General features: G+C 70.7%; 82 protein-coding genes and 2 pseudogenes. 34 read left to right on the top strand and 50 right to left on the bottom strand.

Translation table 11 applies throughout. From position 1 onward, the window contains the following. Window positions 1-119: 119 nt before the first annotated feature. The 6 genes from secD to ACWEFL_RS30000 all read right to left on the bottom strand — a co-directional run bounded on the left by secD (window position 120) and on the right by ACWEFL_RS30000 (window position 7,945). Complete coding sequence (secD, locus tag ACWEFL_RS30025; RefSeq protein ID WP_451718465.1) at window positions 120-2,429, bottom strand: protein translocase subunit SecD; 2,310 nt, start codon at window positions 2,427-2,429, stop codon at window positions 120-122. A gap of 189 nt (window positions 2,430-2,618) precedes the next feature. After that, on the bottom strand, window positions 2,619-3,035 hold the full coding sequence (locus ACWEFL_RS30020) for a hypothetical protein (protein WP_451718462.1): 417 nt from the start codon (window positions 3,033-3,035) through the stop codon (window positions 2,619-2,621). Window positions 3,036-3,428: 393 nt separating this feature from the next. Further along, on the bottom strand, window positions 3,429-4,322 hold the full coding sequence (locus ACWEFL_RS30015; RefSeq protein ID WP_451718460.1) for a hypothetical protein: 894 nt from the start codon (window positions 4,320-4,322) through the stop codon (window positions 3,429-3,431). Continuing rightward, the gene (locus ACWEFL_RS30010; RefSeq protein WP_451718458.1) at window positions 4,319-5,329 is read right to left on the bottom strand and encodes an SPFH domain-containing protein; all 1,011 of its coding nucleotides are present in this window, start codon (window positions 5,327-5,329) and stop codon (window positions 4,319-4,321) included. Before ACWEFL_RS30010 ends, ACWEFL_RS30015 begins: the two co-directional genes overlap by 4 nt. Before the next feature lie 118 nt (window positions 5,330-5,447). Next, entirely contained in the window at window positions 5,448-6,287 is an 840-nt protein-coding gene (locus ACWEFL_RS30005) for a hypothetical protein (protein ID WP_451718455.1), read from the bottom strand. Continuing rightward, complete coding sequence (locus ACWEFL_RS30000) at window positions 6,284-7,945, bottom strand: serine/threonine-protein kinase (RefSeq protein WP_451718453.1); 1,662 nt, start codon at window positions 7,943-7,945, stop codon at window positions 6,284-6,286. The genes ACWEFL_RS30005 and ACWEFL_RS30000 overlap by 4 nt, the downstream gene beginning before the upstream one ends. A gap of 251 nt (window positions 7,946-8,196) precedes the next feature. Between ACWEFL_RS30000 and ACWEFL_RS29995 the strand changes: the two genes are divergently transcribed. Then, entirely contained in the window at window positions 8,197-8,415 is a 219-nt protein-coding gene (locus ACWEFL_RS29995) for a hypothetical protein (protein ID WP_451718450.1), read from the top strand. 97 nt (window positions 8,416-8,512) lie between these two features. On the opposite strand, the gene ACWEFL_RS29990 is transcribed toward ACWEFL_RS29995, so the two are convergent. Further along, a complete protein-coding gene (locus tag ACWEFL_RS29990) occupies window positions 8,513-10,330 on the bottom strand; it encodes an IclR family transcriptional regulator domain-containing protein (RefSeq protein ID WP_451718474.1) in 1,818 nt (605 codons plus the stop codon). Between the two features lie 127 nt (window positions 10,331-10,457). On the opposite strand from ACWEFL_RS29990, the gene ACWEFL_RS29985 reads away from it, so the two are divergent. From ACWEFL_RS29985 to ACWEFL_RS29965, 5 genes are all read left to right on the top strand, one after another. Then, window positions 10,458-11,303, top strand: coding sequence for a CoA transferase subunit A (locus ACWEFL_RS29985; RefSeq protein WP_451718447.1), 846 nt, complete (start codon window positions 10,458-10,460; stop codon window positions 11,301-11,303). After that, on the top strand, window positions 11,303-11,956 hold the full coding sequence (locus ACWEFL_RS29980; protein ID WP_451718444.1) for a CoA transferase subunit B: 654 nt from the start codon (window positions 11,303-11,305) through the stop codon (window positions 11,954-11,956). Before ACWEFL_RS29985 ends, ACWEFL_RS29980 begins: the two co-directional genes overlap by 1 nt. Window position 11,957: 1 nt before the next feature. Further along, window positions 11,958-13,148: a thiolase family protein gene (locus ACWEFL_RS29975; protein WP_451718442.1), complete on the top strand. Its 1,191-nt coding sequence runs from the start codon at window positions 11,958-11,960 to the stop codon at window positions 13,146-13,148. A 299-nt stretch (window positions 13,149-13,447) separates the two neighbouring features. Next, on the top strand, window positions 13,448-14,212 hold the full coding sequence (gene pcaD / locus ACWEFL_RS29970; RefSeq protein ID WP_451718439.1) for a 3-oxoadipate enol-lactonase: 765 nt from the start codon (window positions 13,448-13,450) through the stop codon (window positions 14,210-14,212). An 842-nt stretch (window positions 14,213-15,054) separates the two neighbouring features. Next, window positions 15,055-15,891, top strand: a complete 837-nt coding sequence (locus tag ACWEFL_RS29965) for a nitroreductase/quinone reductase family protein (protein ID WP_451718436.1) — start codon at window positions 15,055-15,057, stop codon at window positions 15,889-15,891. A 125-nt stretch (window positions 15,892-16,016) separates the two neighbouring features. Here ACWEFL_RS29965 and ACWEFL_RS29960 read toward each other — a convergent pair whose 3' ends face one another. The 4 genes from ACWEFL_RS29960 to ACWEFL_RS29945 all read right to left on the bottom strand — a co-directional run bounded on the left by ACWEFL_RS29960 (window position 16,017) and on the right by ACWEFL_RS29945 (window position 22,771). Next, the gene (locus ACWEFL_RS29960) at window positions 16,017-18,401 is read right to left on the bottom strand and encodes a S8 family serine peptidase (protein WP_451718434.1); all 2,385 of its coding nucleotides are present in this window, start codon (window positions 18,399-18,401) and stop codon (window positions 16,017-16,019) included. A gap of 327 nt (window positions 18,402-18,728) precedes the next feature. Then, on the bottom strand, window positions 18,729-21,158 hold the full coding sequence (locus ACWEFL_RS29955; protein ID WP_451718431.1) for a SpoIIE family protein phosphatase: 2,430 nt from the start codon (window positions 21,156-21,158) through the stop codon (window positions 18,729-18,731). Between the two features lie 314 nt (window positions 21,159-21,472). After that, window positions 21,473-21,979, bottom strand: coding sequence for a MaoC/PaaZ C-terminal domain-containing protein (locus tag ACWEFL_RS29950; RefSeq protein WP_451718429.1), 507 nt, complete (start codon window positions 21,977-21,979; stop codon window positions 21,473-21,475). A 201-nt stretch (window positions 21,980-22,180) separates the two neighbouring features. Further along, a complete protein-coding gene (locus tag ACWEFL_RS29945) occupies window positions 22,181-22,771 on the bottom strand; it encodes a TetR family transcriptional regulator (protein WP_451718427.1) in 591 nt (196 codons plus the stop codon). Between the two features lie 91 nt (window positions 22,772-22,862). On the opposite strand from ACWEFL_RS29945, the gene ACWEFL_RS29940 reads away from it, so the two are divergent. The 5 genes from ACWEFL_RS29940 to ACWEFL_RS29920 all read left to right on the top strand — a co-directional run bounded on the left by ACWEFL_RS29940 (window position 22,863) and on the right by ACWEFL_RS29920 (window position 29,034). Next, window positions 22,863-24,098: a thiolase family protein gene (locus ACWEFL_RS29940; protein WP_451718423.1), complete on the top strand. Its 1,236-nt coding sequence runs from the start codon at window positions 22,863-22,865 to the stop codon at window positions 24,096-24,098. A 13-nt stretch (window positions 24,099-24,111) separates the two neighbouring features. Continuing rightward, window positions 24,112-25,530, top strand: coding sequence for an aldehyde dehydrogenase family protein (locus tag ACWEFL_RS29935; RefSeq protein ID WP_451718419.1), 1,419 nt, complete (start codon window positions 24,112-24,114; stop codon window positions 25,528-25,530). Window positions 25,531-25,546: 16 nt separating this feature from the next. Continuing rightward, a complete protein-coding gene (locus ACWEFL_RS29930; RefSeq protein WP_451718416.1) occupies window positions 25,547-26,629 on the top strand; it encodes an alcohol dehydrogenase catalytic domain-containing protein in 1,083 nt (360 codons plus the stop codon). Window positions 26,630-26,717: 88 nt separating this feature from the next. Next, entirely contained in the window at window positions 26,718-28,256 is a 1,539-nt protein-coding gene (locus ACWEFL_RS29925) for a class I adenylate-forming enzyme family protein (protein WP_451718413.1), read from the top strand. Then, window positions 28,240-29,034, top strand: coding sequence for an enoyl-CoA hydratase/isomerase family protein (locus ACWEFL_RS29920; RefSeq protein WP_451718410.1), 795 nt, complete (start codon window positions 28,240-28,242; stop codon window positions 29,032-29,034). The genes ACWEFL_RS29925 and ACWEFL_RS29920 overlap by 17 nt, the downstream gene beginning before the upstream one ends. Window positions 29,035-29,170: 136 nt before the next feature. Here ACWEFL_RS29920 and ACWEFL_RS29915 read toward each other — a convergent pair whose 3' ends face one another. The 4 genes from ACWEFL_RS29915 to ACWEFL_RS29900 are packed head-to-tail and all read right to left on the bottom strand — an operon-like array spanning window position 29,171 to window position 33,575. Further along, window positions 29,171-30,778 (bottom strand): AMP-binding protein, encoded by a 1,608-nt coding sequence (locus ACWEFL_RS29915; protein WP_451718408.1) that lies wholly within the window; start codon window positions 30,776-30,778, stop codon window positions 29,171-29,173. Between the two features lie 25 nt (window positions 30,779-30,803). Continuing rightward, on the bottom strand, window positions 30,804-31,589 hold the full coding sequence (locus tag ACWEFL_RS29910) for a maleate cis-trans isomerase family protein (protein WP_451718406.1): 786 nt from the start codon (window positions 31,587-31,589) through the stop codon (window positions 30,804-30,806). Beyond that, window positions 31,586-32,443, bottom strand: a complete 858-nt coding sequence (locus ACWEFL_RS29905) for a fumarylacetoacetate hydrolase family protein (RefSeq protein WP_451718404.1) — start codon at window positions 32,441-32,443, stop codon at window positions 31,586-31,588. The genes ACWEFL_RS29910 and ACWEFL_RS29905 overlap by 4 nt, the downstream gene beginning before the upstream one ends. Before the next feature lie 19 nt (window positions 32,444-32,462). Further along, window positions 32,463-33,575: a cupin domain-containing protein gene (locus ACWEFL_RS29900; RefSeq protein WP_451718402.1), complete on the bottom strand. Its 1,113-nt coding sequence runs from the start codon at window positions 33,573-33,575 to the stop codon at window positions 32,463-32,465. 89 nt (window positions 33,576-33,664) lie between these two features. Here ACWEFL_RS29900 and ACWEFL_RS29895 point away from each other — a divergent pair, with 89 nt between their 5' ends. The 3 genes from ACWEFL_RS29895 to ACWEFL_RS29885 are packed head-to-tail and all read left to right on the top strand — an operon-like array spanning window position 33,665 to window position 37,475. Next, entirely contained in the window at window positions 33,665-34,090 is a 426-nt protein-coding gene (locus ACWEFL_RS29895; RefSeq protein WP_451718399.1) for an acyl-CoA thioesterase, read from the top strand. Beyond that, the gene (locus tag ACWEFL_RS29890) at window positions 34,087-36,441 is read left to right on the top strand and encodes an oxidoreductase (protein WP_451718397.1); all 2,355 of its coding nucleotides are present in this window, start codon (window positions 34,087-34,089) and stop codon (window positions 36,439-36,441) included. Before ACWEFL_RS29895 ends, ACWEFL_RS29890 begins: the two co-directional genes overlap by 4 nt. Continuing rightward, the gene (locus ACWEFL_RS29885) at window positions 36,438-37,475 is read left to right on the top strand and encodes a carbon-nitrogen hydrolase family protein (protein WP_451718395.1); all 1,038 of its coding nucleotides are present in this window, start codon (window positions 36,438-36,440) and stop codon (window positions 37,473-37,475) included. Before ACWEFL_RS29890 ends, ACWEFL_RS29885 begins: the two co-directional genes overlap by 4 nt. Window positions 37,476-37,531: 56 nt before the next feature. Here ACWEFL_RS29885 and ACWEFL_RS29880 read toward each other — a convergent pair whose 3' ends face one another. Continuing rightward, window positions 37,532-38,413, bottom strand: coding sequence for a PaaX family transcriptional regulator (locus tag ACWEFL_RS29880; RefSeq protein WP_451718393.1), 882 nt, complete (start codon window positions 38,411-38,413; stop codon window positions 37,532-37,534). Window positions 38,414-38,572: 159 nt separating this feature from the next. On the opposite strand from ACWEFL_RS29880, the pseudogene ACWEFL_RS29875 reads away from it, so the two are divergent. The 3 genes and pseudogenes from ACWEFL_RS29875 to ACWEFL_RS29865 all read left to right on the top strand — a co-directional run. Then, window positions 38,573-39,292 (top strand): annotated as a pseudogene (locus ACWEFL_RS29875) (hydantoinase B/oxoprolinase family protein); the annotation flags it as partial. Window positions 39,293-39,311: 19 nt separating this feature from the next. Next, window positions 39,312-40,067 (top strand): hydantoinase B/oxoprolinase family protein, encoded by a 756-nt coding sequence (locus ACWEFL_RS29870; RefSeq protein WP_451718471.1) that lies wholly within the window; start codon window positions 39,312-39,314, stop codon window positions 40,065-40,067. A 211-nt stretch (window positions 40,068-40,278) separates the two neighbouring features. Continuing rightward, on the top strand, window positions 40,279-41,148 hold the full coding sequence (locus ACWEFL_RS29865; RefSeq protein ID WP_451718391.1) for an alpha/beta fold hydrolase: 870 nt from the start codon (window positions 40,279-40,281) through the stop codon (window positions 41,146-41,148). A gap of 345 nt (window positions 41,149-41,493) precedes the next feature. On the opposite strand, the gene ACWEFL_RS29860 is transcribed toward ACWEFL_RS29865, so the two are convergent. The 6 genes from ACWEFL_RS29860 to ACWEFL_RS29835 form a co-directional block, all read right to left on the bottom strand. Then, window positions 41,494-43,344, bottom strand: coding sequence for a hydantoinase B/oxoprolinase family protein (locus tag ACWEFL_RS29860; protein ID WP_451718389.1), 1,851 nt, complete (start codon window positions 43,342-43,344; stop codon window positions 41,494-41,496). Further along, complete coding sequence (locus ACWEFL_RS29855) at window positions 43,337-45,076, bottom strand: hydantoinase B/oxoprolinase family protein (RefSeq protein ID WP_451718387.1); 1,740 nt, start codon at window positions 45,074-45,076, stop codon at window positions 43,337-43,339. Before ACWEFL_RS29855 ends, ACWEFL_RS29860 begins: the two co-directional genes overlap by 8 nt. Continuing rightward, window positions 45,076-47,133: a hydantoinase/oxoprolinase family protein gene (locus ACWEFL_RS29850; RefSeq protein ID WP_451718385.1), complete on the bottom strand. Its 2,058-nt coding sequence runs from the start codon at window positions 47,131-47,133 to the stop codon at window positions 45,076-45,078. The genes ACWEFL_RS29855 and ACWEFL_RS29850 overlap by 1 nt, the downstream gene beginning before the upstream one ends. 93 nt (window positions 47,134-47,226) lie before the next feature. After that, on the bottom strand, window positions 47,227-48,792 hold the full coding sequence (locus ACWEFL_RS29845) for a hydantoinase/oxoprolinase N-terminal domain-containing protein (RefSeq protein ID WP_451718383.1): 1,566 nt from the start codon (window positions 48,790-48,792) through the stop codon (window positions 47,227-47,229). After that, a complete protein-coding gene (locus ACWEFL_RS29840) occupies window positions 48,789-49,862 on the bottom strand; it encodes a DUF917 domain-containing protein (protein ID WP_451718381.1) in 1,074 nt (357 codons plus the stop codon). The genes ACWEFL_RS29845 and ACWEFL_RS29840 overlap by 4 nt, the downstream gene beginning before the upstream one ends. 124 nt (window positions 49,863-49,986) lie before the next feature. After that, window positions 49,987-51,588 carry a PucR family transcriptional regulator gene (locus ACWEFL_RS29835; RefSeq protein WP_451718379.1) on the bottom strand — a complete coding sequence of 534 codons (1,602 nt, stop codon included), beginning with the start codon at window positions 51,586-51,588 and terminating at the stop codon, window positions 49,987-49,989. Between the two features lie 98 nt (window positions 51,589-51,686). Here ACWEFL_RS29835 and ACWEFL_RS29830 point away from each other — a divergent pair, with 98 nt between their 5' ends. Beyond that, complete coding sequence (locus ACWEFL_RS29830; RefSeq protein ID WP_451718376.1) at window positions 51,687-52,406, top strand: aspartate/glutamate racemase family protein; 720 nt, start codon at window positions 51,687-51,689, stop codon at window positions 52,404-52,406. 393 nt (window positions 52,407-52,799) lie between these two features. Then, window positions 52,800-54,230 (top strand): MFS transporter, encoded by a 1,431-nt coding sequence (locus ACWEFL_RS29825; protein WP_451718375.1) that lies wholly within the window; start codon window positions 52,800-52,802, stop codon window positions 54,228-54,230. 220 nt (window positions 54,231-54,450) lie between these two features. Here the strand turns inward: ACWEFL_RS29825 and ACWEFL_RS29820 are convergent, their stop codons facing one another. The 4 genes from ACWEFL_RS29820 to ACWEFL_RS29805 are packed head-to-tail and all read right to left on the bottom strand — an operon-like array spanning window position 54,451 to window position 59,526. Then, window positions 54,451-56,142 carry an ABC transporter ATP-binding protein gene (locus tag ACWEFL_RS29820; RefSeq protein ID WP_451718372.1) on the bottom strand — a complete coding sequence of 564 codons (1,692 nt, stop codon included), beginning with the start codon at window positions 56,140-56,142 and terminating at the stop codon, window positions 54,451-54,453. Next, window positions 56,139-56,975, bottom strand: a complete 837-nt coding sequence (locus ACWEFL_RS29815; protein WP_451718369.1) for an ABC transporter permease — start codon at window positions 56,973-56,975, stop codon at window positions 56,139-56,141. Before ACWEFL_RS29815 ends, ACWEFL_RS29820 begins: the two co-directional genes overlap by 4 nt. Further along, a complete protein-coding gene (locus ACWEFL_RS29810; RefSeq protein WP_451718366.1) occupies window positions 56,972-57,922 on the bottom strand; it encodes an ABC transporter permease in 951 nt (316 codons plus the stop codon). The genes ACWEFL_RS29815 and ACWEFL_RS29810 overlap by 4 nt, the downstream gene beginning before the upstream one ends. After that, on the bottom strand, window positions 57,919-59,526 hold the full coding sequence (locus ACWEFL_RS29805; RefSeq protein WP_451718363.1) for an ABC transporter substrate-binding protein: 1,608 nt from the start codon (window positions 59,524-59,526) through the stop codon (window positions 57,919-57,921). Before ACWEFL_RS29805 ends, ACWEFL_RS29810 begins: the two co-directional genes overlap by 4 nt. Window positions 59,527-59,685: 159 nt before the next feature. Here ACWEFL_RS29805 and ACWEFL_RS29800 point away from each other — a divergent pair, with 159 nt between their 5' ends. Next, complete coding sequence (locus tag ACWEFL_RS29800; RefSeq protein ID WP_451718360.1) at window positions 59,686-61,608, top strand: ABC transporter ATP-binding protein; 1,923 nt, start codon at window positions 59,686-59,688, stop codon at window positions 61,606-61,608. Continuing rightward, window positions 61,605-63,359 carry an ABC transporter ATP-binding protein gene (locus ACWEFL_RS29795; protein WP_451718358.1) on the top strand — a complete coding sequence of 585 codons (1,755 nt, stop codon included), beginning with the start codon at window positions 61,605-61,607 and terminating at the stop codon, window positions 63,357-63,359. The genes ACWEFL_RS29800 and ACWEFL_RS29795 overlap by 4 nt, the downstream gene beginning before the upstream one ends. A gap of 59 nt (window positions 63,360-63,418) precedes the next feature. Here ACWEFL_RS29795 and ACWEFL_RS29790 read toward each other — a convergent pair whose 3' ends face one another. The 3 genes from ACWEFL_RS29790 to ACWEFL_RS29780 form a co-directional block, all read right to left on the bottom strand. Beyond that, a complete protein-coding gene (locus ACWEFL_RS29790; RefSeq protein ID WP_451718356.1) occupies window positions 63,419-64,099 on the bottom strand; it encodes a TetR/AcrR family transcriptional regulator in 681 nt (226 codons plus the stop codon). A gap of 134 nt (window positions 64,100-64,233) precedes the next feature. Then, on the bottom strand, window positions 64,234-65,637 hold the full coding sequence (locus tag ACWEFL_RS29785; RefSeq protein WP_451718353.1) for an amidohydrolase family protein: 1,404 nt from the start codon (window positions 65,635-65,637) through the stop codon (window positions 64,234-64,236). Window positions 65,638-65,814: 177 nt separating this feature from the next. Then, window positions 65,815-66,594 carry an Atu4866 domain-containing protein gene (locus tag ACWEFL_RS29780; RefSeq protein WP_451718350.1) on the bottom strand — a complete coding sequence of 260 codons (780 nt, stop codon included), beginning with the start codon at window positions 66,592-66,594 and terminating at the stop codon, window positions 65,815-65,817. Window positions 66,595-66,696: 102 nt separating this feature from the next. Between ACWEFL_RS29780 and ACWEFL_RS29775 the strand changes: the two genes are divergently transcribed. Beyond that, complete coding sequence (locus tag ACWEFL_RS29775) at window positions 66,697-67,551, top strand: helix-turn-helix transcriptional regulator (protein ID WP_451718347.1); 855 nt, start codon at window positions 66,697-66,699, stop codon at window positions 67,549-67,551. A gap of 203 nt (window positions 67,552-67,754) precedes the next feature. Next, window positions 67,755-68,024: pseudogene (locus ACWEFL_RS29770) on the top strand (Atu4866 domain-containing protein); the annotation flags it as partial. A gap of 146 nt (window positions 68,025-68,170) precedes the next feature. On the opposite strand, the gene ACWEFL_RS29765 reads toward ACWEFL_RS29770, so the two are convergent. Beyond that, window positions 68,171-68,575: a MerR family transcriptional regulator gene (locus tag ACWEFL_RS29765; protein WP_451718344.1), complete on the bottom strand. Its 405-nt coding sequence runs from the start codon at window positions 68,573-68,575 to the stop codon at window positions 68,171-68,173. Window positions 68,576-68,651: 76 nt separating this feature from the next. On the opposite strand from ACWEFL_RS29765, the gene ACWEFL_RS29760 reads away from it, so the two are divergent. Beyond that, window positions 68,652-69,422 (top strand): methyltransferase domain-containing protein, encoded by a 771-nt coding sequence (locus tag ACWEFL_RS29760; protein WP_451718341.1) that lies wholly within the window; start codon window positions 68,652-68,654, stop codon window positions 69,420-69,422. 49 nt (window positions 69,423-69,471) lie between these two features. Here the strand turns inward: ACWEFL_RS29760 and ACWEFL_RS29755 are convergent, their stop codons facing one another. Genes ACWEFL_RS29755 through ACWEFL_RS29725 form a run of 7 tightly spaced genes read right to left on the bottom strand, consistent with a single transcriptional unit; the run spans window position 69,472 to window position 77,048 of the window. Next, complete coding sequence (locus ACWEFL_RS29755) at window positions 69,472-70,260, bottom strand: SDR family NAD(P)-dependent oxidoreductase (RefSeq protein WP_451718338.1); 789 nt, start codon at window positions 70,258-70,260, stop codon at window positions 69,472-69,474. Next, the gene (locus ACWEFL_RS29750; RefSeq protein WP_451718335.1) at window positions 70,260-70,697 is read right to left on the bottom strand and encodes a nuclear transport factor 2 family protein; all 438 of its coding nucleotides are present in this window, start codon (window positions 70,695-70,697) and stop codon (window positions 70,260-70,262) included. Before ACWEFL_RS29750 ends, ACWEFL_RS29755 begins: the two co-directional genes overlap by 1 nt. Beyond that, window positions 70,694-72,802, bottom strand: coding sequence for an FAD-dependent oxidoreductase (locus ACWEFL_RS29745; protein ID WP_451718333.1), 2,109 nt, complete (start codon window positions 72,800-72,802; stop codon window positions 70,694-70,696). Before ACWEFL_RS29745 ends, ACWEFL_RS29750 begins: the two co-directional genes overlap by 4 nt. Then, a complete protein-coding gene (locus ACWEFL_RS29740) occupies window positions 72,799-73,626 on the bottom strand; it encodes an N-acyl homoserine lactonase family protein (RefSeq protein ID WP_451718330.1) in 828 nt (275 codons plus the stop codon). Before ACWEFL_RS29740 ends, ACWEFL_RS29745 begins: the two co-directional genes overlap by 4 nt. Continuing rightward, a complete protein-coding gene (locus ACWEFL_RS29735) occupies window positions 73,626-75,125 on the bottom strand; it encodes an aldehyde dehydrogenase (protein ID WP_451718328.1) in 1,500 nt (499 codons plus the stop codon). The genes ACWEFL_RS29740 and ACWEFL_RS29735 overlap by 1 nt, the downstream gene beginning before the upstream one ends. A gap of 34 nt (window positions 75,126-75,159) precedes the next feature. Continuing rightward, window positions 75,160-75,939 (bottom strand): N-acyl homoserine lactonase family protein, encoded by a 780-nt coding sequence (locus tag ACWEFL_RS29730; protein WP_451718325.1) that lies wholly within the window; start codon window positions 75,937-75,939, stop codon window positions 75,160-75,162. Continuing rightward, window positions 75,930-77,048 (bottom strand): serine hydrolase domain-containing protein, encoded by a 1,119-nt coding sequence (locus ACWEFL_RS29725; protein WP_451718322.1) that lies wholly within the window; start codon window positions 77,046-77,048, stop codon window positions 75,930-75,932. The genes ACWEFL_RS29730 and ACWEFL_RS29725 overlap by 10 nt, the downstream gene beginning before the upstream one ends. Before the next feature lie 101 nt (window positions 77,049-77,149). Between ACWEFL_RS29725 and ACWEFL_RS29720 the strand changes: the two genes are divergently transcribed. From ACWEFL_RS29720 to ACWEFL_RS29695, 6 genes are all read left to right on the top strand, one after another. Then, window positions 77,150-77,563, top strand: a complete 414-nt coding sequence (locus tag ACWEFL_RS29720) for a carboxymuconolactone decarboxylase family protein (protein WP_451718319.1) — start codon at window positions 77,150-77,152, stop codon at window positions 77,561-77,563. Beyond that, window positions 77,560-78,468: an NAD(P)-dependent oxidoreductase gene (locus tag ACWEFL_RS29715; protein WP_451718316.1), complete on the top strand. Its 909-nt coding sequence runs from the start codon at window positions 77,560-77,562 to the stop codon at window positions 78,466-78,468. Before ACWEFL_RS29720 ends, ACWEFL_RS29715 begins: the two co-directional genes overlap by 4 nt. 272 nt (window positions 78,469-78,740) lie before the next feature. Next, window positions 78,741-79,433, top strand: a complete 693-nt coding sequence (locus ACWEFL_RS29710; protein WP_451718314.1) for a GntR family transcriptional regulator — start codon at window positions 78,741-78,743, stop codon at window positions 79,431-79,433. Between the two features lie 166 nt (window positions 79,434-79,599). Then, a complete protein-coding gene (locus ACWEFL_RS29705) occupies window positions 79,600-80,073 on the top strand; it encodes a hypothetical protein (RefSeq protein ID WP_451718311.1) in 474 nt (157 codons plus the stop codon). Between the two features lie 77 nt (window positions 80,074-80,150). Then, the gene (locus tag ACWEFL_RS29700) at window positions 80,151-81,797 is read left to right on the top strand and encodes an MFS transporter (RefSeq protein ID WP_451718308.1); all 1,647 of its coding nucleotides are present in this window, start codon (window positions 80,151-80,153) and stop codon (window positions 81,795-81,797) included. Between the two features lie 615 nt (window positions 81,798-82,412). Then, the gene (locus ACWEFL_RS29695; RefSeq protein WP_451718468.1) at window positions 82,413-83,225 is read left to right on the top strand and encodes an SAM-dependent methyltransferase; all 813 of its coding nucleotides are present in this window, start codon (window positions 82,413-82,415) and stop codon (window positions 83,223-83,225) included. A 157-nt stretch (window positions 83,226-83,382) separates the two neighbouring features. On the opposite strand, the gene ACWEFL_RS29690 is transcribed toward ACWEFL_RS29695, so the two are convergent. Both ACWEFL_RS29690 and ACWEFL_RS29685 read right to left on the bottom strand, forming a co-directional pair. After that, window positions 83,383-84,285 (bottom strand): helix-turn-helix domain-containing protein, encoded by a 903-nt coding sequence (locus ACWEFL_RS29690; RefSeq protein ID WP_451718306.1) that lies wholly within the window; start codon window positions 84,283-84,285, stop codon window positions 83,383-83,385. Window positions 84,286-84,371: 86 nt separating this feature from the next. Next, window positions 84,372-84,587 (bottom strand): DUF397 domain-containing protein, encoded by a 216-nt coding sequence (locus tag ACWEFL_RS29685; protein WP_451718303.1) that lies wholly within the window; start codon window positions 84,585-84,587, stop codon window positions 84,372-84,374. A 225-nt stretch (window positions 84,588-84,812) separates the two neighbouring features. On the opposite strand from ACWEFL_RS29685, the gene ACWEFL_RS29680 reads away from it, so the two are divergent. Continuing rightward, window positions 84,813-85,334, top strand: a complete 522-nt coding sequence (locus ACWEFL_RS29680; protein WP_451718301.1) for an ATP-binding protein — start codon at window positions 84,813-84,815, stop codon at window positions 85,332-85,334. 81 nt (window positions 85,335-85,415) lie between these two features. Here ACWEFL_RS29680 and ACWEFL_RS29675 read toward each other — a convergent pair whose 3' ends face one another. The 5 genes from ACWEFL_RS29675 to ACWEFL_RS29655 form a co-directional block, all read right to left on the bottom strand. Continuing rightward, entirely contained in the window at window positions 85,416-87,113 is a 1,698-nt protein-coding gene (locus ACWEFL_RS29675) for a lysyl oxidase family protein (protein ID WP_451718298.1), read from the bottom strand. Window positions 87,114-87,440: 327 nt separating this feature from the next. Then, window positions 87,441-88,442, bottom strand: a complete 1,002-nt coding sequence (locus ACWEFL_RS29670; RefSeq protein WP_451718295.1) for a zinc-binding dehydrogenase — start codon at window positions 88,440-88,442, stop codon at window positions 87,441-87,443. Window positions 88,443-88,960: 518 nt separating this feature from the next. Continuing rightward, window positions 88,961-90,316 carry an esterase-like activity of phytase family protein gene (locus ACWEFL_RS29665; RefSeq protein WP_451718293.1) on the bottom strand — a complete coding sequence of 452 codons (1,356 nt, stop codon included), beginning with the start codon at window positions 90,314-90,316 and terminating at the stop codon, window positions 88,961-88,963. A gap of 398 nt (window positions 90,317-90,714) precedes the next feature. Then, entirely contained in the window at window positions 90,715-91,512 is a 798-nt protein-coding gene (locus ACWEFL_RS29660) for an MBL fold metallo-hydrolase (protein WP_451718291.1), read from the bottom strand. A 6-nt stretch (window positions 91,513-91,518) separates the two neighbouring features. After that, window positions 91,519-93,033 (bottom strand): purine-cytosine permease family protein, encoded by a 1,515-nt coding sequence (locus ACWEFL_RS29655; protein ID WP_451718289.1) that lies wholly within the window; start codon window positions 93,031-93,033, stop codon window positions 91,519-91,521. A 94-nt stretch (window positions 93,034-93,127) separates the two neighbouring features. Here ACWEFL_RS29655 and ACWEFL_RS29650 point away from each other — a divergent pair, with 94 nt between their 5' ends. The 3 genes from ACWEFL_RS29650 to ACWEFL_RS29640 all read left to right on the top strand — a co-directional run bounded on the left by ACWEFL_RS29650 (window position 93,128) and on the right by ACWEFL_RS29640 (window position 94,548). Next, window positions 93,128-93,781, top strand: coding sequence for a TetR/AcrR family transcriptional regulator (locus ACWEFL_RS29650; protein WP_451718286.1), 654 nt, complete (start codon window positions 93,128-93,130; stop codon window positions 93,779-93,781). 120 nt (window positions 93,782-93,901) lie between these two features. Further along, a complete protein-coding gene (locus ACWEFL_RS29645; protein ID WP_451718285.1) occupies window positions 93,902-94,165 on the top strand; it encodes a hypothetical protein in 264 nt (87 codons plus the stop codon). Then, window positions 94,162-94,548 carry a hypothetical protein gene (locus ACWEFL_RS29640; RefSeq protein WP_451718283.1) on the top strand — a complete coding sequence of 129 codons (387 nt, stop codon included), beginning with the start codon at window positions 94,162-94,164 and terminating at the stop codon, window positions 94,546-94,548. Before ACWEFL_RS29645 ends, ACWEFL_RS29640 begins: the two co-directional genes overlap by 4 nt. Before the next feature lie 176 nt (window positions 94,549-94,724). Here ACWEFL_RS29640 and ACWEFL_RS29635 read toward each other — a convergent pair whose 3' ends face one another. From ACWEFL_RS29635 to ACWEFL_RS29610, 6 genes are all read right to left on the bottom strand, one after another. Continuing rightward, complete coding sequence (locus ACWEFL_RS29635; protein ID WP_451718281.1) at window positions 94,725-96,323, bottom strand: polyamine aminopropyltransferase; 1,599 nt, start codon at window positions 96,321-96,323, stop codon at window positions 94,725-94,727. Window positions 96,324-96,328: 5 nt separating this feature from the next. After that, on the bottom strand, window positions 96,329-96,766 hold the full coding sequence (locus ACWEFL_RS29630) for a DUF350 domain-containing protein (RefSeq protein ID WP_451718279.1): 438 nt from the start codon (window positions 96,764-96,766) through the stop codon (window positions 96,329-96,331). A gap of 54 nt (window positions 96,767-96,820) precedes the next feature. Beyond that, window positions 96,821-97,228 carry a DUF4247 domain-containing protein gene (locus ACWEFL_RS29625; protein WP_451718277.1) on the bottom strand — a complete coding sequence of 136 codons (408 nt, stop codon included), beginning with the start codon at window positions 97,226-97,228 and terminating at the stop codon, window positions 96,821-96,823. Further along, window positions 97,225-97,734 (bottom strand): DUF2617 family protein, encoded by a 510-nt coding sequence (locus ACWEFL_RS29620; RefSeq protein WP_451718274.1) that lies wholly within the window; start codon window positions 97,732-97,734, stop codon window positions 97,225-97,227. Before ACWEFL_RS29620 ends, ACWEFL_RS29625 begins: the two co-directional genes overlap by 4 nt. A 309-nt stretch (window positions 97,735-98,043) precedes the next feature. Beyond that, complete coding sequence (locus ACWEFL_RS29615; RefSeq protein WP_451718271.1) at window positions 98,044-98,841, bottom strand: thymidylate synthase; 798 nt, start codon at window positions 98,839-98,841, stop codon at window positions 98,044-98,046. Between the two features lie 242 nt (window positions 98,842-99,083). Further along, complete coding sequence (locus ACWEFL_RS29610; protein WP_451718268.1) at window positions 99,084-99,821, bottom strand: hypothetical protein; 738 nt, start codon at window positions 99,819-99,821, stop codon at window positions 99,084-99,086. Window positions 99,822-100,627 lie beyond the last annotated feature (806 nt).

Raw genomic sequence — 100,627 nt, 5'->3', positions numbered from 1 at the left:
GTCCGTCGGAGGTGGGCCGGCGGGCGCGGCTGACGGACACGGGCTTGCCACGGGCCCGGCGCGGCCCCACCTCACCCGGCAGGACCTCGGGAGGCCGGTCCGTCCGGACCGGCTCCCCCTCAGACCACCGCGCCCGACCCGTCCCGGCTCTTGGCGCGGACGGGCCGGGAACCCGGCTTCTCCGGGCGGCGCATCTGGAGGATCACCGCCAGCGGCATCGCCGTGAACACCGTGGACGCGATTCCGAAGATGACACCCGCCAGCAGCGCGATCGAGAAGTCGGTCAGCGAGTCCCCGCCGAGCACGGCGAGCGCGATCAGCACGAACAGCGCGCCCATGCCCGTGTTGACCGTGCGCGGCAGCGTCTGCGCGACCGCCTTGTCCGCGAGATCCGGCCAGGCCCCGCGCGGTGCCGCGCGGCGCAGCTCCCGCAGCCGGTCGAGAACCACGACCGTGTCGTTGACGGAGTAGCCGACGACGGTCAGCAGGGCCGCCAGGAACACGCTGTCCACCGGCTTCCCCAGCCAGGCGAACAGGCCGACCACCAGCAGCACGTCCTGCACCATGGCGGCGACCGCCGACGCCGCGAAGGTCCAGCGGAACCGGATCGTCAGATACGCGAGCTGCGCGGCCACCGCCACGGCCAGCGCGATCAGCGCCTGCGAACGCAGTTCGTTGCCGAGGCTCGGCCCGATCAGCTCGTCCCGTTCGACGGTCGCCTTCCCCGCGACCTCTCCCAGCGACGCACGGATCTTCTCCTGCTCCTCATTGGACAGGTCCCCGGTCCGTACGGTGATGTCGCTGTCGCCGGAGGTCTGGACGACGGCGCGCGGGAATCCGGCGTCCGCGACGGCCTGGCGCGCGGTGTCCGCGTCGATGGTCCGCTCGGTGGCGTACTGAACCGAACGGCCGCCTGTGAACTCGACCCCGAACTCCAGGCCGCGCACCCCGATTCCGGCGAGCGCGAACAGCAGCAGTCCGCCGCAGATCGCGAGCCAGCGCTTCCGGTTCTTCATCAGCCGGGGCGGACGGCTCTCCAGCCGTGTCCGCAGCCGCCCCTTGGTGGTGATGCCGGTCACCGCCGGACGCCGCCGCACATAGCTGCGCTTGACCGCCCAGTCGGCGAGGAGCCGGGTGATGACCATCGCCGAGATCAGCGACGCCAGTACACCGATGGCGAGGGTCACGCCGAAGCCCTTGACCGGCCCGATGGCGAAGACGAACAGCAGACCGGCGGCGAGCAGCGTCGTCACATGGGAGTCGGTGATCGCGCTCCACGCCTTGCTGAAGCCGATCTTCAGCGGGCGGCGCAGATCGGAGTTGCGCGCGCCGGGGCGTACGTACTCCTCCCGCGCCCGCTCGAAGACGAGCACGTTCGCGTCGACGGCGATGCCGATGGCGAGGACGAACCCCGCCAGCCCGGGGAGGGTCAGTGTCGCTCCGAGCGCGACGACGGCGGCGTACGAGATCAGTCCGTACAGCGCCAGCGCGATCGTGGCGAGCGCTCCCAGCAGCCGGTAGACGAAGATGATGAACAGTCCGGTGCAGACCAGGCCGATCACCGCGGCCGTCGCGCTCGCCCTGATCGCGTCCGCGCCGAGGGTCGGGCCCACGGTGCTCTGCTCGACGGCCGTCACCGGCACCGGAAGGGCTCCGCCCTTCACCAGCGCGGCCAGATCACGGGCCTCCGGCCCGCTGAACCCACCGGTGATCTGCGCCGAACCACCGGTGATGCCCGCTCCGCACTGTACGGAATCCTGCATGCCGGGCGCGGACACGATCTTGTCGTCGAGAACGATCGCCACCCGGCGGGCGGGATCACCGGGAGCGGCACAGGCCGCCTCGCCCGTGATCCGGGCCCAGTCCTTGCCCGCCGCACCGCGGAAGGAGAGATCGACGGTCCAGCCGCTTCCCGTCTGCCCGTCGAACACGGCTTCGGCGTCCTTGACGCCGTCCCCGGTCAGCGCGGTCGGGGCGAGCTGGAGGAAGCTCCCCGGCGCGTCGGGGTCCGGCAGCACCCGTGAACCGTCCGCGGCGGGCGCGGTCTGCGGTCCCGCGGTCGCCTGCCGTACGGGATGGAAGGTGAGCTGCGCGGTACGGCCGATGACCTCGGCCGCCTCGCGCGGGTCCTGCACACCGGGCAGCTCGACGACGATGCGCCGCTCCCCGGAGCGGGCGAGCGACGGCTCGGACACCCCGAGCGCGTCCACGCGCTGTCGCAGCACTTCCAGCGCCCGGTCCGTGGCGGCGGCGTCGGCCTTCACGGTGGGGGAGTCCTTGGTCTCCAGGACGATTCGGGTGCCGCCGCGCAGATCGAGCCCGAGGCGCGGCGCGGTGGTCAGGGCGACGAACAGGGATACACCGACGACGGCGAGCGCGGCCAGCGCTCGCCAGAACGTGGCACGGGAGGACGTGGCACGAGAAGACATGAGTACTCCACGGGCAGCACGCGGAACGCAGGGCGTCCGCGGGACAGGGAGGTCACGCGGGACGTGTGGGCACACCCTGTGAGGACACAGGGGACGCGCCGCCACACGGCACACGCGGGGGCAGAGTGCGCCGCTGCCGTCGAGGTCCCGTGGCATGCCGGAGACCGGGACGGCGGACGCCTGTGAACGTCAGCTGCTCCGGGTGGAGGGAGGTGCGCGGGTGCTGCGGGGGCTGTACGGATGGTGGGGCGGGGCACGCTCCTGCCGGGGCCCCACCGCCTCACCGCGCAGCAGCGGCCGCCGGTACACGAAGGCCGTCGTTCCCGCGGAAGCGGGCGGCGCGGCGGACGGGCGGCTGACAGTGTCGGCGGCCACCGTCTCCTGTACGGCGGCGGCCGGGGCACGCCGTGTCTCGGGGCGTACGGACGTGCCGCGCTGGAGACCCTCGGCACGGGCCGGGGAGGCCGGTGTCACATTCACCGGGCCGGTGGTCACGGAGCCGCCGGACGAGGGTGCCGCTCCCACGAGGACCACGAGGGTGACCCAGACGCCCAGCAGCAGGGCCGGGAGAGTGGTCGCGGCGAGGAGACGTACGCGCTGTCGCACCTGTCTCCTCCCTTGCCGCACTCTCGTCACCGATTTCCGCGCCGACCGCGCCGTCACAGCGTAGGCGACGGAAGGGCGGTCGGGGGCCACGGTCGCCGTTCGGGAACTGTGGAAAGACCGACGAGTGGGCGGACCGGAGTCTCGGAAAGGGGCGTCGGGCCAGGTGAGCGGGGTGTGGCGGCGGGCATGGTCCGCGACACGGGTTCGCGGGGGCGGGGCCATGAGAGGGCCAGTGATCCCCTACGGCGGCACCGTGATTCCTCTACGGCAGGGGACCACGTGCGGCAGGAGGATCCCGTGCGGCGGGGGGTCCCGTGCGGCAGGAGGATCACGTACGGCGGGGAAGCACCGGCCTTCGCCGGTCCGGCGGGAGCCGAGTCCGCCGGAGCCTCGTCAGATCAGGAGGCGGAGGCGTGTGTCGGCGATGCCGAGGCGGACCGTCTGTCCCCAGGTCAGCTCCAGCGCGTCGCTCTCGACGCCGTCCCCGAAGGCCACCAGCCGGTCCGACTCGACGGCGAGCCGCAGTTCCTCCCCCGGATCGAGCGTGCCCTCGACCAGCCGGGTGCCGGTGTCGGGGGAGGGCCACGCCTCCCGTACGAACCAGACGAGCCGGGGGTCGACCGGGCCGGGCAGTGCCAGGCCGCTCGACCGCTCCTGCCACAGCGACCGCAGCCATCCGGTCGCACCCGTCCCGGTCCCGACCAGAACCCCGGAGGACGCCTGCGCCTCCGAGTCGCCGCTGGCGGGCGTCAGCCGGTAGCGGGCGCTCTGGTGGCCCGCCCCGCCCAGATAGATCTCGTTGAGCGCGCGCAGCCGCTCGGTGTCGTCGGCGACGGCCTCCACCATGGTGAGTTCGTCGAACACGGGACCGCCGGCCACCGCGGCGGCCAGCAGCCGGGCCGTGTCCCGCGCCCGGTGGCGTACCAGCACGCCGAGGCCCCGGCCCGGTTCGGCGTCGATCCCCACCACCGGCTGCCCCGACAGATACTTCGCCGTGTTGGCCACCAGCCCGTCCGCGCCGACCACGACGACCACGTCCTCGGGACCGAAGAGGAAACGGTCCAGATCCGAGCGCTCCACCCGCGCCTGGCGCCAGTTCAGCGGTACGGCCGCCGCCGCCTCGGTCAGCGCGAGCCGAGCGCGCCGGTGGCGCTCCGCGACCTCGTCGACGCTCCGGCCTCGCGAGGAGAGGAAGAAGCCCGCCTGGCCGTGCGTACCGTGCCGGGCGAGCAACTCCTCGTACTCACTCGTCCGGTGCACGAGCACCGCCCGTGGCGCGAGACTCACGCCGGCTCACCCCGCGAACCGCCGAGCCGGGCGAGCAGCCCCGTCAGGACGTCCGGCGACACGGTGACGCTGTCGATACGCGGCAGATTCTCGGCGAGCCGGGATCCGGTCAGCGCGTGGAGCGTCGCCGGCTCCACCTCGCCGTGCACCCGCAGCCAGGCGGCCTGGGCCTCGGCCCGAGCCTCGCCGACCTCGCGGGCGGCCTCCGCCTCCGCCCTGGCGAGCCGCACCGTCCGCGCGGCCTCCGCCTCGGCCCGTACACCGTCGGCCGCCGCCTGCTCCTCCGCCTCACGGCGGGCGTTGGTGCCGTGCTGCTCGACGAGCTGTTCCTCCTGACGGGCCAGTTCGATCCTGTTGGCCAGCTCGTTCTCGGCGATCGCGCGCTCCCGCTCCACGGCCACCGCCCGCCGCTCGTAGGTCGCCCGGTCCGCCTCCTGCTGGATCTGCTCGCGCGCCGGGGTGCGCAGCGCCCGCTCGACCTCCGGCTCGGGGCGGATCGCGACCACCCGCACGGCCACCACGGCGATTCCGGTGGCGCCCAGCCGGGGCTCGGCCGCGAGTCCGCCGTCGATCCGCTCGCGTACGGCCGCGACACCGTCCACGAGGGCGGCGGCCAGCGGCGTACGGGCCAGCACGTCGAGCGCGTGCTGCTGGGCGGTCTCCGCGAGCAGGGTGGAGATCTGCTTCAGGGGCGCGCCGCGCCAGACGCCGGTGTTGGGATCGATGGAGAAGTCGAGCCGCGCCGCGGCCACGGCGGGGTCGCCGATCCGGTAGGTCACGGTCGCCTGCACGGTCACGTCCTGGAAATCGGACGTACGGGCGTGGAACGCCATGGACTCCTCCCGGTCGTCGACCGGGACCTCGCACACGGCGGCGGTCAGCGCACGGAACCAGAAGCTCAGGCCCGGTCCGTCGTGGGCGAGTCGGCCGCGCTGATGGTGGCGTATGTGCGCGGTGGGGGCTGAACGGAGATGGCGCCAGCCGAAGCGCCTGATGATGTCGGCCATGCCGGACCTCTTTTCTTTCCTCTCTTTCCTCGACGGTAGAGAGATCCCCGCTTATCGTCAAGGTGACGAAATTGGGGATCGGTGATCGGTGGGCGACCCCGGTCGTGTTCCGGTCTCCTTACGCGCACCGATAGGCGAACCGGGTGAAGGCCCGGTGCGACGACGGTGAGACGATCTCCAGCTCCGCGCTCGCCTCGGACCGGCCGGATCCCCGGAACGTCCACAACAGATGCAGCCGCGCCTGCTTCTGACCATGAGTCAGTTCTTCGCGCAGTCGGCCCGACGTGGTGCCGTCGCTGCGCAGCCAGCGGTAGACGAGGGTGCCGGCCCGCCCGTTGGTGTCCACCACACCCACGATGTCGGCCGTGCTGTCGCACCCGAGCGCCCCGGAGGTGGTGCTGACGGCGACCTTCTCCACGGCGATGCCGGGACCGTGACGCTGCCAGAGCAGAAAGGCGGTCACGAAGACCAGGACGACGGCGGCCAGGGTGTACCGGCGCAGTCCGCGGCGGCGCGGGGGCCGCGGGGACGCGTCGGGGTGTCCGGCCAGGGTGCCGTGCCAGATCTCGGCGGTGGTGTGACGGGGCGTACGGCCGCCTCCGGCGAGCGCGGTCACACCCGGACCGAACCGCAGGACCTCTCCCTCCACCCGGTCGGGGACCACCGCCGCGCGCCCGCCGCCCGGCGCATGCGCGGTGTCGCCCGCCGCACGCGCCCGGTTCCCGGAAGGGTGCCGCCGCTCCGGCCGGTCGAACCAGTGACTGCCGAGAGCGGTCGCGCTGTACCCGCCTTCCCCGGTTTCCGGTCCGAACGCCGGTCCCGCTTCCGGGCCGACCCGTGGGCCGACGAGCGGTCCGGTCTCGGGAGCCGCGTCCGGGACGGCGTCGGACAGGCGCGCGGTGGTGTCCTCCGGCGTTCGGCCGTAGTCGTGATCGTGCGGGACGCGTGGATCGTTCACAGGATCACGCAGCTGTCGATCTGCTGTGTGGAACCGCCGTTCTCGGCTGCCGGATCCGTGGTGGCCCGCACGGTCCACCAGCAGGCGTCTCCGGGGAAGGTGTGCGAGACGGGGAAGGAGTACTGTGTCGCGCCGCTGTGCCGGTAGGTGTACGTGCCGGACGGTATGTCCGGACCGTCCTTCTCGCGGCTCCTGGACCAGGACACCACGATGGTGACCGGTCTCGTCCCGTCCGTGGTCACGCTGACGGTCGCCGTCGCTGTTGCTGTTGCCGTCGCTACCGCTGCCGCTGTCGCCGTCCCTTCGCTCACCGTGGGCGTCGAGACGTACACGGAGCGCACCTTGGTCGCGGGCGGCGCAGGCGGCGGGGGAGGCTTGGGCGGCGCGGGCGGTTTCGGCCTGGGCGGAGGCGGGGACGTCGTCGGATCGGTCGTCCGCGGGGACGAGGGAGTGCCGGGGGAGGACGGTGTGGGCGTGATGGTGCCGTCGTCGCCGTCCGACGCGCTCTCGGACGGCGACGACGACTTCGAGGAGGAAGCCGACGGGGTCGCCGGATCGGTGGACCGCCGCGGGAGCGGAGCACCCGGGTCCGCGCTCGTGGTGGCGAGACTCTGGGCGCTCGTCCGCACGGGGCCGCCCTGCTCCACGGCGGCGCCGACGGCGACCGCCCCGGCGACGATCAGCGCGGCCAGAGCCGTCAGCACCCCCTTGAGCCCCGGCTTCCAGACATCGCTCCAGCCTCCGCCGATCGTCGTGGTCGCCACATCGGCCGTTCCGGCGGCCCCGGCCCCCGCCGAAGGGAACAGCAGCGGCAGCAGAGCCGCCAGGGCGGCGAGCCTGCGCTGCCCGCGCTCCTCCCACTCCGGTCCGTACGCGGTTCCGGCGGCCTCCTCCAGCTCGGCCACGAACACCGCAGCGTTCGCCGGACGGTCCTCCGGGGACTTCGCCAGTCCACGCCGGATCAGCGGACGCACCGGTTCCGGTGCGTCGTGGTCAGGTACCGGAGCGTCGATGTGCTGGAGCGCCAGTTCGGCGAAGTTCTCCCCGTCGTACGGTTTGCGCCCGGTCAGACACTCGTAGAACGTCGCCGTCGCCGCGTACACGTCGGCGGCGGGCGAGGCGGGCTCCCCGTTCCACTGCTCCGGCGCCATGTACGCCGGGGTGCCGGCCACCCCCGGTGTGGTGCCGCGGCCCGCGGCGATGCCGAAGTCGACGAGTTTGGACGAACCGTCCGCCGCGACCAGCACGTTCTCCGGCTTGTAGTCGCGGTGCACCACACCCGCCCGGTGCGCGGCGGCCAGCCCGAGCAGGGAGCCCTTGAGGACCACCAGCGCCGCCTCGGGACCGGTGGCACCCTCCCGCCGGAGCAGTGCGCGCAGCGCGACCCCGTCGACCAGCTCCATCACGATGGCCGCGCCGTCCGGCGCCTCGACGTACTCGTACAGACGCACCACATGCGGCGAGTCGAGTCCGCCGAGCAGACGGGCCTCGGCCCGGAACTCCTGTACGAAAGCGGCGTCCGACCGCATTCTCCCGCTGAGGTACTTGATCGCCACCGGGACGCCGGTCGCGTCATGGACGGCCAGCACGACCCGTCCACTCGCTCCCGAACCCAGCTCCCGCGACTCCGTGTAACCGGGCACCGCCCATGTGTTCATGCCGCCCCCCCTGGCGTCCCCCGCCCGTGCGCGTTCCGGCCGCACGGCACCCCACCGGCTCTCCTCAGCGCAGACACGAATCACCGCTCCGCGGTTCCCCGAGCGGGCGACGTGCCGCTGCGCCGCGCCCGCGGCCGGACTCGGCGGTCCGGCACGGCGGCCGTGGAGGACGCGGCGGCGAAAGCCGGGCGCAGAGGACTCTCCGATGCGCCGGGGATGCGTCCGGCCGCGTCCCGAGGCACGGTGGAGGCATGCCCGCACACCCGCTGGTCATCGTCCACCCGCCGTCGCCCGGCGGCGGGCGCAGGGTGACCATCAACGGCCGGATCGCCGGTCTCGCCCACGGGCGGGGCGAACTGGCCGAGCTCCTCCGCAAGGGCCTCGGCACCCGCGACGAGGTGATCGACCTCGTCGACCTGGATCTGATCGAGTGGCGCGGCGGCGGCGTGGACGACTGGCCCCGTCCCTGAACCGCGGTGCCCCGGACCCGGCCTGGTCCCAGAGGCGGGCGGCCGGAATCGGGCGGAGCGCGTCCGGCGGGTTCCCGGCGGACGCGCTCCGGTGCGTTCAGACCGGCGGAATCCGGGAGAAGCGCCCGGCGACATGCAGATCCGCCTCGATGCCCGCCGCCGCCGCGCGCAGTTCGGGCAGCACCTCCGTCAGAGACTGCTCCGGCGTGCGTCTGCTGCTGTGCATGGCGACATTGACCGCGGCGACCGTGTGCCCGGCGAGATCGCGCACGGGTACGGCGAGCGAGCGCAGCCCCTCCTCCAACTCCTCGTCGACCAGGGCGTAGTCCTCCCGCGCCACTCGGTCGAGGATCGCTTCGAGCTCCGGCCGGGTGGTGACGGACTTCGGGGTCAGCGCGCGCGGTTCGGTACGGGCCAGTCGGTCCGCACGCGGCCCGGCCGGGAGCCCGGCCAGCAGGACGCGGCCCATGGACGTCGCGTATGCCGGGAAACGGGTTCCGATCCGGATGTCGACGCTCATGATGCGGCCGGTGGCCATCCGCGCCGTGTACTGGATGTCGTCGCCTTCGAGGACCGCCATGGACGCCGAATCGTGCACCCGCCGGACGAGAGCGGCCAGATGCGGCGAGGCGATCTCGGCGAGCGTGGTGCGTGACAGCGGCGGACAGCCGAGCCCCAGCACCCTGGGCGTGAGACGGAAGGACCGGCCCCGGGCGGCGACGTAGCCGAGATGTTCCAGGGTGATCAGGGCACGGCGGGCGGTGGCGCGGGCGAGGCCGGTCGCCTCCGCGACGGCCGAGAGGGTGAGTTCCGCGTGCCCGTCGCCGAAGACGGTGATCACGGTCAGCCCTCGGGCCAGGGACTCGACGAACTCGGCGCCCAGCTCCTGCTTCGACGCGCCGGTCCAGTCCGCGCGTCCCCGTACGGGCTCCGGTCCGGCCGGCCGGCCGGGTTCGCGCAGCCGTCGCTCCATCGCGCCCACCGCCTCCCGCGCCCGTGGCAGCAGGGACTCCGGCAGTGAGCCGGCGCTGTGCCGGCTGGTGTGGCTGGCCACGCTCACCGCGCAGACCACCTGGCCGTCCGGGCCGCGCACCGGCAGCGCGACGGCGACGAGCCCGGGTTCGATCAGCTGATCGTCCACGGCCCAGCCCCGCTCGGCGGCCCCGGCCGCGAGTTCCTCGAACGAAGGGCCGTCGGCGTGCGTCGGTGACGACGACGCCCGGCCGGGAGACGACGCCCGGCCGGCGGGGTCGGTGTCCCGCCGCGCCCGCCACCGGGCCCACTCCGCCGCACTCCACCGGGCGGCGAACACCATTCCCTGTGCGGTGCGTTCGGCGGGCAGCAGATCGCCGACACGGAAGGCCACCGACATGGAGCGCCGCCGGGTGGTCTGGTGGACGAAACGGATGCCGTCGCCGTCCGGCACGGCCAGCGATACCGACTCGTCCAGATCGTCCGCGAGGCGCTCCGCGAGCGGGCCCAGCAGGCTCGGCAGCCGGATGGCGGCCAGATAGGCGTTGCCCAGCTCCATCAGTCGGGGGGCGAGGACGGCGGTGTGGCCGTCCAGCCGCAGATAGCCCATCCGCGCGAGGGTGGCGGCGATCCGGTCGACGGTGGAGCGGGCGAGGCCGGTGGCGCGTACGAGATCGCTGACCGCCGCGCGTCCGTCCGCCTCCGTGACGGCGCGGAGCACCGACACACCGCGCGTCAGCGGCCCCACGGCCTCGGCGGGCGCGGCCGCGAGGGCCGACGCCGGAACCGGGCTCGTATCCCGGTCCGGGCTTCGGCCCTGTGCCGTCCCCGTCCCCGTTCCCGGTTCCGTTCCCGGCCTCGGCCCTGGTTCCGGTTCCGGAGAGGTGCCCGTTCGGGGTTCCCGGTTCCGGTGTGGGTCGTCGGACGCTGTCGGGACGGCCATCGGCCCCTCCGTACGGATCATGCCGCGCTGTTCCTCGCTGACGTTGACATCGGGTGCCGGATAAACGCACACTCGCCGCAGACAGAAATGAACTGTAGTTCATCTGGCGAACAGAAGGAACCTTTTCATGGATAAAGTCAGTCGCAGTGCCGCCGAGGCGGTCGCGGACATCGGGGACGGCGCCTCGCTCGCCGTCGGCGGGTTCGGGCTGAGCGGCGTGCCGAGCACCCTGATCGAGGCGCTCTTCGCCCGCGGCACCGGCGGGTTCCATGTGGTCTCCAACAACTGCGGAGTGGACGGCGCGGGGCTCGGCACCCTGCTGGCGGCGGGCCGTATCGCCCGCGTCACCGGCTCGTACATCGGAGAGAACAAGGAGTTCGCTCGCCAGTACCTCGCCGGTGAACTCGAGGTCGAACTCGTCCCCCAGGGCACCCTGGCCGAACGACTGCGCGCGGGCGGCTGCGGCATCCCCGCCTTCTTCACCCCGGCCGGCGTCGGCACCCAGGTCGCCGACGGCGGACTGCCCCGCCGCTACGGCGAGCAGCCGCTGCTCAGCCCCGCCAAGGAGATCCGCGCTTTCGGCGGACTCGACCACGTCCTGGAACACGCCATCACCACGGACTTCGCGCTCGTACGGGCGGCGAAGGGCGACCGCCTCGGCAACCTCGTCTTCAACAAGGCGTCCCGGAACTTCAACCCGCTCGCCGCGATGGCGGGCCGGATCACCGTCGCCGAGGTCGAGGAACTCGTCGAGCCCGGCGAACTCGACCCGGACACTGTGCATCTGCCCGGCGTGTTCGTCCAGCGCGTCGTTCTCCTCACCCCCGCCCAGGCCGCCGACAAGCCCATCGAGAAGCGGACGGTACGGGCCGCGGACGACGCGGCGCGAGCCGGGAACAGTGCGACGCGAGCCGGTGACAGTGCGGCCGGGAACAGTGCGACGCAAGCCGAGAACAGGACGGTACGAGTCTGATGCCCTGGACACGCGACGAGATGGCGGCCCGCGCCGCCGCCGAACTCACCGACGGTTCCTATGTGAACCTCGGCATCGGGCTGCCCACGCTGGTGCCCGGCTTCCTCCCCGACGGCGTGGACGTGGTGCTCCACTCGGAGAACGGCATCCTCGGCGTCGGCCCCTACCCCGCCGACGCCGACGTCGACCCCGATCTCATCAACGCGGGCAAGGAGACCGTCACCGTACGGCCCGGAGCCGCCTACTTCGACTCCTCGCTCTCCTTCGGCATGATCCGCGGAGGGCACATCGACACGGCGGTCCTAGGTGCCATGCAGGTCTCGGCCACCGGCGATCTCGCCAACTGGTCCGTCCCCGGCAGACTCGTCAAGGGCATGGGAGGGGCCATGGACCTCGTCCACGGAGTCCGCCGGGTGATCGTCCTGACCACCCACAACGCCAAGGACGGCTCCCCGAAGATCCTCCAGGAGTGCACCCTCCCGCTCACCGGTCGGGCCTGCGTGCACCGCGTCATCACCGACCTCGCCGTCCTCGACATCACCGACGGCCGACTGGTCCTGGTCGAGACCGCGCCCGGCGTCACCCCGGACGAGGTACGGGCCAGAACGGCCGCACCCGTCGTCGTCCCCGTTCCCGTACCGCAAGGAGCCTGACATGACCGACCGTCTGCGCGACGTGTATGTCGTCGACGCCGTCCGCACGCCCATTGGCAAGTACGGCGGGGCGCTGTCCGGCGTACGGCCCGACGATCTCGCCGCCGGAGTGCTGAGCGCGCTCATGACGCGTACGCCGGAGCTCGACCCGGCCCGTGTCGACGACGTCTTCTTCGGCAACGCCAACGGAGCGGGGGAGGAGAACCGCGATGTGGCGCGCATGGCCGTGCTGCTCGCCGGACTCCCCGTCACCGTCCCCGGCACCACCGTCAACCGGCTCTGCGGCTCCGGAATGGAGGCGGTCGTCCAGGCGGCCCGGGCCATCGCCGTCGGCGACGCCTCGATCGCGGTCGCGGGCGGCGTCGAGTCCATGAGCCGCGCGCCCTGGGTCGTTCCCAAGCCCGGACGCGGCTTCCCCGCCGGGCACCAGCAGATGTACTCCACCACGCTCGGCTGGCGGATGGTCAACCCCCGTATGCCCGAGGAGTGGACCGTCGCACTCGGCGAAGGCGCCGAACTCGTCGCCGACCGGTACGGCATCGGCCGCGAGGCGCAGGACGCGTTCGCCCTCGACAGCCATCACAAGGCGGCCCGCGCCTGGGAGGCCGGACTGTACGACGCCGAAGTCGTCCCGGTCGACGGCGTGGACCTGGCACGCGACGAGTGCATCCGAGACAACACCTCGATCGAGGCCCTCGCCAAGTTGAAGCCCGTCTTCCGCGAGGGCGGAACCGTCACGGCGGGCAACTCCTCACCGCTCAACGACGGCGCGGCCGCACTGCTGCTCACCGACGAGGACGGCCTGCGCGCCACCGGGCGCGAACCACTGGCCCGCATCGGCGCGACCGCCGTGACCGGCATCGAACCGCAGTACTTCGGCGCGGGTCCCGTCGAAGCCGTCCGTCGCGCGCTCAAGAAGGCCGGGCGGGACGTCGGCGATCTGCTGACCTTCGAACTCAACGAGGCGTTCGCCGCCCAGGCCCTCGCCTGTGCCGGTCAGTGGCCCGGACTCGACCCGGCCGTCGTCAACCCGCGCGGCGGGGCGATCTCCCTCGGCCATCCGCTCGGCGCGTCGGGCGCGCGGATCACCGGAGCCGTCGCCCACCAGCTCGCCGCGGCGGGCTCCGGAACCGGAATCGCCGCGCTCTGCATCGGCGTCGGCCAGGGACTCGCCCTCGTACTGGAGAAGTGACCCCAAGACCGTCGCCCGGGGACCGGAACCCACCCGGCGCCGGGGCAGAGCGGAAACAGCCACCGCGCACGAAGCCGCCTGGGACGCCGCCCGGGAAGCCGCGCCCAAGGCTCTCGCGCACTTTGGCATCCCGCCGCCGCGCCCCGGACCGTGGCTTCGTCCCCGGTCCCCGGTCCCCGGGCGCGGGCTTCAGGGCCGACGACATACCGCGTGAACACAACGCCCCTCTCGGACGTCCGGCGCTCCGACGCCGGCCTCACCGACCGTGCTCTCATGCGCGGCCCTCACCAGGATCAGCGATGACTCTCCACCACCGTGCCGAAGGCCCCCTCGACGGGCCACCGCTCTACCTCGGCCCTTCCCTGGGCACCTCACTCGCCGTCTGGGAGCCGCAGGCGGCCGCGCTCGCCCGTCGCCACCGGGTCGTCCGCTGGGACCTCCCCGGCCACGGCGGCTCGGCCGGGCGGCCGCACCCCACGACTCTCGACGGTCTCGGTGAGCTGGTGCTCGAACTCGCCGACTCCCTGGGCCACGACACCTTCGCGTACGCGGGGATCTCCCTCGGCGGCGCGATCGGCACGTGGCTGGCGGCACACCGCCCCGACCGGATCACCTCGCTCGCCCTCCTCTGCACATCGGCCCGCTTCGGAGAGCCGGGCCCCTGGCTGGAACGGGCCGAACTGGTACGGAGGAAGGGCCCCGGCCCACTGGCCGAAACCGCGCCCGCCCGCTGGTTCACCCCCGCCTTCGCGGCCTCCGGCGACCCGGCGGCGGACCGACTGCGCGCCGATCAGGCGGCCGTCGACCCCGAGGCGTACGCGGCCTGCTGCGAAGCACTCGCCGCCACCGATCTCCGTCCCGACCTGGCCCGTGTCACCGCGCCCACGCTCGTCGTCGCCGGCCGCGACGACAAGGCCACCCCGCCGCCCCACGCACGCGCACTGGCCGACGGCATCCGCGACGCACACCTCGTCGAACTGCCCCGAGCCGCCCACCTCGCCAACGTCGAGCGGCCGAAGGCCGTGTTCGACGAGCTGACGGCCCACTTCGGCACCGGGCGGTAGAACGCGGTACGGCGGTACGGGGCGGTACGGGGCGGTACGCGGCGAGGTACTCGGCGGCGCGCGGAAGCGCGGTCCACCGCGGGGTCCCCCGCCGCCGACTCCGCCTTCGCCGTCGCGGACGAGGAGCGCCGACCCGAGTGGTGACCGGGGCGGCGATCCGAGCGGAGAACGAGGCCCCGGCGGCTTCCCATTCGGCCGCCCCGCCCAGTCGGCGCGGCAGAACCGTCCGGCGGATATCTCACCGCATACCGTCGAAATCGCGGAGAACCACACCGGATTGCCCGCCCTCGATTCGCCTGCCTTCCCAACGGCATTGCCGCTCCCGTCGTCTTCCCGCTAGGATCACCGATGTGACTGCCGGGTCGGCCTTGGGCCATCAGCGAGTTGGGTTCCCGGCCTCGGAGTGAGTCCGGGGCGGGCGAGAGCCCCGCCATTCCTCTTTTCTCCACACCTTTTCCGCGCGCCGTGCGCGCGGTGGTCCCATGCCTGCGCTGACGCGTGTGCCGCACGCTGGTGCTTCCGCATGCTCCGGACCCCGCCTCGCCATGCTCCGAACTCGCCGTTCCCGAATCCGGGTCCACCGGAGTCCGCGGAGTCCGTGATCTCCGAATCCCCGATTCGCCGGGTCTTCGAGTTTCGCCTGCGCGGCATTCTCCGGGGCGAATTCCCTGTACCGGGATCCGCGCACACCTCGATCACCCCTGCCGTGGATTCCCCATGCCCTGAATCTCTCCGCACTGAATCTCCACCCGCTGAATCTCCGCGTCCCGGATCTCCGCGGCGGAGACCGACATGCCCGAATACAGCCCTCATACCACCGAACCCCTGGAAGAAGGCAGCGAATGCCCGACGCTTTCCAGCAGCAGATCATCGATGAGTTCCGCGCCAACAGCGGTGAAGTCGGCGGCCCCTTCGAAGGAGCCCGGCTGCTCCTGCTGACCACCACCGGAGCACGATCCGGCACCCGGCACACCACCCCCCTCGGCTACCTTCCCGACGGCGGAGACCGAGTCCTCGTCATCGCCTCGGGGGGCGGCGCGCCCCGGCACCCCGCCTGGTACCACAACCTTCTCGCCAACCCCCGCGTCACCGTCGAGAGCGGCGTCTTCACCTACGACGCGCAAGCCGAGGTCCTGACGGGGAAGGAGCGCGACAGCGCGTTCGCCCGCGCGGTCGAGGCCGATCCCGGCTGGGCCGACTACCAGGCGAAGACCACCCGCGTCATCCCCGTCGTCGCCCTCACCGCGATCGCGGAAGGCCCGCCGAACATCGCCGGAGCGACCGGATTCGGCGAGGTCCTCACCAAGGTCCACGGCGGACTGCGGCGGGAAGTGGCCCTGATCCGCAAGGAGATCGCCGCATCGGGTCCCGGCCTGGGAGTCCAGCTCCGGTTGAACTGTCTGACCCTCTGTCAGGGGTTGCGCAACCACCACACCGGCGAGGACGCGGCCATGTTCCCCATGATCGGGAGCCGTTTCCCCGAACTCGCCCCGGTCCTGGAACGGCTGGATCAGGAGCACCGGAAGATCGCCGCCCTCCTCGGCGAACTCCAGCGGATCGTCACCGCCGAAGACGCCGACCCGCTGGAGGTACTGCCCGAGGTGGACCGGCTCGCCGATCAACTGGAGGCCCATCTGACGTACGAGGAGGAGCAGTTGATTCCGCTGTTCGACCGGTAGCCCGTACCCGGCCGGGCATGGGCCCCACCCGGCCGGGCAGGGGCCCACGCCCGGCCGAAGCCGCGGATGCCCCCGGCCGGTGCGGAGCGGGGGCATCCGACGGGTGTGCCGACCGGCGTACGCCGTCAGTCCTCCCGGTCCAGGATCCGGCTGCCCGAGACGACCAGGGCGAAGTCCTGCCGGGGCGCGCCCATGGGCTCGCCGGGCCGGGCGTGCTGAGTGACCGAGACACCCCGGACCCGGATCTCGTGGACGCCCTGCTCCGGGACGGGAACCGCCACCTGCTGAACATTGTTGACGGCCGTGGGGAAGGGCTGCGTGTCCCCGTCCAGCAGTCGCCCGTCCGGGGTCAGCACCTGGAGGTACAGCTCGTTGACCAGCTTCCCGTTGCCTTCCTGCGACGGCGCGTCGGTCCAGACGAGCGTCACCCTCAGCTCCTCGCCGGGCTCGTCGGCCGCGTGCCCGGCGGCCTCGACGCGGAATCGCCGGGTCTGGCCGCTGCCCACCGCGTCGTCCCAGGCGTCCGCGAACAGCGCCCGGCGCCGCCCGTCCACCCCGACGGAACGGGCCGCGTCGACCCGCCCGAAGCCGCTCACACTGTTGGGCCCGGCCGGGACCTCTCCCGCGTACTGACCCCGCATCGGCACCGCGCCGTTCACCAGGAACGCCTTGAGCAGCGCCGACGACGGGCGGTGCGCCCGCTCCCGTACCAGGTACTCGCGGACCAGCGCCGCCGCTCCCGCCACGAGCGGGGTCGCCATGCTCGTGCCGCCCGCCCAGCAGTAGGCGGCCCCGAGCGGATGACCGGCCGGGAGTCTGCCCCACAGAGGGTTCGCCGTGTCAGGCAGCCGCTGCGAGAGCAGGGACAGCACATTCGTACCGGGAGCCACCACGTCCGGCTTGATCCGCCCGTCGTCGGTCGGCCCCCGCGAGGAGAACGCGGCCATCCCGTCCACATTGTCCGAAACATGACCAGACTCGGAGAGCGTGGGCCGGGTCAGAGCCCAGTGCTGGTCCTTCCCCGGCGTGGGGATCGAACCGCCGGGACGGTCGTTCTCGCCGGCGCCGACGGTGAGACAGTTCTTCGCCGTACCGGGCGCACCCACGGAATCGGGGTCGATCAGCCCGTCGCCGTCGAGGTCGTCCCCGCTGTTGCCGGCCGAGAACAGGATCAGCATGTCCCGGTTCCGCCACATGAACGCGTCCACGGCCCGCGCGGTCCCCGTGTACACCCCGGCGGCGGGGGAGCCCCATGAGTTGGTGTGGATACGGGCCCCGGCCCGGTACGCCTGCTCGAACAGGGGCTCCAGATCGGTGGGCAGACCGTACAGCCCGACCTCGGACGGCGGCCAGACGCCTCCGAGCGGCGGCAGGCCCGCGGCCGCGATCTCCTCCGCGGTGCGCCACTTCACCCGCTGGCTGATGGACTGGAAGTAGACATGGGCCTCCGGTGCCACACCGGCCGGAACCGTCGACTCCTTCGCGGCGAGCGCCGTACTGCCGTCGCCGAGCACCGAGCCCGTGACATGAGTGCCGTGGCCCGAGTGGGCGTCGGCGGGACCGTCGTCGTGACCCGGCGGATCGGCCGCGTACGGAGCCAAGGACAGCTTCGTCGGCCAGCTGACCATGCCCGCGACCCGGCCGCGTACATCAAGGTGGACGGTCTCGGGATCGCCGGTGTCGAGACCCGAGTCGGCGATGGCGACGATCTGGTCCCTGCCGGTGAGCTGAAGCCCCGCCACCGAGTTGTCCTTCTCCACCCCCAGGACCGTCCGCGCCTGGTCGTTGTGGAGTTCGGGCAGGGCGTACGGCAGAACCGCCTGCACGGCGGGAAGCCGGGCGAGATCGGCCGGACGGGCGCTCGCGACGACGTTCCTGGCGGTGGTGGACAGCACGGTCCCGCCCTCCGCGCGGACCGCCGCGGCCAGTTCCTGCACACTCTCCCCGGGGAACACCGACACCTCGACGAGCTGCTCCGCCGCCTCCGTCGCGCCCGAAAGCTCCTCGGCCCCGAGACTTGCCGCGGGCTGTGCGTACACCTTCGGCGACACCTTCATCGCCGCCCGGTACGGAGTCACCGCCTCCACCCACGGCAGCGCGGCCAGAGCCGCCACCCGCTCCGGCAGCACACCGATCAGCAGGGTGAAGTCGGTCAGACTGTCATGGACGGCGACGCCGCCCGCGCGCAGCTCCCGCAGCCACTGCGGCGCGGGCGGTCCGGCCAGCCGCAGCAGGTAGTAGGCGGTCCGGCCGGCCGGCGGCTCCACCGCACTCAGCTCCTGAGCGCTCATCGCGTCCTCGAAGACGAAGCTGTTGCCGGCCGCGAGGACCGGCTGCCGCTCCTCGAGCGCGGTCACCTCGGCGTCCAGCCGCCGTACCGCCGCTTCCTGGTCATCGGTCGCGCGAACGAGCATCGAATCCGGGTAGCGCGCGAGAACCTCCACCCCCGTCGCGCGGACGGCGGCCTCGTCCGCGTCCGTCCGCACGGTCACGATCAGCCTGGTCGCCATGGGCGAACTCCCCTCCTGTGGAACCTGGTTCGCGGTCCGTCACCGCCCGGGGCCGGCCGCTCCCCACGGCATGCGGCCCGGTGCGTCGGGTAGGAGTGCCCGTGGAACGGCGGGACGACCGGCGTCGGCGATATCCCCCATCGCGAACCTCCCCCCGAGGCGGCCGGATCCCCTGTGAGCCAACCGGCCGCCGATGACGGTGATATGGCGGTGCCCCCTGCGGGGGACGACCGCCCTGCCCTCCATCATCGGGGAAACGACCGTGATCGGACACGTCGTTCGGAGCATTGCTCCGCGGTGTGTCGCGGGACGGACGGGAGGATCCGGTCAGCGCGGCAGATCGACCTCCGCCCACACCTGCTTTCCCCCGGCGAACGGCAGGGACCCGAACCCCGTCGACAGCGCCTCGACGATGAGCAGCCCACGGCCTCCGGTGGCGTCCAGATCCTGGGCCCTCGGCCGCACCGGGGAGCGGGGCGACGAGTCGTTGACGGCGATCCGCAAACGGTTCTGAGTCAGCGTCAGATCGAGTCGTACCTGCCCCTGCGTGTGGGCGATGGCATTGGTGACCAGTTCCGAGACGATGAGCAGTGCGACGTCCATGCCGTTCGCCGCGTCCCAGGAACGCAGCGTACGGGCGGTGAACCGGCGGGCGTGCACGATGGCGTCGGGCAGCCGCCACACCGTCCAGCGGGCCCGGACCGGCCGCGCGTCCATCCCGTCGTACCGCAGGAGCAGCACCGCCACATCGTCGTCCCGGCGGTCCACATGGCCGAGGAGTTCGTCGGCGGTCTTCCCGGTGTCGGAGGGGTCGGCCGAGCCGAGGAGTGTGCGCAGGCGGCGCATCCCCTCGTCCAGCGGCAGGCTCGCCGACTCGACCAGGCCGTCCGTCAGCAGAGCGAGAAGCGTGCCGGGAACCAGCCCCGCCTCAGTCATCGGAAAGTAGGCGTCCGCCACCACGCCCAGCGGAGGACCGCCCTGCACCACGAGTTCCTCGGTGGCTCCGTCGGGGTGCCGCAGCAACGGCGGCAGATGCCCCGCCCGGACGAAGAGGGCCACACCCTCCTCCATGTCCAGATCGACATAGCAGCACGTGGCGAAGAGATCGGTCTCCATACCGATGAGCAGACGGTTCGTCAGACCGACCACGACGTCGGGCGGATGGCCCTCCACCGCGTACGCCCTGATCGCCGTCCGCATCTGCCCCATGATGGTGGCCGCCTCCGCGCTGTGCCCCTGCACATCCCCGATGACCAGGGCCACATGGCTGTCCGGCAGCGGGATCACGTCGTACCAGTCGCCGCCCACCTCAAGGCCCACCGTCGCGGGCAGATAGCGGGCCACGGCCTTCCCGCCCGGCAGCACCGGCAGCTTCCGGGGCAGCAGACTGCGCTGAAGGGTCCTCGCCAGCTCATGCCGGGCGTCGAGGGCGTGGGCGCGCATCAACGCCTGCCCGACGAGGCTGGCCGTCGCGGTGAGCAGAGACCGCTCCTCCGGGCCGAACCGGTGCTCCTCGTCCCAGCCCACCAGGCAGACGCCGACCTTCCTGCCGTCGGCCTGGAGCGGCAGCACGGCGAGGCCGCCCGGTCCGATGTCCGTCAGACCGGGTTCGAGGGCCGCACCCGGCAGCCAGACCGTGACCGTGCCGTCGCGCAGGGTCTTCTTGAGCGTCGGCAGGGCGTTGCTGGAGACGTCGGGCCATTCGGAGCGCCATTCGGAACGCCACATCTCGGGCCAGGAGCCGGGATCGGGAGGGTCGAGAACGGTGACGACCAGCCGTTCGGCCTCCACTTCCGCGACCGCGACCCGGCTGGCGTTCAGCGGGGCGCGTAACGCCTCCACCACCACCTCGCTGACATCGCGCACGGTCGTCGCCCCGGCCAGCTGGGCGGAGAGCCGCTGCACCCGCGAGACCTCGTCGGCGCTGGGGCGCAGATAGGACGCGTCGGCGACCACGCCCAGCATGCGCTCGGGTGTGCCGTCGGCGGCCATCAGCATCCGGCAGCGCAGGCCCAGCCAGCGCAACTCGCCGTTGCGGCACCGGACCCGGAACGCCAGCTGATGGTCCGGCGACGGCCACAGGCCCGGTTCCACGATGGACATCAGCGCGGGCACGTCGTCCGGTACGGCGCAGGCGACCAGTGTCGCCGCCCGCCCGTCGAAGTCCTCCGGCGCGAGCCCGAGCAGATCGAGGACCTGGGTGTCCGCCACCATGTCACCCGTGTTCAGCAGCAGGGTGAACGCCCCGCTGCGGAGCGGGACCAGACCGGGGCTCCGGACCCGGCGGCGCGGTTCCGGCCGCCGTACGACGCTCGACTCGAACGCCTCGACGCCCGCGGCCACTTGATCCGCGTACAGCTCCAGAAGATGCCGTCTGTCCGTGTCGAAGCCGTCGGCGTCCGGTCCCAGGAGCACGAGCGCGCCCCGCCTGCTGGCGTGCCCGCCCAGCGGGAGCGCCCCCATCGAAGTCCCCGGCGGCCAGGACTTCACCAGGTCCCGGAGATCGGGCTCCGGCGACGGACGTGCGTCGTCCACCGCGTACGCCATGAGGTCGTCCGGGCCGAGCCAGACCGGGCTGCCGGTGCGGAACACCTCGGCGACGGGGGAGCGGCCGGCGAGAGGGATGAGGGACGGCATGGCGTACGGGCCATCGGAACCGTCGACCGCCTCCGCGAGGTCAAGGCCGTCCCCGGCGTCGCCGAGCAGATACAGCGCCGCCGAATCGGCCCCGCAGAAAGCAAAGTTGTGGCTGGTCAAGGCCCGTCCGCCTCCCAAGGAGCATGACCGCGCAGCGTCTTGACGGCGTGGGAGCGGCCGGGCGTGGCCGAACGGTCCCGTAGCCGTGGTCGCCTACTCTATGCGGCGCTGTCGTCCGGGGGAGAGGGGGACGGGGTGAAGAGCGCTGCGGGACGTCACCCAGTGCCCGAGCTACCGGAGGCTCATCGCCGAGCGGGTCGGCTCCCAAGGGACGGCACACCGGCGGGCGCGAGGCGGAAAACCGCCTGCTTCGCGGGACGCTCGAGCACGACCGGGCCGACATGGATGTTCCCTCACCCCCCCGAGACGAGCGCTCAGGGCGCGTGCCGCTGCTCCGGACGCGTGCCGGAGGTGCGCGAAGGAGCCGGAGTACGGCACCGGATGTAGGTCTCGACCGTCAAGGACATGACCGCATCGCCATCCGACGACAGACGGCCCCGGTAGGTCAAAGCCGCTCTGCCGACGCGGTCCGGGGCCACGGACTCCACCAGAAGGTCTCCGCGCAGGGTCGTCCCGGGACGTACCGGCCGGTGCAGACGTACGTCCCGCAGGGCGCGAGCGGCGATGATCGCCCAGCTCCGCAGGGCGCCCTGGACGGCCAGGCGCTGGAAGACGCAGAGCGTGTGGGTGCCGCTGGCGATGATGTCCCCGAAGTGCCCTTGGGCTGCCGCCGCTGGATTCACGTGCATGGGCAGCGGATCCCACCAGCCCGCGAACTCCATGATCTCCTCACGTGAGACGGTGTACGCGCCGAGGTCGTATCGTGCGCCGACGGAAAGATCCTCCGCGTGGACGACGCCTGCCGTGGTCGGTTCACTCATGGTGCGCTCGGCCCTTTCTGAGAACGTGGGAACCGGTGACGCGGGCGAGGACCGCGCCCCTCACACGGCACGCGGGCGTGGTTCCGGCGCGGGGGCGGCCCGATCACGCGGGCGCGCCCGGCGGCGCACACGGTGAGCCGCCGGTTTCGGCGCCGGGAGGCCCGGTTGCCAGGGCCTGCCGCGCGCCGGCCGGCTGGAAGCTCAGGCGCGCAGACCCCGGATCACGAAATCGGCGAACGTCTCACCGACCTCGGCCGCCGTCGCGGGGCCCCCCGCCTGGTACCACCGGTAGACCGAGTTCGTCATGCCCAGGATGCCGAAGGACGTGACGCGGGGCTCGATGTCCTGGCGGAAGACGCCCTCCTCCTGACCCTGGCGGATGCAGTCCTGGACGAACTGGTCGTGCCGGTCGCGTTCCGCGACGATCACCGCCTGATGCTCGGGGGTGAGCCCACGCCACTCGGTGAAGAACAGGGACGACTTCACCAGGTGGGTGGCCGTGTGCGCGGTCTCCGTCGCCACGAAACGGCGGAGTTTGTCCACGACGCCGAGCTGCGAGGCGATGATCTCGTCGAAGTAGCCGCGGGTCTCCTCGTGGTAGCTGCGCACGATCTCGAAGAGGACTTCCTCCTTCGTGGAGATGTAGTAGTACAGGCTGCCCTTGAGGATGCCGAGCTCTTCGGCGATGTCCTGGATCGTCGCGGCTTCATAGCCCTTGCGGTGGAACACCTGGGCCGCCGTCTCGATCACTTCTTCTCGGCGGCGCCGGTTCTGTCCGGCCGTTCGCGCCATCTCGGAGCTCCACTTCTTCCGGTCTTGCGGCGGTGAGGTCTGTGATGCACTCTATCAAACAACCGGTTGGTAGAAAGATGGGGAGGGCCAGATGGCCAGCCATATCCTCGGCACGTCCATGACCGCCTTCGGTCGCCGACCTCGGACGTCCGTGAAGCAGTTGGTGAACGAGGCGGCGAGTGCGGCGGTCAAGGACGCGGGCATCGCGCTGAACGAGGTGCGGGCCACGTTCTTCGCCTGTGCCATGCAGGGTGCCCTTGAAGGGCAGCATGCCGTCGCGGGCCAGATCGCCCTGCGTGAGATGGGCCTCGACACCTGGCCGGTGGTGAACGTCGAGAACGCGTGTGCCAGCGGCGACACCGCGCTCTACCTGGCGGACGCCCATATCCGTGCGGGGCTGGCGGACGTGGTCCTGGTGGTGGGCGTCGAGCGGATGACCTTCGACAAGGCGGGCGCCCTCGACTGGTTCCACGGCGCCTGGGACGTCCATGAGTCCGACCGCACCGTGGCCGGCCTGCTGGCGCTCGGCGAGGGCGTCGAGACCCCGGCCGGTGTCGTGGAACCGCCGGCGGAGCGGAAGAGCCTCTTCATGGACGTCTACGGCGCGCTCACGAAGTTCCATATGCGGGAGTACGGTCTCACCGCCCGGGAGCTGGCGAGCGTCGCGGCCAAGGACCACACCCACAGCGTGCTGAATCCGCTCGCCCAGTACCGCAGCGCCTTCACCGTCGACGAGGTCCTCGCCGCGCCGGTGATCTCCTGGCCGATCACGCTTCCCATGTGCGCGCCGATCACCGACGGCGCCGCCGCGGTCGTCCTGTGCGGCGAGGAGTTCCTCGCCCGTGTCGACTCGCGCCGGGCCGTGCCGGTCGCGGCGGTCGAACTCGGCAGCGGTTCGGACCGCGACCCCCGTGACCTCGACGCCCACCTGTCGCGCAAGGCCGCCCTGCGCGCGTACGAACGGGCCGGCATCGGCCCCGAGGACATCAGCCTGGCCGAGATCCACGACGCCACCAGCTTCGGCGAGATCCTCCAGTCCGAGAGCCTGGGACTGGTACCCCGAGGCGACGGAGGCGCGGCCGCCGCGGCGGGGGAGACGGCCATCGGCGGACGGATCCCGATCAACGTCTCCGGCGGACTGGTCTCCAAGGGGCACCCGATCGCCGCGACGGGCCTGGCCAAGACCTTCGAACTCGTCACACAGCTTCGCGGGGAGGCCGGAGCCCGCCAGGTCGAGGACGCACGCTGGGGCATTCAGCAGGGCGGCGGCGGATTCATCGGGATCGAGGACGCGTCGACCTGCGTGACCATCCTCGGCGGAAAGTGAGGCGGGAGACATCATGCGTGAACTGAGCAGGATCTATGTGGGCGGAGCCTGGGCGGACGCGAGCACCGCCGCCAGGACGGAAGTGGTGAACCCGACCACCGAGCAGGTGATCGCCCTGGTGCCCGAGGGGACCGCCGAGGACGTGGACCGCGCCGTCTCGGCGGCACGACGGGCCGCACCGGCCATGGCGGCCCTGGACGTCAAGCGCCGTGCCCAGGCACTGCGGTCCCTGGCCGGGAAGCTCCAGGAAAGCCGCGACGAACTCGCCGCCACGATCACCGATGAGGTGGGTACACCGATCCGGATCTCCCAGCGCATCCAGGCGGCGCTCCCGGTGACCATCCTGAACGGATACGCCGACCTCATCGAGGCCGGCCTTCCCCAGGAGCGCATCGGGAACAGCCTTGTGCTGCGGGAGCCCGTCGGCGTGGTCGCGGCCATCACACCGTGGAACTATCCCCTGCACCAGATCGTGTGCAAACTGGCACCGGCACTCGCCGCCGGATGCCCCATCGTGATCAAGCCCAGCGAGGTCGCGCCGCTGACGGCGTACGCACTCTTCGACGCGCTCCACGAACTCGGCCTGCCCGCCGGCGCGGTGAACCTGGTGCCCGGCACCGGGAACGAGGTGGGCGAGCCGCTCGTCCGGCATCCGGATGTGGACGCCGTGTCCTTCACCGGCTCGCTGCGAGCCGGGCGCCGGGTGGGCGAGCTGGCCGCCGCGACGGTCAAGCGCGTGACCCTGGAACTCGGCGGAAAGTCCGCCAACGTCGTCCTCGACGACGCGGACCTCGCCACGGCCGTCAAGGTCGGCGTCTCCAACGCGTTCCTCAACGGCGGCCAGACCTGCACCGCCTGGACCCGCCTGCTCGTCCCCCGCCGCAGGCTCGACGAGGCCATGGCCGCAGCGGTACGCGCCGCGGAGGGCTTCGTCCCCGCGGACCCGCGCGACCCGGCGACCCGGCTGGGCCCGATGGCGACCGCGACCCAGCGGGACACGGTCCGCGGCCACATCGTCCGCGCCGTCGCCGACGGTCAGACCCCGGCCACCGGCGGACCGGAGACACCGGAGGGGCTCGACAGCGGCTACTTCGTGCGTCCGACCGTGTTCGCCGATGTCGACCCGGACTCGGCCCTGGCCCAAGAGGAGATCTTCGGCCCGGTGCTGGCCATCCTCGCCCATGACGGCGACGATCACGCGATCGAGATCGCCAACAACTCCCGCTACGGGCTGCACGGCGCGGTGTGGTCGGCGGATGAGGACCGGGCCCTCACCGTGGCGAAGCGGCTGCGCACCGGATCCGTCGACATCAACGGCGGCGCGTACAACCCGCTCGCGCCGTTCGGTGGCTACAAGCAGTCCGGCGTGGGCCGGGAACTCGGTCGTCACGGCCTTGAGGAGTTCCTGGAGACGAAGTCCGTCCAGATCTGAGAACAGGAGTACTGACATGGTCAAGGCACTGGTGGCCTTCGGCCCGGACGAGCGGCCGAAGGTCCTCGACATCGCCGTTCCCGACACCGGGCCCGGTGATGTGCGCGTGCGCGTCGACGCGGCCGGGGTGTGCCATTCGGATCTCTCCATGGTCAACGGCACCATCCGGCCCGCCTACCCGGTCGTCCTCGGCCACGAGGCGTCGGGCACGGTCGTCGAGGTCGGAGACGAGGTCGACGATATCGCGGTGGGGGACGCCGTGGTGCTCAACTGGGCACCGCCGTGCCGGAGTTGCTGGTTCTGCCGACACGGCGAACCCTGGCTCTGCTCGAAGGTGGAGGGTGTGGTCAGCACGCCCCGCGGCTCGCTCGCCGACGGCACCCCGCTGCATGTCTCGCTCGGAGTGGGAGCGTTCGCCGAGGAGACCGTGGTGCCCCGCTCCGGCGTCGTACGGCTTCCCGGAGGGGTCCCTCGGGACGTCAGCGCCCTGATCGGCTGCGCGGTCCTGACCGGTATGGGCGCCGCCCGCAACACCGCTGCGATCAAGCCCGGCGAGTCCGTCGTCGTCTTCGGCCTCGGCGGCGTGGGACTGTCCGCCGTGGCGGGTGCGGCGTTGGCCGGTGCGGCGCGGATCATCGCCGTGGATGTGAGCACGAGCAAGGAGGCGATCGCCAGGTCGCTCGGAGCCACGGACTTTCTGCCCTACGAGGACCGGATGACCCGGGCCATCAGATCCCTCACGCAGGGGCGCGGCGCGGACCACGCCCTCGAATGCGTCGGCAAGCCCGCCACCATCCGCGCGGCCTGGGGGGCCGTACGGCGCGGAGGCCGGTGCACCGTGGTGGGAGTGGGCCGGGCGACCGATGAGGTCACCTTCAACGCCATGGAGCTTTACCACTTCGCGCGCCACCTCACAAGCTCGGTGTTCGGGTCCTGCGACCCCGAGCGGGACGTGCCGGAGGTCTGCCGCCATGTGCTCTCCGGCGCGGTGGATCTCAGCCGGCTGGTGACACACCGAACCGACCTGGCCGGGGTGCCCGATGCCTTCGAACGCATGCGGCGCGGCGACGGCGTACGCACGGTGGTCGAGATCGCCTGAAGCCGCCGGTGCCCCGGGATCCGGCCGGCCCACCGTCCACCCCCCTCGCAACCGACCAGACATCATCAGACCGATGGAGTGATTCCCCATGGATGTACCGAGCCTGATGAGGCAGGCCGCCCGCTTCCACGCGCACCGTCCGGCGATCGTCACCCGCGACGCCCGGCTCACCTACGAGGAGGCGTGGCGGCGCGGTGTCCGACTGGCCAACGCCATGATCCGGCTGGGCGTGAAGCCCGGCGACCGGGTCGGCATGGTGGAGGACAACTCACTGGCGGCGGTCGACCTGATCCTCGGCGCCGCGATCGCGGGCGCGGTGCGCGTGCCGCTCTACGCCCGCAACTCCCGCGCCGCGCACCGGGCGATGATCGAATCGACCGAATGCCGACTCGTCTTCGCCGACCCCGCGTATGCCGACAGCGTGCACGGCCTGGAGACCGAGGTCGCGGCCCTGGCGCGGGTCCTGGTGCGCGACGACGACTACGAGGGCTGGCTCGCGGCACACAGCGACACCGATCCGATGGTGGAAGTGGGGCCGGACGACTGGTACATCATCCGGCACTCCTCGGGAACCAGCGGCAAACCCAAGGGGGTCGGCTACCGCCAGCACGACTGGATGGCGAACTGCCGCAACTGGTTCGTGCGTCTCCCCCCGCTGTCCACGGACAGCGTCTGCGGGCACGCCGCTCCCATCTCGCACGCCTCCGGCTACCTGTTCATTCCCACCTGGCTGGAAGGCGGGGTGAATCTTCTGTTCGGCGCTTTCGAGCCGGACGTCGTGCTGGAGATGTCGGAGCGGCATCACGTCACCCACACCTTCCTGGCGCCGTCGATGGTCGCGGCCCTCTGCGCCCGTCCGGGTGCCGCCGATCGCGACTGGGCGGCGCTGACCTGCATCATCACCGGAGGATCGCCCATCACCGACGCGACGATCGCCGCCTCCCGCGCCACCTTCGGAGACGTGCTGCACCAGGTCTTCGGGCAGACGGAGGCCACCCCCCTGACGATGATGAGACCCGGGGAGTGGTTCGCCGATGTGCCCGGATCGGAACCGCTGCGGTCGGCGGGGAAGGTGCTGCCCTACGCGCGCCTGGAGATCTGCGACGAGGACGGCGCGGTGCTGCCCCTCGGAGAGGTCGGCGAGATCAGCGCCCGGATCGAAGGCCAGATGTCCGGATACTGGGGTGATCCGCAGTTGTCGAAGAACCGCCTGCGCGGCGGGTGGGTGCGGACCGGCGACATCGGCCGGCTCGACGAGAACGGCTACCTCTACGTCCTGGACCGCGTCGACGACATGATCGTTTCCGGCGGATTCAACATCTGGCCCTCCGAGGTGGAGACCGTCATCGCCGACCACCCCGCGGTGAAGGAGGTCGCGGTCTTCGGCGTGCCGGACGTGAAGTGGGGCGAGACACCGGTGGCGGTCTGCTACGTCGACGCGTCGGCCGAGGTGACAGCCGAGGAGATCATCGCCCTCGTGGCCGAGCGTATGGGTTCCTACCTCAAGCCGTCCCGCGTCGAGTTCACCCATGAGCCGCTGCCGAAGTCCGTTGTCGGCAAGGTTCTGCGCCGGAAGCTGCGGGAGCCGTACTGGGAGGGGCGTGGGACCCATGTCTCAGGAGCGTAGGTCCGACGTGGTCGTCGTCGAGCGTCGGGACGGGTGCCTGTGGCTGACCCTGAACCGGCCCGCGAAACTCAACAGCCTCGACCCCGAGGTGATCGCCGCGCTGGGCGCGGCTCTGGACGGACTCACCGAGAACGACCGGTGTGTCGTCATCCGTGGCCGGGGCAGAGCCTTCTGCGCCGGGGGAGACCTCGACGCGGTGTCCGGTCTGACGGGCGGCGGTACGGATATCGCCGCCATCAGTGCCTTCCACCAGTCGATCTCGGCACTGCTGCGGCGCGTGGAGCTGCTGCCGGTGCCGGTGGTCTGCGCCGTACAGGGCATCGCCGTCGCCGGGGGGCTGGAGATCGCCTCGGCCTGCGACATCGTCGTGGCCGCCGAGTCCGCGTCGTTCGGCGACGGCCACGCCGTCTACGGGCTGTTGCCCGGTGGCGGCGGTTCCGTACGGCTGCCGCGCAAGATCGGTGTGAACCGCGCCAAGTTCCTCGCACTGACCGGCCGTCGCGTTCCGGCGTCGACGATGGCCGACTGGGGCCTGGTCGCCCTGGTCGTGCCCGACGACGAGCTGGACTCCGCCGTCGACGCGCTCGTCGCCGACCTCGCCGCGCGCAGCAGGGTGGGGCTGAGCCGCCTCAAGCGCATGCTCGACGACAGCATGGAGCAGCCCCTGGACACCGCGCTGGCGGGGGAGCAGACCATGGCGACCCTGCACACCTACTCCAAGGACTACGCGGAGGGGCTCGCGGCGTTTCGTGAGAAACGCCGGCCGCTCTTCGGCTGAGGTGTCCGTTGTCGCCCGGGAGCGGACCACCGGCGACATCCCGGTTCAGACGAGCCGGACTCCTGGTCCTGGGGAGGCGCGTGATGCGCCCCCCGCAGGACCTCGCTCGTCTGAACCGGGGCTGCCGCCCCCCCCGTCAGTGGTGTTCGCGCAGGCGGTAGCGCTGTAGCTTGCCGTTGCCGGTCTTGGGCAGGGCGTCGATGAACTGGACGGCACGGGGGTACTTGTACGGCGCGATGGCCTGTTTGACGAAGTCCTGAAGCTCGGCCGCCTTGGCGTCGCCGGGCTCGACGCCGGGTGCCAGCACCACGAACGCCTTGACGATGGAGCCCCGTTCGGGGTCCGGGGCGGCGACGACGGCGGTCTCCAGGACGTCGGGGTGGGTGAGAAGCGCCGCCTCGACTTCCGGTCCGGCGATGTTGTAGCCGGAGGAGATGATCATGTCATCGTTGCGGGCCTGATACCAGAAGTAGCCGTCGGTATCGCGGAGGTAGGTGTCCCCCGTGATGTTCCAGCCGTTCTGGACGTACACCCGCTGCCGGTCGTCGGAGAGGTAGCGGCAGCCGGTCGGCCCCTTGACGGCGAGCCTGCCGGGCGTGCCGTCGGGTACGGGGTCTCCGTGTTCGTCGAGGACGGCTGCCCGGAAACCGGGCACGGGTCTGCCGGTCGCGCCCGGCCGTATGTCGGTGTCGGCGGCGGAGATGAAGATGTGCAGGAGCTCCGTGCCGCCGATTCCGTTGACGATGTCGATACCGGTCGCCTCTTTGAACTGTTCCCACACGGTGGTGGGCAGGTGTTCGCCGGCGGACACGCAGTGACGCAGATGGCTGACCCGGTCTGCGACTCCGGTGGCCAGGAAGGCTTTGTAGACGGTCGGTGCGGTGAAGAGGGTGGTGACGCCGTGCCGCTTGATGGCGTCGGCCAGCTCCGCCGGGGTGGCGCGTTCCAGCAGGAGTGTGGAGGCGCCGGCGCGCATCGGGAACACCACCAGACCACCGAGACCGAAGGTGAAGCCGATGGGTGGTGTTCCGGTGAACACGTCGTCCGGCCGTGGTTTGAGCAGATGCGCGGAGAAGGTGTCCGCGACGGCCAGCACGTCCCGGTGGAAGTGCATGGTCGCCTTCGGCGTCCCTGTTGTGCCGGAGGTGGGCGCGAGCAGGGCGACGTCGTCGGCGGCCGTGTCGACGGGGGTGAAGTGTCCGTCCTTGGTGGCGCACCGGCGGATCAGGTCGTCGTCGGTGTCACCGCCGTAGCGCAGCACCGGCAGGTCCGGCGCGGCCTGCTGGAGTTCGGCGGTGAACCGGGTGTCGCAGATCGCCAGTTGTGCCTTCGTGAGGGCGAGGAGCCCGGTGATCTCACCGGCTCGCAGCAGCGGCATGGTGGTGACCGCGACGCCGCCGGCCCTGAGTACGGCGAACCAGGCGGCGACCATCCAGGGGTTGTTGGGTCCCCGCAGCAGGACCCGGTTGCCGGGCCGGAGACCCGCGTCCTCGATCAGGACCTGGGCGAGCTGGTTGCTGCGGCGCAGCAGCTCCCCGTAGGTCCAGGTCTCGGTGTCGGTGCGCAGACAGGGCCGGTCGGGACCCATACGGCGTACGGTCGCGTCGAGGAGTTCGGCGGCGCAGTTGAGCCGGTCCGGGTACCGCACCTCGGGAAGGTCGAACAGCAGCTCGGGCCATTCCTCCGGCGGGGGCAGGTGGTCGCGGCAGAATGTGTCGGTGTGCGCGGAGGGTGACAGCGGCACAGCGGTGCTCCCTTGGGGCGGGTGATCAGGACGGCCGGGAGGGGACGTCTGCCGTGGCGTACTTGCCCGACAGCAGCGAGCCGGCACCGGGCGCCACCGCGGGAAGGCCGAGGGCCCGCATGAGTTGATGCGCGGTGGCGATGGACGCGGACAGGACGGGCTTGCCCAGCTCGTTCTCGACGATCTCGATGGATTCGAGGGAGGGCATCTGCACACAGGCCGACAGCACGATGGCGTCCGCGTCGGAATGGTCGAGTCTGCGGACGATCGGGATCAGCTTTCCGGGGTCGTGTGCGGCTACGGCGAGGTTGTCGGGGATCTCGAGGGCGGTGTAGTCGGTGACGTCGATGCCTTCGTTGCGGAGGTAGTCCACGACGAGGTCGGTCAGCGGGCGCATATACGGCGCCACCAGGGTGATGTTGCGTGCGCCGATGATGTGGAGGGCGTTGACCAGGGCTCCCGCGCTGGTCACGACCGGGGCAGGGGCGCCGTTGTCCTCGGTGGCCTTGGTCAGGGCCTCCTCGGAGGTGCGGTGGTAGCCGAGGCCCATGCTCATGATGGCGACGAGGCAGGCGTAACCCAGCACGTCGACGTCGGCGTCCGAGAGTTCGGTGGCGCACCGCACGGAGTCCGCGTCCATGGCCGCCAGCTCCTCCTTGCGTACCTGCTTCATGCGCATACGGCTGGAGTGGAAGGTGAACCGCTCGGGCTCGACGGTCTCCCGGGCGCGGAACATCGCCGGGACCTCGGTCTCCATCGTGACGTTGGAGCTGGGCACGATCTGCCCGATACGGAACCGTCGCGCGCTCATCGGGCGTCCACCACCGGGTTGCGCAGCGTGCCGATGGACTCCACGGTCGCCTCCACGGTGTCGCCGGGCGTGAGGTACTGGGGCGGGTTGAGGGCCGCGCCCACTCCCGCCGGTGATCCGGTGGCGATGACGTCGCCCACCTCCAGCGTCATGCCGGCGGTGATGTCGGCGATCAGCTCGGGGATGCGGAAGAGCATGTACCGGGTGTTCGACTTCTGCATGACCTTCCCGTTGACCCGCAGGGACAGGTCGAGGGCATGCGGGTCGGGAACCTCGTCGGCCGTGATGACCGCGGGTCCGAACGGCGCGTAGGAGTCCTGGCCCTTGGAGTAGAACCACTGGCCGGAGCGGCGCTGGTCGCGGGCGCTGATGTCGTTGACGATGCTGTAGCCGAAGATGTGGTCGAGGGCGTCCTCGGCCCGCACGTTCTTGGCCCGTCGCCCGATGACGACGGCCAGCTCGCACTCCCAGTCCAGCTCGCTGGTCAGATTCCCGTTGTGCTGGATGGCTTCACCCGGCCCGACCACGGCGGTGGCGGGCTTGCTGAAGAGGACCGGCCGCTGCGGCAGTTCCTTGTCGGTGTCCAGCGAGCGGGCGGACTCGGCCACGTGCTCGGTGTAGTTCAGGCCGACACCGACGATCTTGCCGGGGCGGAGCGGGGCGTGCAGGGTGGCCTCCGCCAGCGGGAGTCCGGTCCCGGACAGTGATTCCTCGATGGCGGAGAGTGTGTCCGGTCCGGCGGCCGCGATGTCCAGCAGCGAGCCGAAGGACGGGGCGACTTCGAGGATCTGGTCACCGCGTTGCACACCGACCCGTCGAGGGCCCTCACCCGTGGAGTAGGTCACGAACAGCATGGAAGGAAGCTCCGAATCTTCAGTTGGCGGGCTGGTGGCCGTCGTTGTCCCGGTACGCCTCTTCGCGCCAGAACGCGAGGGACCGCATCACGGGAAAGTCGTTGAAGGAGAACAGCACGGCGTCGTCCCGGCCGCTGCCTTCCGCGTGCTCGTGCCACGCCCAGGAGGGCACACAGAAGATGTCGCCTTCCTGCCAGTCGAACCGCTCGCCGGCGATGACGGAGTGGCCCGAGCCCTTCGCCACGGTGTAGACGACGGAGCCGGTGTGCCGGTGTGCCTTGGTGGCTTCGCCGGGGCGGAGCATCTGGAGGTGGGCACTCATGGTGGGCATGACCGAGCCGCCGGTCAGCGGGTTGCTGTACTCCAGGATGACGCCGTCGTAGGGCGATCCGTCGGTGGCCTTGGCGGCGTTCAGCAGCGCGCTGTAGGACTGTTCCCAGGGATAGGCCAACAGCGGTGAGTAGGGCTTGGTCCACCCGTCGTCCCACCCGTAGGGACGCAACTGGCCCGCGCCGTGGGTCAGCAGCGAGGCGTTGACGACCTTGCCCTGTTCCTGCCGCAGATCCGGGTGGACTTCGTAGAAGCCGGCGTCGTGCGCGTTGACCAGCGGGATGTCCAGGCCGTCCTGCCAGATCACCGGCTTGTCCGTCGCCTCGTTGCCGTGCTCGTGCCAGGTCCAGTTCGGGGTGATGGCGAAGTCACGGGGGCCGACCTTCAGCTTCTGCCCGTCCACCACCGTCCACGCGCCTTGGCCTTCGTGGACGAAGCGCAGCGCCGCGGCCTGGTGGCGGTGGGCGGTCATCGACTCGCCGGGGCCCATCACCTGGAGGCCCGTGTAGAGCAGACCGGCCGCCGCCGAGACGTCCCGGCGCCCGGGGTTGACCAGCATGACCACCCGGCGGCCCGCGTCGTCGGGGCTGACGAGGTCCAGCGCCTCAAGCACCAGTGGGCGGAGCTGCTCGTAGGACCACAGCGTGGGCACGGATTTCGGCTGCGGGTACCAGGGCTCGATGTCGTTCGCGACCGTCCACAGGGCTCCGGCCTCGTGCTTTCCGAGCCGAGCGTAGTACGCCTTCAGTTCGTCGGTGTCGGCCACCCGTGCACGGCCGAGTACATCGTCGCTCGGTGTCATCGCCACCTCCCAGGGGATATACGTTGTTATTGACGACCGTCAGCATCACGCCATACGCTCCGAAGTGTCAAGAGGCTGAAGGAGCGAGGATGCCGACAGCGAACGGGGCCAGGAGGCCCGAAGTGACCATCGAGCGCGTGGTCGAGTGGTACGACACCGACGCCTCGGGCCATCAGCACAACTCGGTGGTCGTGCGGTGGGTTGAGGCGGCGGAGGCGGAGCTGCTGCGCCGGCAAGGTCTGGAGTGGCTGTTCGGGCGGATCCCTCGGGTGCGCCACGAGGTCAACTACCGGAACCGGGTGAGGTTCGGCGAAGCCGTGACCATCCGGCTGCGTGTGGAGGAGCTGGGAAGGACGTCCCTGCGATGGTCCTTCGAGGTGACCGGTCAGGAGGGCCCCGTGGCCGACGGCACCGTCGTCGTCGTGTGCGCGTCGCCGGACTCGCCGACCGCCACCCCGTGGCCGCCGGATGTGCGCGCCGCGCTGACCGGTGAGCGTGAGGTGAACGCGCAGTGAGAATCGCAGTTCTGGGCGGCGGGCCGGGAGGGCTGTACGCCGCGGCCCTGGCCAAACAGCTCGACCCGTCGCGGGAGGTCACGGTCTGGGAGCGCAACGCCGCCGACGACACCTTCGGCTTCGGCGTCGTGTTCTCCGAGGAGACCCTCGACGGCATCGCCGCCGCCGATCCGCAGATCTTCGCGCGGCTGGAGGAGGAGTTCGCCACCTGGAGCGACATCGACATCCACTACCGGGGCTCGGTGCAGACCGCGGGCGGCCACGGTTTCGCCGCGATCTCCCGCAAGCGGCTGCTTCAGATCCTGCAGCGCCGCTGCGCGGACCTCGGCGTCGATGTCCGTTTCCGGACCGCCGCGCCGCCGGTGGAGGAGCTGTCGGCCGCATACGACCTGGTGATCGCGGCCGATGGCGTGAACTCCGCCACCCGTGCCGCGTACTCCGAAGTGTTCTCGCCGTCTCTGGACGTGCGCGGCAGCCGCTTCATGTGGCTGGGCACCGACCGGGTCCTGGAGTCCTTCACGTTCATCACCGCCGAGACGGAGTTCGGTCCGCTCACGGTGCACGGGTACCCGTTCAGCTCCGAGGCCAGCACGTTCATCGTCGAGGTGAACGAGCAGACGTGGCTGCGGGCCGGCTTCGACCGGTTCGCGGCCCGGGAGTACCCGCCCGGCGAGAGCGACCACGACAGCATCGCCCTGTGCGAGCGGCTGCTCGGCGGCTTTCTCGACGGCCACCGGCTGCTGAGCAACAACTCCAAGTGGGTCAGGTTCACCACCGTACGCAACCGCACCTGGCGGCATGGCAACATCGTCCTGCTCGGGGACGCCGCGCACACCGCTCACTTCTCCATCGGCTCGGGCACCAAGCTGGCCATGGAGGACGCCATGGCGCTGGCCGGGAGCCTGGAGCGCTTCCCCGGCGACGTCCCGGCGGCGCTGGACCGGTACGAGCGTGAGCGCAAGCCCGTCGTCGAGTCCACCCAGCGGGCCGCGCAGGCGAGCCTGGAGTGGTTCGAGAACATCGAGCACGCCGTCGGGCAGGAGCCGGAACAGTTCGCCTTCAACCTGCTCACCCGCAGCCGCCGGGTCACCTTCGACAATCTCCGGCTGCGCGATCCCGAGTACGCCGGGTCGGTCGAGCACTGGTTCGGCCAGCGGCAGAAGACCCCGTCGAAGCCCGCCCCGGCGCTGTTCCAGCCGTTCCCGCTGGGTGGCCTGGTGCTGCCGAACCGGGTGGTGGCCGCCCCGATGGCCAGCTACGAGGCGGCCGACGGCATACCGGGTGAACGGGAGCTGATCCATCTCGGCAGCCGGGCACTGGGCGGCGCCGGGCTCGTCCTGACCGGAATGACCGCGGTCAGCCCCCAGGGCCGGATCACGAGCGCCTGCCCCGGCCTGTACACCGATGAGCAGACCGCCGCCTGGCGGCGTATCACGGACTTCGTCCACACCCACTCCTCGACCGCGGTGGGCGTACAGCTCGGCCACTCCGGGCGCAGGGGATCGACCCTGCCGCCGGGCAGTGGCGGCGCCGGGGCGGTGGCCGACGACGCGGGCTGGGAGACCGTCGGTCCCTCGCCGATCCCGTACGGCACACTGCCGGCTCCCCGGGAGCTGGACGAGGCCGGACTCGCGGCCGTCGTCGCCGAGTTCCGGGAGGCGGCGCGGCGGGCGGACGCGGCGGGGTTCGACGTCCTGGAGATCCAGGCCGGCCACGGATTCCTGCTGTCGACCTTCCTGTCGCCGCTGACCAACTTCCGCGATGACCGCTACGGCGGTGCGCTGGAGAACCGGTTGCGCTTCCCCCTCGCCGTACTCGACGAGGTCCGCGCGGTGTGGCCGGACACCAAGCCGCTGCTGGTCCGGATCTCCGCATACGACTGGGTCGCGGGAGGGACCACACTCGACGAGGCGGCGGCGATCGCCACAGCCTTCGGCGAACACGGCGCGGACGCGATCGACGTCTCCAGCGGCGAGGTGGTGGCCGAGGAGAAGCCGGCCTACGGGCGCAGCTACCAGACCCCGTTCGCCGCGCACATCCGGTCCGTCACCGGAGTCCCGACGATCGCCGTCGGCGGCATCTCCAACGCCGACGACGCCAACTCGATCATCCTGGCCGGCCGCAGCGATCTCGTCGCCGTCGGCGCGGCGTATCTGCACGATCCGAACTGGGTGCTGCACGCGGCCGCGGAGTTGGGGCACACCGGGGCGGACGGGTCGTGGCCGGCGGCCTTCGCGACCGGAATCCGCCGTCCACCGGCCGGGCGCCGGGAGCGCACGGCCACCGTACTCCGGCCGGCCGGAGTCGTCCGCAGGCGCTGGCGCGCCACTGGCAGCAGGAGCCGAGCATGAAGGAACTCCCCTCTTTCACCGCGGCGGCGGTGCAGGCGGCCCCCGTCTTCCTGGATACCGACGCGACCATCGACAAGGCCGTGGAGCTGATCCGGGAGGCGGCGGCGGGCGGGGCCACCCTGATCGCCTTCCCCGAGGTGTTCGTCCCCGGGTATCCGTACTGGAACTGGACGATGAGCCCGGTCGCCGGATCGCCGTGGTTCGAGAAGCTCGTCCGCTCCGCGATCGACATCCCGGGCCCCCACCTGGACACCCTGCGCGCCGCGGCCGCCGGCACCCGGACCACCGTCGTGATCGGTGTGAACGAACGCAGCGCGCACAGCCTCGGCCTGCTCTACAACACCGTCGTCACCATCGGCCCCGACGGCTCGGTGCTCCATGTGCACCGCAAGCTCGTGCCGACCTGGGCGGAGAAGCTCACCTGGGGCGGCGGCGACGGCAGTACGGTCCGGGTCGTCCCCTCGGCCGTGGGCCCGCTCGGCACGCTGGCCTGCGGTGAGAACACCAACACGCTCGCGCGGTTCTCCCTGCTCGCCCAGGGGGAACTCGTGCACGTCGCGAACTACATCTCCCTCCCCGTGGCCCCGGCCGACTACGACATGGCGAACGCCATCGCCATCCGCACCGCCGCCCACTCCTTCGAGGGCAAGGTCTTCTCCCTGGTGTCCTGCTCCACGATCACGGAAGAGATGATCGAGGTGGCGGCGGGGGACGACGCCGAGATCGCCGAGCGGATGCGCCGTCCGCGCAGTGCGCTGTCCGGCGTCTTCGGACCGGACGGCAACCCGGTGGTCGAGCCGCTGGTCGACAAGGAGGGCATCGTCTACGCCGACATCGACCTGGGACGCTGTATCCAGCCCAGGCAGATGCACGACATCACCGGCCACTACAACCGGTTCGATGTGTTCAGCCTGCGGCACGACACCCGGCCGCAGCGGCCCGTGGTGCTGATCGACGAGCCGCAGACCGCCACGGCGGCCGAGGACCGCCCGTTCGAGCCCGTCCTCGGGCCGTGGGAGCCGCCGGCGCGGTGAGACCGCACGGCCGCACGGCCACACGGCCTTCCGGCCCGGGAAGCTCCGATGGATCGTCAGGCGGTCGGGGCGGCGGAGCGCGGGCGGGTGACCGCCTCGACATGGCGACGTGCCGCCGGGGCGAGCCGTTCGTGCAGTTCGAAGAAGACGTCCGCGGCACGCGCTCCGTGCCAGTCCGGAGGCAGGAACTCGGCCGGAAGGCCGGGGTCGTGATAGGGCAGCCGCCGCCAGTGGGTGAGTGTCGACACGAGGTCCGCGAACGCGGCTGCCCAGCTCTTCTCGTCGTCCTCGGGAGACCGCTGCTGCCACCGGCTCAGCGTCGGGCCGTGCTGGGCGATGAACTCCTCGTACATCCGCTCGAGTTCGCCGAGGTCCCACCAGGAGGTGACGGCCTCGGCAGGCGGCCGGAACGCCACATGGTCGGCCCGGAAGAGGTCGACGTACTCGGTGAGCCCGCTGTCGGTGAGGGCGCTCCGGGCCTCGTGCTCGACGTGGGCCGGGGCGACCCAGACGCCGGACGCGACGGTGCCGAAGCCGAGCCCCGACAGCTGCGAGCGCAACTGGTGGCGCTTCTCGCGTTCGGCCTCGGGGATGCTGAAGACGACCATCACCCATGCGTCGTCCGCCACCGCCCGCGTCCGCCGGAAGATGCGCTGGTCTCCGTCGAGGAGGATCGTGCGCGCACTCTCGGACAGCGCGTAGCCCGCGGCCCCGTCGACCCTCTCGGCGACCAGGATGCCGCGACGCTTCAGCCGGGAGATCGAGGACCGCACGGCGGTCTCGTCCACGCCCACGGTGCCCATCAGCCGGATCAGTGAGCTGACGCTCAGCCAGCCACCGGCGTCCCTGGCATAGAGGCCGTAGATCGTCACGATCAGGGCGCGGGGCTTCGCGCCCCTGGCCGATCCCGGCTCGTCGTCGTACTGCGCGGTAGACACACCGGGTAGTGTACTGGTTTCGTGTCGGCCGTCACGAGGTGACCCAGCGACGGGCTGTAGCCTCTTCGTTGCGGTCGTAACGATTGTCGCACATGACGCCTCGCCGTCCCCGCGCATGTCCCGGCCGACGCCTTCGGCCACCGGCGGATCGCCGGGTGAATGGTGAACGACCCGTACTTCTACGGCAGCCACATCCCTGACTGGACGGTGATCAAACCCGTCTTCCACCAGGGCAAACCGGTCTTCTTCCCCGGCGTCCGCGCGCATATGGTGGACGTCGGCGGGCCGCAGGCCGGCGGATGCAACGCCGACGCGCGCGATGTCTGGCAGGAGGGCTTCCGGGTGGCCCCGGTCAAGCTGGCCGCACGCGGCGAGACACGGCACGACATCCTCGAACTGCTGAAGGCGAACAACCGGCAGCCGGACATCATGGAGGCGGACCTCAACGCGATGATCGGCGCATGCCGCATCGCCGAGCAGCGGGTGATCGCCCTGCTGGACAAGTACGGCTTCGAGGAGACCCTGGAGGCCGTGCACTACATCCTCGACTACAGCGAGCGCCGCACCCGCGCGGAGATCGCCAAATGGCCGGACGGCGACTACCGCGGCAGGGCCGTGCTGGACTCCGACTTCGCCGACACCCGCGACATCAACGTCGACTGCACGATCCATGTCCGCGGTGACGAGGTGGAGGTGGACTCCACCGGCAGCCGCCCGCAGACCTCCGGGTTCGTCAACAGCCGCCCCGGCAACACCGGCTCATAGGTGTTCAGCTCGTTCAGCACGGTCTTCGACGACATCCCCATCAACTCGGGCTTCTTCCGGCCGATCGCGCTGAACATGCCCGAGGGAACCGTCGTCAACGCCGCCGCACCGGCACCGGTGGGCAAACTCGACCATCTGTATCGGCAACGACATCGGCCAGGCGACCGTCCAGGCACTCGAACAGATGGTGCCCGAACGCGTCGGCGCCTCGACGATCGACCTGACGGTGGACACCTTCTACGGTCACGACACCCGCCAGCCGGACAACCCCTTCTACGTCTCCTTCGACTACCTGGCCACCCCGATTTCCTCCGGCGCGGCCTATGGGACGGACGGCTGGGGCGCCTGGTCGACACCGCACTGCACGCTCAAGCTCACCACCGTCGAGCTGTCGGAGATCCAGTACCCGTCCCTCTACCTCAAGGCCGAATACGCCACCGACGCGGAGGCTCCGGGGCGCTGGCGCGGCACACCGGCCTTCCATATGCGCCGTCAGAACCCGGACGGCACCACCGCCACGCACAGCATCTTCGTGCAGGGCCACCGCAACGCGCTGATGGGATGGGCCGGCGCCGGCAGCGGCGCCGGCAACTACGTCATCCTCGACCAGGGCGGGCCGAACGAGCGGCTGGTGACCGAGTTGGCCTTCAGCTACGAGAGCGTCCCGGGCGAGATCATCTTCGCGCAGAGCGGAGGCGGTGGCGCCTGGGGCCCGCCACTGGAACGCGACCCGGCCGCCGTCCTGGACGACGTGCGCAACGAGCTGGTGAGCGTCGAACGTGCCAGGAAGACCTACGGAGTGGTGATCGACCCCTCCCGTATGACCGTGCTCGAACAGGAGACCGCCGTGCTGCGTGACGCCATGCGCGGAGCGCCGGAGGTGACATAGGGACTCCCGCGAGCCCGCGCCGGCCCCCGCACGGCGAACGGCGCGTCGAGCGGGGGACCGGGGGACTGGACGGCACGCCGGCGTGCCGTCCACCCGCGTCAGGAAGAAGATCACCGGTACGGCGCGGTCGGCGAGCCGGTGGTGGCGGTGGTCTGGGGAGGGCCGGTCCGCGGGCCGATGAGTTATCGACGCGGCCGCGGTCTATACATGCATGATGACCCGGATTCTGAAGACTCCCGAGGCGGACCTCGCCTACGACGTCCACGGCCCCTTGCCGAGCGCGGACTCACGTTCACCGCTCATGATGATCGGGCAGCCCATGGACGCCAGCGGCTTCAAGGCGCTGGCGTCGTACTTCCCGGAACGTACCGTGATCACCTATGACCCGCGTGGCCTCGGCCGCAGCACGCGCAAGGACGGCTCCGTCGAGCACACTCCGCGGACCCAGGCCGCCGATGTCCACGCCGTCATCGAGGCACTGGGCGCGGGTCCGGTCGAGATGTTCGCGAGCAGCGGCGGCGCGGTGACCGCGCTCGCCCTCGTCTCGGCGTACCCCGACGATGTGGTCACCCTGGTGGCGCACGAGCCACCGCTGATGACCGTGCTGCCCGACGCCGGAGCCGCCGAGCGCGCCAGAGCCGGTGTCCGCGACGCCTACGAGGACAAGGGCTGGGGCGCCGGTATGGCGGCCTTCATCATGATGACGTCATGGCGGGGCGAGTTCACCGACGACTACTTCGCGCAGCCCGCACCGGACCCCGCCATGTTCGGGATGCCGACCGACGACGACGGTTCCCGCGACGATCCGCTGCTCTCCGACCGGTCATGGGCGGTCAGCGGCTACCAGTCGGATGTCCCCACGCTCCTCGCGGCGCCCACGCGGATCGTGATCGCGGTGGGCGAGGAGTCCCAGGACACCTTCACCGGCCGCACCTCGGTGGCCGTCGCCGCGCTGCTCGGCCGGCAGGCGACCGTGTTCCCCAGCCACCACGGCGGCTTCCTCGACGGCGAGTCCGGCTATGCCGGCCAGCCCGAAGCCTTCAGCCGCAAACTGCGCGAAGTCCTCGACGACAACGGATAACACACCCGCCGGCAGGCTTACCGGTCGATGGGCGGGCCGAGCGGGGTGTGCTGTGCCTTCGAGCCTTCGAACGTTGCCGCAGGCTGTCCGGGACGGGTGTGCTCACCCGGTCCCGGACCCTGTTGCCCAGGGGCGACGCTCCTGACGCGGTCGGCGTGCCTCCCGCACCGCGCGGGTGCCACGGCGACGATCGCCGCCGTGGCACCCGCGCGGGGTTGGTCATCTGTCCTCGGGAAGGATCACGCCCTCGATGATCTTGATCTGTTCCCGCGCGGTTCCGTATTCGTACGGGCGGACTCTCTGCCTGTGGGATCGCGACGGACCGCGACGGACCGTGGGCCGCGCTCAATCCTGTGCGGCCATCCGATGTCCGATCTTCGCGCGTTCGATCAGCGTCTTTCTGCCGATGCCACGGCGCTCCCGTGTGGTGTCGGCTTTCTGGGCCGCTCGTTCGCGCTCGGTCTCCTCCTCCAGCACGACCCAGGTCCGCGGGTCGATGACGACGCCGTAGTCGGCCTTCGCCCCTTCGAGGGAGACGTACTCGTCGAGAACGTCGTCGAGGACCATCTGCGGGTCGCGGTCGAGGGGGTCGCCCCATCCGCCGCCGGCGCCGCTCTGCCCGAAGACGGTGACCGACGGGTCGAACGCCTGGAAGACGTTGCCGTCCGCGACGATCAGTTCGGCGTCGCCGCCCTCGTCGAAGATGGTGACATTGCCCGTTCCCTCGTAACCCCCGGCGTACCCGGGAAGCGGATGCACGATGCCTCGTGGGTCGGAGTACGCGGCGGTGTCGCGGGCTCCGCGCAGGGTGCGGCGCATGGCGAAGGCCGGGCTGCCCCGCCACTGGCCGGGTGCCGCCGAGTCGGTCGCGTACTCGTCCTGGTAGTAGAGGCCGGGAAACTGCCATTCGTTGATCTCGACGTTCACTGGGCGGGCGACGCTGAACGGGGCTGCCCAGCCGCCCCAGCCGTCGACGCCGTACGTCGCGCTGCCCGAGGTGGCGGTCACCGAGAACTCCCAGTACAGGAAGAAGCTGTCGCCCGCTTCGGGGTCGGGGCGATCCTGGTCGGGACGCTGGTCGAAGCCCCTGACGTAGTGGATGGGCAAGGGAACGGAGACGTTGCCGACGCGCTCGGGCACGAACTGCTCGCAGGCTTTCATGACGGCCTGCCCGATCTGGCCGCCGCAGCACAGGGTGGAGTCCATGGTGGCGGCCGGCGGGTTGGCGTTGACCAGGGTTCCCTTCGGGAGGTTGATGGTCAGCGCGTTGAACAGCCCGGAGTTGACGGGGATCTCCGGGCAGAGCACGGAGATCGCCACGGAGACCCAGGCGATCGAGTTGGCGGCGACGCTGTTGATGGTGCCGCTGGTCTGCGGGTCGGTTCCGGTGAAGTCGAGCGTCATGGTGTCGTCGGCGACCGTGAGGCTCAGCTTGATCTTCAGGTCCCGGTGATCACGGTTGTCCGTGTCGATGAAGACCTCGGAGTGGTAGGTGCCGTCCGGCCAGCCGCGGATGTGCTCACGGAGCTTGCGTTCGGAGTAGTCGAAGATCCACTCCAGGGATTCACGGATGGTGTCGAGGCCGTAGCGGCCGCACAGTGCGCGGATGCGCTCCTCACCCTTCTGGCATGCTCCGATCATTCCGACCAGGTCGGCTTCGAGGAGCTCGGGGAGCCGGTTGTTCCGCTTCAGCCAGTCCCAGAGTTCGCGGCGCCGCTGGCCCTTCTCGACCAGCTTCAGGGGGGCCGGGCGGAAGCCCTCGTGCCAGATCTCGCAGCCGTCGGGGTTGCCGCCCCCGGGGAACGGGCCGCCCTGGTCGGCGACGTGCAGCCGGGTGGCCGTGAAGAACAAGGGCCGGCCGTCGAAGAAGATCGGCAGGAGCACCGTGTAGTCGCCGATGTGGCTGCCGCCGGAGTACGAGTCGGCGACCAGGAGCACGTCGCCCGGGTCCAGGTCACCGCGGAAGAAGTCCAGGCTGACCTGCGCCGCGCTGAGCTGGGCGAAGGAGTGCAGGATGATCCCGTCCCGCGCGACCATCTTCGCCTCGACCCCGTCGTAGCTGTAGACACCGGCGCCGCAGTCCTTGGACTCGGCGACGACCGGATGCTCCGACGAGCGGGTCAGGGTCTCGTAGATCTCGGTCGCCGTGGTGTCCAGGGCGCTGCGGACGATCGCCGCTGTGATCGGGTCAGCCATGCTGGACACCGCCTTCCTGCCGCGCGTGGTCGCCGTGATTGTCGTGGTCTACGGAATCTTCGGGATCGATTCCGTAGACGTTCCGGGCTGTTCCCGGGGTGATGAGGCCGTCGGCGAGGTCGCTGAGAACGGCGGCCCGGTCGCGTGCGCCGGGTGAGCCGTATCCGCCCCCTCCGGGCAGGCGTAGCCGGAGCCGGTCGGCGGCGAGGGGCTCCTCGACGGCGACGGTCGGCGCGGGTTGCCATCCCTGCGGGGTATGGAACGCGACCCCGCCGGGCTCGCCGGCGACCGCGCCGTCGAGTCCGTCCACGACGCGCGCCGCGGTCGGGGTCCAGAGGGTGTACTCGTGGCCGGGGGAGAGTCCGATGACGGCCTCGACGCCGGGAGCGCCCGCCCATTGCCCCGCGCCGGCGGTGTCGGCGGCGTACTCCAGTCGCTCGATCCGCGTGCCGGTCTCGATCTCCCACTGTTCGGCGGAGGGAAGTTCGGCGCGGCTGGCCAGGGCGGGCCCGCCCCAGCCGTCGTGACCGGGGGTGGCGCTTCCACCGCCGACGCCCCAGCGGACGAGGTCGGTCTGGTCGCTGCGGTCGGTGGCCGGCCGGCTCAGCACCAGCGGCCGAGGAGCGGTCAGCGTCGGCAGCGGCCTCGGGGCCGCGTTGCGCAGGGCGGCGGCGACGGCCTCGGTGACCTCGCTGCCGCAGTGGTGGACACCCAACCCGACCGGAGCGGGGTCGACGGCGTGGGTCGCGCTGCCGGGCCGGGTGCGCACCTCGACCGCCTCCAGCAGCCCGCTGTTCGCCGGTACCCTGTCGCCCAGGGCGGCGAGGACGGCCCGCAACGCGCAGTCCGCCGTCGTCCCCGACGAGCTGTTGACGAACGAAGGCCGCTGGTCGTCGGTGTCGGTGAAGTCGAGTACGAGCGTGTCCCGCTCGACCGTGGCCGACACCCGCACGGTGAGCGGCCCGGCGCCGGAGGGATCGTCCTCAAGGGCGCGGGCGGCGGTGTAGGTGCCGTCGCGCCAGTCGGCGATGGTCGCCCTGACGAGCTGCTCGGTGTAGGTCCGGGCGTGCGCGAGCCCGGCGCGGACCGCCTCGCTGCCACGGGCGCCGACCAGTTCGGCGAGCCTCCGCCGGCCCAGCGAGAGCGTTGCGCTCGCGGCGTCGACGACCCGCCGGGTCTCGTCCGGGCGGCGGCCGTTGAGCAGAAAAGTGGTGAGTACGTCCCGGGTCTGCCTGCCCATGCGCTGGATCTTGATCGGGGTGATGGGTACACCCTCCGCCAGGATCTCCGTCGCGCGCGGGTAGAGGTTCCCTCCGACCTGCCCGCCGAGATCGCGGATCGGGACCCGCACGACGAGGTGCAGGAGCATCTCGCTCTCCACCACCAGCGGGCTGAGCAGTGTCAGGTCCTGCACCCGGGTGCCCCCGCGGTGGGGGTCGTTGGTGACGACGATGTCGCCGTCCTTGAGGTCGAACTCGAAGTAGTCGACGATGGCGGCCACCGTCTGTGCCATCGAGCCCAGCTGCAGTGGGTTGTCCACCGCCACGATCCGGCCCGCCGCGTCGGCGATGGCGACGCAGAAGTCCCGGACCTGGCTGATCTCGGAGATCGGAGCCGCGTTCGCGAGGACCGTGGCGAGTTCGTCGGTCTGGGCGATCAGACTGGTGCGCAGGATCTCCAGATCCACGGCCGATGTGCGCGCCGTCTGCTGGCCCTCGGTGATCGTGGGCATCAGCTCACCACCTCGATGACGTAGGTCTCGTGCTGGTCCAGCATGGCTTCCTGGCCGTCGTAGATCACGATCGTGGTGCCCGGCTCATGGATCACCGCGGGACCGGGAATGACGTTGCCCGGTTCGACGAGGGCCCCGTCGTAGATCGGGGCCTCGATGAAGCCGCGGCCCTCGAAGTAGGCGTCCCGGGTGCCGACCAGCGCCGCCGCGGGGTCCTCCTGGGCGAACTTGCGTCCCGCCCCCGTGGCGTTCATGTTCCGCAGGCCGGTCATCTCGAGCCGCACGGAGACGATCTGGACCGGCTGGTCCGGCCGCTTGTGGGCGTAGAGAGTCTCGTGCATGTCGTGGAAGTCGCGGATGGCCCGGGACACACTCACCGCGGAGATCCGCCGGGTGCGGGTGTTCAGGGGGACGATCACCTCCTGCACCTGCCCGTTGTAGCGCAGGTCCAGATAGCGTTCCAGCCGCACCGAGTCGGTCGCGGGCAGCAGTTTCTCCGCCTCGGCCTGCATGGCCTGGAAGGTCGCGGTCAGGTCTTCCGGGTCGACGCGGTCCGCCGAACGCAGGAACGTCTGCACCCGCGAGACCTTGAAGTCGGCGACCAGGCCGCCGAACGCGCTGAGCACGGGGGCGTTGCGGGGCACCAGGATCGTCTTGATCCCGAGGTCGACGGCCTGGACACCGGCGTGGATCGCTCCCGCCCCGCCGAACGCCATCAGAGCGTAGTCGCGAGGGTCACGGCCTCGGGAGACCGATACGTACCGCAGGGCGTTGGACATGTCGCTGTTCGCGATCCGGAACACTCCGATCGCCGCCTCGACCGCGGAGATCCCCAGCGGTTGGGCGACATGCGTCTCGAACGCCGCGATGGCGGCCTCCCGGTCGAGGCTCATCTTTCCGCCCATGAACCGGTCCGGGTCCATGAAGCCGAGCACGAGGTTCGCGTCCGTCACCGTGGGGCGGGTGCCGCCGCGCCCGTAACACGCGGGTCCGGGGGAGGCGCCCGCGCTCTCCGGGCCGACCCGCAGCGCGCCCGCCTCGTCGACCCACGCGATCGACCCGCCGCCCGAGCCGATGGTGTGGATGTCCACCAGCGGGACGGCGACCCGGTAGCGGCTGATCCAGTTGTCCACGCCCACTTCGGGTTTGCCGTCGTGGATCAGGCATACGTCGTAGCTGGTGCCGCCCATGTCGGCGGTGATCAGGTTCCGGTAGCCGGAGCGCTCGCCGACCGCCACCGCGGCGACGACCCCGCCCGCCGGACCGGAGAGGACCGCGTCCACACCGTGGTCGGCGGAGTAGGCGACGTCCATGATGCCGCCGTTGGACTGCACCACCAGCAACGAACCCGCGAACCCCGCGTCGCGCAGCCCCACGTCCAGCCGGTGGAGATAGTTCTTCAGCATCGGGCTCGTGTACGCGTTCACGACCGTCGTGGAGACCCGCTCGAACTCGCGGACCTGCGGCAGCACATCGCAGGAGAGCGTGACGAAGCACTCCGGGTGCTCCTCGGCGATGATCTCCGCGATCCGGCGCTCATGCGCGTCGTTCACGAACGAGAACAACAGACACACCGCGATCGAGGAGATCCCCGCCGCCTTCAACTCCCGTACCGCGGTCCGGACCTCGTCCTCGTCCAGCGGGATCACCACGTCACCCGCGTAACTGGTCCGCTCGGTCACCCCTTTGCGGAACCGGCGCCGCACGATCGGGTGCGGTGCGGGCAACGACAGGTCGAACAGGCTCTCCCGGTATCCCCGGCGCAGCTCCAGGATGTCGCGGAACCCCTTCGTCGTGATCAACCCGGTCGGCACCCCGTCGTACTCCAGCATCGCGTTGGTCACGACCGTGGTGCCCAGGATGACGAAGTCGGTCTCCGCCAGGAGATCAGCGGTGTCGCGGCCGAAGTGCCCGGCGATCACATCCACCGCCTCCAGCACCGCCGCGGCCTCGTCGTTGGGCCGCGATGACACCTTCCCTGTGAACAACTCGGATTGATCCGTCGCCACGAAGTCGGTGAACGTGCCACCCACATCGATCGCAACCGTGTAACCCATCTTCATCACCGTCGATCAGGTACGTGGGCTCGGCAGAGCCCGGGGAACGGACATGGCTTCACTGCTGTGACTGGGACGACCGCGGCAACCGGTTCAGGGCCGCTTGGAGTCGCGGGTGAGCAAGGGCCCCACGGCCCGCACCTGGAGTCGGGCGGAGTTGCCGGGCATATAGCTCATGGGAATCTCGTTCACGGTGGTGATGCGGATGCAGGCCGGGTCGGCGCCCGCCCGGATCGCGGCATCGGTGGCCTCCGCGCTCGCCTCGGCGATACAGGCTTCGCGGCTGCTGGACTCGTAGCGGAAGGCGCGGTCCACGGTGCCGGACGCCTCGGCGATGGCCGCGCCGATGGCGTTGGCGACGCCCGCGTGCCGGTGGCGTACGACCTCGGTCACCTCGGGCAGTTCGTCGGGCAGGAGCATGGCGCCGCCGCCGACGGCGATCAGCGGGAGCGCCGTCCGGGCGGCCCTGATCCGGTCGGCGAGGGTGGCCACCCGCTCGTCGATCCACGCGACGGCCGCGGCGGCCGTGCCGGCCGCGAGCCTCTCCGCGGGGTTCCGGGTGCCGAGGCTCGCCCGCCCGGCCGCGACGGCGGCATCGCTGAGCGTCACGGTGTCGCCGCCGAACGCGAGCGCCCGATGGGTGAGTTCGTGGCCCACGCTGTCCGGGCCCACCGCGAGTTCCGGTTCGGTGCGGATGATCGAACCGCCGCCCATGCCGATGGAGATCAGGTCGGGCATGCGGTAGTTCGTGCGTACACCGGCGATCTCCACCGCACTGGCCGACTGGCGCGGGAACCCGTCCACGAGTAGCCCCACGTCGGTGGACGTACCACCGACGTCCATCACGATCGCGTCGGTGAGTCCCGACAGATACGCGGCGCCGCGCATCGAGTTGGTCGGACCCGACCCGATCGTCAGGATCGGCCGGCGGATCGCTTCGGCCGCCGACAGCAGCGTGCCGTCGTTCTGGGTGAGATACACCTCCGCGCGCAGCCGGTGCTGCTCCAGAGCGCGCTCCAGCCCATGCACGATGTCGGCGCCGACGAAGGTGAGCGCGGCGTTGAGCACCGCGGAGTTCTCCCGCTCCAGCAGACCGAGGCCGCCGACCTCGTGCCCCAGGGTCACCGGCACCTTCTCGCCGAGAGCCTCGGTGACGATCGCGGCCGCCCGGATCTCGTGGTCGGGGTTGGCGGGGGAGGTCGTGCCGGTGATCGCGATCGCGTCCACCGTGTCACGGCAGGACTCGGCGAACTCGCGCACGGCCCGCTCGTCGAGCGGGGAGATCTCGGTTCCGTCGTACTCGTGACCCCCGTGGACGATCTCGACGCGCCCGCTCACCAGCGCCCTGAGATCCTTGGGCCACGCCACGAGCGGCTCGATCGCCAGCGTGGCGGGCGCGGCGAGCCGCAGGATTCCGACCCTGGCCAGACCCTTCCGGCGGATGATCGCGTTGACCGGATGGGTGGTGCCGAGCATGACCTGGCCGACGGCGTCGCTGTCGACGCCGACCAGCACGGCGGCGAGCGCCGCGCTGATGCCGTCGAGCACCTCCGGGGTGGTGGCCGCCTTATGCCAGGTCAGCACCTGGCCCGCGTCGTCGACGACCACCGCGTCGGTGTGCGTGCCGCCGACGTCGATGCCGACCCGCAGCCCGCTCATCGGGAAGCCTCGAACGGCACGTAGTCGATGTCGTAGCCGAACGCCCGTGGCCCGGTCAGCGCGACCCCCTCGGGGGTGCGCCACCTCTCGTCCGCGGGCATCGCGATCATGTGCAGCCGCTGCCCGTACGCCAGTCCCTCGGTGGTCATGGGTATACCGGTCTCCATATCCAGGAAGGTGATCAGGTCGGGGACGGTCACACGCGGCACGCCGTCCTCGAACGCGACCAGGTTCTCGTTCTGGATCTCCACCCGCATCGCCCGCGTCGGATCGTCCACGTGCTGGAGCGACACCGTGCCTCGTGTCCAGCCGTCCGTCGTATAGCGGTCGATGTCGATCACCTTGCCGGTGAACAGGATCTGCGCGTCGCAGAAGTCGAGGAACCGCTCGTAGGCGTTCGGCTCCCCGTTCTGGACGGCGCGTACCAGGCGGCCGATCTCGATGCAGTAGGTCAGCGACCCGTTGGCCGCCGATTCCACGCACTGCTTCGCGGTGAGGGGATAGGCGCTCGCCATCACCGCCATGCCCATCTGGGTGATGCAGGCCCTGACCAGCTTCTCGGCCGTCATGTTGTCGACCGCGTCGAGCATCACATGATTGCCCTTCACATCACACAGGCTGAACGGGCTCGCGCTGATGCCGGCGAGGTGCGTCAGCGTCATCTCGATCTGCGGGAACGCCCTGCGCATCATGTCCGCGTCGACGACCGGAAGGCCCAGCTCGGCGGCGGCCGCCGCGGGGAACAGACCGTTGATCCCGCCGACCTCGACCGGCATGATCGCCACCCCGCGCCTGCCCAGCCGCGCTTCGAGCGCTTCCAGGACCTGGCCCAGCTCGCGGCCGTTCGGAATCCGCTCGGTCATCACGGTGGGCGCGCCCGCCATCGCGACGGGGAGCAGGAGCCCCTCGGGATCCAGCTCCTCGGCGCGGACCAGCGGGACCGGGCCGTGCCGCTCCAGCGCCTGGAGCAACATCAGCTTGCCGATGTGCGGGTCGCCCCCACCGCCCGTACCGAGCACCACGGCGCCCAGAGCGAGGTCTTCGACGTCCTCGACGGTGATTTCACGCACCTCGACTGCCTCCTCGTAACGGCGATTGACATGGGAAGGACACCACGCAGGTGAGGACGGCGTCATTAGGCGCTCTGCTGAAGATACCGGCCGTAGCTGTGCGCCGTGCCCAAGCAGGAATCGGCTACCCGGATTCCGTCGCCGCGTGCACGGCCAGGCGCACCGCGAGCCGCTGATCGGGTTGGGTGAGATCCACCGTGAGCAGCCGGCTCACCTTCTCCAGCCGGTTCAGCACGGTGTTGCGGTGTACGCCGAGCACCGCGGCCGCGACGGTCGTCGACGACTCGTTGTCGAGGTAGGCCCGCAGTGTCTGAAGGAGCTCGCCGTTCGGATCCGCCGAGCGGACCGGCTCCAGCAGCGCGTTGACGATGTCGCCGAGCGGACCGGTCGAGTACCAGGCCACGAGGAGCCTTTTGACGCTGGCGGTGTCGACGTGCTCGACGGGAGCGTCGATGTCCTGGGTGCGGGCGAGCAGGCCGGCCTGTTCGGCCTCCTGAAGGGAGTGCCCCAGCCCGTCCGTACCCGAGTGGGCGCCGCCGATCCCGGCACAGAGCCGCAGCCGCGGATCGTCGTGCTCGGCGCTCAGCAGCGCCCGGCGCACCAGCTTGGCCAGCGCGGCGGCCGCGTGGGGATGGGGTTCGGCATCGACTGTGGTCCAGAACGCCCAGCCGGTGGGGCGTTCGACGAGGCTGGCCGTGAGCCCGTGTGCCCGCAGCGCCTGTTCGAGCAGGGCCGCCGTGCCCGCCGGGTTGGGCGTGGGCTCCGCCCCTCGCCCGGCGATCTGCACCGCGGTGTGCCAGCCGGACAGCCGCCAGCCCAGCGTGGTGGCCTGCTCGACGGTCTGCCTGCGGGGCGTCTCCGGGTTCTCCAGGATCTCGGTGAGCAGCAGCGTGCGTTGCCGGCTCTCCCGTTCGAACTTCAGCGAGCGTTCGCTGAGGTAGGCGGTGTAGGCGAGTGCCGCCACGGCCAGAATGCGGGTCTGGGCGTTGAGTACATGGCCCGAGCTGGCCGACGGGGGCCTCGCCACCAGCCAGAGGTTGGGCGCGGCGCCTCCCGCCACCGTCGCCGCGTGGACCAGGAGCAGTTCGTCGCCGTCGCGCAGGGTGCGCGGCGCCTGTGAGGGGGAGGCGGCGAGCTGGGCCAGGCCGGCCAGGAACTCGGTGGACAGCGGCTCCAGGGCGCCGGCGATGAGGTGCCCGTCGGTGTCGACGAGTCCGACCGGGCTGCGCATGACGGCCGCGAGGCGGCGCAGCAGCTCTCCGGTGTCCCCGGGGACGCTCGACAGCGCGGTGACGGCATCGTGGAGCAGCTTGGCTCCGACCAGGGCGGGCGCTCGCACATGCGGTTCGAGTTCCGCCACCACGCTGCCGACGTCGACCCGGTCGAGGAGCACGATCGGCAGGTCGAACTTCTCGGCCAGGTGCTGGGTCGCCGCCGGGATGCGGCGTTGTGGTCGCTCGGCGACGATGCCGGCGATCCGGGTACGGAAGCCGGTGGAGATCGCCAGCTCGATGGCGACGTCCTCGGCGGCGAGCTGGCTTCGGTCGAACACCACGAGCGCGCCGGGTGGCAGAGTGGAGATGGCCCGCACCGTGGTTCCGGGCACGACGCAGTCGACGCGCCGTAGCATCGCCTTGTCGCCGCCGATCACCTCGTGGTCCGGCGTGACGCCCAGTGCGAGCAGTTGGCCCAGGGTGACTTGTAGGCCGTGGTGGGCGCTGTGCATAGCGGTGCCCTCACATATCAGCAGAGTGCCTAATGACAGGCATCATGGTCTGCGGTTCGCTTTCCGGCAACGACGCCAGCCGCAATGCAGGAGGCGATATGAAGCTGACCGTTGTGGTGCCCATCATCGACGAGGGATTCACCACGCAGGTTCGTGAGGAAGTCGCCGCCTGGGCGTCCCCGAACACCACGATCGAGGTCCGCCGGATCGAGCGGGGCCCGGCGTCGATCGAATCCGCCTACGACGAAGCCTTCGCCGTACCGGGGATCGTCACCGAGGTCGAGGCGGCGGCCCGCGACGGCGCCGACGGCGTGTTCGTCACATGCTTCGGCGACCCGGGGGTGCACGCCGCCCGAGAGGTGGTCGACGTCCCCGTGGTCGGCGGCTTCGAGCCCGCGGTGCTCACCGCCCTCTCCCTCGGCGAGCGGGTCGGAGTCGTCACGATGCTCCCCAACGTCGTGCCGACGGTCCACCGCATGGCGCGCCAGCACGGTATCGCCGAACGCTGCCGGTCCGTGCGGGCCGTCGACATCCCCGTCCTGGCGCTGCACGATCAGGACGTGCTGCTCGGCCAGCTGGCCGAGCAGGCGGCCGAGGCCGTCGCGGCACAGGAGGCCGACGTGATCGTGCTCGGCTGCACGGGCATGATGGGCGTCGCGGCGGCGCTGCAGACCCGGCTGGAGCGCGAAGGCGTCTACGTACCGGTCGTCGACCCCACCGGCACCGCCCTGGTCTGGCTGGAGAGCCTGGTGCGGCTCGGTATCCGGCACAGCCGCACGACCTACTTTCCCCCGCCCGCCAAAGAACGCCTGCTCTGATCCGCACTTCGCCGTCAAGGGCGCCGGCGGGGCAGGCCGACGGTCCGCCCTTCCTCACGCGATGACCAGGTACACGTCGGCGTGTCGCCGAACTCCCCTTCCCTGAACCCGTAGCGGACGAGAGCCGGCTACGGATGCCCTCGCCGTCCCGCATCGCGACGTCGAGATTCCGGTCGCCGCGGGTGCGTACGCGTGTGTCCCGTTGAACGACGCCCGATTCCCCTACCGGCGTGGCTTGCCGCGGGCGTGGTGCCGGAGTCGCTTTCCCCTGCTCGACCGAACAGACCGCTCCTTGGTGAATGACGACTCCGGGTGGCTTCCGACGGGCGTGACCGCGCCCGTCGGAAGGGTCGTCGCAACGTCCCGTTCCCCGCGCGACAAGCAGGAGACCTCATGCAACCCACGACCCCCCTGTCCACACGATCACCGGCGGCCACAGTCCGGCGCGGCTCGGCCAACGGCGCTCTCTTCGCCGTCGTCACCATGTTCTTCGGCTACATGATGCTGGAGAACGCGCTTCCGACCGCTTTCCCGACCATGCAGCAGGCCCTCGGTGTCTCCACACCGGCGATCGCATGGGTCTTCACCGGCCTGATGTTGTCCAATGCCATTCTGACCCCGCTGGCCGGCCGGCTCGGCGACATCCGGGACAAGCGGACCGTGCTCATCGGTTCCATGGTCGCCGTCGCCGTGGGAACTCTGCTCCCCGCGCTCGCCGAGAACATGGTCCTGCTGACCGCCGGGCAGATCCTGCAAGGCGCGGGCGGGGGGTACCTGGCGCTGTCCGTCGGCCTGCTCAACGACACCCAGACGCCGAAACAGGCCCGGATGGGCAACGGCTTCCTGTTCGCGGCGGGGGGTGTGGGGACGGTGACGGGCCTCCTTATCGCCGGGATCATCCTCACATCGCTGCCGTACACCACGCTCTACTGGATCGCCTTCGCGATCATGCTCATCGCCATCGCGGTCGCCTGGAAGTACGTCCCCTCGGCCCCACCGGTCAAGCGGGGCAAGGTCGACTGGTACGGCGCCGTCCTGCTCACCGTCGGTCTCGCGCTCGTGTTGCTCGGGATCACCCTGGCCGCCGACCACGGATGGACCTCGCCGAGGGTGCTGGGGCTGATCCTGGGCGGGGCCGCGGTCCTCGCGGTGTTCGCGACCGTCGAGTTCCGCATCCCGGAACCCCTGGTCGAGTTGCGCCTGCTGCGCGATAGACCGGTGCTGTTGACCTGCGTGGTCGCCTTCGTCGTCGGCTTCGGGACGACCGCCCTGCTCGTGTCCATCCCGATGCTCGTCGCGCTGCCGACCGCCACCGGTTACGGACTGGGTGGCACGGCCACGCTCACCGGTCTCTACCTGCTCCCGTTCGGTGTCGTGGCGCTGATCGCCGCACCGCTCACCGGGTGGCTGGAACGCCTCATCGGGGTCCGCTGGGTGATCGCCCTCTCCAACGCCGCGATGCTCGCCGGTGCCTTGATCCTGCTCGCCGTGCCGGACGGTCCCTGGGTGATCGCGGTGGCGTCCGGCCTGGTGGGGCTGACCATCGGCGTCGGGATGACCCAGGGGATGAACATCGTGATAGCGATCGTTCCCCCCGAGCGAGTCGCCAGCGTCAGTGCGCTCTCGGTCGTAGCCCGGGCCGTGGGCGGCGCGCTGGGCTCCCAGATCACCGCCGGGCTCATCGCCGGCACCACCATCGCCGGCACCCCGTTGCCGGCATGGGACGGTTTTGTCGCGGCCTTCTCCGTCCTCGGGGTCGTCGGCTTCGTCGCGCTCCTGCTGAGTCTGGTGTTCCCCGCCCGCCTCACACCGCGTCAGGCGTGAGGGATTCGGACACCCGGTCAGGGCGTCAGCGGCCATGGCACAGGCCATGGCCGCTGACGTGCTGGGCACCTCCACCCGCGAGGTCGCGTGGCCCTGGTTCGCTCAGGCTCCGTGGCCTCGGTCGGGTTGAGGGGCCGGGGTGCGCCGCGGATTGTTGGTGACTCACTCCAGGTGGGTGTGGGTGGAGATGGTGTGTTGCTCGTCGATGCCCGTCCGCTGGTCACCGCCGGTACGTGCCGGGCTGCTCGGGAGCACAGCCCGCCTGTTCCGCCAGGCGCCCCCCTTGCGTGGTCGCAGCGTGCACCGTCCCGTCGACGAGGGTCGCGACATCGTCGGCGAACCGTTCGGCGATCCCGGGGTCGTGGGTGATGAGCAGCACGCCGAGCGCTTCCCGCTCGCACAGCTCGCGTACCAGTTCCAGTACGGACGCCTGAGTCACCGAGTCGAGAGCCGATGTCATCTCGTCGCACAACAGCACACGTGGCCGGGCCGCCAGCGCGCGGGCGATCGCGACCCGCTGCCGCTGCCCGCCGGAGAGTTCCCCGGGCCTCCGCCGCATATGGTCCGCAGGGAGTTCCACCAGGGACAGCAGCCGGGCGACCTCCTCGTCGATCTGCTCCGCGTGCGTCATCCCCCTGAGCACCCGCAGCGGACGGGAGAGGGCGGTGTGCAGGGTCTGCGCGGGATGCAGGGTCAACGCCGGACTCTGCGGAACGAGTTGGACCGCGGCCCGGTCGGTGAGCGGTCGTCGCCGGGCGTCGGGGGCCAGCGTCCTGTCGTCCAGGAGAACCACCCCTTCGTCCGGGGGGTGCAGGCCGGCCAGGCAGCGTGCGAGCGTGCTCTTCCCGGAGCCCGAGACCCCGGTGAGGGCGAGGGCACGCCCGGGTACGAGGGCGAGGTCGACCCCGCGCAGCACCGGCCGGGAGCCCAGGGCGACCCGCAACCCGGACGCTTGGAGAACGGGTGCGGCACCACCGGCGTCCTGTCGGACGTGGTACGCCCCTCCGCGCGCCGCGGCCATCAGGCGACGCGCCGCCGGGGAACGCGGGGACCGGACCACCCGCGCCGTCGGCCCGTCCTCGACGATCCGCCCCTGGTGCAGAACCACCATCCGGTCGGCGAGACCGTCCAGGGAGGCGAGGTCATGGGTGATCCACAGCAGTCCCACCCCGGCCGACCGTAGCCGCGCCAGCTCTTCGCGTACGTGCGCGCGGGACCGGGCGTCGAGCGCGGACGTCGGCTCGTCAAGGACCAGCAGCCGTGGTTCCCCGGCGAGGGCCATGGCCAGCGCCACGCGCTGCTGCTCGCCGCCGGAGAGTTCCGCCGGGCGGCGCCGGCCGAGGGACGGCGCGAGTCCGACCCTGTGGAGCAGCGCCGCTACCGCGGCGCGGTCACGGGTACCGAGCGCCGTGCGCAGGGTCGTGGCGATCCGGGGGTAGGGGTTGAGGGTGCTGCCCGCGTCTTGTCCCACATAGGCGCAGGTCCCGCCGCGCAGCCCTGGCGGGGGCTCGGGGAGTACGGAGCGTCCCCCGACGCTCACCTGACCCGAGCGGTGGGTGATGCCGGGACGCAGGTGTCCCAGGACGGCCAGGGCGAGCGTGGTCTTGCCCGAGCCCGACGCACCGACGACGGCCAGGGACTCGCCGGGAGCGAGGGTCAGCGACGCCCGGTCCAGCACCGGCCCCTGGGGCGAGTCCAGCATCAGCTCCGCGACCCGCACCAGCGGGGGCGCGGCGGTGAGTCCGGCGGCCGACCGGGCGGTGGACGGTTCGGTCTCCGGCGGGGGTACCGCGACGTCGTGCCCGGTCGCAGCGGGAAGGGGCCCCGGCTGTCCGGCCGCTGGTGCCGAGGGTTCCGTGCTCGTCTGTCGACCCGGTGTCCGATCCGTCCCGGTCGACCTCGCTTCGGTCATCGTGCTCCCCGTGTTCTGTGGGTGATGGTGTCGAACAGCAGGTTGACGCCGACCGTGAGGACGGCGATGAGCAGCAGCGGGGCGAGCAGCGCCACGGGTTGGAGCGTCGCTCCGGGAAGCGCCTCGACGATCAGGGCGCCCCAGTCCGGACCGGTGTCGCCGACTCCGAGGAACCCGGCCGCGGTCACGAGGTACAGCGCCAGGACGAACCGCAGCCCGAGGTCCGCGGCCACCGTCGAGGAGACCAGCGGCAGGACCTCGTGGCGCAGCAGCCACGGCCAGCGCTCCCCACGAGCGATCGCCAGTTCCACATGGGGCCGCCGAAGTACTGGCACGGCAGCGGTGTGGATCACCCGAGCGGAGAGCGGGGCGCTCACCGCACCGACCGCGAGGACGATGCCGGACCGGCCGGGCACCGCGGTGAGCACGAGCAGCAGCGCCACCACCGGGGGTATCGCGGCGACGGCGTCGAGCGGGCGTAGGACGACGGCCTCCATACGCCGCCGCCGGTGCCCCAGCAGTGCGGAACAGAGCCCCGCGACCGTGCCGAGGCTCACGGCCAACGCCGCGGCCGCCACCGTCGTCAGCACGACGGCCGGGCCGCCGGCCAGGAGACGGGACAGCACATCGCGTCCCAGATGGTCGCCGCCGAGCCAGTGGCCGGGGGCAGGAGCCGCGTACGGGGCGGTGACGACGGCGGTGGGGGAGTGCGGAGCGAGGACCGGGCCGGCCAAGGCGATCAGCAGGACGGCACCGATCACCGTCGCGCACAGGCGGGCGCGGACGGGCCACCGGGCGCGGAGGGTGCCCGCAGGCGGCGCGGCCGCGCTCACGCCGGCTCCGTACGGCCGTCGGCGACGTTGACGAGATCGGCCGCCAGGGTCGCCAGCAGCGTCAGCGCGCCCGTGATCATCGCCAGTGCCTGGACAACGGGCAGATCCCCGTTCTGTACCGCTGTCACCAGGAGCTTCCCTGTCCCCGGATAGCTGTAGACGATCTCCACCAGTACCGCGCCGCCCACCAGACCGGCGGCGGTGATCAGCCAGATCTGGGCCGCCGCCGGAAGTACCGCGGGCAGCACGGCCTGACGCAGGATGGCCCGTTCGGGTACACCGTTGAGCCGCATGAACTCCACATGCGGTGTCTCCAGTGCGGTGGCCGTCTGGGCCCGGATCACCCGGCTCGCGTACGCCATGCTGACCAGGAGCAGACTGAGCACGGGCAGCACCAGAACCTCGGGGTGCTCCAGCGGATGCTCTCCGGCGGGTACGAGCGAGGCGGCGGGGAGCCATCCCAGGCGACCCGCGACCAGCAGTGCGAGCAGGCTCGCGACGATGAACTCCGGTACTGCCACGGTCAGCAGGAGGGCCGCCGACCCCGCACCGTCCAGCCGGCCGCCGGGCCGGCGGCCGAGTTCCACCCCGAGGGCGAGTGACAGCGGCACCAGGAGCATGACCGTGAGTCCGGCGACGACCGCGGTGTTGCCCAGCCGGCCGGTGAGCATGTCGGCCACGGGCGTGCCGTTGGCCGAGGTGCCCAGATCCCCGCGGACGAGGCCGGCGGCCCATTCCCCGTAGCGGCTCGCCAACGGCTCGTCGAGGCCGAGGCGGCTTCTGGCCAGGGCCGCCTGCTCGGGGGTGGTACCGGGACCCAGTCGCGCGGTGGCCGGATCCCCCGGCAGCAGGTCGACCCCGACATAGACGACGAGGGAGAGCGCCCACAGCAGACCCGCGGCCACCGCGAGCCGGCCCGCGACATAACGCACGGTGGCCCGGCTCACGCGACGAACCCGACCCTGCCCACCCAGGGGTACTTGGGGGACTCCCGCCCGTCGACGCCGGTGAGCTTCTCCTTCGCCACGCTGACGACGTCGCCGCGCCCCCAGGCCACCCAGTTGCCGCGGTCGACCATGACCTCCTGGGCGGTCCGCCACGCGTCGGCCCGGGTGGCCTCGGAGGTGGTGGATATGGCGGTGCGGACGGCTTCGTCGAGTTCCGGGTCGGGGAAGGCGAGAGTGGGGTAGGCGGCGGAGCGGGTGTAGGTCAGGGCCAGGGAGAAGGGCCCCAGGGGGAAGGCCATGGCGTCGCACGCCTTCATGCCGTCGGGGTCGAAGCCCTCGTTCACGCCGACCTTGACCAGGGACGCCTTCAGGCCGAGTCCTCGCAGTTGCTCGACGAACAGCTCCGACGAGGAGTTCAGCCCCGACTCGTACTCCGCCGTCCGGACGATGAACGGCTTGCCCAGCGCGCCCGCCTCACGCAGCAGTCTCTCGGCCCGCGTGGTGTCGCGCCGGGGGATGGGCACGCCCGTGAGGAAGTGTTCGGCACCCGCGCCGAAGAGGTCGTCGGCCACCGATCCGAAGCCGAGGAAGACCGATCGGACCAGGGCCTCGCGGTCGATACCGAGCCGGATGGCCTTGCGCACCCGAGGGTCGGCGCAGACACCCCGGGTCACGTTGAGGACGAATCCGTAGGTGGTACGCATGGCCTCGCCCGCGGTGCGGACCTGGAGCCCCGCGCCGGGAGCCCCGGCCTTGGCGGTGGCGAAGGGGACGTCCGAGGCGTAGTCGGCCTGGCCGCCCTTGACGGCGTTCACTCGCGCCTGGGGGTCGTCGATGCTCAGGAGCGTGACCCGCTCGGCGTGGCCCGCGCCGTCCCAGTACGCGTCGTGGCGTTCGAGTCGGGTCTCGACGCCCGCCTGGAAGTGGGTGACCCGGTACGGGCCGGTGCCGACGGTGTCCGCGGCGGTGAAGGATGTCACGCCGTTCTTGATGACGTACAGCCCGGCGCCGGCCAGCAGGGTGACGGGGTCTCCGACCGGTCGCACGGTCGGCAGGACCACCGTGTGGTCGCCGGTGGCGCGGGCCGCCCGCAGATCGAAGTACGTGGACAGTTCGCTCGGGAACCCGCGGTCGGGCGAGGCGCGATGGCGGAGGGTGTGCACCACATCGGCCGCGGTGAAGGGCGATCCGTCGTGCCAGGTGACCCCCTGGCGGAGCGTCAGGGTGCACTTCTCGCCTTGGGCGCCGGGTTCGGCGGCGGTGGCGAGCGAAGGTCGGGCAGTGCCCTTGTCGAAGAAGAACAGCTGGTCGAAGACGATCGCGTACCGGGCGAGATCGCAGGGGGTCTGACCGACGGTCGGATCGAGGGACTCGCTCGCACCGGAACCCGCGAAGCCGAGCCGGACGTCGCCGCCGCGCCGCACCGCGCCGGTGGGCGTGCCGCTGGTGACGGGCGCGCCGCCCTTGCCCGGTGAACAGGCGCTCAGCACGGGGGCCATGGCGGTGGCGCTCAGACAGGCGAGGGCGAGCACGCTGCGCCGGGTGAGGGGGGCGACGGTCGGTCGAGGGGACTGGCTGCCCGTGAGGCGCGTTCTGTGGGACATGGCACTCCGAGGATTTACGATCAGCGGATCGATGCGTACGGTGTTCGCGTAAGGCTAACCTAACTTAACCGCCTGTTCTGTGGCGGTCGTGAGTGTGGAGTGCAATGAAAATCATTTCTATCGAGTTGGTCAGGCCCCCGGGCGCCTTGGAGGGAACGCATGTCCACTAGAGGCGCCGTCACCGCGGCCCAGGACGGGACGGACGGCGTCACGTCCGCCGACGACAGGGGTGCCGGCGGCCGTTCGGCCCCGACGCCCGGCCAGGACGGCGGAGCCACCCGCGGCGGAGATCCGCTCCTCGCCCTGCTCGGCGGCGTCCGCGGCCGGCTCGTACTCGCCCTCACGGTCGGGGCCTGCGGTGGCCTGCTCGGTGTGACCGGACTGCTGCTCGTCGGCTCCGCTCTCGACGAACTCTTCTCCGCCGACCCCTCCGGTACCGCGGTCGGCTGGTCGCTCTGCGCCGCCGCGGCAGCGATGATCGCCCACTTCGCCCTGCGCAAACGGGCCTTCGACCTCTCCCACATCGCCTCATTCGAACTGGAGGCCGGACTCCGGCGTGACCTCGCGGCACATCTGTCGACCGTCCCGCTCGGCAAGGTCCAGGCACTCGGCTCCGGAACCCTCAAGAAGGTGCTCCAAGACGATGTCCGTGCCCTGCACGGCGCGGTCGCCGACTCCACACCGATGCTCGGGGCGAGCCTGGCCCAGCCGCTGGCCGCCCTGGCAGCGCTCGCGGTCATCGACTGGCGGCTGCTGCTCGCGGTGCTCGCCATCGTGCCGGCCGTGGTGGTGGGCTTCCGGCTCGTCACCAAGGACTACGCCGACCAGCGACGCGCCTACGACCAGGCCGGCGAGGCCATCAACGAGGCGGTGGTCGAGTTCGTGCAGGGCATGCCCGTCGTCCGGACCTTCGACGACGGCACCACGTCCTTCGCCCGATTCGCCGACCGCGTGGCGGAGTTCACCCGGGCCACCGAGCGATGGCAGAGCCAGACCAGGAAAGCCGGGATCCTCACCCGCGCGGCGATGACCCCGCTGCCCACCCTGCTCATCGTCGTGGCCGTGGGCACCTGGCTGGTCTCCAACGGCTCGCTCTCCGTCGTGGACCTCGTCCTCGCGACCCTGCTCGGCACCATGCCGATCGAGTCGGTCGTGCCGCTGATGTACCTCAGCCAGTTCATCACCGAGTCCCGGGCCGGCGCGATCCGCATCGGCGAGATCCTGGCCATCCGCCCGATGCCGGAGCCGGCATCCCCCCGACAGCCCGCCGACGGCTCCATCACCTTCTCCGGCGTCGAGTTCTCCTACGACTCCGGTGAACCCGGCGCCCGCAAGGCCCTGGACGGCGTCGACCTCCACATACCCGACGGCTCGGTCTGCGCACTCGTCGGCGCGTCCGGCTCCGGCAAGTCGACTGTGGCCCGTCTGGTGCCCCGCTTCTGGGACGTGGACGCCGGAAGCGTCCGAGTGGGCGGCGTCGACGTCCGCGAGATCGCCTCCGATCAGCTCCTGCGCCACATCGGACTCGTCTTCCAAGACCCCTTTCTGCTCGACGACACCATCGCCGAGAACATCCGCCTCGCCCGCCCCGACGCCTCCGACGAGGAGGTACGCACGGCCGCCCGCGCCGCCCGGGCCGACGAGTTCATCCGCGAGGAACTCCCCGACGGCTACGACACCAGGGTCGGCGAACGGGGCGCCCTGCTCTCCGGCGGCCAACGCCAGCGCATCACCATCGCCCGCGCACTCCTCGCCGATTCCGCCGTCATCGTGCTCGACGAGGCCACCGCCTTCGCCGATCCGGAGAACGAGGCCGCCATCCAACGCGCCCTCGCCGAACTCACCAAGGGCCGCACGGTCCTGGTCATCGCGCACCGCCTGAGCACCATCGTCGACGCCGACCAGATCGTCGTCCTGGACCGGGGGCGCGTCGCGGAGAGCGGCACCCACACCGCGCTCCTGGCCGCCGACGGCGCCTACGCGGCCATGTGGCGACGGCACCTGGAAGCCGACGCCTGGGGCCTCCCGGCCCGTGACCAGGGCACCGCGCCGACCGACACCACCAGCGAGGTCTCCTCATGAAACGGCTCTTCCGCCTGATGATGGTCGCCGCGGGTTCGCGCGGCGCACGTTTCCTCACCTCCCTGCGGGCGTCGCTGATCGGATCGGTCGCCCAGGCCGCCGCCTACGGCGTCCTCATCGGCCTCATCAACGAACTCGCCCAGCCGGACGTGGACGTCGCCGCCGCGTGGACCTGGTTCGCGGCCTTCGCCGCCCTCTACGCCGTCGAAGCGATCTGCCGGCTCGTCGAACTGCGTTTCCAGTACGAGGACTGGGCACGGGTCATGTCCGACCTGCGCCTCGGACTCGGCGAGAAGCTGCGCGCCATGCCCCTGCGGGATCTGGAGAAGCGCACCGCGGGTGACCTCAGCGTCCTGATCGGCGGCAACGTCGCCGGCGCGTCGATGGGCGCCTCCCACATCGCGTTCCTGTTCGTCCAGGCCGCGGTCGTCCCGCTGGTCCTCGTCGTGGTGGTGCTGGCGGTCGACTGGCGCATCGGACTGGTGCTGGCGGCGGTCCTGCCCGCCGCCCTCCCCTTCGTACGCGGCGTCCAGCGCCGGGCCGGCACCGGACTGCGAGCCTCGAACCGGGCCGACAGCGCCACCGCCGCGCGGATCGTGGAATACGTACAGGGACTGCCGGTGCTGCGCGCCGCGGGTCAGGCCGGCGCCTCCTCCCGCCGGCTCGACGACGCACTCGAACACCAGACCCACGTCATGACCGAGTCCCAGCGCTCGCTCACCCTGCCCAGCATCGTCGTCACCAGCGCCATGCAACTCGCCATCGTGGCGGCCGTCGCCGTCGGCACGGCCCTGGTGTTCGACGCCCGGCTCACCGCGCCCCTGCTCGCGGCCCTGGTCGTCGCCGCCGTCAAACTCGCCGAACCCCTCGCCAACGCCACCGCCATGATCGCCGTCTTCGAACTGTCCGAGGCGGCGCTGGAACGCATCGACGAGGTGATGGAGAGCCGGCCCCTGCCGGTCGGCGACCCGGACGCCCGGCTCGAAGCCTTCGACATCGCCTTCGACGATGTGACCTTCCGCTACCGCCCCGAAGACCCCGTGGCCGTGCTCGACCGGATCTCCTTCACCCTCCCCGCCCGTTCACTGACGGCATTGGTGGGCCCCTCCGGCTCGGGAAAGACCACCATCTCCAAACTGATCACCCGTTACGCGGATCCCGACGGCGGGGCGGTACGGATCGGGGGAACCGATCTGCGGGATCTGTCGCCTGCCGAGATCTACCGTCATGTCGCCGTCGTCTTCCAGGACGTCTATCTCTTCGACGACACCATCCGGGCCAACATCGCCATGGCGCGCCCGGGCGCCACCGACGAGGAGGTGGAGTCCGCCGCCCGCGCGGCCCATGTGCACGACTTCGTCAGCCGGCTCCCCCACGGCTACGACACCAGGGTCGGCGAGATCGGTGGGGCGCTCTCCGGAGGCGAGCGGCAGCGTGTCTCCATCGCCCGAGCGATCCTCAAGGACGCCCCGATCGTCCTGCTCGACGAACCGACCGCCGCGCTCGACAGCGGCGGCGAGATCGCCGTCCAGCAGGCCATCGACGCCCTGGTCGCGCGGAAGACGGTCCTCGTGATCGCCCACCGGCTCTCCACCGTCACCGGCGCCGACCAGATCCTGGTGATCGACGACGGGCGGATCTCCGAGCGCGGCACCCATCCGGAGCTGCTGGAAGCCGGTGGCCGCTACGCGCGGATGTGGGCGGCCCAGACCGGTGCGCGGCAGTGGCGGGTCGCCGGTGCGAGGACATGACCCGAGGCCCCGCCGGGGACCGCGGCCCTTTCGCCCCGGTGCGCCACGGAGCGGATCGGTCAGCGGGCCAGCAACGCACCCAGCAGCCTTGCGACCGGGTCGGTGAAGGCGTCCTTCGGCGTCTCACCGGCCGCCTCCGCCGCACGGGTCGCCCGCAACACGCGGGAGAAGGCCGGCAGTCGATCCGCATCCACCCGTTCCAGCGCGAGACTCCGCTGACTCGGCTCCCGCGGCGGGACCAGCGGGTGCTGCGCGAGCAGTTCCCCGAGCATCAGATGCCAGCACGCCCCGTAGGCGGCCATCGCCTCCCGGGGCGAGAGCCCCGCCTCCATGAAGTCGTCGAAGCACGCGTCGGCGAAGGCGAAGGCGGTCTCGGCGACGAGATCGCCACGGATGAGGATGTGCAGCACCCATACGTGCCCGGCCAGATAATCGTGGGCGTCCACCAGCCGCCGCAGCAGCCGCTCCCCCGGGGTGGCGCCCGCCACGTCCACCGGCATTCCTTCGGCGATCTGCTCCAGGATCGCCAGCAGAAGCTCGTCCCGGTCGGTGACATGCCGGTACAGCGACGTCGCCGCGGTGCCCAACTCCCGGGCCACCGCGCGCATGGTCAGCGCGTCCAACCCGTCCCGCTCGATCACCCGGCGCCCGGCGGTCACCACCGCGGCCGGAGTGAGCCCCGGCCGGGGGTGACGACGGCCGTAGCGGCCCCGTTCCTCACGACCGGGCTGGTGATCCATGGGCCCATCGTTTCATGGACGGGGAACCGGCTCCGGCACGGCACTGCCCGCTCGGCGCCGTACGAGCACCGAGAACGAGCCGGCTCCGTCCCCACCGGCGCGCCCCGATCGGTGCCGGAGTCCGCCCTCGCGGGTCAGCCGCGGCTCGCCCGCTCCCGGGTGAGCCGTTCGGTGATGGAGCCGACCGAGTCGTGCACCTGAGTGCGAAGGTGGTCCAGGTCGACGCCGACGAGGCGCCCCGCCCACTTGCGGAGGCGGCCCGCGATCCAGACCGAGGTGATGTTGGCACGGTCGGCACCGAGCACGAGCGTCCCGATCGGGTCGTGGAGCGGCATGGTGTTGAGATCCTCGGCGTCGACGACGATGAGATCCGCCTGCTTCCCCGGTGTGAGGGACCCGGTGACGTGATCGAGCCGGAGCGTTCGCGCACCGGACAGCGTCGCGAAGTCCAGCACATCGCGTGTCGTGATCCGTACGGGCACGTCGTCGGTGCCGTAGGCGGAGTGGACGGCGCGCATGCGCTGGACGGCGAGCAGGGTGCGCATCTGCGTGAACATGTCCGACGCGAGCGCGACCTCGACGTCCACCGACAGGCCGGGCCGGATGCCGTGAGCGAGGGCCTCGTCGACCGGCGGGACGGCGTCCTCCAGGCCGATCTGCGTGTCCGACGTCGGCGCGAGCGACACGGCGACGCCCGTGGCGCTCATCGCGGACCACGCGTCGGCGGACAGGGCGGTCGAGTGAATCGACTCGATGTGCGGCCCGAGCAGTCCCTCCCGCTCCCACCGCACGATCGCCTCGGACGCCGCCGCCCCGAACATGACGTCGAGGCTCACCCCGATGTCGAGGTCCGCCGCGACCCGTGCCAGATCGTGTCCGTAGGCCAGGCGCGCCCCGGCGATCTCGGGGGTGGCGAGGGCGGCGAGCCGCAGCGTGACCAGCTGGTCGTCGGTGGGGAAGTACGTCGACCGAAGCCGTGCCAGGTCGTGCGGCCACTGCTGGTCCCAGTCGCCGAAATGCGGGCCCATCGACGCGTGCACGCCTCGGATGCCGGCTTCGAACAACGCGGTGATCGCGGCGTCGGAGTGCTCGGCGGTCCGGGAGTTGTGGGAGAAGTCGAGCATCGTGGTGATTCCGCCGTCCAGCGCCGTGAGCGCCGCCAGGCGCGTTCCGACGTACATGTCGTCCGGCTGGTACACCGGCGCGACCTGCATGAGCGTGGACTGGAGATAGCCCACGAGGTCGTCGACGTCGGGGATGGTGCGCCGCATCTGCGCCTGCCACGCGTGCCGGTGCGTGTCCACGAAACCGGGCGCGACGATGGACCCCGATACGTCGACGACGACCGCGTCCGCCGCGGTGAGGCCGTGGCCGACCTCCTCGATCCGGTCGCCGCGCAGGAGCACGTCGGCGCGCTCGAGCGTCTTCAGCACGGGGTCCATGGTCACCACGGTGCCGCCGGTGAGCAGGACGAGGCGGTCCGGATCGCGCTCCGCGGCCGTGAGCTTCGCGAGGGTGGACAAGGGGTGCTCTGTCATCGGGCTGTCCTGGGAATGTCTGCCGGTCCGGGCGGACCGAGCGTGGCTGATCAGGTGTTGTCGTCGTCCGACCGCGGATGGAGCGCCGCCGTCATCGGCGGCCGAGGGGCCGTCGGCGGTGTTCTCCATGCGGTGGACGTGCTGGATACGGCGGACGGAGTGGCGTGCCCCACCCGGTCATCGGGATTCCCCGCGGCGCATCGTGTAGCCGGCGTGGTGCAGGGTGTCCCCGTCGAATCGGCCGAAGGCCCAGAATCCGAGATCGTCGAGATAGTCGATGCGGTCGCCGTTGATCCAGTAGCGGCCTTGGAACGCGTGTGCGCGCCCGCCGCGGGTCTCGTCGTAGCGGCCGTCGGCTGTCAGCTCCTGGTGCAGGAAGTCCTCGGTGTCGATCCAGACGCCGAGCCGGTCCGGGGCGACGCCGGCCTCGCCGTCCTGGTCGCCGTCCTGGTCGGCGTCTTGGTCGGCGTCCGGCGTCGGGGGACGCTGCGACGCCGGGGCGAGCACGGTCCCGTTCCACATGACCGGCAGGCCGTCGAGCAGGACCGCGCGCAGCCGCTCCGGGTCGGTCAGTGCGGCGTGCAGCGCCGTGGACGTGTCCGGGAAGTCGGCGTCGTTCAGGACGGCGAGGTGCGCCGGGGCGCCCGGAGCGAGTGTGCCCGGACCCTCGCCGCGCGGGGTGCCCGGAAGCGCGGCGCTCATGTTCAGGACGGCCGGGACGATCGTGGTGCCGGTGGCATGGATCACCACGGCGCCGTCGTCGTCGGCGGCCGTGACGATGCCCGGGCCGACGCCGACGACGAGCCCGCCGCCGATCAGCACATCGGCGTGCCGCAGGGTCCCGATGACCGGGTCGAGGGTGTGCACGGTGGCATCGGTCAGCAGCAGCGGGCGACCGGCGCTCTCGAGTACGGCATCGAGGCCGGCGGCGGTGAGGGTGGTGGGGATGTGAGCCATGTTCCCCACCTTCGACGGGGCCGGAGCAGGGGAGAAGACCGCGTCCGTCCTGGGAGTACTGGGACCAGGCTCCCCGCCGCCGGAGGGCCTAGCCTCGTCAGCATGACCACCTCGAGACTTGGTGACTACCTACGGAGTCGACGCTCGCGGGTGACGCCCGCGGACGTCGGCCTGCCCGAGGACGGACGGCGACGCGTCCCCGGCCTGCGGCGCGAAGAGGTCGCGGTCCTGGCCCGCATCAGCGTCGACTACTACCTGCGTCTGGAACAGGGGCGTGAGCGGCGGCCGTCGCCGCAGGTCCTGGACGCCCTGAGCGACGCGCTGCTGCTGGACGACGACGGCCGGCTGCATCTGTACCGGATAGCGGGGATGACCCCGGTCCCGCGCCACGAGATCAGCGTCGAGCGTGCGGACCCCCAGCTCCTGGCGATGGCCGACATGTGGGACCGCACACCGGCCCTGATCCTGGGACGGGCCTACGACGTCCTGGCCGCGAACACCTTGGGGCGCGCGGTCTTCCCCCACCTCCGGCCGGGCGTGAACCTGCTGCTCACGATGTTCCTCGATCGGTCGGTCCGCTCGTTCCACGCGGACTGGGAGACGGACGCGGCCAACACGGTCGCGGGATTCCGCTTCCTGGAGGGCGCCCGACCGCACGACCCGCGGATCCAGGAGATCCTGCGGACCGCCACGGAGAGCAGCCGCGAGTTCGCGGAACTCTGGCGGCGGCGGGACGCGCGGGGCAAGAACGTCGCCGTGAAGGTCCTGCTGCATCCGGAAGTCGGCGAACTCGCCCTGACCTTCCAGGCTTTCGACGTACGCTCCGCCCCGGGGCAGCAGCTGATCACCTACCACGCCCAGGAGGGCACCCGGACCGCGGACGCGCTGCGTCTGCTCGGCTCGCTGGCGGCGACCCGCCCCGGCCTCCGGGACGACTCGACTCGGAGGACCCTGTGAAAGCCGGCATCGGAACCATGCTCGGCGGCGCGACCGTCGCCATGTTCATCGTCGCTGGTCTGGCCGCATGCACCGTGGGGTCGGACGGCGGCGGACCCTCGGGTCCCGACGACACCGCCACGACGAGCCGGCAGCAGCCCCCGTCATCCGCCACCGCGCCGACGCGCACACCGACAGCGGGGGAGCGCGCGGCCGAGAACGCGTCGCCGCACCCGTACGTCGGGATGTGGGTGACCGCCGACGGGCACATTCGCCAGGAACTGCTCGCGAACGGCCGCTACGACGAGGCCCGCGGCGAGAGGGAGAGCGCCTACACGGGTTCCTACCGGGTCTCCGGGAACCGGATCGACTACAAAGACGACACCGGATTCAGCGCGGACGGGACGTTCGACGGAGACGTACTGCACCACGGGGGCTACCTCTTCTACCGGGAAGGCAGCGACGCGCACCGACAAGCCACGCAGTCACCATGACCGACGGCATGCCACGGCCCACCGCACCTTCGCGCCCCTGCCGTCACGGAGGCCATGACTTCGGTGAAGGCCGTGCGCAGGTCATCGGATGTGGTGCCCGCACCACTTCGGAGGTGAGTGGTTGAGACCAGGAGAAGCGCGCGGGCTCACAGGGAACCGGGGAGGGCGGTGTTCGTGCCGACGCGGTCTGCCACCAACTGCTGGAAATGGGCGCACTGGGTCATGTCATCGCGGCCGCAGCCGAGGGCGCATTCGAGGAGTTCGAGGGCTGCTTGCGCGGCCGCGATACGGGAGCGAAGTGCCTCGGCCTCCTGGCGCAGGGTGCTCCGTCGCCGCACGGCGTCGGTGGCGGCGACCAGCGAACGGATGGTGTCCAGAGAGAGCCCGGCCTCCTTCGCACGCAGGATGACCGCGACGCGCGCGAGGTCGGCGGTCCGGTAGCGGCGGTGGCCCGCGGCGTCGCGGGCGGGGACGAGGAGCCCCATCGCCTCCCAGTGACGCAGGACATGCGTGGCCAGACCGAAGCGTTCCGCGAGGGCGCCGATACTCATCGACGTACGCTCGTTCCCCACAGTCACCCTGTGCTCGCTTGACTTCATGCCGACATTAAGTCGGAGCCTTGCGCTCATGACCAGAGAAGCGGACCGGGCGAGCCAGGCGCCCGACAACCTCATGGCACGGCTCGACGCGGCCGAACGGCTGCCGGGCGCCGGGGAACTGAGGGCCTTGACCTACGACGCGCTCGGCGCGACGCCCGGATCGTCCGTGGTGGACGTGGGCTGCGGTGCCGGACGGGCCGTAGCGGAGTTGGCCCGGCGGGACGTGCGGGCCATGGGTGTGGACCCGAGTGAGCGGATGATCGCCGTCGCCCGGGGACGGTGGCCCGAGGCGGACTTCCGGATCGCCGGAGCGTACGAACTGCCGCTGCCGGACGCCTCGGTGAACGGCTACCGAGCCGACAAAGTGTTCCATGAACTCGCCGATCCGGAGCGGGCCTTGGCGGAGGCCCGCAGAGTTCTCGCGCCCCGGGGACGCATCGTGCTGGTCGGCCAGGACTGGGACGCCTTCGTCATCGACTCCGGTGATCCCGCTCTCACCCGCGCCATCGTGGCGGCCCGCGCCGAACTGACCGTTGGCCCGCGGGCCGCCCGTCGGTACCGGAACCTGCTGCTCGACGCCCGATTCCGTGACGTGACAGTCGAGGTCCACACCGGCGTGTTCACCGGACCGACGGCCCTGCCCCTGCTCGCCGGACTGGCCCAAGGAGCCTGCTCCACCGGAGCCGTCACCCGTGAGCAGACGGACCACTGGGTCGCCGAGCAGGGGGCGCGGGCCGAAGCCGACCGCCTCTTCCTGGCAGTGCCGATGTTCATGGCGGCGGCGACCGCCCCGCGGTAGGCGGCGGTCGCCTGCGGTCGCTGCGGCCCGTCTCATGCCGCGGCTGCCGTCAATCCGCGACGAGTTCGACGAGATCGCCGCCCGGGCGCTGCGGTGCGAGGCTTGATCCGGCGGCGAAGCCGCCGTCGACGGCGAGCACATGGCCGGTCACGAACGCCGCACCCGCCGAAGCCAGGAAGGTGACGGTGGCGGCGACCTCTTCGGGCGTCGCGTACCGCTTGATGGCCAGCAGGTCGAGCCACGACTGTCGGACCTCGGCCGGGTGCCCGGCCACGAGCGGTGTCTCCACCGGGCCGGGCGCCACCGCGTTCACCGTGATGCCGCGCGACCCCACCTCGACGGCGAGCGCCTTGGTCAGGCTCACCACACCGCCCTTCATGGCGCCGTAGGCCCCGCGGTCGGTCAGACCGCGGGTGCCGGCGGCCGAGGCCATGTTGACGATGCGGCCGTCGCGGCCGTCGCTCATGACCGCCAGTGCCGCTCGGCACATGTAGAACGTGCCGGAGAGCACGGTGCCCAGCAGAGCGTCCCATTCCTCGTCGGTGGTGTCGGCGATGGGCTTGAGCACGGTGAAGCCGGCGTTGTTCACCAGGATGTCCAGGCCGCCCAGCCGGTCGACCGTCTCCCGCACTCCTGCCTCGCACGCGGCCGGGTCGGCCACGTCGAGCGCGATGGCGATCGCGGTACCGCCGGCCTCGGTGACCGCGGACGCGACGGCCCGGGCAGCGGCGTGGTCGCGGTCCGCGACCGCCACGGCGATGCCGTCGCGGGCGAGGTCCAGAGCGATGGCCCGGCCGATCCCGCCGCCGCCCCCGGTCACCAGAGCGGCGCGGGCCATCAGCGCTCCACCTCGACGTCGAGACGCGGTTTGCGGGAACGGAACAGCCACCGGCCGTCGTGGCGTACGACCTCGTCGTGGTAGACGTAGTGCGCGGTCAGCCGTGGCTCGGCACCGCTGACGTCGACCGTCATCCCGTAGCAGGTGCCCTCGACGTGGTCCTCGCGCGGTGTCAGTACATGGTTCCCGGTCCAGATACGGGCCTTCGGGTAGTTGTCCGGCCGGGAGTCGGCGAACTCGCGCAGTGCGTCGTGCCCACGGTAGATCGTTCCGGCGGTCGGGCCGACCGACGGGCTGAACTCGCCGTCCGGTACCCAGCACGCCGCCCAGGCGTCGCCGTCCATCGCGTCGACCGCGTGCGAGTAGCGGGCGTAGAGGTCGAGGACCTCCAAGCGATCCGCGGTGCCGAAGCCGATCAATCCGGTTGCTTCCGTCATTTCGGTTCCCTCTGATCTTTCTGGTCCTTCTGACCTTTCTGGGCTTTCTGGGTTCTGTCGGACAGCGCGTCGAGTTCCCCGGCGAGCAGGCCGCGTGTGAGCGGCGGCGTCCGTGAGGAGCGCGGCGGCGGCGTCCGCGAGGAGCGCGGGGCGTCCGCGACCGGTGCCACGGTCAGGCTGTGAACGGCGACGGCGAGCCGGAGACCGGCCTCCGCCGGGACGGGATCGTCCGGATCGTGCGGCAGCAGCGGCGTCCCGCTGCGCGGGTTCAGCAGGTCGGGCACGGCCCGCTCCCGATGCAGCTCGGCGAGGCCGAACAGGTCCACTCCGGCACGGGTCCCGAGATCGTACAGACTTTCGAGAGCCGTGAAGGCCGGGTGGGTCGTCGGGACCTTCGCGAAGTGCACGCCGGTCACCGACCGCGGTACCGGCAGCACCGCGGTCAGCACGTCGGCCAGTTCGGCCCATGTCACCGGCCGGTCCGGCTGGAACCTCCACTCGGTGTCCCGGGGAACCCAACCACGCAGCGCGAGGCGCTGGACGGCGGTGAACAGCTCGCCGTCCGCCGCGGTGACGTCGCAGAAGAAGGTCGCCGGCGTGCCCTGGGCGATGAGCCGCTCCTGAACGACGGGCACGTCGACGGCGGCCGCCGGCACCCCGCGGCGCAGCGCCTCGTCCGCGGCGACGGCCGCCGCCATGCCGAGGTTGATCCGGGTGGACTCGACGCGAACGGCGCCGAACGCGAGGTGCGTGGCACTCACCGACCCGCAGACGAGCAGGTTGTCGAGACCGGGCGGCACCATGCAGGCGTAGGGCACCTGGTGGGGAGCCCGTGTGACGCTGCCGAAATACCAGCCCTCCGGCATCGGGTAGTCGTGTTCGAGCCGGTCGGCGCAAGCCCGTGATTCCACCGGCCAGTTCCCGATCGCGACGGAATCCGGGCGCAGTGGGGGGCGGGTTCCGTCGCCGGTGAGGAACGGGGACACGTCGGACTCGGTCAGCGTCACGTCCGCTCGCAGCCGGCGTCCTTCCCGCACATACAGCCGGTACGGCAGATGGCCGTTGTCGGCGAACTCGTCGTCGGCCAGACCGAGGCCGGGGCAGCCGCCCGCAGTCTGGATGTAGTACAGGAAATCCAGTGCGTGCGTGATGAACTTGTCCCGCTGGACGCGGCGGTCCCGAGGGTGGGCGAGGATGTAGTCCCTGGTGGGCCCGGCCAGCTCGTTCCCGGCGACGGTGCGGTTGACCAGGACCTTTCCACCGGCCAGCAGATAGATTCCGCCGAACCAGCGCGGGTTGCCGTCGGCGTCCACGCCCTGGGGGCTCCAGCGGAACCGCGAGGGGTCGTAGTGCGGTGACGGCTCGCGGATCCGGTGAGGCGCGTCCGGGCTCGTGTCGTCGTACCACCGGCAGTGCAGACGGCACGCGAACGCCATGACCGCGTCGTCGCCCTCGCCGGTGCTGTGCGGCAGCACCGAATGCGGCAGCACGCCGCCCGGCCCGAGTGCCGTGTCGGTGGTGTAGACGCGGCCGGCGTGCGGCTCCTGGGGGCTGCGCGGTTCCCGCCCGATCCGGTACGGAACGTTCAGCCATTCCAGCAGGTCGCCCTCGTAGCTGGCGTCGATGACGAACCGCGGCCGGATCTCGAAGACGTCCGCGGCCGTGTCCGCTCCGGGCGGGTCGCCGGCCGGGGTGACCGCTCGCTGCCACGAGACGCTGACCACACGACCGTTCCCGGCGGTGGCGGCTACGGGCACGGCTCCGGTGAGAGCCTGGAGCCCGTCCGTGGCGTCGGTCAGGGCGCGCCAGGCCGCCGCGTTCACATGGCTTTCCCACACCGGGTCCTCGCGGGCCTGACGGACGGGGTCCGGCTCCGGCTGCGCGGCGTAATGCGCGTCGATGAGGTCGCACACCTCGGTCGCGATGCCCGAGAGACCGACCGGGTCCGCGGTGTCGAAGGCGAACACGCCGTTGGCGTTGTTGCCGCCGAGCGTCGCGGTGGGTTCCAGCAGGATGACCGACGCACCCGAGCGGGCCGCCGTGACGGCGGCCGCGCACCCGCCCGGGTTGCCGCCGAGGACCAGAACGTCGCAGTCGTACGTCACAACTCACTCTCCGGCGGAAGGTCGAGACGGGCGGCGCGGCCCACCAGTTCCGGCGCGGCCGCGGGGAACCGCTCGATCACGGACGCGTCATGCCCGGGGATGACGTGGTCGGGGCTCTCGGACAGCGCGGTGATCTTGTCGTAGTCGCGGAAGGTGTCCTCCAGGCTGGTGTACAGGGGGTACGGCCGGCGCTGTTTGAGGTTGGCGTGTACGTGGACGGCGTCGCCGGTCAGCAGGACCCAGCCTCGTCGGGTGAGGACCCGCACGGCCATGTGTCCGGGTGTATGGCCCGGGAGGTGGATGAGCTGGATGCCGTCCCGTAGCGGGGTGTCTCCCTCCAGCAGCCGGAGCCTCCCCTCGTGGCGGGCTCGGCCGACGGCGGCGACATGGTCGGGTTCGTAGGCGAAGGACACCGCGGGTTCGTGGGCGTGCCAGCCGGTGGCCGGACCGAGTTCCCGCTCGTGGAGGTGGAGCCGGGCGGCGGGGAAGTGGTCGAGGTTGCCGGCGTGGTCGTAGTGCAGATGGGTGAGGACCACGTCCGTCACGGCGGCGGGGTCGACGCCGACCTGCCGGAGCAGCGCCATCGGATCATGGAGGAAAGTACGGCCCCGGCGGGCCGCCAGCTCGGGCGAGTAACCGGTGTCGACCACGACGGTCTCATCGCCCCTCCGGAGCACCCACAAGGAGTAGTCCATCTCCAGGGGCCGGCCGGCCAGCGGTTCGGGGCACATCAGCAGGGCGTCGCGGTGGTGGCGGGACAGCCGCGCGAACCGCAGCGCGGTGATCTCCCACGGCGCAACGCCGCTCTCGGTCGGGGCGGCCATCAGACGCGGATCACGAACGGGTTCAGCGGTTCGGTGCCCAGCTCGCACCACACGCTCTTGGTCTGCAGGAACTGGTCCATGGCCTCCAGTCCGTTGTTGCGGCCGGTGCCGGAGTCCTTGAACCCGCCGAACGGCGAGTTGTAGGCGAGCGACCGGTAGGTGTTGATCCACACCGTGCCCGCTTCCAGCCGCCGTGCCATCAGATGCGCCCGTCGCACGTCCCGGGTCCAGACTCCGGCCGCCAGCCCGAACGGCGTTCCGTTCGCGCTTTCGACGACCTCGTCGCCGTCGTCGAAGGGAGTGATGGTCAGCACGGGGCCGAACACCTCCTCGCGCATCACCACGTTGTCGGGTCCGGCGTTGTGCAGGATGGTGGGCGCGTAGAAGAACCCGTCGGTGAATCCGGCGACGTCGACGCGGTGCCCGCCGGTGAGCAGCTCCGCGCCGCCGTCCAGTGCGGCGGCGACCATCTGCTCGTTCTTCGCCAACTGGTCGGCTGTCGCGGCGGGTCCCATCTGCGTCGTGGCCGCCAGCGGGTCGCCGACCACGATCTCGGTGGCCCGCTTGACGAGACGGTTCACCATCGTGTCGTAGAGCGAGCGGTGGACGTAGGCACGCGAGCCCGCGATGCAGGTCTGGCCCGTGGCGGCGAAGATGCCGGCGAGGATGCCCTGCTCGGCCAGGTCGATATCCGCGTCGTCGAAGACGATGTTCGCGCTCTTGCCGCCCAGCTCGAGGGTGGAGGTCACCAGCCGTCGGCCCGCTGCGGCGCCGACCGCCCGACCCGCCGGCACGCTGCCGATGAACGAGATCTTGGCGACCTTCGGGTGGTCCACGAGCGCCTGCCCGCACTCGCGCAGTCCCGTGACGACGTTGACCACACCCGGTGGGATGCCTGCCGCGACGGCCAGTTCGGCCAGGCGCAGGGCCGAGGCCGAGGTCACTTCGGACGGCTTGATCACGACCGTGTTGCCGGCGGCCAGCGCGGGACTGATCGCCATCACCGTGTGGAAGGTGGGTGAGTTCCACGGCAGGATCACCGCGATGACCCCGAGCGGTTCGCGCACCGTGTAGTTGAGCACGGTCTGCTGCGGGACCGGGATCACCGCACCCTCGATCTTGTCGGCCAGCCCGCCGTAGTAGCGCAGCCACCCTTCGGACGCGGTGACCTGGGCGACCAGTTCGGCCACCACCTTGCCGTTCTGGACCGACTCGACCTCCGCGATCGCCTCGGCGTCGCGGGCGATCAACGCGCCCCATTCGGTGAGCAGGCGGCCGCGTTCGGACGGCGTCATATCGCGCCACACCGTCCGCCAGGCACGGTGGCCGGACTCCACAGCGGTGTCGACGTCGGTCGCGGTGGACAGGGCGAAGCGGGCCCAGCCCTGCCCGGTCGTGGGATTCACCGACGTGAACGTGGCACCGTCGGCCGCCGGCGCGGACTGCCCGTCCACGAGATTACCGAAGGCCGCGGTGCGTGGCTGGTGAGGGTTTGTCATAGGTTTCTCCGGGTCGGGTTGATAGTGGTACGGGTCAGGCGAGACGTCTCACCTCGGCGGCGACCGGCAGGCCGGCGCTCGCGAGGGCGGGATCGTGTCCGGGAACGATGAGGTCCTCCGCGTCGGCGAGCCGCTCGCACAGGTCGTAACCGGCGAACATCTCGGCGACATCGACGACCAGCGGGAAGGGGGAGCGGGCCGTGCGGTTCTCCGTGTAGTGCAGGGCGTCGGAGGCGAGCACGAGCCAGCCGCGCGCGGTGTGCACACGCACCACCTGCGTTCCGCCCGTGTGCCCGCCGACACGGTACAGCTCGACACCGTCGCGCAGTGTGTGCTCGCCCTCCACCAGGTGCACGCGGCCCTGCTCGCCGGCCTCGTTCAGCCGGTCCAGGTCGGCGGCCTCGAACGGTGCGCCGAAGAACTCGTGCGACATGAGCGGGCCCGTGGCGAACCGGAGCTCGCTCGCCTGCACGTGGAAGGTGGCGTGCGGGAAGAGATCGAGGTTGCCGGCGTGGTCGTAGTGCAGATGGGTCAGGACGATGTCGGTGATCGACTCGGGCGTGGTGTCGAGGTGCCGCAGCAGCTCGGGCAGCTCGGCGACCATGGTGCGTCCGCGTCGCTCGCCGACCGCGCGGCTGAAGCCGGTGTCCACGAGCAGCCGCCCCGCGGGCCCGTCGACGAGCCAGACGAAGTAGTCCATCGGCATCGGCGCGCCCGGTTCCGCCGTCTGGACGAAGTTCTCGCCGCGGGTGCGGCCGGGAAGTGTCGCGTAGCGCAGGGAGTAGACGCGGTGCTCGGGGACCATCAAAGACATCCGTAGAGGGCGTCGAGGATTCGGCGCGACCGAGGTCCGTTGTCCCGGCTGGGGTGCATGAGGTTCATGCCGTACGCGAAGCCGATGCGCGCGTCGGGGTCGCACAGACCGGTCGCGCCGCCGGCGCCCACGTGCCCGAAGCTGCGCGGGTTCGGGCCCATGTACGCGTCCGGGCTGTTCAGCGTGAACCCCAGACCCATCCGGTAGTGGTGCGACAGAACCGGCTCGGTGTCGAACCACTGCACCTCGATGGCTCGTTCGAGCGCGGCGTCGCCGAGCAGTCGGCGCTGCGTGAGGGCCCCGTAGATCCGGGCCACCGCTCGGGCGTTTCCGTGGCCGTTCACACCGGGGATCTCCGCGGTCCGGAATCGGCGGCTGTTGTAGTCGTCGTCCGAGGCGGGGTCGAACTGGGCCCAGGCGCGGACCAGCAGGTCACTCGGCCCGTCGTCGCCCTGGCCGCGGGTGTTGTACCCGGCCCACTTCAGGAACCGCGCGCAGCGGTCGAGGTCGGAGCCGGTCAGCCCCACGTGGTAGTCGGCCTCACAGGGCCCGGTCACCAGCTCGCGCAGGACCCGCCCGTAGGTCTTGCCGGTGACTCTGCGGACCAGCTCGCCGATCAGAAAGGACATGGTCACGGTGTGGTAGGCAGGCTGGGTGCCCGCGGGATGCAGCGGGGTCTGCCGTTCCAGGGCGCCGATCATCGCCGCCCAGTCGTACACCGCGCCCGGCCACAGCGGTTCGGTGAGGACTTCGAGGCCGGCGCGGTGGTCCAGCAGATGCCGGACGAGGATGTCGCCCTTGCCTGCCTGGCCGAACTCGGGCCAGTACTTCGCCACCGGGGCGTCGAGCTCGAGATCGCCGCGTTCGCTGAGCATGTGCACGGTCAGCGCGGCGAAGCCCTTGGCCACCGACATGAGGTTCACGATGGTGTCGGCCTGCCACTCCGCGCTGTCCGCGGGCCTGTCGACCCGGCCTCCCCATACATCCAGCACACAGCGACCGTCGATCACCACGCTGCAGCTCGCGCCCACCTCCAGCCCGGCCTCGAAGTTGGCCTCGAACGCCTCGGCGACGTCCTTGAAAGCGGGATCCCAGGTTCCGGAGACCATAGTCATTCCTATCTTGGACAGCTAGCTGCTGTAACTTGTCGGACAGCTGACAGGATGTTAACGTGAGGGTCTACCGAGGTCAACTACTGCCAAGGGGTCTCATGTCTGACACATCCGCGGAAACCGGCGAACTCTTCCAGAAGGGGCTGCAGATCCGCCGAGATGTACTCGGCAAGGAGTACGTCGACGGCTCGCTGGCGGCTGCCGATGACTTCATGCACGCCTTCCAGCGGATCACCACCGAGTGGTGCTGGGGCTACGCGTGGTCGCGTGACGGTATCGACCGCAAGGCGCGCTCGCTGATCAACCTCGCCATGCTGACCGCGTTGAACCGGAGCGCCGAGATCAAGCTGCATGTGCGGGGAGCACTCAACAACGGCGTCACCGTGGACGAGATCCGCGAGACACTGCTCCACGCCACCGTCTACTGCGGCATCCCCGCGGGCCTCGACGCGTTCAAGGCCGCGCACGAGGTCCTGGTCAGCGAGGGGGCCCTGAAGGAGCCGACGAAGTGAACACACCTCCCGTGATCGGTTTCATCGGCGTGGGCGCCATGGGCGCCCCCATGGCCGCCAATCTGATCGCCGCGGGCTTCCGGGTCGTGGTCCACGACGCCGACGCGACGCGCGCGGCCCGGGTCGCGGAGGAGGTCGGCGCGACCGCCGCCTCCCTCGCCGACCTGGCCGCAGAGGCCGGCGTCGTGATCACGATGCTGCCCAGCAGCGACATCGTCGAGGACGTGCTCGTCGGTGACGGGCGGGTGCTGGCTCACCTCGCACCGGGAGCCCTGGTCGTCGACATGAGTTCGAGCGACCCGGTGCGTACGCGGGCACTCGCCGGGCAGGCGCGGAAGGCGGGCTGCCGGTTCATCGACGCTCCGGTGTCCGGGGGAATGCTGCGTGCCCGGAAAGGTGATCTCGCGATCATGGTGAGCGGGGACGACGCGGACATCGAGGCGGCGCAACCGCTCCTGAGCGCCATGGGCTCACGTGTGACCCCGGTCGGCGACGTCGGCAACGCGCATGCGATGAAGGCGCTCAACAACCTGTGCTCGGCCGGCGGCATGCTCATCGGCCTCGAGGTCCTGATGATCGGCAAGCGCTTCGGCCTGAACCCCGAGTTGATGGTGGACGTGCTCAACGCGTCGACCGGCATGAACAATTCGACGAAGCTGAAGTTCAAACAGTTCGTGCTCTCCGGCGCGTACGATTCCAACTTCCGACTGGACCTGATGGTCAAGGACCTCAAGACGGCTCAGGCCGTCGCCGCCGCGGGAGGTGCGGCAGCGCCGTTCACCGATGCCTGCGTCGACCTGTGGGAGCAGGCCCTGGACTCCCTCGGCCCCGACGACGATCGTGGCCATGACCACACGGAGATCGCCAGATACATCGAGATGATCAACAGCACCGCATACGGCTGAGAGCCGCCCTGCGCACCGTGTCCGACGGCGCGCGCCGTCGGACACGGTGCACCGTAAGGCGGAGGGATGTTCGCCGCGCCCGGTAGACGAGTCTTCCGGTGTTCCGGCAACGCGGCGTGGGGGCGCCTCCCCCTGGGGCGCAAGGCCCAGGGGGAGGCGCCGTCGTCGTCGCGCGCCCGCCGGGGATCAAGGGCAGTCTTTGGTCAGTCTGTCAGTCAGCCGCTGTATGCTAGATGACAAATGCATCCGAGGTATCCCGAGGTGGCAGCCCAATGAACGACATGCGGGTCCAGCGAGTCGAGCCGATCCGTCACCAGGTCGCTCGGATGATTCGCGCTGCCATTACCGATCTCAGGTTCAAACCGGGCTCGATGCTGATCGAGCGGGAGCTGTGTGAACTGACCGGGGCGAGCCGGCCGTCGGTCCGCGAGGCGCTGCGCCAGCTGGAGTCGGAGGGGCTCGTCGTCTCGATCACCGGCAAGGGCACGGTGGTCGCCTCGGTGACGGAGGCGGAGGCCAAGCAGCTGTACCAAGTACGTGCGGTCCTCGAAGGGCTGGCCGGGCGTCTGTTCACCCTCCACGCGTCCCCCGAGCAGCACCGTGAGCTGGCCGCGGTGGTCGATCGGTTCGAGGCGGAGATCGAGGAGCAGGGCAACCTGCTCGCGGTGAAGGACGACTTCTACCGGGTGCTGTTCGACGGGGCCGGCAACGAGGTCGCGCACCAGATGCTGGCCTCGCTTCAGCGGCGCACCAGTCTGCTCCGCTCGAAGTCGCTCTCGGCGTCCGGCCGCCCTCGGCAGACTCTGCGGGAACTGCGCGCGATCCTCGCGAAGGCGGAGCTCGGAGAGGCCGAGGCGGTCGAGCGGCTGTGCCGGGAGCATGTCGCCGAGGCCGAGCGGGCGGCACTCGCGCGCCTGGCCGAACCGGAAGGCGGCCAGCCCGGCCCCTCCCGGCACACCAGCTGACTCACCTGGCGGAACGGCGGCGCGGACCGGACCGGACGACTGCCCGGAGACCGCGCTGCCGGCCTTCGGCCGGCGGTGGCGGTCCTAGGAGAGGTTCACCCTGGTTCGGACGGCTCGGGACCGGCAGGCTCGATGCCGTACTGAACGAACCGCCGAAGGGTGAAGAATGCCTGACACGACAACGCACGCCGAAGCCCGGATCGTAGCTGCGTTGCAGCGCGACTGGATCTTCGAATGGGACAAGGCGGAGGGCCCTGACACGCGTGAGTTCCGCACCGCCTTCGACCGGTTCTACGACTTCGACGCCGAGGTGATCCTCTTCGACGAGGCCGATCCGGAGCGCCGGACGTTCCGCACCGTTCGCGAGTACGGGGAAGCGTTCTGGCCGATGTTCATGACCATGCGGTCAGCGGAACACGCGATCGCCGAGGGGCCGGAAGTACTGGTCTCCGGCGACTTCGCCTCCGGATGGATGATCTTCATCGCGATCCTCACGGCGGCCGACGGGAAGAAGACGACCCTCCTGTGCCGCAATTCGCTGGTCTGGCGACGCACCGAAGACCACGACTGGCACATCGTTCGCGATCAGACCATCGTTGAACCGATTTCCCATGAGGAAGCCCTCCGATACTTCGGCTGAGTGCCTCGGCCGATTGCTCAGCGCGCCGATCGTGGGTTCAGCGACACCGTCGCTGAACTCGCGGTCGGCGCACTGCTGTGTGCCCGACGGCCGGTTCCTCCTGTGACGACGGCCGTCCAGAAGGCCGACGCGAGCCAGATCGCGGATGGTGTATCGGTGCGGGGCAAGCGGCTGAGCTGGCGGTCGTCGGCCCGCACCCTGTCGGTCCCGGTGAATTGACTCATCCCCTGTACGTCAAAAGGCACGTGCCATGTGCCGGTACCGTCCGGAATACTCCCTACTGTCTGGTAGATAGGTGGAGGACTGCTAGGTTCTTGTCTGACAGGTATATATCTGTCACAGTGGCTCTGCTCAATGCTCAGCCGGGGCAGTCTCCCCGTGCGGGCGCTCCGCCGTGTATCGATGATCTTGGAGCCGCTGTGACAGCGAATGCCCAATCAGTTCAAGCCGACAGACCGGATCTCAAGCACCGTCTTCCGCGCAGGAAGCTGTTCGCCGCGAGTGTCGGTAACGCTCTTGAGTGGTATGACTGGACGATCTTCGGATTGTTCAGCATCTACTTCGCGGACCAGTTCTACCCGCCTGGCAACGAGACGCTGGCCATGCTCAACACCTTCGTGGCGTACGCGCTGGCCTTCTTCTTCCGTCCGCTCGGCGGACTCCTGCTCGGACGCCTGGCCGACGTGAAGGGGCGGCGTCTGGCGCTGCTGTACTCCATCACGCTGATGGCGGGCGGCTCGCTGGTGATCGGCCTGCTGCCGACGTTCGATCAGGTCGGCTGGTTCGCGCCGCTGCTGATGATCGTCGCCCGGATCGGCCAGGGCATCGCGGTGGGCGGCGAGGCGGCCAACTCCAACGTCTACCTGGCAGAACTCGCTCCCCCCAGCCACCGTGGCCGATACAGCTCCTTCTTCCAGATCTCCACCGCCAGCGCGGTGCTTCTGGCGTCCTTGACGGCGTTCTTCCTCGCACGGGGGCTCAGCAGCGACGCCATGGAGGAGTACGGGTGGAGAATCCCCTTCGTCGTCGGCGGGGTACTCGGACTCCTCGGCATCTGGCTCCGCCGCGCTCTGTCCGAGACGGAGCTGTTCGAGCAGCGCAAGGAGGTGGCCAGGCGAGTGCCTCGGCCGCTGGTGACGACCCTGCGACGCCATCCGATGAGCGTCCTGCAGATCGTCGGGATCGCGACGCTGTCCACCCTGTGCTTCTACACCTTCTTCGCCGCGGCGACACCGTACGCGGTCAAGGGCCGTGGCGCCGATCCGACCGATGTGTTCTTGGTGTTGTCCATCGCGACGGCGATCTTCGTCGCACTTCAGTATCCGGCAGCGGCGCTGTCCGACCGCATCGGACGCAGGCCGGTGCTGCTCTTCGCCGCCGCGGCCATCGCCCTCACGATCGTGCCACTGTCCTATCTGGTCGGATCGGACATGGTCGGGCTCGTCATCTTCTTCACGGTCGGCCTGGGCTTCTACAGCCTGATCACCTCCATCCTGCCCGCCATCATGAGCGAGCTGTTTCCGACGGAGGTCCGCGCACTCGGTATCGGCGCCTGGTACAACCTGACCGTCGCCGCCTTCGGCGGAACGGCGCCGCTGATCCTCACCGCGCTCAACGCGGCCGGCCTCTCGACGCTCTTCTTCTGGTACGTGGCGCTCAGCGGTGTGGTCATGTTCGTCATCATGCTTCGACTTCCCGAGACCCGGGGCAGCGAGCTCACCTGACGACATCGGCCGGTGAACGCCGTGCACCGGGCCGGTACACAGCGGGCAGTGCGAGGACGCTCCCGGCGGACGTCGGCGAGCCGGGAGCGTTCTCACGCACGCGACTCCCCGCAGCGGCGGCCGCGCACCGGGCGGCGGCGGGGGAGCGTGGCGGGACTGCGGCCTCCCTCCGCGGTCGCCGCGCCCGTTCCGCGAACGCCCCGTCGTCATCGGATCCGGCCCGGCCGAACCGTACGCGGTCTGCTCCGCCTGGCCTGTTCCCGAGGCCCCTCCGCCGGGCCGATCGTTCCCCGGTTCTCCTCGGGGCCGATGTGCGCGGGCTTCGGCGCGGTGCACTGACAGTGACGGCCGGCTTCGGAACACCGCAGGCCACCGCCGCTCCGGTGACGGTGTGACGGAGGGGGCCCACAGAGTGGACAGGGGGCGGACGGAACCCGGCGGCACCTCGGCGTTGCCCGTTCCCGGTGGGAACACCGACCGCACACACCCATGGTCGGTGGCCGAAAAGAAACCGTGCCCATCCGTTCTCCGCGCACGGACCTGTACCGGACTTCCCGTGCTCCTTAGCATGGGCCCCTTCAGTTCATGCTATCTACAGACACAGGTGAGTACTGGATGCAAGGGGAGTCGTGGCGCCCGGACGCCATCGACACGACGGTGCCCAGCGTGGCACGTATGTACGACTACTACCTGGGGGGCAGCGACAACTACCAGTCGGACCGTGACGCCTGTGAGGAACTGCTGAAGCAGGTGCCCAGCACCAAGGTGCTGGCGGTCAACAACCGGCGGTTCCTCCAGCGGGTGGTGCGGCTGCTGGCCAGCGAGTACGGCATACGCCAGTTCATCGACCACGGCTCCGGTCTGCCCACTCAGGACAACGTCCATCAGGTCGCCCAGGAGGTGGACGCCTCCTCGCGCGTCGTCTACGTGGACAACGATCCCATCGTGCTCGCGCACGGCCGGGCGCTGCTCGACGAGAACGACCGCACCGCCGTCATCCAGGCTGATATGCGCGACACCGACGGCATTTTCGGTCATGAGGAGACGGTTCGGCTGATTGATTTCAGCCAACCCGTCGCGGCCCTTTTTGTGTCGGTCATGCACTGCATCCCGGATGAGAGCGACCCCGCCGGCCTGGTCCGCCGGGTGGCCGATCGGCTCGTGCCGGGCAGCTTCCTCGTCGTCTGCCAGCTCGTCAGCGACCGGCCGGAGATCCGGAAGTTCGTCACCGACTTCATGGCCGAGGCCACCGGCGGCAACTGGGGCCGGGTACGCGAACAGCGCGAGGTCACCGAGTACTTCAAGGATCTGCGGATCCTCGAACCCGGTCTGGTGGAGGTCTCGACCTGGCGGCCCGACAGTCAACTGGCACCCGTCCAGCAGACGGACGAGTGGATCGAGTGGGGTGGAGTCGCCCGCATAGAATGACGCCTCCACGCGAGCGTCGCCGCGGCCCGTGTGCCGCTCACCATCCTGGTGAGCGGCACACGGGCTGCGGTCGTTCGGCCCCGGTGCGGCAGCCGGTCGTCCGGCCTCGGACGCGGGCGTCCGGAATCAGCGGACGCCGGGTTTCCCGAGAGGCGGCTCAGACGTCGCGTATCCGCGCCCGCAGCACCTCGCGCGACTCCCCGGGAGTGAGCGAGCACGCCCCCAGCCGGTCCAGCATGTTCCGGTACTCCTCGACGACCACGGGCTTCTGGGTGAAGGTCGAGTCGGTCAGATGCTCGATGTACACGGCGTCCTTGAGATCGCCCAGGGCGAAGCGGAGATACGTCACGCCAGTGCCGAGTCCGACGGCGGCCGACACGTCCAGGGGAGCGATCTGAAGAGTGACCCTCGGGCGTTCCATCAACGTCAGCAGGTGCTCCAGCTGTGCCCGCATGACCTCCCTGCCGCCGACCGTCCGCAGCAGCACGGACTCGTCGATCACGGCCCAGATCCGTGGCGCGTCCGGATGATCCAGCTGACGCTGGCGTTCCTGCCGCAGTTCGACCCGGCGCATCACCTCGTGCGGCAGGAGCCTGCCGGGACCGGCCTTGATCACGGCGCGGGTGTAAGCGGAGGTCTGGAGCAGACCGGGCACATAGAACGGCTCGTAGGCGCGGACGCGCTCGGCGGCACCTTCCAGCGCGACGAGCGGTGTGAAGAAGTCGGAGAGGACGTCGCTGAACGAGCTCCACCAGTCGGTCCGGTGGGACTGCTCCACCAGCCGGAGGAACTCGTCCACCCGCTCCGCGCCGTCGACCTCGTACAGACGCAGAAAGGCGAGGGCGTCAGCCCGCTTGCAGCCGTGCCGGCCCAGTTCGATCCGGCTGGTCTTCGACCGGGAGAACCCGAGCCGGCCGTCGACGTCGGCGGGATCCAGCCCGGCCGCGATGCGCAGCTCGCGCAGCTTGCCGCCGAGGATCAGCTTCAGCGCGGTCGGGTTCTTCTCCACCGCCCCCAGCGATCGTGGAAACAACGACTCGTTCGGGTCGCTTGCAGCCATCGGGCGCTCCTGCGGACGCGGGGAAAATAACAGTATCCACCATCCACCCGTCCCCGGGGGCGAGTCGACCGGTTCGGAGACGGTTTTCAGCCGATGACCGAGTCGAAGTCGCCACCCCTTGCGCCCGCCACGAACGCGACCATCTCCTCGCGCGTATAGATCAGCGCGGGACCCTGCGGATCGCGGGAGTTACGGATCGCGACGGAGCCGTCCGGCAGCGCGGCGAGTTCCACACAGTTCCCCGTCGCGTTGCTGTGACTGCTCTTGGTCCAGGTCACCTGGTCCAGTGCAGTCGCCCGCATGCCGTTGACGATTCGTTTCACAGCAACAGCCCCTCACAGTACGCCTGTTCGTTCGCTCCACTCTCCAACGAATGCAATCTCGAATGCAATCCCGGATGCAATTGCATTAAGGGGCGGACCTCGACCATACTCGTGCGCACGGTGGCTGACACCGCGTCAATACCGACCTTCAGGGGGACACGGCCAGTGACGACCCATGCGTCAGTCTCATCGAGAACGAGCACCGTGCGGGGAAACCATTCCCCTGGTGCCGGGCCCGGTACGGAGTGGACGTCCGGGCCGGACTCACCGAACGACCTCCCATGGAGATACGGCGCCGGTCCGACCGGATTCGCCGCGTGCGGTCTCGACGGACAGCTCCGCAACGCCCCCCAGGCACGGAACTTCGTCGCCAGCACCCTCAACGGATGGGCACTGGAAAGCCTCGTCCCCGACGCGACCCTCGTCGTGAGCGAGCTCGTCACCAACGCCGTTCAGCACGCGCTGGACCCCATAGCCGCCGACGAGGGCGACTACCCCGTCTGGCTCGGTATCTTCCTGCACCCCGGAGACCTCGTCTGCGCGGTCACCGACCCCAGCTCCACTCCGCCGCGCCCCCGCGACGCGGAGGACGGCGCCCTCGGCGGCCGCGGCCTCGCCCTGGTGACCGCGCTCAGCGAAACCTGGTCCTGGGAGCTGACACCGCCGCGCGGCAAGACGGTCTGGGCGGCGCTGCCCCTTCAACCGCCCCTCCCCTCCACGGCGTGACCCCTCCGAGCACAAGCCGGGACCCGGCCACGCGCGAACGCGCGACCGGGTCCCGGCTTGTGCGGTGGACTTCCCCCGGCCTCAGCGGGAGGCGACGAGGTCGTGCGGGGGCACGGTGACCGTGCGGGCGCCCGGCTTGCCGCCCAGGACGACCTTGCGCAGTGAGGTGTTGTTGTTGAGGTTCGACTCGTGCAACCGCTTCTCCGGGTTGGCGACGACCTGGATCCAGTACGTCCCGTTCGGCACGTCCGTCACATCGAAGGACTGGCCGGGAAGGAATCCGAAGTAGGTGTCACCGGAGCCGACGTCCAGTGACTGCCGGACGGACAGCGCGTTCCGCTCACCGCACGCAGAGCCCAGATCGGTGCTGCCGGGGTGCCAGTTGGCGTTCTTCACCGTGTAGTCGACGGCGTCCGTGTTCACCAGGCAGAACGCCTCCTTGTCGCTCCGGACGACCGCCTTCTTGTCGGCCTTGAGTAGCCGGTACGCGGCGAAGTCCGTGAAGTGCCAGTGCAGATGACCCTCGCGCGGGTCCCACTCCATGGTGCCGGAGGGCGCGTAGCCGACCTGCTTCCCCTTCGCGTCGTAGAAGTACTGATAGGCGTCCATCAGATCCTTGCCGGGCTTGCGGAACCCGTCCACGACCAACGGCGCCGGGCCCGCGTTCCACGTGGTGCTGCCGAAGGCGAGATGGTCCCGTCCCGGAGCCTCGCCGCCCCGGCCCGCGTCGATGAAGATGTCCCAGGCGGGCAGTGCGCGGAGGTCGGGCTTGGGCACGTTCTGCGGCACCCCGGCCCGGCCGGCCGGGCGCTGTGCGGCGGGCTTCAGCGCGGGCCTGCTCCTCGATCCGTCCGTGCGCCCCGGTCCGTCGCCCACGGCCGCGGCCCGAAGGCTCGCCTTCTTGAGGGCGTACGGCAGCGCCGGCGGTGCGGAAGCGTCTATTCCGTGGCCCTTGAGCTGAGCGGGCCCCACGCCGTTCACCGGTCCCGGCGTCCCATGCCCCGAGTGACCCGCGGAGTGGGACGCGTGCGCGCCCGCGCTCCGGGCGGGGCCGCCCTCGCCGGGCGGTGTCACCGGTGTCCGCACGGTCACCTTGAGGCTGTGCGGGCGGTCGGACATGCCGAAGAAGGCACGGTACGGCTTGGCGACGGACACCTTCGCCGTGTAAGTGCCGTCCGGCACGTCGACCGGAGTCGAGTAGAAGCCCTGATACGTGTTGGACGCCCAGCCCCGTTCGATTCCCCACACCGAGCCGAGGGTGAAGGGGTTGGTGGGGCAACCCTGCGGATACTTGGGGTTGTCCGGGGCGTCGGGGCGGATCCGCCCCGACGCGTTGTTCGGGCAGAAGGGCTCCTTCTTGGTCGCGACCGTCCGTCCGGACGAGTCGGTGAGGGTGATCTGCAGGAAGTCCGGCAGCCCCGAGAAGTCCTTCACCATGTGCTTCGGCAGGGTCCGGGTCCGGGTCTTCTTCCCGTCCCGGACGACCTGCTGGGCGACCACGGGGTCCTTGTAGGACTTGCGGGTCACCTTGAACTCCAGCGGGCCGCCCTCGGCGCTCAGGTACGTGCCCAGATCCAGATAGACCCCGGACGCCTCGCCGGGTTCCCCCTCGTACCGGTCGAGTATCACGGAGTCGGAAGCGGCGATCAGACTCAGCTTCGGTGCGGACGCCTTGGGCTGAGCCACGGGCGCGGCTCCGGCCACGCCGGCCACCACGGCGAGCGAAGCGGAGGCGGCGAGGCCGGAACGCCACAGGCGGTTGCGTTGAGATCTGCTCATGATTCCTCGTTGACGATTGCCACTGAACAGGAAGGTCGAACGGTTCGCTCACGGACGGTCTGCCCCTGCCGCTTGGTCGGGCGGCGGGATCCGTGGCTGTCCCTTCAGAGGAGCGGAGCAACCTGTGGGTTGTCTGTGAAACCGTGATCTCACCGATCGTGGCCGAAAACTGACGTCACATCATGATTCCAGCCGCCGATGGGACGACTCGTCTCCGACGAACTGTCGCCTGTGGTAGAGGAGTTCGCCACCGGTCGCGGACGGCGGTGACGAGGCCGTACCGTCAGGCGATGCCGACGACCCCTGCCGGCATCGCCTGCCGGCACGTCACTGCGTGAGGACGACGAGTTTGCCCGTACGGCGGCCCTGCTCCATGTCGTGGTGGGCCGTCCTGATGTCCTCCATGGCGTAGGCATGGACGGGGCCGAGGGAGATCTCGCCCGCGGCGATCCGGTCGAGGAAGCGCTGGAGCACCTCGGCGGGCAGGTCGTCCGCGTCGCCGCCGTACGCGGTCAGACGTACCCCGCGGGGCAGATACGCGATGGGGTAGAAGTCGTGGACGATCCACTGATTGGAGAGCATCCCCGCGAAGCAGACGGTCCCGTGCACGCGGGTCGAGGCCAGGGTGTCCGGCAGGGTGGGCGTGCCGACCAGCTCGAGTGCCGCGTTCACCCCGCCGGGGACGATCGCCCGGACCCTGCCCGCGATCTCGCCGTCGTCGACCAGGGGATGGTCCACCCCGTGCTCGGCGAGCGCGGTGGTGCGGTCGGGGTTCCGGGTCGTCGACAGGACCGTCGCCCCGAGCGCCTTGCCCAGGGCCGCGGCGGCCAGCCCCAGCGCGGAGGTGCCGCCGCGGATCAGCAGGGCCTGACCCGCTCTCAGGTCCAGGCCGGTGGTGAGGGATCCGTACGCGGTCTGAAGGGTCTCCGGTACCGCGCCGAGGGTCGCCCAGGGCAGCGGTGAGTCGAAGGGGATGATCTGGGACCGCGGTACGACGGTGTACTCCGCGTACCCGCCGTCGAAGGTCCGTCCCATCCCGCCCATCATGGCCGCCACCTGCTGTCCCACGCCGAGGACGCCGTCGGGATCCGCGTCGACGGTGCCGACCGCCTCGATCCCGAGGACTCGGGGGAGGACCACCCCTTCGGCGAGCCCGAGCCGGGTGTGCAGCTCGGACCGGTTCAGCCCGAACGCCTCGACCTTGATCCTCACCCATCCGGGTCGGGGCTCGGGAATGGGGATGCTGCGCAGCTTGAGCCGGTCGACCCCTCCCGGTTCGTCGAGGACGACGGCTCTCATGTTTCCCGCCAACGGTGCCTCCTCGGTCATGTTCGCCGAGGTCATGGTGGCGCAACGCCGCAGGAGGACGGGGGAGCGGTGCGCCGACGGGTCCGGCGGGGTGCACCGATGGCGGTACGCGGTGTGCGGAGCGGCCGCGTTCGAGGGCGAGGGAGGCGGCGGCCCGTGGAGTTCCCCGCACCCCGGAGGCCGTCAGTCGGACGACGGCGACCGGCTCGGCGTCACTCGAACCGTACGGCGCCGGGTGCCGAGCACCGCCGGTTGTGCCGTGTGTTGTGTCAGAGCTTGCGTGCGACGGCTCCGTACATGGCGATGTCGCGGTCGTCGAGGGGCCCCGCGGGCTTCGCGATCGCGCGGCGAATTCCGTGCCCTCCAGCTACGTTCCCCCTCCGCGTCCACATAGCCCCGGTGTTCACTTCAGGGTGCGTTCGGGCCCCGGTGAACGATCACCGACGCCCGGACTCACCGGCTGGTCCGGTGCCCTCGCGCCGCGGGTGGGGGCAGCCATCCGGCCCGGCCGGTGGCTGCCCCCAGGTCCTGGCGGACCGTCAGCGTCGCAGGGGGCGCGGCAGCCTGACATGGGTCACCTTGGTGTTGAGGCCGCTGTCCACCAGCCTGCCCTGCTCGTCGAAGGCTCCTGGACCGTCCGACATCCCGAAGTCGTTGTCGTTGATCAGTGCGAGGGTGTCGCGGCCGACCGCGGCGATCCCTTCGATCTTTCCGGGCACCCCCGGCACCTTGCCGAAGTCGACGACCAGTTCCTTGGCCAGTACCGGAACCCCGGCCGCCGCCGGATCCTCGGTCTGCTCATAGCTGGGGGAGGTCTCCGGATCGTCCCAGCGGGTGTCCAGGATGCCCTCTCCGCGCGGCAGCCGCACCCGGTGCAGCCGTGAGGACTTGTCCGTGCGCTCCTGCACCAGGACGGTGTCGTCGCCTATGGCGACGAGGGAGGAGAGCTTGAGCTCCGATGTGGCTGTCTCGGCGGGATCGACGACGTCCACCGGGTCGAAGCGGTACGCGTACTCGGCCGTCACCTCGCCCTCCTCGGGCGAGAACCGCAGCAGCCGCACATTGCGCGAGGACTCGCCGGCGGCCTTGTCCGGCACCAGGAGCGGGCTCTGCAACGCCATCAGCAGATCCCCGCCGGGCAGGAGCGTCAGCGCCTCGAAGCCTCGGTTCTGCTTGCGCTGGAGCAGGATCGACGGCAGGGCTTCGACGACGGGATAGCCCGTATCCCGAAGGTTCAGCCCCTCGGGTACATACCGGGCGAGCACCTGGCCGCGGGCGGAGACATGGACCAGTGAGGGTCCGTACTCGTCGACGAGCCAGAAGGACCCGTCCTCGGCCCGGACGAGGCCCTCGGTGTCGAGCCCGTCCGGATTGAAGGCGAGCGGGACCCGCGCGTCGAAGGTGAACGGCGCCTCGTCGCGCGTCGACTGGTTCGGCAGACCGGTGACCGGCTTCCCGGACCTCGTGGTGACAGGGATCGCCTTGAGTACCTGAACACGCTCACCGGAGACCCGGATCCGGACGATCGCCGGATTGAACTCCGGCACGGCGAAGGTACGGCGCTTCACACCGTCCACCGTGATCAGCCCGTTGGGGCCGCGGTCCGTCAGGGCCCAGAACTCGTTCTTGCGGTCGGCGGGATACAGATCGCTGCCGATGCCCAGGTGGACGCCGCGGTCGTTGCCGACGGATCCGGGGAACAGGGAGTTGCTGAACTCCGCCAGCGGGATCTCGTCGAGTACGGCCGAGCTCACCACTTCGGGCTCGGCGGACTCGGCGGGGGACGGGGAGCCGGTGGCGGTCGCGGCCACGGCGATGGCCGCGACCAGGGCCACCGGCACTCCCAGGGCGATGGATCGGCGCAGCGGGTGGGACGGACGTGCGTGGGGGGACATCGGGCCTCCTGGTGGGGGTCAGGCGGTTCGGTACGGTCGGACGCGCGGAACCAGAGAGTTCCGGTGGGGGGGTACCCACACCGAACACACCTGAGAACGGGTTTACGCGCCCGGATGAACCCTGCCCCAAGGACCCGGCCCGTGGGGGCCGTTCCCACGGGTTCGGCCGGTCTCCGCCGGAGGGACGGGCGATTCGTGCGGGATTTTGTGATCACGTGTTCCCATCGGTCCCACTTGTGCCGGGTGTCGATAGGGGAGGCGACGGTCCGCTGAAGGGGCGGGAGGCCGAGCGTCCGGTGGGGCGCGGCCGGATCCCGTGCCCGCGGGCGTGAGCGGGGCGAGCCCGGCGACGGCCCGGTGGGGCCGGCCCGCAGGGACCGTCCCGGCGGCGCGTTGCCTCAGTCGTGTGCCGGGCGGCCGTGCCCCGTGCGTGACGACAGATACGCGTCGATGATGGCCCGCATGCGCTCGGGTCCGAAGCTCGCGCCGTGGCCCGCGTGGACGGTGGCGACATCGAGGCGGCGCAGCCGGTTCATGGTCGCGATGTACTGGCCGATATCGGAGCCCTCCAGGGTGTCGAGGAGTTCGTCGTCGTAGAGGACGTCTCCGGAGAAGAGGGTTCGGCTGCTCTCGTCGTACAGGCCGATGCTGCCGGGGGTGTGACCGGGCAGATGCAGTACGCGCAGCAGCCGGTCGCCCAGATCGATGATGTCGCCGTCCTCCAGGTGCCGGGTGACGGCCGCCGGGCGCAACTCGTAGGCGTGCGGGTCGTAGTCGGCCGAGGGAACGGCGTCGAGCAGCACCGGCGGCAGGACCGTGCCATCGGACGGGTCCGCGCCGAGGATGTCGTTGAGGACTCGGGTGACCAGTGAACCGCGGCCGGGGACGCCGACGGGTTCGGCCGGGTGGGCCCAGCACTCGGTGAACTCGTGTGCCGAGCCCATGTGGTCCAGATGGGCGTGGGTGAGGACCACGACCGGTTCACGGTCGGCGAAGAGTTCCGGCAGTGCCCGGCGCAGAGATGTGATCCCGAGACCGGCGTCGATCAGCAGATCGTGGCGGGCGCCGCGGATGTGCCAGGTGTTGGCGCTGAGCAGCGGGTCGACGTGGGGCTCCTGGATCAGGGTGAGGGATTCGTCGACGGCGGTGACGGTGTACCACTGATCGGCGACGGGAAGCGGGGTGTAGGCGGGCATGGCTGGTCAGTTTCCCTTGGCGGTCGTGATGGGGGTGGGTGTCTCGCGTACGGGCGCGGCCTCGTCGCCTCCGTTCGCGGTCCGGCTGCGCGCGATGGCGTACTGCTTCGGGTAGAAGGCCCTGATCAGGGTGAGGTAGAGCGTGGCCGCGACCGTCGGGCCGATGACGAAGGTCAGATCCGCTCCGCCGAGGGCCTCGGAGACGGGGCCGGTGAAGAGGGTGGTGTTCATGCAGAGCGCGCCGGCGGTGGTGCCGGCGACGAGGGCCGTGCAGCCCGCCCAGTTGGTGCCGGCGGTGAACCAGTACGGGCCGGCGGGGGTTTCGTCGTGCAGTTCGAAGCCGTCGTAGCGGTTGCGCCGCATCAGCAGGTCCGAGGCGATGATGGCGATCCACGGCCCGGCGAAGGCGACGGAGAGTTCGAGGATGTTGCTGAGGGCGTCGGTGAAGTTCGAGATGAAGAGCGCGTAGCAGGCGATGCCGGTTCCGAGGAGGCCGCAGAGCAGGACGGTGACCATGCGGGGCAGGCGCAGACCGACCGACTGGAGGCAGAGGCCCGAGCTGTAGAGGGTGATCACGTTGTTCGTCATCGAGCCGATCACGATCACGAACAGGAACACGGGGTAGAACCAGCCCGGCAGGATCGCGGCGAGGGAGGTCTGCGGGTCGGTCATGTCGACGATGCTGCCCGCGAGTACGCCCACGGCCCCGAGGAGGACCGCCGGGACGACTCCCCCGAGAGTCGTCCAGAGGGCGACGGCCTTCGGGGAGGTGTTCGCGGGCAGATAGCGCGCGTAGTCGGGGCTGATCGCCCAGGACAGCGGCGAGGAGGCGGTCAGCGACACACCGGCGGTGATCACGGCCCACAGCGCGCCGCCGGACAGCGCGGACTCGGGTGCGGGGGCGTAGTCCCAGCGGGCCTGGGTGAGAACGTAGCCGGCGAGCACGGCCATGCACAGGGCGAGCGCGGTGGTGATGACCCCGCTCACCTTGAGGATGGTGCCGTACCCGTAGACGCTGATCGTCAGGGTGACCGCGGCGATCAGGAGCACGATGGCGATCTGTGCCGGCCGGTCCGCGGACAGGCCCACCTGCTCGGCGAAGGCGAAGGCGGCGAGGCCGCCGACGGAGAGGTTGATGGCTCCGTACGCGATGAAGCTCGGCCAGCTGAACACGCCGACGACGAGCCGGTTCCCGCGGGTCCCGAACATGGCGCGGGTGATGACGCCGCTGGGCGTTCCGGACACCGGGCCGCTGGTCGCCAGCAGGCCGATGGCGGCCCAGAAGACATTGCCCACGACCACGACGGCGAGCGCCTGCCACACGGTGAGCCCGAAGACCATCAGCAGGCCGCCGAGCAGGATGTACAGGTAGTTCACGCTGGCGAAGGCCCAGATGCGGAGCAACTCGCGTGGATGGCCGTGGCGTTCGTCGTCGGGGATGCGGTCGATGCCATGAGCCTCGACCTTGCCGAACGAGCCGGAGCCCGCTCTCTCGGGGTCGGTTCGCGCGGTTGTGGACATGAAGCCTCCCAGGGCCGGGGCGTGGTCTGCCACGGAGCCTTACTGAGCGTGTGCTCAATTGACTGTTGAGCGAGCAGTCAATAGAATCCGGGGCGTGACGTCAACCCCCCGAGGCAGAGTCCGCCGCAAGTCCGCCGAAGACCGGCGCGCCGAGATCGTGGCCGCGGCCTCGGCCTTAGCCCTCGGTGAGGGCCTGGAGCAGATCACGCTCCGGAATGTCGCCGACAGGCTGGGGGTGGCGGGCAGTCTCGTCAGCCACTACTTTCCGTCGGTGGACAGCCTGCTCGCCGAGGCGTTCAAGGCCGCCGCCGAACAGGAGTCGCACGACATCGACGCCGCCATGGAACGCGCGGCGGACGGCGGGGCCGACGGCGCGAGCCTCCCGGTCGAGCGCCTGCGCGCACTGCTGCGGTTCCATACCGCCGGGGACCGCGACAGCATGAGCCTGCTGTGGCTGGACGCGTGGCGGCTGGGCCGCCGACGCCCCGCGCTGCACACGGAAGTCATCGCCCAGATGACCGCGGACGTCGGGCAACTCGCCGCCCTCATCCGCGAAGGCATGCGGTCCGGTGATTTCACCGCCGCCGACCCCGAGGCCAGTGCCACGCGTATTCTCGCCGTCCTCGACGGGCTCAGCGTCCAGGCCGTCATGCGGAAAGCCGTCACCTACGGCACCGTCGAGGAACTCGTCTTCATCGTCGCGGAACGCGAACTCGGCCTGCCCGTAGGAACTTTCGGAATGCGGTGAAACCCCTTCACGGTTCTCCGCCGCCCGCACATCTGGGACTTCGCCGGTCGCGGACCGGACCGGCGCGGTGCTTCCCGTATCCCTTCACCCTGGGTGTATACGTGTATGTATACTGCGGTTATGTCTGATGCCATGATCCGGGTTCCGTCGGAGGTCCGTGACCGGCTGGCGGTCATCGCGGAGTCGCGGGGGACGTCGATCCGCTCCCTGGTGCAGGAGTTCGCCGAGGCGACGCTCACCGAGGAGGAGCGCCGGGAGCGCGCAGAGGCCACGCGTGCCTACCTGGCCGAGCACTTCGGGGTCGACGTGACCGACGAGGAGAGCGCGGCGATGGGCCGCCGCCTTCGCGATGCCTTCGGCGACGGACCGGGCGCAGCCGTGTGATCCGGCACCACCTCGTTCTGGACACCCCCTCCCTCCTGGCGCTCTCCGGAAACCGGCAGGTGTCCGCCCTGATCCACCGGGCCCACTTCGAGACGGACACCCGACTGTGGACACCGGTCCTCTCCATCCTGGAAGCCGACGCCGAAAAGCCGGGAATCACCGAACACATCGGCCAGCTCGACGTCATCCACACCGCCGACCTCGACTACCCCGCCGCACTCGCCGTCGCCCGGCTGCGCCGGGACGGTCTCCCCGCGGGGATCGCCGCGGCGGTCCACGCGGTGCGGCACCTGCCTGCATGGGACGCCGACGCCTTGATCGCCACCGTCGCCCCCCATGCCTACGACGGGCACACCGTCCCCCTGCTCGACCTCAACCGCTGAGTGGCGACCGTCCACGGCGTCGGCGGACAGTTCCGCCGACGCCGTGGACGGACAGTTCCGTCGGCCCGGACGGTGCGGGGTGCGCCGGCGGGTCTGGTGCCCCGGACGACGAGGAGACCGCCAAGGCGGCCCGGCACGTGGTCCTCGACATCGACCTGGACAAGTCCCTGCTGCTCTTAGTAGTTCTTCCACTCATGGCGGGTGTACTCCAGGACCACCGGGTCCATCAGCGTGCTCGCGCGTACGTTGCGGGGGCGGCGGTCGAGGGGGAAGACGGCTGACGCCCGCAGGACGGCCGTGTCCAGGAACCGCAGGCGCGGGGCGTTCTCCGCCAGAAGCAGTGGCGGCGGCGGGCCGTCCGCGCCCGGAGTGGCGAGGAGGAAGCCCCAGTTCCCGAAGCTGGGAACGTCGACCTGGTAGGGCGTGGTCGAGTAGCCGGCCTCGGCGATCGTCGTGGCGATGGACCAGTACGTCTTGGGCGCGAAGAACGGGGAGCCGCCCTGCACCAGCACCTGGCTGTCCGGGTTCAGGACCCGGCGGAGCAGGTGGTAGAACTCGACGCTGTAGAGCTTCGCCAGCGAGGCGGTGTCCGGATCCGGAAAATCGATGAGGACGGCGTCGTAGCGCCGGGAGGCGTCCCGCAGCCAGTTGAAGGCGTCGGCGTTCACGGCCGTGACCCGCGGATCGCCGAGCGCGCCGTCGTTGAGGTCGACCAGCGGTGGAAAGGTACGCGCGAGCCTCGTCATGGCGGGGTCGAGGTCGACCAGGGTGACCTCCTCGACATCGTCGTAGCGCAGGACCTCCCGAAGCGCGAGCGCGTCACCGCCGCCCAGGATCAGTACGGACGAGCGCTTCTTCGCCAGGGCCGGGTGGACGAGCGCCTCGTGGTAGCGGTACTCGTCCACGGAGGAGAACTGGAGATCGCCGTTCAGGAACAACCGGATGTCCGGTGAACCGGTGAACGCCGTGGACCGGGTGACGACGATGTCCTGGTACGGCGTCGTCTCCGTGTGGATGATCGGGTCGCGGTAGAGCTGCTGACGCGCGCTCACCTCGATGTCGTCGGCCAGGACGTACACCGTGCCGAGCACGGCCAGGACAGCGGCCATCCCGGTCAGCAGGCCGATGCGCACGATACGGCGGGTCTCGCGGCGGAAGATCCACAGCACGACGACGACACCGGCCATCGCATTGACCCCGCCCACCACCAGCGCACCCTTGAGCTGGCCGAAGGCGGGCAGGAGCAGGAGGGGGAAGGCCAGGCCCCCCACCAGGGCGCCGACGTAGTCGACGGCGAACATGTCGGCGACCGCGCTCCCCGCCTCCTGCCGCCTGATCCGCTGGAGCAGCGTCATCAGCAGGGGAATCTCGGCCCCGATGAGCAGGCCGACCGAGAACGAGACCACCACCATGGCCGGCATGTAGATGCGCAGCCACGCGAACGACACGTACAGGACGAGCACCGACAGGCCGCCGACGAGCGCGAGCACTCCCTCCACGAGCGCGAATCCGCCGACCGCCCGCTTCTGCAGCGGCTTGGCGGCCAGCGAGCCGATTCCCATGGCGAAGACCATGACGGAGATGACCACGGAGGTCTGCATCACGGAGTTGCCGATGAGGTAGCTGCCGAGCGCCGTCAGCGCCAGCTCGTAGGTCAGGCCGCAGGCCGCGCAGATGAACACCGCGAGCAGCAGGAGGAACCGCGCTCCCCGCGACTGCGGCCCGCGCACGGGCGGGGCGGTCGTGGTGGCGCCGTCGGCGGTGACGGTGCTCATGGCGTTCAGGAGACGGCGGCACCGACCATGAAGGCCGTGCCGAGGTACATGGCGGCCTGTACCCAGGCGGCGGGATGGGGACGGTCACCGTTGTCGTCGAGTACGGCGGCGCCCAGGCGCCCAGGGGTGAGGAGGCCGACGACGCACGAGATCAGCGTCATGACGACCACTCCGGCCAGGCCGTACAGGAGAGTGCTGGCCAGCCCGAGGCCGAGGCCCTGCTCGGACTCGCTGGCCCGGATGGACTGCTCGATGACCAGGCCGATGGCGACCGTCTGGCCGGCGAGAAGAACGGCGGCTCCGCGGTTGCGCTCGGTCCACACCACGTGGAAGAGCTTTCCGGGGGTGACGAGGTCGAGCGCGACGAAGCCGACCGCCATGACGACGAAGCCTACGAGGCCGTAGAGCAGGGCGGTGCCCGCCGACTCCAATATCTCTGCCACGGGGTGCCTTTCAGTGAGTTCGTAGAGGGGCTCGTTCGGGCTGTCGATGGTGGTTCACTTACCGGAGCCGGGGCCTCCGCCTCGGAACTGGGCGCTGTCCGGGTGCGGCCATGCGCTGGGGAGGCTCTTTCCCCACCGGTAGTAGCCGGTACGGTAGTCCGCGACCTCGATCACGCTGCCCCGCTCGTGGGGAGCGATGGCCACGATGTCGTCGCTGTAGCGGAGGAAGACCGTCGTCCCTCCGGTGCTCCGGTCCCGCGCCGACGCATGGCCGTTGATCTCGTCCGCGACCCTGTCCGGCAGGTCCACCGTGTCGACGTAGCCGGTGACGCCCGCGGTGTACTCCTGCCGAATCCACTGGTACGGCACGCTGTTGGACTTCTCCGGAGTGTCGGAGCCGGAGCACGCGGCGAGCGCGACCATGGCGAGCGCCGTTGCGCAGATGTGTCGTGCGGACTTCATCGGGCCTCCAGCCGGGTGTGCGTCGCCACGATCCGGCGGCTCTGCGGATAGGTGTGCCATGTGCGCCAGCTCAGTCCGTCTCCCAGCGGATCCACGACCAGGGCCGTGACCGCCTCCGGGACGCCGGGGAAGACTCCGTACAACGCTCGGGGGTGGGCCTCGGACGCCCGGCGGATACGGGTCACCTCCTCGCTGAACTCACGCGAGGTGAAGCCGCGGACACGGGCGCCGAAACGGTACTCCCAGGCGTCGAAGTCCCGCGCCGCGTCCGGCAGACCCCCCGTGACGCCCGGCAGGCACGCCACGGTCTCGCCGACCGGCCCCGCGAAGACCTGGTGGGACGCGCCCAGAAGCCTGAGCTGTACATCGAGCCCTCCGACCGTCAGATCGCGCACCGCGAGGGCGTCACGGGCGGAATGGCCGAGAGAGAAGGAGAGCTGGTCGGCGTCGGTGTCCAGATAAGGGACCGTGAGGGCTATTCCGGCTATATCGGCTGTACCGCTCATGCGAGACGGTCCACCCGAGCGGCCGGTACGGCCGTTCGTCCGTGGGGAGTGACCCCACACGCTCTGCCCAGGACGGCAGCCTCGAACACCACAGTGATCCCCCCGCTTCAAGATCGTGCAGAATTGCCGCTGAGTATGCTACAAGCCGTTGGCCAAAGTGCTTCCGGGTGGGCGGCCGTCCCGTTCGCGACGGGATGGCCGGAGCGCGGTGGCTGTGAACTATGCGGTGTTCTCAGGCGGTTGCCGCGGAACCGGCGTTGTCGGCGCCGGTCACGCCATCAAGGATCCGCGCCCGGATCAGCCCGATGTTCACACCGCGACCGGGGCTTTGATGGCGGGGTGGTGCTGGTAGTCGAGCACTTCCACATCGGAGTAGGCGTAGGCGAAGAGTGAGTCGGCTCGGCGCAGACGCAGTTCGGGGAAGCCGAACGGGGTGCGCGAGAGCTGCTCGGTCACCTGCTCGACATGGTTGTCGTAGATGTGGCAGTCGCCGCCGGTCCAGATGAAGTCACCCGGCTCGAGGCCGACCTGCTGCGCCACCATGTGGGTGAGGAGGGCGTAGCTGGCGATGTTGAACGGGACGCCGAGGAACAGATCCGCGCTGCGCTGGTACAGCTGGCAGGAGAGCTTGCCGTCGGCGGCGTAGAACTGAAAGAAGGCGTGACACGGCGCGAGTGCCATTTCGGCCAGATCGGCGACGTTCCAGGCGGAGACGATCATCCGGCGGGAGTCGGGATCCCGGCGCAGAGTGTCGAGGACCTCGCTGACCTGGTCGATGTGCCTGCCGTCCGGGGCGGGCCAGGAACGCCACTGTGCGCCGTAGACCGGACCGAGTTCCCCGTTCGCGTCGGCCCATTCGTCCCAGATGGTGACGCCGTGCTCATGCAGCCAGCCGATGTTCGAGTCGCCTCTCAGGAACCACAGCAGCTCGTACGCGATGGACCTCATGTGCACCTTTTTGGTGGTGACCAGAGGGAACCCCTGCGAGAGGTCGTAGCGCAGTTGGTGGCCGAAGAGACTTCGGGTACCAGTGCCCGTCCGGTCGGCCTTGGCCGTCCCGGAGGTGAGTACCAGCCGCAACAAGTCTTCGTACTGAGTGTCCGCCACAGTCGTCGAGTCTAGGGCCTGTCTGATCAAGGGCCGCACGGCAATCGAACGTGAGCATTCATGGGTGTCGGGTGGCCAAGCCCGGCTTCCGAAGGGTGACTGCGGGATGTGGTCCGGCCGGGGCGTGGTTGTGCGGGCGGGGCGCGGTGGTGTGGTGTTGTGTGCGGGTGACCCCGGCCCGATTGCGGCGGGCCGGGGTCACCATGCTGTTGCTGTTGCTGTCGGAGTCGCGGTTGGTGTGGCTACTTGCCGCGCTCTTCCTCGTGGTGCTCCTCCTCGTGGTGGCGCTCCTCCTCGTGGTGGTCGCCGTGGTGGTGATGACGGTGGTGGCGGTGGTGGTGGCGCTCGTGGTGGTGATGACGGCGCTCGTGGATGACGCGGAAGCTGCCGACGACGCCGTGGCGGACGTGGATGCCGCCGTCGTCGTTGTGGCCTTCCTTGCCTTCCTTGCCCTCCTTGCCTTCCTTACCGTGGTGGTGGTTGTGCTGGTGGGGCATGACGCCGTTGCTGGAGCTCCAGGGGCCGACGGTGGCGAGGGGGGCGCCGTTGTCGCAGGTGGCGCCCCGGAAGACCTCGACGGTCCGGTGGCTGTTGTTGCGGATGTTGAAGGTCTTGGCGCCGAGGCCGCTGATGACGGTGATGCAGCCGCCGGGGTGGGCGGAGTAGGTCCGCTCGTTGAAGTCGATCCGCCCCTCGTGGTGGCGGTGGTGGTGATGGTGGTGGTGGCGGTGGAAGTGCTTACGCTTGTGTTCCTTGTGCTCCTTGCCGCGCTCGTGCTCCTTGCCGCGGTCGCGGTCCTCGTCCTCCTTGTCGCCGTAGCCTCCGATGTCGCTGCCGGCGGGGATCGCCGTGAGGCTGGGCTGGTGGACGGCGGAGGTCGTCTCGGGGGCCGCGGCAGCGGAGGCGTAGGTGACGCCTGTGGCGGCCAAGGCCGCGGCGGCCGCGACTGCGGCGGTGACGGCGATATTGCGCCTGGTCATGTCGTTCCCTATCTCTGAGACATCGGCTGAGGGGCCGGTCCATGGATGGACAGTCCGATAATCCCTTTATCTGTCATTTCGGACACGTGGGGGAGGGGGAGGGAGAGGGCCGAGTGGATGTACACGGGGCTCCGTGCGGTGCTCGGAGGATGTCCGGCGCGGCCGTAAGTGGCTTGGTACGAAGGCTGGTTGAGGGGGCGTTGGACTGTACGGGCGATTGCGGACCGGCGCTCACTCCGTCGGCCCCACCGGCGGCCGGGTGGTGGGGACTGTGGGGTCGGCATGCCTCTTGTCCCTGAAGACCTGTCACGCGTCGTGTGCCGGAGGGGTGCGGCTGCGTGGAGTTCTCCGCGGTGCCCCCGCGGGGACGGAGGGGTGCCGTCGGAGCAGACGTTCCTGTGGTTCCGGCAGCGGTTTCGTCGTCCGGCTCGTTCGGGGGCGTCCGGGAGAGGGGAAACGGCTCCCCACGGCGTCGAGACGTGGGGAGCCGGTCGTGTGGTGTGGGGCGTCACAGGTCACCGCTTCCAGCGGACCGCCGGGGGTGCGGGCACGGTAGGCCGGGGCGATCGGCGGGGCGGCCCACCGGTGCCGAGCCGGGGGCTCGGGTGCTCTTCGGCGTACTCGGATGTTCTTCGGCGTACCGGCCGCCGCGCGCCGTGCCATCCGCCGCGCGCTGTGCCGTCCGGCGTCCGTGGGCGCGGTGTGCGGCCGTGTCCCTGCCGGTGCCCGGCAGGACACCGGAGGGCATCCGCCAGGCCGGCAGGGAGCTCAAGGCGGAGATGGGCACCGACCAGGTGGGCAGCTGC

The organism is Streptomyces sp. NPDC004838, assembly GCF_053600955.1.
The sequence above is the reverse complement of the archived record's forward strand: the minus strand, read 5'-3'. Positions and strand labels throughout refer to the sequence as shown.

Excerpts from the sequence above, each read along its gene's own strand:
- secD (WP_451718465.1), bottom strand. The coding sequence starts at position 2,429 with ATGTCTTCTCGTGCCACGTCCTCCCGTGCCACGTTCTGGCGAGCGCTG.
- ACWEFL_RS30010 (WP_451718458.1), bottom strand. The coding sequence starts at position 5,329 with ATGGCCGACATCATCAGGCGCTTCGGCTGGCGCCATCTCCGTTCAGCC.
- ACWEFL_RS30000 (WP_451718453.1), bottom strand. The coding sequence starts at position 7,945 with ATGAACACATGGGCGGTGCCCGGTTACACGGAGTCGCGGGAGCTGGGT.
- ACWEFL_RS29995 (WP_451718450.1), top strand. The coding sequence starts at position 8,197 with ATGCCCGCACACCCGCTGGTCATCGTCCACCCGCCGTCGCCCGGCGGC.
- ACWEFL_RS29990 (WP_451718474.1), bottom strand. The coding sequence starts at position 10,330 with ATGGCCGTCCCGACAGCGTCCGACGACCCACACCGGAACCGGGAACCC.
- ACWEFL_RS29985 (WP_451718447.1), top strand. The coding sequence starts at position 10,458 with ATGGATAAAGTCAGTCGCAGTGCCGCCGAGGCGGTCGCGGACATCGGG.
- ACWEFL_RS29980 (WP_451718444.1), top strand. The coding sequence starts at position 11,303 with ATGCCCTGGACACGCGACGAGATGGCGGCCCGCGCCGCCGCCGAACTC.
- ACWEFL_RS29975 (WP_451718442.1), top strand. The coding sequence starts at position 11,958 with ATGACCGACCGTCTGCGCGACGTGTATGTCGTCGACGCCGTCCGCACG.
- pcaD (WP_451718439.1), top strand. The coding sequence starts at position 13,448 with ATGACTCTCCACCACCGTGCCGAAGGCCCCCTCGACGGGCCACCGCTC.
- ACWEFL_RS29965 (WP_451718436.1), top strand. The coding sequence starts at position 15,055 with ATGCCCGACGCTTTCCAGCAGCAGATCATCGATGAGTTCCGCGCCAAC.
- ACWEFL_RS29960 (WP_451718434.1), bottom strand. The coding sequence starts at position 18,401 with ATGGCGACCAGGCTGATCGTGACCGTGCGGACGGACGCGGACGAGGCC.
- ACWEFL_RS29950 (WP_451718429.1), bottom strand. The coding sequence starts at position 21,979 with ATGAGTGAACCGACCACGGCAGGCGTCGTCCACGCGGAGGATCTTTCC.
- ACWEFL_RS29945 (WP_451718427.1), bottom strand. The coding sequence starts at position 22,771 with ATGGCGCGAACGGCCGGACAGAACCGGCGCCGCCGAGAAGAAGTGATC.
- ACWEFL_RS29940 (WP_451718423.1), top strand. The coding sequence starts at position 22,863 with ATGGCCAGCCATATCCTCGGCACGTCCATGACCGCCTTCGGTCGCCGA.
- ACWEFL_RS29935 (WP_451718419.1), top strand. The coding sequence starts at position 24,112 with ATGCGTGAACTGAGCAGGATCTATGTGGGCGGAGCCTGGGCGGACGCG.
- ACWEFL_RS29930 (WP_451718416.1), top strand. The coding sequence starts at position 25,547 with ATGGTCAAGGCACTGGTGGCCTTCGGCCCGGACGAGCGGCCGAAGGTC.
- ACWEFL_RS29925 (WP_451718413.1), top strand. The coding sequence starts at position 26,718 with ATGGATGTACCGAGCCTGATGAGGCAGGCCGCCCGCTTCCACGCGCAC.
- ACWEFL_RS29920 (WP_451718410.1), top strand. The coding sequence starts at position 28,240 with ATGTCTCAGGAGCGTAGGTCCGACGTGGTCGTCGTCGAGCGTCGGGAC.
- ACWEFL_RS29910 (WP_451718406.1), bottom strand. The coding sequence starts at position 31,589 with ATGAGCGCGCGACGGTTCCGTATCGGGCAGATCGTGCCCAGCTCCAAC.
- ACWEFL_RS29905 (WP_451718404.1), bottom strand. The coding sequence starts at position 32,443 with ATGCTGTTCGTGACCTACTCCACGGGTGAGGGCCCTCGACGGGTCGGT.
- ACWEFL_RS29900 (WP_451718402.1), bottom strand. The coding sequence starts at position 33,575 with ATGACACCGAGCGACGATGTACTCGGCCGTGCACGGGTGGCCGACACC.
- ACWEFL_RS29895 (WP_451718399.1), top strand. The coding sequence starts at position 33,665 with ATGCCGACAGCGAACGGGGCCAGGAGGCCCGAAGTGACCATCGAGCGC.
- ACWEFL_RS29885 (WP_451718395.1), top strand. The coding sequence starts at position 36,438 with ATGAAGGAACTCCCCTCTTTCACCGCGGCGGCGGTGCAGGCGGCCCCC.
- ACWEFL_RS29865 (WP_451718391.1), top strand. The coding sequence starts at position 40,279 with ATGATGACCCGGATTCTGAAGACTCCCGAGGCGGACCTCGCCTACGAC.
- ACWEFL_RS29860 (WP_451718389.1), bottom strand. The coding sequence starts at position 43,344 with ATGGCTGACCCGATCACAGCGGCGATCGTCCGCAGCGCCCTGGACACC.
- ACWEFL_RS29855 (WP_451718387.1), bottom strand. The coding sequence starts at position 45,076 with ATGCCCACGATCACCGAGGGCCAGCAGACGGCGCGCACATCGGCCGTG.
- ACWEFL_RS29850 (WP_451718385.1), bottom strand. The coding sequence starts at position 47,133 with ATGGGTTACACGGTTGCGATCGATGTGGGTGGCACGTTCACCGACTTC.
- ACWEFL_RS29845 (WP_451718383.1), bottom strand. The coding sequence starts at position 48,792 with ATGAGCGGGCTGCGGGTCGGCATCGACGTCGGCGGCACGCACACCGAC.
- ACWEFL_RS29835 (WP_451718379.1), bottom strand. The coding sequence starts at position 51,588 with ATGCACAGCGCCCACCACGGCCTACAAGTCACCCTGGGCCAACTGCTC.
- ACWEFL_RS29830 (WP_451718376.1), top strand. The coding sequence starts at position 51,687 with ATGAAGCTGACCGTTGTGGTGCCCATCATCGACGAGGGATTCACCACG.
- ACWEFL_RS29825 (WP_451718375.1), top strand. The coding sequence starts at position 52,800 with ATGCAACCCACGACCCCCCTGTCCACACGATCACCGGCGGCCACAGTC.
- ACWEFL_RS29820 (WP_451718372.1), bottom strand. The coding sequence starts at position 56,142 with ATGACCGAAGCGAGGTCGACCGGGACGGATCGGACACCGGGTCGACAG.
- ACWEFL_RS29805 (WP_451718363.1), bottom strand. The coding sequence starts at position 59,526 with ATGTCCCACAGAACGCGCCTCACGGGCAGCCAGTCCCCTCGACCGACC.
- ACWEFL_RS29800 (WP_451718360.1), top strand. The coding sequence starts at position 59,686 with ATGTCCACTAGAGGCGCCGTCACCGCGGCCCAGGACGGGACGGACGGC.
- ACWEFL_RS29795 (WP_451718358.1), top strand. The coding sequence starts at position 61,605 with ATGAAACGGCTCTTCCGCCTGATGATGGTCGCCGCGGGTTCGCGCGGC.
- ACWEFL_RS29790 (WP_451718356.1), bottom strand. The coding sequence starts at position 64,099 with ATGGATCACCAGCCCGGTCGTGAGGAACGGGGCCGCTACGGCCGTCGT.
- ACWEFL_RS29785 (WP_451718353.1), bottom strand. The coding sequence starts at position 65,637 with ATGACAGAGCACCCCTTGTCCACCCTCGCGAAGCTCACGGCCGCGGAG.
- ACWEFL_RS29780 (WP_451718350.1), bottom strand. The coding sequence starts at position 66,594 with ATGGCTCACATCCCCACCACCCTCACCGCCGCCGGCCTCGATGCCGTA.
- ACWEFL_RS29775 (WP_451718347.1), top strand. The coding sequence starts at position 66,697 with ATGACCACCTCGAGACTTGGTGACTACCTACGGAGTCGACGCTCGCGG.
- ACWEFL_RS29765 (WP_451718344.1), bottom strand. The coding sequence starts at position 68,575 with ATGAGTATCGGCGCCCTCGCGGAACGCTTCGGTCTGGCCACGCATGTC.
- ACWEFL_RS29760 (WP_451718341.1), top strand. The coding sequence starts at position 68,652 with ATGACCAGAGAAGCGGACCGGGCGAGCCAGGCGCCCGACAACCTCATG.
- ACWEFL_RS29755 (WP_451718338.1), bottom strand. The coding sequence starts at position 70,260 with ATGGCCCGCGCCGCTCTGGTGACCGGGGGCGGCGGCGGGATCGGCCGG.
- ACWEFL_RS29750 (WP_451718335.1), bottom strand. The coding sequence starts at position 70,697 with ATGACGGAAGCAACCGGATTGATCGGCTTCGGCACCGCGGATCGCTTG.
- ACWEFL_RS29740 (WP_451718330.1), bottom strand. The coding sequence starts at position 73,626 with ATGGCCGCCCCGACCGAGAGCGGCGTTGCGCCGTGGGAGATCACCGCG.
- ACWEFL_RS29735 (WP_451718328.1), bottom strand. The coding sequence starts at position 75,125 with ATGACAAACCCTCACCAGCCACGCACCGCGGCCTTCGGTAATCTCGTG.
- ACWEFL_RS29730 (WP_451718325.1), bottom strand. The coding sequence starts at position 75,939 with ATGTCTTTGATGGTCCCCGAGCACCGCGTCTACTCCCTGCGCTACGCG.
- ACWEFL_RS29725 (WP_451718322.1), bottom strand. The coding sequence starts at position 77,048 with ATGGTCTCCGGAACCTGGGATCCCGCTTTCAAGGACGTCGCCGAGGCG.
- ACWEFL_RS29720 (WP_451718319.1), top strand. The coding sequence starts at position 77,150 with ATGTCTGACACATCCGCGGAAACCGGCGAACTCTTCCAGAAGGGGCTG.
- ACWEFL_RS29710 (WP_451718314.1), top strand. The coding sequence starts at position 78,741 with ATGAACGACATGCGGGTCCAGCGAGTCGAGCCGATCCGTCACCAGGTC.
- ACWEFL_RS29705 (WP_451718311.1), top strand. The coding sequence starts at position 79,600 with ATGCCTGACACGACAACGCACGCCGAAGCCCGGATCGTAGCTGCGTTG.
- ACWEFL_RS29695 (WP_451718468.1), top strand. The coding sequence starts at position 82,413 with ATGCAAGGGGAGTCGTGGCGCCCGGACGCCATCGACACGACGGTGCCC.
- ACWEFL_RS29690 (WP_451718306.1), bottom strand. The coding sequence starts at position 84,285 with ATGGCTGCAAGCGACCCGAACGAGTCGTTGTTTCCACGATCGCTGGGG.
- ACWEFL_RS29685 (WP_451718303.1), bottom strand. The coding sequence starts at position 84,587 with ATGCGGGCGACTGCACTGGACCAGGTGACCTGGACCAAGAGCAGTCAC.
- ACWEFL_RS29675 (WP_451718298.1), bottom strand. The coding sequence starts at position 87,113 with ATGAGCAGATCTCAACGCAACCGCCTGTGGCGTTCCGGCCTCGCCGCC.
- ACWEFL_RS29670 (WP_451718295.1), bottom strand. The coding sequence starts at position 88,442 with ATGACCGAGGAGGCACCGTTGGCGGGAAACATGAGAGCCGTCGTCCTC.
- ACWEFL_RS29665 (WP_451718293.1), bottom strand. The coding sequence starts at position 90,316 with ATGTCCCCCCACGCACGTCCGTCCCACCCGCTGCGCCGATCCATCGCC.
- ACWEFL_RS29660 (WP_451718291.1), bottom strand. The coding sequence starts at position 91,512 with ATGCCCGCCTACACCCCGCTTCCCGTCGCCGATCAGTGGTACACCGTC.
- ACWEFL_RS29655 (WP_451718289.1), bottom strand. The coding sequence starts at position 93,033 with ATGTCCACAACCGCGCGAACCGACCCCGAGAGAGCGGGCTCCGGCTCG.
- ACWEFL_RS29645 (WP_451718285.1), top strand. The coding sequence starts at position 93,902 with ATGTCTGATGCCATGATCCGGGTTCCGTCGGAGGTCCGTGACCGGCTG.
- ACWEFL_RS29635 (WP_451718281.1), bottom strand. The coding sequence starts at position 96,323 with ATGAGCACCGTCACCGCCGACGGCGCCACCACGACCGCCCCGCCCGTG.
- ACWEFL_RS29625 (WP_451718277.1), bottom strand. The coding sequence starts at position 97,228 with ATGAAGTCCGCACGACACATCTGCGCAACGGCGCTCGCCATGGTCGCG.
- ACWEFL_RS29620 (WP_451718274.1), bottom strand. The coding sequence starts at position 97,734 with ATGAGCGGTACAGCCGATATAGCCGGAATAGCCCTCACGGTCCCTTAT.
- ACWEFL_RS29610 (WP_451718268.1), bottom strand. The coding sequence starts at position 99,821 with ATGACCAGGCGCAATATCGCCGTCACCGCCGCAGTCGCGGCCGCCGCG.